Origin of the sequence: Roseovarius sp. CAU 1744 (genome assembly GCF_039839345.1) — a bacterium.
GTDB lineage: Bacteria > Pseudomonadota > Alphaproteobacteria > Rhodobacterales > Rhodobacteraceae > Roseovarius.
In genome coordinates this window covers 280,052-393,548 of sequence record NZ_JBDOQV010000001.1, presented here as the reverse complement: position 1 = coordinate 393,548, position 113,497 = coordinate 280,052, and the positions used below count along the sequence as shown (strand labels likewise).

At 63.1% G+C, this 113,497-nt stretch carries 105 protein-coding genes and 1 pseudogene (2 of these 106 cut by a window edge); 53 read left to right on the top strand and 53 right to left on the bottom strand.

The genetic code is table 11. The features are described from left to right. The 6 genes from pncB to AAFO92_RS01910 all read right to left on the bottom strand — a co-directional run. On the bottom strand, positions 1-486 hold the 5' portion of the coding sequence (gene pncB, locus AAFO92_RS01935; protein ID WP_347532869.1) for a nicotinate phosphoribosyltransferase. 807 nt of this gene lie to the left of the window's left edge; 486 of the gene's 1,293 nt are visible here — the first part of the coding sequence; its start codon is at positions 484-486; its stop codon lies beyond the left edge, outside the window. 223 nt (positions 487-709) lie between these two features. Beyond that, a complete protein-coding gene (locus AAFO92_RS01930; RefSeq protein WP_347532868.1) occupies positions 710-6,730 on the bottom strand; it encodes a choice-of-anchor I family protein in 6,021 nt (2,006 codons plus the stop codon). 386 nt (positions 6,731-7,116) lie between these two features. After that, on the bottom strand, positions 7,117-9,165 hold the full coding sequence (locus tag AAFO92_RS01925; RefSeq protein WP_347532866.1) for a hypothetical protein: 2,049 nt from the start codon (positions 9,163-9,165) through the stop codon (positions 7,117-7,119). Beyond that, entirely contained in the window at positions 9,162-11,912 is a 2,751-nt protein-coding gene (locus AAFO92_RS01920; protein WP_347532864.1) for a DUF4159 domain-containing protein, read from the bottom strand. The genes AAFO92_RS01925 and AAFO92_RS01920 overlap by 4 nt, the downstream gene beginning before the upstream one ends. Continuing rightward, positions 11,909-12,787: a DUF58 domain-containing protein gene (locus tag AAFO92_RS01915; protein ID WP_347532863.1), complete on the bottom strand. Its 879-nt coding sequence runs from the start codon at positions 12,785-12,787 to the stop codon at positions 11,909-11,911. The genes AAFO92_RS01920 and AAFO92_RS01915 overlap by 4 nt, the downstream gene beginning before the upstream one ends. Further along, positions 12,784-13,791 (bottom strand): MoxR family ATPase, encoded by a 1,008-nt coding sequence (locus AAFO92_RS01910; protein ID WP_347532861.1) that lies wholly within the window; start codon positions 13,789-13,791, stop codon positions 12,784-12,786. The genes AAFO92_RS01915 and AAFO92_RS01910 overlap by 4 nt, the downstream gene beginning before the upstream one ends. A 69-nt stretch (positions 13,792-13,860) precedes the next feature. On the opposite strand from AAFO92_RS01910, the gene AAFO92_RS01905 reads away from it, so the two are divergent. The 4 genes from AAFO92_RS01905 to AAFO92_RS01890 all read left to right on the top strand — a co-directional run bounded on the left by AAFO92_RS01905 (position 13,861) and on the right by AAFO92_RS01890 (position 16,878). After that, positions 13,861-14,448, top strand: coding sequence for a DUF1285 domain-containing protein (locus AAFO92_RS01905; RefSeq protein ID WP_347532859.1), 588 nt, complete (start codon positions 13,861-13,863; stop codon positions 14,446-14,448). Between the two features lie 5 nt (positions 14,449-14,453). Further along, positions 14,454-15,146 carry an SDR family NAD(P)-dependent oxidoreductase gene (locus AAFO92_RS01900; protein ID WP_347532857.1) on the top strand — a complete coding sequence of 231 codons (693 nt, stop codon included), beginning with the start codon at positions 14,454-14,456 and terminating at the stop codon, positions 15,144-15,146. Positions 15,147-15,149: 3 nt separating this feature from the next. Further along, a complete protein-coding gene (locus AAFO92_RS01895; RefSeq protein WP_347532855.1) occupies positions 15,150-15,899 on the top strand; it encodes a TIM barrel protein in 750 nt (249 codons plus the stop codon). 166 nt (positions 15,900-16,065) lie between these two features. Further along, a complete protein-coding gene (locus AAFO92_RS01890) occupies positions 16,066-16,878 on the top strand; it encodes an ion transporter (protein ID WP_347532853.1) in 813 nt (270 codons plus the stop codon). A gap of 28 nt (positions 16,879-16,906) precedes the next feature. Here the strand turns inward: AAFO92_RS01890 and AAFO92_RS01885 are convergent, their stop codons facing one another. Next, entirely contained in the window at positions 16,907-17,488 is a 582-nt protein-coding gene (locus AAFO92_RS01885) for a dimethylsulfonioproprionate lyase family protein (protein WP_347532852.1), read from the bottom strand. Between the two features lie 211 nt (positions 17,489-17,699). Continuing rightward, the gene (locus AAFO92_RS01880) at positions 17,700-18,629 is read right to left on the bottom strand and encodes an ABC transporter ATP-binding protein (RefSeq protein ID WP_347532851.1); all 930 of its coding nucleotides are present in this window, start codon (positions 18,627-18,629) and stop codon (positions 17,700-17,702) included. 75 nt (positions 18,630-18,704) lie between these two features. Between AAFO92_RS01880 and AAFO92_RS01875 the strand changes: the two genes are divergently transcribed. From AAFO92_RS01875 to AAFO92_RS01865, 3 genes are read left to right on the top strand one after another with little or no spacing between them, the layout of a single operon-like run. Further along, positions 18,705-18,884 carry a zinc-finger domain-containing protein gene (locus AAFO92_RS01875; RefSeq protein WP_347532849.1) on the top strand — a complete coding sequence of 60 codons (180 nt, stop codon included), beginning with the start codon at positions 18,705-18,707 and terminating at the stop codon, positions 18,882-18,884. 50 nt (positions 18,885-18,934) lie between these two features. After that, the gene (locus tag AAFO92_RS01870; RefSeq protein WP_347532847.1) at positions 18,935-19,570 is read left to right on the top strand and encodes a TIGR02117 family protein; all 636 of its coding nucleotides are present in this window, start codon (positions 18,935-18,937) and stop codon (positions 19,568-19,570) included. Between the two features lie 29 nt (positions 19,571-19,599). Next, positions 19,600-20,382 carry a DsbA family protein gene (locus AAFO92_RS01865; protein ID WP_347532845.1) on the top strand — a complete coding sequence of 261 codons (783 nt, stop codon included), beginning with the start codon at positions 19,600-19,602 and terminating at the stop codon, positions 20,380-20,382. A 352-nt stretch (positions 20,383-20,734) separates the two neighbouring features. On the opposite strand, the gene AAFO92_RS01860 is transcribed toward AAFO92_RS01865, so the two are convergent. Next, positions 20,735-21,811 carry a hypothetical protein gene (locus AAFO92_RS01860; RefSeq protein WP_347532843.1) on the bottom strand — a complete coding sequence of 359 codons (1,077 nt, stop codon included), beginning with the start codon at positions 21,809-21,811 and terminating at the stop codon, positions 20,735-20,737. A gap of 266 nt (positions 21,812-22,077) precedes the next feature. Between AAFO92_RS01860 and AAFO92_RS01855 the strand changes: the two genes are divergently transcribed. From AAFO92_RS01855 to AAFO92_RS01845, 3 genes are read left to right on the top strand one after another with little or no spacing between them, the layout of a single operon-like run. Continuing rightward, entirely contained in the window at positions 22,078-22,380 is a 303-nt protein-coding gene (locus AAFO92_RS01855; RefSeq protein WP_347532842.1) for a hypothetical protein, read from the top strand. 3 nt (positions 22,381-22,383) lie between these two features. After that, entirely contained in the window at positions 22,384-23,073 is a 690-nt protein-coding gene (locus tag AAFO92_RS01850) for a response regulator transcription factor (protein ID WP_347532840.1), read from the top strand. Beyond that, positions 23,058-24,020 carry a histidine kinase dimerization/phospho-acceptor domain-containing protein gene (locus tag AAFO92_RS01845; RefSeq protein ID WP_347532838.1) on the top strand — a complete coding sequence of 321 codons (963 nt, stop codon included), beginning with the start codon at positions 23,058-23,060 and terminating at the stop codon, positions 24,018-24,020. The genes AAFO92_RS01850 and AAFO92_RS01845 overlap by 16 nt, the downstream gene beginning before the upstream one ends. A gap of 123 nt (positions 24,021-24,143) precedes the next feature. Here the strand turns inward: AAFO92_RS01845 and AAFO92_RS01840 are convergent, their stop codons facing one another. Beyond that, positions 24,144-24,890 (bottom strand): 2-dehydro-3-deoxygalactonokinase, encoded by a 747-nt coding sequence (locus AAFO92_RS01840; RefSeq protein ID WP_347532836.1) that lies wholly within the window; start codon positions 24,888-24,890, stop codon positions 24,144-24,146. A gap of 6 nt (positions 24,891-24,896) precedes the next feature. After that, complete coding sequence (locus AAFO92_RS01835; protein WP_347532834.1) at positions 24,897-25,313, bottom strand: TIGR01244 family sulfur transferase; 417 nt, start codon at positions 25,311-25,313, stop codon at positions 24,897-24,899. A 120-nt stretch (positions 25,314-25,433) separates the two neighbouring features. Here AAFO92_RS01835 and AAFO92_RS01830 point away from each other — a divergent pair, with 120 nt between their 5' ends. Continuing rightward, on the top strand, positions 25,434-29,009 hold the full coding sequence (locus AAFO92_RS01830; RefSeq protein WP_347532833.1) for a hydantoinase B/oxoprolinase family protein: 3,576 nt from the start codon (positions 25,434-25,436) through the stop codon (positions 29,007-29,009). Positions 29,010-29,381: 372 nt separating this feature from the next. Here AAFO92_RS01830 and AAFO92_RS01825 read toward each other — a convergent pair whose 3' ends face one another. Then, positions 29,382-29,852 (bottom strand): Lrp/AsnC family transcriptional regulator, encoded by a 471-nt coding sequence (locus tag AAFO92_RS01825; protein ID WP_347532831.1) that lies wholly within the window; start codon positions 29,850-29,852, stop codon positions 29,382-29,384. A 145-nt stretch (positions 29,853-29,997) separates the two neighbouring features. Here AAFO92_RS01825 and AAFO92_RS01820 point away from each other — a divergent pair, with 145 nt between their 5' ends. The 4 genes from AAFO92_RS01820 to AAFO92_RS01805 all read left to right on the top strand — a co-directional run bounded on the left by AAFO92_RS01820 (position 29,998) and on the right by AAFO92_RS01805 (position 34,887). Beyond that, positions 29,998-30,432: a universal stress protein gene (locus AAFO92_RS01820; RefSeq protein WP_347532829.1), complete on the top strand. Its 435-nt coding sequence runs from the start codon at positions 29,998-30,000 to the stop codon at positions 30,430-30,432. A gap of 25 nt (positions 30,433-30,457) precedes the next feature. Beyond that, positions 30,458-32,005, top strand: a complete 1,548-nt coding sequence (locus AAFO92_RS01815) for an alanine/glycine:cation symporter family protein (protein WP_347532827.1) — start codon at positions 30,458-30,460, stop codon at positions 32,003-32,005. Between the two features lie 130 nt (positions 32,006-32,135). Further along, positions 32,136-33,515, top strand: a complete 1,380-nt coding sequence (locus AAFO92_RS01810) for a hypothetical protein (protein WP_347532825.1) — start codon at positions 32,136-32,138, stop codon at positions 33,513-33,515. Between the two features lie 97 nt (positions 33,516-33,612). Next, positions 33,613-34,887: an ABC transporter substrate-binding protein gene (locus tag AAFO92_RS01805; protein ID WP_347532823.1), complete on the top strand. Its 1,275-nt coding sequence runs from the start codon at positions 33,613-33,615 to the stop codon at positions 34,885-34,887. A gap of 251 nt (positions 34,888-35,138) precedes the next feature. Here AAFO92_RS01805 and AAFO92_RS01800 read toward each other — a convergent pair whose 3' ends face one another. The 3 genes from AAFO92_RS01800 to hemC form a co-directional block, all read right to left on the bottom strand. Then, entirely contained in the window at positions 35,139-36,536 is a 1,398-nt protein-coding gene (locus AAFO92_RS01800; protein ID WP_347532821.1) for an aminotransferase class III-fold pyridoxal phosphate-dependent enzyme, read from the bottom strand. Positions 36,537-36,771: 235 nt separating this feature from the next. Beyond that, positions 36,772-37,623, bottom strand: coding sequence for a DMT family transporter (locus AAFO92_RS01795; protein WP_347532819.1), 852 nt, complete (start codon positions 37,621-37,623; stop codon positions 36,772-36,774). A 15-nt stretch (positions 37,624-37,638) separates the two neighbouring features. Next, entirely contained in the window at positions 37,639-38,598 is a 960-nt protein-coding gene (gene hemC, locus AAFO92_RS01790) for a hydroxymethylbilane synthase (RefSeq protein WP_347532816.1), read from the bottom strand. Between the two features lie 96 nt (positions 38,599-38,694). On the opposite strand from hemC, the gene hemE reads away from it, so the two are divergent. Beyond that, on the top strand, positions 38,695-39,729 hold the full coding sequence (hemE, locus tag AAFO92_RS01785) for a uroporphyrinogen decarboxylase (RefSeq protein WP_347532815.1): 1,035 nt from the start codon (positions 38,695-38,697) through the stop codon (positions 39,727-39,729). An 18-nt stretch (positions 39,730-39,747) separates the two neighbouring features. Here the strand turns inward: hemE and AAFO92_RS01780 are convergent, their stop codons facing one another. From AAFO92_RS01780 to AAFO92_RS01745, 8 genes and pseudogenes are all read right to left on the bottom strand, one after another. Then, positions 39,748-40,833: a Zn-dependent alcohol dehydrogenase gene (locus AAFO92_RS01780; RefSeq protein ID WP_347532813.1), complete on the bottom strand. Its 1,086-nt coding sequence runs from the start codon at positions 40,831-40,833 to the stop codon at positions 39,748-39,750. Between the two features lie 179 nt (positions 40,834-41,012). Then, positions 41,013-42,158, bottom strand: a complete 1,146-nt coding sequence (locus AAFO92_RS01775) for an iron-containing alcohol dehydrogenase (RefSeq protein WP_347532811.1) — start codon at positions 42,156-42,158, stop codon at positions 41,013-41,015. After that, positions 42,155-43,546 (bottom strand): annotated as a pseudogene (locus AAFO92_RS01770) (aldehyde dehydrogenase family protein); the annotation flags it as partial. The pseudogene AAFO92_RS01770 and the gene AAFO92_RS01775, both read right to left, overlap by 4 nt. A 62-nt stretch (positions 43,547-43,608) precedes the next feature. Continuing rightward, positions 43,609-44,964, bottom strand: coding sequence for a glutamine synthetase family protein (locus AAFO92_RS01765; RefSeq protein WP_347532810.1), 1,356 nt, complete (start codon positions 44,962-44,964; stop codon positions 43,609-43,611). Positions 44,965-45,075: 111 nt separating this feature from the next. After that, on the bottom strand, positions 45,076-46,110 hold the full coding sequence (locus AAFO92_RS01760; RefSeq protein ID WP_347532809.1) for a TRAP transporter substrate-binding protein: 1,035 nt from the start codon (positions 46,108-46,110) through the stop codon (positions 45,076-45,078). A gap of 48 nt (positions 46,111-46,158) precedes the next feature. Further along, entirely contained in the window at positions 46,159-47,484 is a 1,326-nt protein-coding gene (locus AAFO92_RS01755; RefSeq protein WP_347532807.1) for a TRAP transporter large permease subunit, read from the bottom strand. Then, complete coding sequence (locus tag AAFO92_RS01750; protein ID WP_347533349.1) at positions 47,484-48,041, bottom strand: TRAP transporter small permease subunit; 558 nt, start codon at positions 48,039-48,041, stop codon at positions 47,484-47,486. Before AAFO92_RS01750 ends, AAFO92_RS01755 begins: the two co-directional genes overlap by 1 nt. A 34-nt stretch (positions 48,042-48,075) precedes the next feature. After that, a complete protein-coding gene (locus AAFO92_RS01745) occupies positions 48,076-48,861 on the bottom strand; it encodes an N-formylglutamate amidohydrolase (protein WP_347532805.1) in 786 nt (261 codons plus the stop codon). Positions 48,862-49,005: 144 nt separating this feature from the next. On the opposite strand from AAFO92_RS01745, the gene AAFO92_RS01740 reads away from it, so the two are divergent. Beyond that, a complete protein-coding gene (locus AAFO92_RS01740; protein WP_347532804.1) occupies positions 49,006-49,878 on the top strand; it encodes a MurR/RpiR family transcriptional regulator in 873 nt (290 codons plus the stop codon). Between the two features lie 13 nt (positions 49,879-49,891). Here the strand turns inward: AAFO92_RS01740 and AAFO92_RS01735 are convergent, their stop codons facing one another. Further along, a complete protein-coding gene (locus AAFO92_RS01735; protein WP_347532803.1) occupies positions 49,892-50,881 on the bottom strand; it encodes a zinc-ribbon domain-containing protein in 990 nt (329 codons plus the stop codon). A 162-nt stretch (positions 50,882-51,043) separates the two neighbouring features. Between AAFO92_RS01735 and AAFO92_RS01730 the strand changes: the two genes are divergently transcribed. From AAFO92_RS01730 to AAFO92_RS01715, 4 genes are read left to right on the top strand one after another with little or no spacing between them, the layout of a single operon-like run. Continuing rightward, a complete protein-coding gene (locus AAFO92_RS01730; RefSeq protein WP_347532801.1) occupies positions 51,044-51,721 on the top strand; it encodes an ATP-binding cassette domain-containing protein in 678 nt (225 codons plus the stop codon). Then, positions 51,718-52,623, top strand: a complete 906-nt coding sequence (locus AAFO92_RS01725; protein WP_347532800.1) for a cell division protein FtsX — start codon at positions 51,718-51,720, stop codon at positions 52,621-52,623. The genes AAFO92_RS01730 and AAFO92_RS01725 overlap by 4 nt, the downstream gene beginning before the upstream one ends. Continuing rightward, positions 52,620-53,360 carry a lysophospholipid acyltransferase family protein gene (locus tag AAFO92_RS01720; protein WP_347532799.1) on the top strand — a complete coding sequence of 247 codons (741 nt, stop codon included), beginning with the start codon at positions 52,620-52,622 and terminating at the stop codon, positions 53,358-53,360. The genes AAFO92_RS01725 and AAFO92_RS01720 overlap by 4 nt, the downstream gene beginning before the upstream one ends. Further along, a complete protein-coding gene (locus tag AAFO92_RS01715; RefSeq protein ID WP_347532797.1) occupies positions 53,347-53,949 on the top strand; it encodes a pyridoxamine 5'-phosphate oxidase family protein in 603 nt (200 codons plus the stop codon). Before AAFO92_RS01720 ends, AAFO92_RS01715 begins: the two co-directional genes overlap by 14 nt. Before the next feature lie 5 nt (positions 53,950-53,954). Here AAFO92_RS01715 and AAFO92_RS01710 read toward each other — a convergent pair whose 3' ends face one another. After that, complete coding sequence (locus AAFO92_RS01710; protein ID WP_347532796.1) at positions 53,955-54,185, bottom strand: hypothetical protein; 231 nt, start codon at positions 54,183-54,185, stop codon at positions 53,955-53,957. Between the two features lie 260 nt (positions 54,186-54,445). Between AAFO92_RS01710 and AAFO92_RS01705 the strand changes: the two genes are divergently transcribed. Further along, the gene (locus AAFO92_RS01705; RefSeq protein ID WP_347532794.1) at positions 54,446-55,483 is read left to right on the top strand and encodes a sterol desaturase family protein; all 1,038 of its coding nucleotides are present in this window, start codon (positions 54,446-54,448) and stop codon (positions 55,481-55,483) included. Positions 55,484-55,534: 51 nt separating this feature from the next. Here the strand turns inward: AAFO92_RS01705 and lpdA are convergent, their stop codons facing one another. From lpdA to mdh, 12 genes are all read right to left on the bottom strand, one after another. Beyond that, entirely contained in the window at positions 55,535-56,929 is a 1,395-nt protein-coding gene (lpdA, locus tag AAFO92_RS01700; protein ID WP_347532792.1) for a dihydrolipoyl dehydrogenase, read from the bottom strand. A gap of 96 nt (positions 56,930-57,025) precedes the next feature. Further along, positions 57,026-57,415, bottom strand: a complete 390-nt coding sequence (locus AAFO92_RS01695; RefSeq protein WP_347532791.1) for an MAPEG family protein — start codon at positions 57,413-57,415, stop codon at positions 57,026-57,028. Positions 57,416-57,419: 4 nt separating this feature from the next. Continuing rightward, on the bottom strand, positions 57,420-57,683 hold the full coding sequence (locus AAFO92_RS01690) for a hypothetical protein (RefSeq protein WP_347532790.1): 264 nt from the start codon (positions 57,681-57,683) through the stop codon (positions 57,420-57,422). Positions 57,684-57,755: 72 nt separating this feature from the next. Then, positions 57,756-58,226: a hypothetical protein gene (locus AAFO92_RS01685; protein WP_347532788.1), complete on the bottom strand. Its 471-nt coding sequence runs from the start codon at positions 58,224-58,226 to the stop codon at positions 57,756-57,758. 185 nt (positions 58,227-58,411) lie between these two features. After that, the gene (locus AAFO92_RS01680) at positions 58,412-58,777 is read right to left on the bottom strand and encodes a hypothetical protein (protein ID WP_347532787.1); all 366 of its coding nucleotides are present in this window, start codon (positions 58,775-58,777) and stop codon (positions 58,412-58,414) included. Between the two features lie 65 nt (positions 58,778-58,842). After that, the gene (gene odhB / locus AAFO92_RS01675; RefSeq protein WP_347532786.1) at positions 58,843-60,378 is read right to left on the bottom strand and encodes a 2-oxoglutarate dehydrogenase complex dihydrolipoyllysine-residue succinyltransferase; all 1,536 of its coding nucleotides are present in this window, start codon (positions 60,376-60,378) and stop codon (positions 58,843-58,845) included. 2 nt (positions 60,379-60,380) lie between these two features. After that, positions 60,381-63,341: a 2-oxoglutarate dehydrogenase E1 component gene (locus tag AAFO92_RS01670; protein WP_347532785.1), complete on the bottom strand. Its 2,961-nt coding sequence runs from the start codon at positions 63,339-63,341 to the stop codon at positions 60,381-60,383. A gap of 9 nt (positions 63,342-63,350) precedes the next feature. Next, positions 63,351-64,157: a hypothetical protein gene (locus tag AAFO92_RS01665; RefSeq protein WP_347532784.1), complete on the bottom strand. Its 807-nt coding sequence runs from the start codon at positions 64,155-64,157 to the stop codon at positions 63,351-63,353. 2 nt (positions 64,158-64,159) lie between these two features. Then, entirely contained in the window at positions 64,160-65,041 is an 882-nt protein-coding gene (gene sucD / locus AAFO92_RS01660) for a succinate--CoA ligase subunit alpha (RefSeq protein ID WP_347532782.1), read from the bottom strand. Positions 65,042-65,113: 72 nt separating this feature from the next. Next, a complete protein-coding gene (locus AAFO92_RS01655; protein WP_347532780.1) occupies positions 65,114-65,647 on the bottom strand; it encodes a hypothetical protein in 534 nt (177 codons plus the stop codon). Beyond that, the gene (sucC, locus tag AAFO92_RS01650; RefSeq protein WP_347532779.1) at positions 65,647-66,840 is read right to left on the bottom strand and encodes an ADP-forming succinate--CoA ligase subunit beta; all 1,194 of its coding nucleotides are present in this window, start codon (positions 66,838-66,840) and stop codon (positions 65,647-65,649) included. Before sucC ends, AAFO92_RS01655 begins: the two co-directional genes overlap by 1 nt. 433 nt (positions 66,841-67,273) lie before the next feature. Next, positions 67,274-68,236: a malate dehydrogenase gene (gene mdh / locus AAFO92_RS01645; RefSeq protein ID WP_347532778.1), complete on the bottom strand. Its 963-nt coding sequence runs from the start codon at positions 68,234-68,236 to the stop codon at positions 67,274-67,276. A gap of 169 nt (positions 68,237-68,405) precedes the next feature. On the opposite strand from mdh, the gene AAFO92_RS01640 reads away from it, so the two are divergent. Further along, positions 68,406-69,152, top strand: coding sequence for a sulfite exporter TauE/SafE family protein (locus AAFO92_RS01640; protein ID WP_347533348.1), 747 nt, complete (start codon positions 68,406-68,408; stop codon positions 69,150-69,152). Positions 69,153-69,188: 36 nt separating this feature from the next. On the opposite strand, the gene AAFO92_RS01635 is transcribed toward AAFO92_RS01640, so the two are convergent. Further along, the gene (locus tag AAFO92_RS01635) at positions 69,189-69,497 is read right to left on the bottom strand and encodes a hypothetical protein (protein WP_347532777.1); all 309 of its coding nucleotides are present in this window, start codon (positions 69,495-69,497) and stop codon (positions 69,189-69,191) included. Positions 69,498-69,706: 209 nt separating this feature from the next. Here AAFO92_RS01635 and AAFO92_RS01630 point away from each other — a divergent pair, with 209 nt between their 5' ends. The 4 genes from AAFO92_RS01630 to AAFO92_RS01615 are packed head-to-tail and all read left to right on the top strand — an operon-like array spanning position 69,707 to position 72,364. Beyond that, the gene (locus tag AAFO92_RS01630; protein WP_347532776.1) at positions 69,707-70,567 is read left to right on the top strand and encodes a CoA ester lyase; all 861 of its coding nucleotides are present in this window, start codon (positions 69,707-69,709) and stop codon (positions 70,565-70,567) included. Between the two features lie 5 nt (positions 70,568-70,572). Next, a complete protein-coding gene (locus AAFO92_RS01625; RefSeq protein ID WP_347532774.1) occupies positions 70,573-71,130 on the top strand; it encodes an NnrU family protein in 558 nt (185 codons plus the stop codon). Next, complete coding sequence (locus tag AAFO92_RS01620) at positions 71,127-71,330, top strand: DUF1737 domain-containing protein (protein WP_347532773.1); 204 nt, start codon at positions 71,127-71,129, stop codon at positions 71,328-71,330. Before AAFO92_RS01625 ends, AAFO92_RS01620 begins: the two co-directional genes overlap by 4 nt. A 2-nt stretch (positions 71,331-71,332) precedes the next feature. Beyond that, positions 71,333-72,364: a MaoC family dehydratase gene (locus AAFO92_RS01615; RefSeq protein WP_347532772.1), complete on the top strand. Its 1,032-nt coding sequence runs from the start codon at positions 71,333-71,335 to the stop codon at positions 72,362-72,364. 153 nt (positions 72,365-72,517) lie between these two features. Here AAFO92_RS01615 and AAFO92_RS01610 read toward each other — a convergent pair whose 3' ends face one another. Genes AAFO92_RS01610 through AAFO92_RS01595 form a run of 4 tightly spaced genes read right to left on the bottom strand, consistent with a single transcriptional unit; the run spans position 72,518 to position 75,852 of the window. Further along, positions 72,518-73,207: an ABC transporter ATP-binding protein gene (locus tag AAFO92_RS01610; protein ID WP_347532770.1), complete on the bottom strand. Its 690-nt coding sequence runs from the start codon at positions 73,205-73,207 to the stop codon at positions 72,518-72,520. Then, positions 73,204-73,959 (bottom strand): ABC transporter ATP-binding protein, encoded by a 756-nt coding sequence (locus AAFO92_RS01605; protein ID WP_347532768.1) that lies wholly within the window; start codon positions 73,957-73,959, stop codon positions 73,204-73,206. Before AAFO92_RS01605 ends, AAFO92_RS01610 begins: the two co-directional genes overlap by 4 nt. After that, a complete protein-coding gene (locus tag AAFO92_RS01600; protein WP_347532766.1) occupies positions 73,952-74,935 on the bottom strand; it encodes a branched-chain amino acid ABC transporter permease in 984 nt (327 codons plus the stop codon). The genes AAFO92_RS01605 and AAFO92_RS01600 overlap by 8 nt, the downstream gene beginning before the upstream one ends. Next, positions 74,932-75,852: a branched-chain amino acid ABC transporter permease gene (locus AAFO92_RS01595; protein ID WP_347532765.1), complete on the bottom strand. Its 921-nt coding sequence runs from the start codon at positions 75,850-75,852 to the stop codon at positions 74,932-74,934. The genes AAFO92_RS01600 and AAFO92_RS01595 overlap by 4 nt, the downstream gene beginning before the upstream one ends. A 213-nt stretch (positions 75,853-76,065) precedes the next feature. Between AAFO92_RS01595 and trmD the strand changes: the two genes are divergently transcribed. Beyond that, positions 76,066-76,860 (top strand): tRNA (guanosine(37)-N1)-methyltransferase TrmD, encoded by a 795-nt coding sequence (gene trmD, locus AAFO92_RS01590; protein ID WP_347532763.1) that lies wholly within the window; start codon positions 76,066-76,068, stop codon positions 76,858-76,860. A gap of 193 nt (positions 76,861-77,053) precedes the next feature. Here the strand turns inward: trmD and AAFO92_RS01585 are convergent, their stop codons facing one another. Both AAFO92_RS01585 and AAFO92_RS01580 read right to left on the bottom strand, forming a co-directional pair. After that, on the bottom strand, positions 77,054-78,292 hold the full coding sequence (locus AAFO92_RS01585) for a Zn-dependent hydrolase (protein ID WP_347532761.1): 1,239 nt from the start codon (positions 78,290-78,292) through the stop codon (positions 77,054-77,056). Next, positions 78,285-78,950, bottom strand: a complete 666-nt coding sequence (locus tag AAFO92_RS01580) for a DUF1028 domain-containing protein (protein WP_347532759.1) — start codon at positions 78,948-78,950, stop codon at positions 78,285-78,287. The genes AAFO92_RS01585 and AAFO92_RS01580 overlap by 8 nt, the downstream gene beginning before the upstream one ends. A 100-nt stretch (positions 78,951-79,050) precedes the next feature. Between AAFO92_RS01580 and AAFO92_RS01575 the strand changes: the two genes are divergently transcribed. From AAFO92_RS01575 to AAFO92_RS01555, 5 genes are read left to right on the top strand one after another with little or no spacing between them, the layout of a single operon-like run. Next, positions 79,051-80,631 carry an ABC transporter substrate-binding protein gene (locus tag AAFO92_RS01575; RefSeq protein ID WP_347532757.1) on the top strand — a complete coding sequence of 527 codons (1,581 nt, stop codon included), beginning with the start codon at positions 79,051-79,053 and terminating at the stop codon, positions 80,629-80,631. Positions 80,632-80,689: 58 nt separating this feature from the next. After that, the gene (locus AAFO92_RS01570) at positions 80,690-81,637 is read left to right on the top strand and encodes an ABC transporter permease (protein WP_347532756.1); all 948 of its coding nucleotides are present in this window, start codon (positions 80,690-80,692) and stop codon (positions 81,635-81,637) included. Next, on the top strand, positions 81,634-83,499 hold the full coding sequence (locus tag AAFO92_RS01565; protein ID WP_347532755.1) for a dipeptide/oligopeptide/nickel ABC transporter permease/ATP-binding protein: 1,866 nt from the start codon (positions 81,634-81,636) through the stop codon (positions 83,497-83,499). The genes AAFO92_RS01570 and AAFO92_RS01565 overlap by 4 nt, the downstream gene beginning before the upstream one ends. Further along, positions 83,496-84,455 (top strand): oligopeptide/dipeptide ABC transporter ATP-binding protein, encoded by a 960-nt coding sequence (locus AAFO92_RS01560; protein WP_347533347.1) that lies wholly within the window; start codon positions 83,496-83,498, stop codon positions 84,453-84,455. The genes AAFO92_RS01565 and AAFO92_RS01560 overlap by 4 nt, the downstream gene beginning before the upstream one ends. Then, on the top strand, positions 84,424-85,188 hold the full coding sequence (locus tag AAFO92_RS01555; RefSeq protein WP_347532753.1) for an FCD domain-containing protein: 765 nt from the start codon (positions 84,424-84,426) through the stop codon (positions 85,186-85,188). Before AAFO92_RS01560 ends, AAFO92_RS01555 begins: the two co-directional genes overlap by 32 nt. Before the next feature lie 136 nt (positions 85,189-85,324). Here the strand turns inward: AAFO92_RS01555 and AAFO92_RS01550 are convergent, their stop codons facing one another. Continuing rightward, on the bottom strand, positions 85,325-85,984 hold the full coding sequence (locus AAFO92_RS01550) for a YggS family pyridoxal phosphate-dependent enzyme (protein ID WP_347532751.1): 660 nt from the start codon (positions 85,982-85,984) through the stop codon (positions 85,325-85,327). 182 nt (positions 85,985-86,166) lie between these two features. Between AAFO92_RS01550 and AAFO92_RS01545 the strand changes: the two genes are divergently transcribed. After that, positions 86,167-86,661, top strand: a complete 495-nt coding sequence (locus tag AAFO92_RS01545; RefSeq protein WP_347532749.1) for a DUF3576 domain-containing protein — start codon at positions 86,167-86,169, stop codon at positions 86,659-86,661. A gap of 37 nt (positions 86,662-86,698) precedes the next feature. On the opposite strand, the gene AAFO92_RS01540 is transcribed toward AAFO92_RS01545, so the two are convergent. After that, positions 86,699-87,346: a carbonic anhydrase gene (locus tag AAFO92_RS01540; RefSeq protein ID WP_347532748.1), complete on the bottom strand. Its 648-nt coding sequence runs from the start codon at positions 87,344-87,346 to the stop codon at positions 86,699-86,701. Between the two features lie 168 nt (positions 87,347-87,514). On the opposite strand from AAFO92_RS01540, the gene AAFO92_RS01535 reads away from it, so the two are divergent. From AAFO92_RS01535 to AAFO92_RS01515, 5 genes are all read left to right on the top strand, one after another. After that, the gene (locus AAFO92_RS01535) at positions 87,515-87,880 is read left to right on the top strand and encodes a hypothetical protein (protein ID WP_347532746.1); all 366 of its coding nucleotides are present in this window, start codon (positions 87,515-87,517) and stop codon (positions 87,878-87,880) included. A 67-nt stretch (positions 87,881-87,947) separates the two neighbouring features. Next, entirely contained in the window at positions 87,948-89,327 is a 1,380-nt protein-coding gene (locus AAFO92_RS01530; protein ID WP_347532744.1) for a leucyl aminopeptidase family protein, read from the top strand. A gap of 89 nt (positions 89,328-89,416) precedes the next feature. After that, positions 89,417-90,160 (top strand): NlpC/P60 family protein, encoded by a 744-nt coding sequence (locus AAFO92_RS01525; RefSeq protein ID WP_347532742.1) that lies wholly within the window; start codon positions 89,417-89,419, stop codon positions 90,158-90,160. Then, the gene (speB, locus tag AAFO92_RS01520) at positions 90,157-91,122 is read left to right on the top strand and encodes an agmatinase (protein WP_347532740.1); all 966 of its coding nucleotides are present in this window, start codon (positions 90,157-90,159) and stop codon (positions 91,120-91,122) included. The genes AAFO92_RS01525 and speB overlap by 4 nt, the downstream gene beginning before the upstream one ends. Before the next feature lie 3 nt (positions 91,123-91,125). Next, positions 91,126-91,971: a class I SAM-dependent methyltransferase gene (locus AAFO92_RS01515; RefSeq protein ID WP_347532738.1), complete on the top strand. Its 846-nt coding sequence runs from the start codon at positions 91,126-91,128 to the stop codon at positions 91,969-91,971. Here the strand turns inward: AAFO92_RS01515 and AAFO92_RS01510 are convergent, their stop codons facing one another. From AAFO92_RS01510 to AAFO92_RS01485, 6 genes are all read right to left on the bottom strand, one after another. Next, positions 91,972-92,406, bottom strand: a complete 435-nt coding sequence (locus AAFO92_RS01510) for a hypothetical protein (RefSeq protein WP_347532736.1) — start codon at positions 92,404-92,406, stop codon at positions 91,972-91,974. It lies immediately after the preceding gene. Continuing rightward, positions 92,403-92,747, bottom strand: a complete 345-nt coding sequence (locus AAFO92_RS01505; protein ID WP_347532735.1) for a DUF2794 domain-containing protein — start codon at positions 92,745-92,747, stop codon at positions 92,403-92,405. Before AAFO92_RS01505 ends, AAFO92_RS01510 begins: the two co-directional genes overlap by 4 nt. Before the next feature lie 200 nt (positions 92,748-92,947). Beyond that, complete coding sequence (locus AAFO92_RS01500; RefSeq protein ID WP_347532734.1) at positions 92,948-93,121, bottom strand: hypothetical protein; 174 nt, start codon at positions 93,119-93,121, stop codon at positions 92,948-92,950. Between the two features lie 315 nt (positions 93,122-93,436). Beyond that, entirely contained in the window at positions 93,437-93,595 is a 159-nt protein-coding gene (locus AAFO92_RS01495; RefSeq protein WP_347532732.1) for a hypothetical protein, read from the bottom strand. Between the two features lie 151 nt (positions 93,596-93,746). Next, positions 93,747-94,205, bottom strand: coding sequence for a DNA polymerase III subunit chi (locus AAFO92_RS01490; RefSeq protein WP_347532730.1), 459 nt, complete (start codon positions 94,203-94,205; stop codon positions 93,747-93,749). 1 nt (position 94,206) lies between these two features. Beyond that, positions 94,207-95,679, bottom strand: a complete 1,473-nt coding sequence (locus tag AAFO92_RS01485; RefSeq protein ID WP_347532729.1) for a leucyl aminopeptidase — start codon at positions 95,677-95,679, stop codon at positions 94,207-94,209. Positions 95,680-95,805: 126 nt separating this feature from the next. Between AAFO92_RS01485 and lptF the strand changes: the two genes are divergently transcribed. From lptF to AAFO92_RS01425, 12 genes are all read left to right on the top strand, one after another. Continuing rightward, positions 95,806-96,945, top strand: coding sequence for an LPS export ABC transporter permease LptF (lptF, locus tag AAFO92_RS01480; protein WP_347532727.1), 1,140 nt, complete (start codon positions 95,806-95,808; stop codon positions 96,943-96,945). Next, the gene (gene lptG / locus AAFO92_RS01475) at positions 96,942-98,033 is read left to right on the top strand and encodes an LPS export ABC transporter permease LptG (protein ID WP_347532726.1); all 1,092 of its coding nucleotides are present in this window, start codon (positions 96,942-96,944) and stop codon (positions 98,031-98,033) included. The genes lptF and lptG overlap by 4 nt, the downstream gene beginning before the upstream one ends. Beyond that, positions 98,030-100,210 carry an LPS assembly protein LptD gene (gene lptD / locus AAFO92_RS01470; RefSeq protein WP_347532724.1) on the top strand — a complete coding sequence of 727 codons (2,181 nt, stop codon included), beginning with the start codon at positions 98,030-98,032 and terminating at the stop codon, positions 100,208-100,210. Before lptG ends, lptD begins: the two co-directional genes overlap by 4 nt. Before the next feature lie 5 nt (positions 100,211-100,215). Further along, a complete protein-coding gene (locus AAFO92_RS01465) occupies positions 100,216-101,457 on the top strand; it encodes a peptidylprolyl isomerase (protein ID WP_347532723.1) in 1,242 nt (413 codons plus the stop codon). Then, positions 101,454-102,422 carry a 4-hydroxythreonine-4-phosphate dehydrogenase PdxA gene (pdxA, locus tag AAFO92_RS01460; RefSeq protein ID WP_347532721.1) on the top strand — a complete coding sequence of 323 codons (969 nt, stop codon included), beginning with the start codon at positions 101,454-101,456 and terminating at the stop codon, positions 102,420-102,422. The genes AAFO92_RS01465 and pdxA overlap by 4 nt, the downstream gene beginning before the upstream one ends. After that, a complete protein-coding gene (gene rsmA, locus AAFO92_RS01455; RefSeq protein WP_347532719.1) occupies positions 102,419-103,255 on the top strand; it encodes a 16S rRNA (adenine(1518)-N(6)/adenine(1519)-N(6))-dimethyltransferase RsmA in 837 nt (278 codons plus the stop codon). The genes pdxA and rsmA overlap by 4 nt, the downstream gene beginning before the upstream one ends. A 228-nt stretch (positions 103,256-103,483) precedes the next feature. Next, positions 103,484-103,825, top strand: coding sequence for a 5-carboxymethyl-2-hydroxymuconate isomerase (locus AAFO92_RS01450; protein ID WP_347532717.1), 342 nt, complete (start codon positions 103,484-103,486; stop codon positions 103,823-103,825). Positions 103,826-103,843: 18 nt separating this feature from the next. Next, complete coding sequence (locus tag AAFO92_RS01445; protein ID WP_347532715.1) at positions 103,844-104,158, top strand: DUF1244 domain-containing protein; 315 nt, start codon at positions 103,844-103,846, stop codon at positions 104,156-104,158. 52 nt (positions 104,159-104,210) lie between these two features. Continuing rightward, entirely contained in the window at positions 104,211-105,227 is a 1,017-nt protein-coding gene (locus AAFO92_RS01440) for a GlxA family transcriptional regulator (RefSeq protein ID WP_347532713.1), read from the top strand. Positions 105,228-105,305: 78 nt separating this feature from the next. After that, complete coding sequence (locus AAFO92_RS01435) at positions 105,306-106,349, top strand: efflux RND transporter periplasmic adaptor subunit (protein ID WP_347532711.1); 1,044 nt, start codon at positions 105,306-105,308, stop codon at positions 106,347-106,349. Positions 106,350-106,359: 10 nt separating this feature from the next. Then, the gene (locus AAFO92_RS01430) at positions 106,360-109,392 is read left to right on the top strand and encodes an efflux RND transporter permease subunit (RefSeq protein WP_347532709.1); all 3,033 of its coding nucleotides are present in this window, start codon (positions 106,360-106,362) and stop codon (positions 109,390-109,392) included. Between the two features lie 42 nt (positions 109,393-109,434). Continuing rightward, positions 109,435-110,622 carry a patatin-like phospholipase family protein gene (locus AAFO92_RS01425; protein WP_347532707.1) on the top strand — a complete coding sequence of 396 codons (1,188 nt, stop codon included), beginning with the start codon at positions 109,435-109,437 and terminating at the stop codon, positions 110,620-110,622. Between the two features lie 96 nt (positions 110,623-110,718). On the opposite strand, the gene gltS is transcribed toward AAFO92_RS01425, so the two are convergent. After that, entirely contained in the window at positions 110,719-111,921 is a 1,203-nt protein-coding gene (gene gltS / locus AAFO92_RS01420) for a sodium/glutamate symporter (RefSeq protein WP_347532706.1), read from the bottom strand. Between the two features lie 350 nt (positions 111,922-112,271). On the opposite strand from gltS, the gene AAFO92_RS01415 reads away from it, so the two are divergent. Next, on the top strand, positions 112,272-113,075 hold the full coding sequence (locus tag AAFO92_RS01415) for a UDP-2,3-diacylglucosamine diphosphatase (protein WP_347532704.1): 804 nt from the start codon (positions 112,272-112,274) through the stop codon (positions 113,073-113,075). Positions 113,076-113,088: 13 nt separating this feature from the next. Next, positions 113,089-113,497, top strand: the start of a protein-coding gene (locus tag AAFO92_RS01410) for a DUF3419 family protein (protein WP_347532702.1). The gene runs 809 nt beyond the window's last position; the window shows 409 of its 1,218 coding nt (coding positions 1-409); its start codon is at positions 113,089-113,091; its stop codon lies off the right edge, out of view.

Below are 113,497 nucleotides of genomic sequence, written 5' to 3'. Positions count from 1 at the left end.
CTCGAACCGGTCCATGGTGTTGAGAACGGCGCGCGAGCGGAGTTCCATCAGCACGGCGAGCGCGGGGATTTCCCACAGCATGACCTCGGGCCACGCGCCTTCGAAGGTCAGCTCGTACTGGCCGTCATGTTTTTCCAGGTGATAGGGCGGCAGGCGCAGCTTTTCGAACCAGTCCATGAATTCGGGCGTGAACATCTGGCGCTTGCCGTAGAAGGTGTTGCCGCGCATCCAGGTGCTTTCCCCGCGGGTGAGCGAGAGCGAGCGGATATGGTCAAGCTGTTCGCGCAACTCACCCTCGTCCACCAGATCGGCAAGGCGGATCGACTTGGTGCGGTTGATGAGGCTGAACGTCACCTGCGTGTCGGGCTTGTTGCGGAAGATCGACTGGCACATCAACAGCTTGTAGAAATCGGTGTCGATCAGCGAGCGGACGATCGGGTCGATCTTCCATTTGTGGTTATGGACGCGGGTGGCGATATCGACCATTGGGGCGGCTCCGGCAGGGGTGGGCCGGACCGTTAAAGCAAAGGGGCGGATGGCTGGCAAGCCCGGGAGGGCGTGCGCTGCCCGCGCACCCCGTCAGCGGCGGCATGACGAAAACGGGCATCATGGCGCGGCGCGGGCAGAAGCACAGCGCGATGGTCTTGCGTTCAGCACTGTCACGGACCGCCCGCGCACGGGCGGCCCCTGTTGCAATCTTGGGCGCGGGTCAGACGAAAGCCAGCCCGGGGTCGTAGTCGAAGACACCCTTCAGCAGGATACTGCCTTCGGTAGCGTCGCCCGACGCGGTGATCAGGGTGCCGTCCGAGACATTGACCGCCTGCAGGTCCGCCGCGTCGAGATTGAGGAATGTCAGCACGTCCTCATCCGCGTTGAAGCCCCTGATGAGGTCATCGCCGAAGGTGCCGTCGAAGATGAACTCATCCACACCCTGTCCGCCCAGCATCGTGTCATTGCCTTCGCCGCCGATAACGATGTCATCCCCGGCGCCTGCGCGGATGATATCATTGCCGTCGCCGCCAAAGATCATGTCATCGCCGCTGCCGGCAACTACCGAGTCGTCGCCGTCACCTGCGTTGATCTCGTCATCGCCGCGGAAACCAAGGAGCTTGTCCTGCCCATCGGCGCCGTTCAGCGTGTCATCGCCGCTGAGGCCCAGCATGGTGTCATCCCCGCCCGCCCCTTCGAGCAGATCGTCACGGCGGGTGCCAATCAGGAACTGATCGGGCTCTTCCTCGATGAAGAAACTGGCGACGACCGGTTCGTGATCCGAAGCAAAATTGACGAAATCGTTGTTGAGATGGACGATATCGACCTCGGCATCCCCAAGCAGGCCATCGGTGACAAAGATGTGATCCAAAACCTGGCTGTTGCCCTGGAAGACAAAGGTATAGGCCTCGTCGCCCGGCAATTCGCCAATGAGGTTGGTCAGCATTTTCTCGGCGCCGGTACCGGGCAGATCCTCGGCCAGTTCATCGGTGAACTCGAAGGTGTTGAGATCGCCCAGGACCGAGATCTTGGCATCCGGATCCGCAGCAAGCAGCCCATCGACCACCTCGTTCAGCGCCTTGGCCTGCGCTTCGCGCTCGGCCTCACCGGCCTGAACGAAGGGCTGCGGGCCGCCGAAGATCGGGGTCGAGCCGAACCGCGAGCTCAGGTGGTTGTTGATCAGCGTGACCTCCTGGCCATTGAACTCGAACACGCCCAGAAGCGGATCGCGCGAACCGTCGAAGGCATCCGGGTTGCTGACCCCCATCGTGGCCAACACGTCGGATTCGAGCGTGGTGAACTCCTTGGCGTCAACCCGCTCGGGGTTGTAGAGGAAGGCGTTGCGGATATTGCCGCCCGGAACGCCACCGCCTTCGCCGTCTTCGTCGACCACGGCACTGACAAATTCATAACGCGGGCCGCCCGCCGCCTCGATCGCGTCGACGATCGCCTGAAGCGTCTGATCGGCGCTCAGCGTCCCGTCATCGGCGACACCGCTGTCATCCTGCACCTCCTGCAGCGCCAGAATGTCCGGCGCGCCCAGGTTGTTGGCGATCTGGTCGGCCAGTTGCGCGATCTGCGCCGCATCGCCATCCGCCGGGGCGGCAGTGACGTTGAGGATGTTGTAGGTGGCCACGGTCAGCCGATCCTCGGCCGCCTGAATGCCGGTCACCTCGGCGGTGTTCGCGCTTGGCGTGTCGACCGTGAAATCTTCGGTCACCCGTATCTCGTAATTGCCAAAGGCGTAATCGACCACGCCGGTGATGTCGGAAAGATCATCGCCGAGGGTGATGCCCGGCGCGGCGAACCCATCGGGCAACAGATCGTTGTCATACTGGATCTGGATCCGCTCGGGGTTCACATCCCCATAGCCATCGGCATCGGCGTTCAGGTTCAGACCGCCGCGATCGTTCAGCCCGCCGCTTGGCGAGGTGACGCCCGCGCCGTCATCGGCGACCACCCAGCTTTCGCCGAACCCGTTCGTGGCCGAGATGGCAACCGGGTTGTCCACCGTCACCCGCATCCCCTCCAGGCTTTCGTAGAAGTCGATCCCGTCAGTTTCCGGGTTGAACTCGCCCGGCGAGGTTTGCAGGTTGACCGGCAGTTCCCCGTCCGAGATCACCGTTTCGGTGGGCGGGGTACGCCCGGCCGCGCCGATCACGGTCGCCTCGGGCAGGGCATTGCCGCTGCTGACCACCTCGATCTGCGCGTTGCTGATCTGCGTGGTCGACAGGTTGCCGGTGCCTGCGCCGCCGGGAATGAACTCGGACACAAGCCCGCGGATGTCGATCTCGTCACCTACCGCGACGGGCTTGTCGCCGAAGCCGGTGAAGACAAAGATCGCATCGGATGTGGCGTCATCGCCATCGCCATCGGGATCCTGAAGGTAGAAGCCGCCGCCGTCGATCGCGGTGACGATACCGGTGGTGCGCACCTCTTGGCCGTCATAGCCTGAAATGTGACCGGCGCCCTGAATTTCCGGGATGGTCACGGTCGGTACGGCGGGCGTCAGGTCGTAGACGATCGTCGTGCCCGACACCTCGTAGGCGACGGCGATCTGCGCGTTGCCGGTATTGCTGTCTTCGGCAGGGATAAAGGTGATGACCTCGGGCGCGTGGCGCGCCACCTCGCCATCGGGCGTGGTATCCTCGAATCTCGGCGGGATGTAGTTCACGAAGCTCGAATTCGCCGGATCGGTGATATCGTAGATCATGATCCCGCTGTCCCGCTCCAGCCCGATGAAGGCAAACATGCTGCCATCGACCTCGCCCACGGCAATCGCCTCGGGTTCGGGGCCTTTCGCGTCCGAGCGGTCCTCGTCACCGTCGGTGTCGCCGTCGTCATCATTGAACCGGTCCGGCGCGAGGTTGGCGATGATCTGTTCGAATTCGGGGCCCGAGTCGAAGACCAGGTTGCCGTCCGCGTCGAAGATCGAGAAGGAGCGCGACGAGAACGTGTGAAGCACGTCGATATCGCCGTCTCCGTCGGTATCGCCATCGGTGGTAGACACTTCGAGCCGTTCCAGCCCGGTGGTATCCACAGACGGGTCGATCCTGCCGTCCGCGACCAGATCGCCGACGCGGTCCTCGTCAAAGCCGCGGCTGTCACCTTCGTTGGCCGTGGCGATGTATGTCGTGCCGTTGACCTCGAAGCTGGCGATGGCATCGGCCATGCGGAAGCCCACCAGATTGTCGAAATTACGGATGCCGATCACGCCGTCATCATTCGGGTCCAGCGCGCTGTCGCTGCTGAAATCGACCGTGCCCAGCGAGAAGATGTCAATGACCGACCCGCTGCTGAGGTCGATCTTGGCGATCGCGTTGTTTTCCTGAAGCGAGACGAAGGCCGTGGTGCCATCCGGGCTGATCGAGATGTATTCGGGTTCCAGATCCTCACCGATGCTGACACCCTCCTGAACGCGGATGCCGGCATCGCGCGCCAGATCCTCGAGCCCGTTGAAGGCGGTGAAATCAAGGATGTTGGCCGCCGGGTTTTGCGGGTCGTTGGTGTCGATGATCGCGACGGTGCCCAGCGGGTTGTCATCGTGATCGCTGTCGTCGTTCTTTTCACCTTCGCCCGCGACCAGCAATTGCGAGCCATCGGCGCTGAAGGTCAGCTGATCGGGAAGGTTGCCGACATCGACACGTGACAGCAGGCCGCCGGTCTGGGCGTCGAACAGGGCGACGAAACCGGGCTGCGATTGTTCGATCTCTTGACCGAAGATACTGGTTTCGACCGCCTCCCGAGAGATCGCCACGGCGACAACACCATTCTTGACAGCCACCGACTGTACGCCGTCGAACCCGTCCAGCGTGGTCAGGTCGATAAACTCGGCAGGTGCATCCGTCTGGGGCAGCGTGAAGATGTCGATACGGCCCAGTTCGCCATTGGTGACAAACAGCTTGCCGTCTTCATGGGCCACGACTTCGGATGCGCCTTCACCGCCTTCGCCGGTAAATTCGGCATAGACGCTGAAGGCCAGCTCACCCGAGGCGATCGGTACATTGACCGTGTCGGCGCGTTCGGACAGGTTCTGGATCCGGGTGTCCTCGCCAATCGGCGTATCCGCCGCGTCAAAGGCATCCGGCCCGTCTTTGGGGAAGTTGTCGGTCAGGTAGTCCGACAGGGCCTTCTGTTCGCCGATATTCAGATCGGTCGCGCCCGAGAAACTGGCGAACGGATAGCCATCGCCGCCCCCTGCCAGGAAGTTCAGCGTCACGACCTTGATCGATGCCGGCGCCCCGTCGGCGACCTGTCCGTCCTTGATGATCTGCTGCGTGGCCGTGCCGTTTTCGTCGATCAGCACCACGTTCTTGATCCGCTCGCCCGCGGTCTGGACGCTGCCATCGGGGTTGAGCACCTGCGCGGTGTCGTCCGGATCGAAGGAAAAGCGCAGCCCGCCCACCTGCGGAAACTGCCCCGGGGTCGCACCATCCGCGGTTGCGGCCACACCGTGCTCGAGGATGATCTTCAGCTCTTCGGGAGTCAGCTCGACCGTGACGAGCCCGTTGTCGAACCGCAAGGCGTTGTCGATGTCCAGCTCCGAAACCTCGCCCGCCTCTTTGCCCGATACCGGGTTTGCCGCCGGGGGCAGCAGGGTGGTGGTGCCGTCGCCGTTATCGGTCAATTCCCCGATCGAGGCGCGGATGCCGCCGCCGTTCTTGAGCGAGATCAGCACCTCACCGTCAATGGCCTGCGCGGCGGCCAGGTTGGCATCGGCGGTAAGGTTGCCGAAATTCGTTTCCTGGGTGCGCACGGATTCGCGGCTGCCGTTCAGGAAGACGCCGACCTCGCCGGCAATGTCGCCATCAAGCGCCGTCACCACGCCCGTCACCGCTTCGGTCAGGTTCTGGACATTTGCGGCCTTCTCAGATGCCGCAAGCGCATCAGCCAGCGTCGCCGCGCCGGTCACGTCCAGCACGCCCTGTTCATCGGTCGCGAAGGCGCCTGAAACGTTCTCGTCAATCGAGCCGGGCAGCAGCACGCCGTTGTCGTCGAATTCCACGACGAGGCGGCCGACATAGCTGTATTCGCCATCGGTCGAGACAATGGCCGTGGGGTTCCCGTCCAGGTCGTTGACTATGCTCGGATAAGGCTGATCGGCGGTATCGCCCGGACGCAGCCGGTCCTGGCTGTCCGCCGAGCGGGTATCAGATCCGCCCGCGATGATCACATCGACGCCCCGCAGGTTCGATGCCAGCTCCTGCTCCAGCGCGAATTGCTGGAGATGGCTGACCAGCACGACCTTGTTGATGTCGTCGGCGGTACCAAGGATGTTGTCGGCGCCGTCGATCAGGTCGTCGATGACCGGCTGAAGCGTTGCGGCCAGGGCCGCCATGTCATTGACGCCGGGATTCGACACGTCGTCGACCGCGCCGGGCGATGAAATCGACGCCAGAAGCTGCGTCGTGGCACCGACCACACCGATCTGTTCGCCACCGGCCTCGATAACCGTGGCCTGCGCGATCTTGCTGTCATTCGAATCGCTGCCGACAATGGTCGGGTCCGCGGCATCGTCACGGGCGCTCAGCAGGTCGGATGCGAAATCTGTGTTGGGCAGGATGTCACCGGTAAACAGCGGGCCGATGTCGAAATCGCCCGAGAAATCCAAGTTGGCGCTGAGATAGGGGAACTGCGCGCCGGGCGTGTCGACCTCTTGCAGGAAGTTGATATTGCCATACCGGCCGGTCGACAGCGAATTACCCTCTTCGCTGTCATAGTTGATGATGTTTTCGAACACGTCCGTTCCGGCATCGAATTCGTGGTTGCCGATGGCCGAGGCATCAAAGCCCAGCGCGTTCATGATCGCGATATCCAGCCGTCCCGAGGCGGTATCAATCTCTTCGAAGTAATCCTTGAACCCGTCGCCGTTCACATCCGTGGTATAGACCTGATCGAAGGTGACGATGCCGCCCGCGATCTGGGCCTCGATTTCGGAGTTATCGAAGAAACCATCGCCATTGGTATCGGCCGCCGGGTCAAGCACCGTGGGGTCGATCAGGTTGAATTGCTGGTTGTAGAACCCTTCGTAAAGCGACGACAGGCCGAAATCCCCGCCTGCGTTGAAGAACGGACCGGGGATATAGTTGTCGCCGGCCGAAAGCAGGACCGACGCGATGCCCGAAGCTGCGGCATCGGCTTCCAGCGCATCGACCACCGCTGCGAAGTTCGGGGCGTTTTCGATAGCCTCAAGCCCGCCTTCGAGATCGGACGCGTGAAGGATTTGAAGAGTAAAAGTCATGTAGTGCCCCCAGAGCAGAATTTCCTGATCCGAACGGATCGATCGGCGGGGCCATCAACACTTCGCTTAACGCTCAAACAAACCTGAATTTCAGTGCCGTGAACGGGTCAAAGCATGTGCCCCGCGCCACGGCTATAAAACGAATGTAACGAACCGGATTCATGCCGGGATAATCTTGGTAACAGTTCTTTGTCAGGCCGAATGGCCTGATGCAGGGGCGTAACCGGACTTCCGCGATGACGTAGGAACGGGGCCTGGCCTGCCCGTAAATGCCTGAAAGACCGGCGGGCGGGCTCACCTGTCAGGCTGGTAGTGACGGTACCAGCAATGCCGCCACGATTGCCGGGCGCAGGCGAAACATTCGGGCGTTCGTCAATACCGCCGACCTACTGCCGCCCTTCCCTGAGCCATCCGGCCAGGATCAGGGCCGATGCCATCAGCAGGACCAGCCAGGCGGGCATCAGCGGCAGTTGCGTGACGGACCGGGTTTCATATGCGCCGCGCGGGGTGATCCCGATCCAGTCGCGGCCCGCGGCGGGGCGTCCTGTGCGCACCGCGCGAATCCGCGGAATACCATCCGACAGCGCCTTGGCGCCGCCATTGGTCGGGTCGATCAGGGGCATCAGAATATCGGCCGTGGCGATGGTTTCCTCGAACTCGACGGGGGCGGCCGGGCCAAGGCCGATCACCGCCGACTGATCGCCGTTGGACAAGCGATAGAGCCCGATCTCCGGCCCGTCATAGAGCACCTCGTGGCGGCCGGGTGAGACCTCTTGCAGCGGCAGCGCGGATACCTCGCCCGACGGTGTCTCGATGCTCACCTCGCCCACGTCTTCGGACAATGATCTGCGGATGATGCGCATGGTCTGGCCGGTGGCCTCGGCCCAAAGCGCCTCTTCCTCCAGTTCCGGCTCTTTCATCATCCAATGGGCCAGGCGGCGCAGCAGTTCAAGCTGCGGCCCGCCGCCCTCGAACCCGCGATGCCAGAGCCAGGCGTGATCGGACGCCAGCAGCGCCACGCGCCCTTCGCCCACCCGGTCGAGGATCAGCAACGGCCGTGCATCGGCGCCGGACATGACCACCTGCCCGCCGGTATCGGTCAGCTCGATCTGGCGCATCCAGCGGCCCCATTCGCTGCCTTCCTCCGGTTGCAGCCCGGCGGTGACCGGGTGGCGCAGGCCCAGGTCGGTGACTTGGGGCAGAAAGCCCTCCTCCAGCACCCGGGCGGTGGGCCGGCCCGGCACGATTGCCTCGATCGGGGTGCGGTAGATGCTGTCGGCGCTGGCAAAATCCGGCCCGGCGGCGATCAGCATCGCGCCGCCGTTTTCGACATAGTTGCGCACATTGTCCAGGTAGATCGACGGCAGGATCCCGCGCCGCTTGTAGCGGTCAAAGATGATCAGGTCGAAATCGTCGATCTTTTCCAGAAACAGCTCGCGCGTCGGGAAGGCGATCAGCGACAGCTCCCGCACCGGGGCGCCATCCTGTTTCTCGGGCGGGCGCAGGATGGTGAAATGCACCAGGTCGACCGAACTGTCGGATTTCAGCAGGTTGCGCCAGGTCCGCCCGCCCGGATGCGGCTCGCCCGAGACAAGGAGCACGCGCAGACGGTCGCGCACGCCGTTGATCTGAACCAGCGCGGTATTGTTGCGGTCGGTCAGTTCGCCGGGGACGGCAGGGGTAGAGAATTGCAGCACGTTGCGCCCGCCATGGGGCAGCACGACGGGCAGGGTGATCTCTTCGCCCAGCGCCACGTTGAACCGCTGCGGCGCCTCGCCATCGACCGACACGTCGATCGGGACTGATGCCAGCCCGGCGGGCGCGGCGCCCAGATCCTCGATCGTCAGGGTCATCGTGACCTCTTCGTCCAGAATGGCAAAGGCCGGCGCGTTGCGGATCGTCAGCCGGCGGTCCCAGTCGGATTCGCGCCCGGTATGCAGCAGATGCAGCGGCGCAGGCATCTCGGGCGCGCGATCCAGATCGTGCAGGCGCCCGTCCGACAGCAGGATTGCCCCGGCGATGCGCCCGCGGGGTTCTTGTGCCATCGCCTCGGACAGCGCCGACATCAGCTGCGTTCCGGTATTGTCTTCGCCATCGGCAACGGCGATGCGGCGCACTTCGGTATTGTCACGGGCGGCAAGCCGCGCGGCAAGGGCATCGGCGGCGGATGCCGTCTGTGCCGCCCGGTCCGAAAGCTGCTGACTGGCGCTTTCATCCTCGACCAGCAGGACGATATCGTTGAGCGGTTCGCGGTCTTCCTGTTGATAGACCGGCCCCAGAAGCGCGGCCAGGACCACGATCCCCGCCAGCGCACGAAGCGCCCAGCCTGAAAGCCCGCGCCAAAGTGCCAGCGCCATACCGGCCAGCACCATGCCCGACAGCGCAACAATCAGCCAGACCGGCAGAAGCGGATCAAAGACGATGGTCGCGGTCATTGGCCCAGCCTTTGCAACAGCGCAGGCACGTGCACCTGGTCGGATTTGTAATTGCCGGTCAGGACGTGCATCACCAGGTTCACGCCAAAGCGGTAAGCCAGTTCGCGCTGCCTTTCGCCGGCAAAACCGCGGCCCACCGGATAGACCGGATTCAGCCGTTCATCCATCGCCCAGGCCGCCGCCCAGTCATTGCCACCGATCACCACCGGCGTCACCCCGTCATTGAGGTTGCGGAACGGCATGCCTTCGATCTTTTCCGCATCCGGCGGCGCGGCCTCGACCCAGACGGACCGGCCCGTGTGGCGGCCCGGGAAATCCTGCAGCAGGTAGAAGGTGCGGGTCAGTACGTGATCCTCGGGCAGCCTTTCCAGTGGCGGGATGTCCAGCGGCGCGGCCAGTTCCTTGAGCTTGGTTCCGTTGGGCGACGAGGCGCCGAAGCCCGCGACATTCGCATCGCGCGTGTCGAACAGGATCATGCCGCCAGTGCGCAGATAGGTGTTGAGCCTTGCATAGGCCTCGGCCGAGGGGGTCGGCTGATCCGGGGTGACCGGCCAGTAAAGCAGCGGGTAAAACGCCAGCTCATCACTCTCCAGGTCGATGCCGATCGGATCCGCCGGTTCGACAGAGGTTCGGAAATAGAGCGTCTGGCCCAGCCCGAAAAGCCCGGCACGGGCGGCCTCGTCCACACTGGTGTTCCCGGTCAGGACATGGGCCAGCACGACCTCGGTCGTGGCCAGCAAGGTCTTGTCGTCCTGGGCCTGGCCGGGTTCGGGTGCCAACAGCAGCCCTGCCAGGATCACAAGCGTCGCGCGGGCAGGCAAAAGCCGGCCGGAGAGCGCCAGCGAGGCCAGAATATCTGCCGTCAGCAACACCAGCGACAGGGCAAGCAGCCAGCCGCCAAGCGGCGCTTCGGCGGGGCGGATCAGGCCGGTGACGGGGATATGTGCGGGCCAGCTGGCCCGGGTCAGAGCGGTTTCGGCGGCGATGACATTGCGGGCCAGGCGCCGGTCCGGCCCGTCATAGAGCCCGGGGCGCAGTTCGGGGCCAAGGGCGTCTGCCACCAGCCGATCGCCCGGAATGCCCGGCAACGTTCCCGCATCGGCCAGCGCGCCGAACCCGTCGAGCACCTGCACCGGGGTCCAGATCGTGCCTTCGAGATCGGTCGCATCGGGCGCGGTCAGGGCAGAGGAAACCGCCAGCCGCTCCAGCATCTGCACGAAAAGGCCCGACAGCGGCAGCGAAGACCATTCGGCATTGGCGGTGACGTGAAACAACACCACCTGTCCTTCGCCGATGCGCTTGCGGGTGACCAGCGGCGTGCCATCGGTCAGCTGCGCGATCACGCGGTCGGCCAGGGTCGGGTCGGGCTGGGCCATGACCTGCGCGCTGACGGTCACATCGGCGGGGATCGGCAGGCGGTGAAACGGGCTGTCCTCGGCAAAGGGGGCCAGCGCCTTGGGTTCACCCCAGCTCATCGCGCCACCCACCATACGCCCGCCGACCCGCAGCCGCACGGGCATCAAGGGCGCCTCGGTATCGCGCGACACATCGCTCGCCGCCAGCCGCGGCCCGGCAAAGCGCAACAGCATCCCGCCCTTGTTCGTCCATTCCAGCAGCGCCGCCTGCTCGGCCCCGGACAGGGTTGCCACATCGGCCAGCACGATCACGTCCGGATTGGCCGGCAGCACGTCCATCAGCGCGCCGCTCAGGATATCGGCGGTCGGTTGCAGCGCCTGTTCGAGATAGTGCAGCGGTGACAGCAGTTCGAGCCCTTCACGGTCTTCGCGCCCCGCGATCAGCGCCACCTCGCGGCGTTTGAGGCTGTCATCGGTCAGGCTTGTGGCCCCGGCATGGTTCTGTCCGGCGATCTCGAAATGGGTCAGGCGGGCGCGCAGCTCGGCCGGGAGCGCAAGATCACCTTGCGCCGACAGCTCACCTTGCGCGAATTGCAGCGGCAGGCTGGCAAGAACCCGCAGAACGCCGGACGGGTCGCGGCCATGCGCCTCGATGATGATATCGCGTGCAGCACCTGCGCTGGCACGATGCGCGGTCAGCCTGATAAGCCCGTCGGTTATCTCGGCGGGCGCAAGCGCCAACACCGGTCGCGCGCTTTCATAGATGCTCACCGGGCCGCGGTCTTCAAAGGCCTCAAGCAGGCTGCCGCGCCCCTGATGGGCCAGCCCATCGGAAAACCAGCGCGTTTCGAACCGGTCGTCGCCGAGCTGGTCGATGATGGTCTGCGTCATCTCGGGCGTGACCGTCCAGGGGCGGGGTTCCAGCCCGGTCAATCGGCTGCGCCAGGCTTCGGCCGACTGGAAAACCGGCACTTCCGGTTCGCTCAGGCGCAGCATCGCCACCGGCCGCGCCTGCCGGCCTGCCTCGGCCAGCATCGAATCCAGCAAGTCCCTTTGCGCCGGCCAATCGCGGGCGCTGGCCCAACTGGCGTCCAGCGCGATCAGCAGCGGGCCGGTCTCGGATTCAGCCGATTTATCCTCGGGGTTCAGCACCGGCCCGGCCAGGCCGATGATGATCGCGGCCACCGCCAGCATGCGCAGCAGCAAAAGCCACCAGGGCGTCCGGTCGGTGACGCTGTCATCGTCGCGCAACCCCAGGAGCAGGACAACGCCGGGAAACAGCCGCCGCACCGGCGCGGGAGGCACCGCGCGCAGGATCAGCCAGAGGATCGGCAGGGCCGCAAGCGCCAGCAGCAGCCAGGGCGCGGTAAAACCGATCGGACCAAGTATCATCCGAACTGCCCCCTTTCGAACGCCCCGTAAAGCCACAATAGCGCCGCTTGGGCGCTGTCCGAAGTATGGTGGCAGTGATACTGCCAGCCGGTCGCCAGGCACAGCGCCGCCAGTTCGTCCTTGCGGACGGCCAGCCGTTCAAGATAGCGGTCACGCAATTCGTTGGCCTTGAGCGTCTCATGCGCCAGCGTGCCGCCCACGCTTTCGAATATCGTGCGCCCGCGATAGGGGAAAACCTCTTCCGCCGGGTCCAGCACCTGCAACAATATGCCCTGGATGCCGCGGTCGGCGGATTCGGTCAGCGCCGCGCGGATCGGCGCGATATCGGCCAGAAAATCCGAGATGAACAGCGCCCTTCCGTGGGCCATCAACCCGCTGGTATCGGGGACGGCATAATCATCATCGCCATCGCGCCCCAATGCCTTGGCCAGCCGCCTGACCTGCGGCTCTCCACGGCCCGGAGGCAGCGATTGGCCGGTCATGCCCACCCGTTCGCCCGCGCGGACCAGCAGGATCGATGTTGCCAGCGCCAGCAGCCGGGCGCGGTCGATCTTCTGCGGCAGCTTGTCATCGGAGGCAAAGCGCATCGACGCGGCATCATCGACCCAGAGCATCACGCTCTGCGCGATCTGCCATTCGCGCTGCCGCACGAACTGCATGTCGCTGCGGGCGGACCGGCGCCAGTCGATCGTGCGGCGCGAATCCCCCGGCTGCACCGGGCGGTATTGCCAAAAATCATCGCCCAGACCGGCGCGCCGACGCCCGTGTTCCCCCAGCAGTACCGTGCCGGCAAGATGCTCGGCCCGCGCCAGCAGCGGCGGTAAACGCGCGGCTTCGGCCTCGGCCCGGCTGCGGAGGGGAGCGGCCTGGATCACGCGGCGGCCTCGCTCCGGGTGATCGATTCAACCGTCGTGTTGATCAGGCTGCTCAACGTGTCGCCCCGCGCCCGTGCCGCGAAATTCAGCGCCATGCGGTGGGAAAGGACCGGTTGCGCCATCGCGGCAACGTCATCGACATCCGGCACCAGACGGCCCTGCAACATCGCCCGCGCCCGCACGGTCAGCATCAGCGCCTGCGCGGCGCGCGGCCCCGGGCCCCAGGCGACCGAATTGCGCACGGTCTCCGAGGCGGTGCTGTCTTCGGGACGGAAGGCGCGAACAAGATCAAGAATGGTTTCCATCACCTGTTCGCCCACCGGCATCCGGCGCAAGAGCGCCTGCGCCTCGATCAGTTCGGCGGCGGTAAAGACCTGATGCGCCTCATCCTCGGTGGCACCGGTCGTTGCCAGAAGGATATCGCGCTCGGTGTCGCGGTCGGGGTGCGGCACGTCGATCTGCACCAGGAAACGGTCCAGCTGCGCCTCGGGCAGCGGATAGGTGCCCTCCTGTTCGATCGGGTTCTGCGTGGCCAGAACGTGGAACGGCGGGGTCAGCGGGCGATCCTGCCCGGCAACGGTTACCTGGCGTTCCTGCATCGCCTGCAGCAGCGCCGACTGGGTACGCGGGCTGGCGCGGTTGATCTCATCCGCCATGAGGAGTTGGCAGAAGATCGGGCCGGGGATGAATTTGAACGCGCGGCTGCCGTCATTGCCGGTTTCCAGCACTTCGGAACCCAGAATATCGGCGGGCATCAGGTCAGGCGTGAACTGGATGCGGTTGCCGTCAAGCCCCATGACCGTGCTCAGCGTTTCCACCAGCCGTGTCTTTCCCAGCCCCGGCAGGCCGATCAGCAGGCCGTGACCGCCACACAAGAGCGCCGAAAGCGACAGGTCAACCACTCTTTCCTGCCCGATGAAACGCCGCGTGATCGACGCCCGCGCCTGCGCCAGCTTGTCCTCAAGCACTTCGATACCAGCCAGCAGATCGGCGTCGTCACTCATGGCAAAACTCCTGTTGTGCTTATATTCTTTTGTTAGAGTGTATAGCTATGGGCGGAAATGGCAAAAGCAATGAGCAACAAAAACCTCACAACACCGTCAGCAGAAGGCATAGAAGCATCAGTCCGGGCGGCGGCGCCTGAAAACAAGGGGTTACCGCCCGTACATTTGTGGAATCCGCCGTTCTGCGGTGATCTGGACATGCGGATTGCGCGGGATGGCACCTGGTACTACCTGGGCACCCCGATTAACCGGCCGGCGCTGGTGCGGCTGTTTTCCACCATTCTGAAGCGTGAGGGTGACGATTATTTCCTGGTCACACCGGTCGAGAAGGTGGGCATCACGGTAGAGGACGCGCCGTTCGTCGCGGTGGATTTCGAAACCGCCGGCGAGGGAGAGGCGCAGCAACTGGTATTCGAGACCAACGTCGGGGATTTCACCACAGCAGACTCGGACAAGCCCATTCGCGTCGTGCGCGATGCTGGAACGGGTGAACCATCACCCTATGTCATGGTGCGCGCCGGGCTCGAGGCGCTGATCGACCGCAAGAGTTTCTACCGGTTGGTCGAGATAGGAAAACACCACGAAGGATGGTTCGGGGTCTGGTCGGGTGGCACGTTCTTTCGCCTGGCCCCGTCCGAAGAAATGAAGGAGGTCTGACAGGCATGAGCAAACCAATGGCGGTTATCATCGGCGTGGGCGACGGGCTGTCGGCATCGCTGGCGCGGGTGCTGTCCGGTGCCGGCTACGACCTGGTCTTGGCGGCACGAAATGTTGCAAAGATCAAGGATCTCGCGGCGCAGGTCGGTGCCGGAACGGTGGCGGCGGATGCCGCCGACCCCGAGGCGGTCGACGCGCTGTTCGACGGGTTGGCGGCCACGCCGCGGGTGGTCATCTACAACCCGTCGGCGCGGGTGCGCGGCCCGATCGCAGAGCTGGACCCCGAGGCCGTGCGCAAGGCGGTCGAGGTCACGGCCTTCGGCGCGTTCCTCGCCGGGCGCGCGGCCGCCCGGGCCATGCTGCAGAATGACGGCGACGTGCGCGGCACGATCCTGTTCACCGGTGCCTCGGCCGGGGTCAAGGGCTTTGCCAATTCGGCGTCCTTTGCCATGGGAAAATTCGCGCAGCGCGGGTTGGCGCAGGCGATGGCGCGGGAATTGCACCCCAAGGGCATTCACGTGGCCTGGGTCAATATCGACGGGGCGATCCGCAACCCGGGCCGCGAGGAACCCGCCGACAGGCCCGACAGCATGTTGTGTCCTGACGCGATCGCCCGCGCCTATCTGGGCGTGATCGAGCAGGACCGCTCGGCCTGGAGCGACGAACTGACCCTGCGCCCCTGGGTCGAGAGCTACTAGGCGGTGCCGAAATTCGCGGCAAACCTGTCGATGCTGTTTCGGGAATATCCGTTCATGGAACGTTTCGCCGCGGCCCGCGAAGCCGGGTTCGACGCGGTCGAGCTGCTGTTTCCCTATGACGAACCGGGCCACGAGATCGCACAGGCGCTGCAGGCCAACCGGCTGACACTGATCCTGATCAACACGCCGCCGCCAAACTGGACCGGCGGCGCGCGGGGGTTCGCCGCAGTGCCGGGTGGCGAGGACCGGTTCAGGCATGATTTCAAACGGGCCCTGAGATATGCCAAGGCGTTGAAATCGAAATTCATTCACGTGATGGCAGGCCCCGCCGAAGGAGAGGCCGCGCGCGTGGCCTTCGTCGACAATCTGAAATGGGCCACGGACCACGCGCCAAAACAGCAGGTGACGATCGAGCCGATCAATACCGGGGATATGCCTGGCTATTTCCTGGACGATTTCGGCCTTGCGCTGGAGGTTCTGGATGCGGTCAACGCCCCCAACCTGGGCCTGCAATTCGATACCTACCATGCCCACAAGATCACCGGAGACATGCCGAAGACATGGGATGTCTGCCGCAACCATGCTGTCCATATCCAGGTCGCGGACCCCGAAGGCCGGCATGAACCCTCGGACGCGGTCATCGACTACCCTGCCTTTTTTGACCAACTCGACGCCGAAGGTTACGACGGTCACGTGAGCGGCGAGTATATCCCGCGCGGCCGGACAGCGGACGGGCTGGGCTGGCTGCGCTGAGCGTCTCTTGGGGCCGGTCGGGCTGACATATGCCATCACGGCCCGCTCGCGGTTTCGCAGACGCCGCCGCTGGCTCTGCCGGGTTGCGTAACGCGCTGGCAACAAATCGCGCGCCATCGAAAATACCACCTTGCCGCCGGGAGCTGCTCTCCCCATATCCGCGGGCATGAGTTACGATAGCACGTTCTCCCCCTCCCTGCGCGCGCGCACCGGCGCACTCCTTGACCGCTCCGCGGTACGGAATTTCATTCTGATCGTGATCCTGTTCAACGCCGTCATTCTGGGGCTCGAAACCTCGGACAGGGTGATGGCGCAGGCCGGGCCGCTGATCCTGCTGCTGGACAGGCTCTGCCTGGGTGTTTTCGTCATCGAGATCACACTCAAGCTGTTCGCCCGCGGTTTCGATTTCTTCCGCCGGGGCTGGAACATCTTCGATTTCGTGATCGTGGCAATCTCGCTGATTCCCGCGACCCAGGGGCTGAGCGTGCTGCGGGCGCTGCGTATCCTGCGCCTGCTGCGCGTGGTCTCGGTCGCGCCCTCGTTGCGCCGCGTCGTCGAGGGGCTGGTCAACGCCCTGCCGGGCATGGGATCGGTATTCCTGCTGATGGGGGTGATCTTCTACATCGGCGCGGTCATGGCCACGAAACTCTTCGGCGCGTCCTTTCCCGACTGGTTCGGCACGCTGGGTCGGTCGGGCTATTCGCTGTTCCAGATCATGACGCTGGAAAGCTGGTCGATGGGTATCGTGCGCCCGGTGATGGAGGTCTACCCCCACGCCTGGATGTTCTTCGTCCCCTTCATCATGATCACAACCTTCGCGGTGGTGAACCTGCTGGTGGGCCTGATCGTGAACTCGATGCAGGACGCCCATCACGAAGAGGATAACGCGCGCACCGACACCTACCGTGACGAGGTGCTGACCCGGCTGAGCGAAATCGAGGCGCTGATCAAGGCGCAGCGGGATCCGCGGGATCCGTAAGCCCCCATACGCACCGGTCAGCCCGGTCCTACCCGCGCCCCGCGTAGACATAGTGTTCCGTCGACACATCCCCGCACCAGACATAGGCAGAGAGGAACGCCGAGCGTCTTGTCCGGGTTGCGTGCGGCATCATCGACGGGTGATGCGCCCTCTGTCCCGGACCAAGCAGCGCGTAGTCATCGCCGCCCCGCTTCCAGTAGGCTTCACCTGCCAGCATCACAAAGACTTCCTCGGCCGGGTGGGTGCGGATCCCGTATTCCGCCCGGGGCAGAATCCCGTAAAGACCGAGGCGTACGGTATCCGAGCCGACCAACCCGTCCGGCCCCAGCAATTCGACATGCCGTTTCGGCAGACTGTGGGCGACATAATCGGGATCCGGCGAGGTCTGCGGCGGCGCCCAGGGCAACGGCACACCGGCAATCACCCGGCAGACCGGGTGGGCCTCGGGACGCGCCATCACCTCGAGAAACGGGCCAGGCAGGTCGATGGCGGCGGCCGGCCCGGCGGCAGACGTGTCCGCCGACAGCAGGGCGGCGCGGGCCTGAAGCTCGATCTCCAGAGGGCCGTCGAAGGCATCCGCCAGTGCGCGAAACAGGGGGCCGAGGCTCATGGGTTCCTCCGGTGTGAATACGGTCTAGCCGATTCCATAGCATCTTTGGCCCGGTCCCGCTGCTCCCGATCGCGCCGGGGCGGCCCATTTACCCGGCCGGCTGCCGTCCGGGCGGAGGGGGAGTTTGAGGGGCAGCGCCCCTCAAGGCCTGCGTGGCCCGAACGCGGTCAGGGGTCTTGCGCCGCAGGCGCGCCTTTCGGAACCGGCGGCGTCAGCGGCTTCGGGTCAGATCAAGGAACACGTCCTGCAGATCGGCCTGCTCGGTCTTGACATCGCGGATGCGAATACCCGCGTGGCGCACCGCCTCCAACACCGTCTCGGCCGGGGTCGTCCCCGATTGATAGGTGATCGCCAGTGCCCCGTCCAGCCGGGTCGTGACCTCGATCCCGTCCTGTTCAGGCAGGCCCGTCACCGGCTCCTCGGGGGTGATGATCATCGTGCGGGTATCGAGCCGCCCCAACAGGTTGGCGGTGCTGTCGCACGCGACCAGTTCGCCGTGGTTAATGATGGCGATCTCGTCGCACATCTCCTCGGCCTCTTCCAGGTAATGGGTGGTCAGGATGATGGTCATCCCTTGCGCATTCAGCCTGCGGATATTGTCCCACAGCATCTGGCGCAGCTCGATATCGACCCCTGCCGTGGGTTCATCCAGCACCAGCACATGCGGCATGTGCACCAGCGCCTTGCCCAGCAGCAGCCGCCGCCGCATCCCGCCGCTCAGCGTGCGGGCATAGGCCTGCGCCTTGTCCTCCAGCCCGACCAGCGCCAGGATCTCATCGCTGCGTCGCTGCGATTTCGGCACGCCATAGAGCCCCGCCTGCACCTCGAGCGCGCCGCGCGGAGAGAAGAACGGATCCAGGTTCAGCTCCTGCGGCATGACGCCGATCGCCGCGCGCGACTGGCGCGGGTTCACATCCTGGTCGAAGCCCCAGATCGTGACTTGCCCGGATGTCTTGATGACCAGCCCTGCGAGGATGTTGATCAGCGTCGATTTCCCGGCACCGTTCGGCCCCAGCAAACCAAAGACCGCCCCTTGCGGAACATCCAGATCGACGCCCTTCAGCGCGTGTTTCTCCGGGCTTCCCCGGCGGCCGCCATAGGTTTTCACCAGCCCGCGGATTTCGATGGCATTGGTTCCCATTGCCGCTCTTGCCCCCGCCTTTCGGATCGCTCATAAATGCAACTAGATCAATCGCAGCCAAAAGGAAACGCCCCGATGACGACCGAGGCCCCTGAGATCAAGATCGTGGAAAGCTACCGGGTCGCCTGCGACGGCGGCGAGGGTGCGCTTGGCCACCCGCGCGTCTGGCTGCAGATTCCGACGGACACCGGCTGGGTCGAATGCCCCTATTGCGACTGCAAGATGGTGCACAGGGATTTCGAGGGCAGGGCCTGAGACAACGTCTGCGACTGTTCTGGCGCATTCCCGCAGCCTTGGTTGCTGTCGTGCTGATCTATATGCTGGCGGCTGTGGCAGGCGCCCTGATCCCCGGAAAACACGCCAACGTGCCGGATCGTGGCGCGCCGCTCAGGGTTTTGCTGATTGCCGGTCCGATTCACTATGACTTTCTTCTGCCCCTTACGGATCGGGCGCGCGCGCAGTTCTCTCAGCTACAAACGCACGGGATCCCGGTGAATGATCCCGCCATGCACTGGCTGGTGGTCGGCTGGGGCGCGCGGGAATTCTACACATCAACCGGACGCTACAGGGATGTCAGGCTGCCGGTTCTCTGGCGCAGCTTTACCGGAGATACCTCGGTGCTGCGGATAGATGTCGCGGGCAGGCTGCCACCCGGGCTGCCAGTTCAGGAATTGACGTTGTCCGAAACACGCTACACGCAGCTCCTGACCGCCATCAAAGGCAGCTTTGAGACCGACAGCGCCGGTGACCTCTTGCCCATAGGCCGGCAGGGTCTGGCCGAAACCGACCGGTTTTTCCAGGCGCGTGGACGGTTTGACGCGCTACGGACCTGCAATACCTGGGTGTCAGACATGTTGCGGGCCGCAGGAGAAGATTTCGGCATCTGGACTCCCACACCCTACGCGGTCAGCTTGTCGCTGAGCTGGTTTCACGCGAACTGACTCGCCGGACGTTTGGCCAAAGGATATTCATGCCACCGCAAAAGCAGCTGCCAAAGACCACGACCCGCCGCGGCCTGTTCCGGCTGGCGGGGTTCGCGGCCCTGGTCGGCGCGGCCTATGGCGGTGCGGGGCTGCTTCGGCGCCTGACCGAACCGGACCTGGTTTTTGAACCGATCACGGACCTGCCCGGTTTCCGCCGGGTCGAGGGCGGGCCTGTGTCGGGCGGGGCGACCGCGCTGATCGGTATCCGCGGCGCCGACAGCGAAAACGGGTTCTCGGTGCGCCTGGCGAATTCGGCCGTCTGCACCGCGCTCTTCGGCCCCGCGCCGGACCCCTCCCGGGTTCAGGTTGCTTACTTCACCGATTACCGCTGCATCTATTGCCGCAAGCTCAGCCCGATGCTGGCCGCGATGGAGAACGCGGGTGGCATCCGGGTCAATTGGCACGAATTGCCGCTCTTGGGCCAAATCTCCGACATCGCGGCGCGCGCGGCCCTGGCGGCGCGCGAACAGGGCGCCTATGATGTGTTCCACAAGCGCCTGATGGGCGCGCAAGCGGTGCCGAACCCACCCTATCTGCGGCAATTGGCCGACGAGGCCGGGATCGATGGCGCCCGCCTGCTGCGGGACATGACCGGCAAGCCGGTCCTGAGCCGGCTCGCGCTCTCCTCCGCCGTCGCGCAGCGCTTCGGTTTCTTCGGCACCCCCGCAATGGTCATCGGCCGCACCGCCGTGATGGGCGGCATCGACCAGCGCATGATCGAGCGCCTCGTCGCTGCCGAGCAAGACGCGACACAACCAGCCGCATGCTAATTGCCAACGCCTGATCTCACAAAAAGCCAATGTCTGAATCGAGCCCATAGCTTCGTATGCTGCGATCGGAGCAAATGGCCGCTATTCAAAATGCCAATTGCAAATACGCCACGCGATTTTTGAGCTTGGATGGCGCTATACCCGTATTCGCCTAGCAATGAGTTTACGAGTCTTATTTCGACTTCAAGGAAAGCAAAGCCTTCAAGACGGCGAATTAGGAAGTTTGCCAGGATCAGAACGAGATGATCTCCGCGACATCCGCGATGGGAAGCAATTCGCCGGACCCTCGAGCGCCGATTATCGCCCGGCAGGCGCGCAGACTGAGTGCGTCGATTCGGACCGTACCGTGGGGTCAGTCGGCCAACGAGCGGATGTTGAGAATGCGCAGTTCCCCGTCGCGGGTCTCGTGGGTGATCTGCACCGGCTGCGGGACGCGGAAATAGGGGCAGATCGCGTCGATCTCCTGGCCGATGCCGATATGGGTTCGGCAGCCGAGCACCATGGTCGTATGACAGGTGCCGGAGGCGGCGGCGAAATCGCAGCGGCTGCGATCGACGGACTCGACCGAGAACCACGCCGTTAGGGTCGGGCCATCGACCCGGCAGGCGCCGTTGTCGGCGCGGTAGGACTGACCGAGAAGCGTGAAGACCGTCCCGGTATCCACGACCTGCCGCAGGACCGAAGCGACATTGCAGTCTTCGACCCAGTAGCGGTTCATCGCCCGGAACACGAGGTTGAACTCCTCGCGGTTGGCGGCGCGGTCGGCGGCCTCCGCGTCGGCACGCAGGTTGGCATCGGGGATCGCTTCGATCAGGTAGCGCCCGTCGGACAGGCGGCGGTGCGGATCGGCCCAGGCGAATCTGCCGTCCCCGACAAACATCCCCAACACGTTGTCGGTCAGCGCCCCGGACAGGTTGGCCAGGCTGCCAGTCGAGATGTCTGCGACCGTCATCCCCGAGCGCCGGTCGAGACGGTAGAGCGCAATCCAGGTCAGGCCGCCGAGCAATTCGCGTTCATCCGCGGTTTCGGGCGGACGGCTAGGGATGTAGGGGCTGAAGAACAGGTAGGTGCTGAGGCCAGTATCCTGGTCGGTAATCTGCGCGATCAGCATCGGTTGGGCCTCGGCGCGACCGTCGCGGCGCAGGTCGGGATCATCCGGCCGCAGGATCAGGAGACGGTCGCCGTTTTCGGATACGAGTTCCCGGCCGTTGCCGGCGACATACCAGGGCATCCCGGTTCTGTACCGAGTGGGGTTGCAGCAGGCGGCAAGCGGCAGGAGGTCCGAGAGCGGCGCGACCACGTTGGGATGGGATACCTCGAACAGCGGGACGCTTGACGTCATGTGGGTTACGATCGGCGGTTCGCCCGTCTGGGCCGAAGCGGAAATGGCGGTGAACCCAAAGAGCATCGCCAAGAATATCCGTATCATCGTCACTTGCCCCATCTACACCGGCATTCCCCAGAGGATTACCGCTCGCTAAAACAAATACACGGATCTCATAATGTCGCTAGTCTTTAATCTCCGCATTCCACCCAAACCAAACCTCGGAGCAGCTGCAACGAAAGGCAGCTTCGTCCTGCAAAGCAGACATACACTATCAATCTGCGCAAAAACTGCACAACTGCTCGGGGGCGACTGCACGGGCGCGCTTTATTGCTAGTCTCAAACAGGCAAGGCAATAAAGGACCACTCCCATGAAAACCTGCATTCTGCGCGGCGTTCCTTCATCCCTCAGACAAGACGGCTGGTGGCTTGGCCCGATCGCTCCCGCACGGGTCGCCGCAAACCCGCCGCGCGCCGCGCAGAATCCCCGGCGCTACGCCCTCCATGCGCTGCTGCTTGGTACCCTGATCGCCCTCTCGCAGGGGCCGTGGGCCACAACGCCGGACCTGCCAGGGGTACCCATGGCCTGCGGTGAAATGGGCGATTTGGCCTTCCACGCGGCGCGTGACTTGCGTAGCCTTGAGGTGTCCGCGCAACAAGGCACGTCGCTCTGATCCATGTCCAAGATCCTGATTATCGATGACGATCCGCAGATCCGTGACGTGCTGCGGATCGCGTTGAAACAGGCGGGTTTCGACGTGGCCGAGGCCGGCGACGGGGCCGAGGGGCTGGCCAAGGCGCGGCGCGGCAGCGCCGACCTGATCGTGCTGGATATCGGCCTGCCCGAGATGGACGGGCTGGAGCTTTGCCGCGAGCTCAGGCCCGAACAGGACACACCGATCCTGTTCCTGACCGCCCGCGATGACGAAATCGACCGCGTGCTGGGGCTGGAACTGGGTGGCGACGACTACGTGACCAAACCGTTTTCGCCGCGCGAACTGGTCGCCCGCATCCGCGCGATCCTGAAACGGGCCGGGCCCGGCATCGCGGCGGGCGAACGGCAATTGACCCGGGGCGCGCTGACGCTGGATGCGGGACGGCACCTGTGCCGGGTTGCGGGCCGGACCGTGACCCTCACCAACCGCGAAATGGCGCTGCTGAGCCACCTGATGGCGCGGCCCGACCACGTGGCAACCAAGGCGCAGCTGGTCGATGCAGTCTATGGGCCGTCGATCCATGTCTCGGACCGGACGCTGGACAGCCATCTGCGAAACCTGCGCGCCAAGCTGGCCGCGGCGGGCTGCGACGGCGCCATCGAGACCGTGCACGGCGTCGGCGTTCGGATGGGCCCATGCCGGGGCGGATAAGGCAGAAATGGCGGCCGCCACTGGCACTGGTCATCGGCGGCACGCTGGCCGTCGTGTTATGCCTGCCCCTGGTGGGCATCGCCTATTTCAGGCTGGCGGGCAATATCCTGGGCTGGGGCGAAACCGCCTGGCTGATCTTCTGGATGGCGGTGATCGCCACGGCGATCCTGGGGTATCTGCTGTGGCGGCTGGTTCTGCGCCCGGTCACGGCGCTGACCGCCCATGCCAATGCCGTCCGCGAGGGCCGCGAGGACGCACCCTTGCCGCCGCATTTCGGCACGCCCGAAATTACCGAACTGGGCCGGGCCGTGGCCGATATGGGCGCCACGCTGAACAATCGCGAGGCCGGGCTGCGCGCCTTCTCCAACCACGTCACGCACGAGCTGAAATCACCGCTGACCAGCATCAGGGGCGCGGCTGAGCTGCTGCAGGGTGATCTGGTGCCCGAGGATCGCGCGCGGCTGACCCGGACCATCCTGACCGCAACCGGCCGGATGCAGGAACAGCTCGATGCGCTGCGCCGACTGGCGGCGGCGCGCGATCCGGTGGGGCCCGGGCCGTGCAATCTGTCGGAGGTGATCGCACAGGCGCACCGGGATACTGGGCTACGGATCGGACTTGAGGGTGACGCCGTGTTGCCGATCGACCGGCAGGCCCTGCTGGTGATCCTTGGCCATCTGGCAAGCAATGCCAAGGCACATGGCGCCGACCGTCTTGACCTTCGGCCGACGGCCGAGGGCTTTCAGGCCCATGACAACGGATCCGGGGTTGCCGCGGGCAATCGCAACCGGGTGTTCGATCCGTTCTTCACCACAAGGCGCGGCGCGGGCGGCACCGGCATGGGGCTGGCCATCGTCCAGACCATGCTGCAGGCCGCCGGCGGAACGATCCGCCTGGTGCCGTGCCAGTCGGGGGCCATGTTTCAGATCAGCTTTCCCGAATCCTAAGGGGCGCGCAGCCCCCATGCCTCCGGCGTGAGTATTTCGGGAACGATGAAAGGGCGCGCCTGTGTTTCACCGTTCCGGAAATACTCGATTGACCGGCCGTTACACCCGCGCGCGGGTCGGTTATCAGTGTGGGTCGGGGACGCCCATGCCCCATGCCCCGGCCAGGGCGGCCAAACCGCCGGGGGTCAGCTCGTCGGGGGTGTGCACGGTGACCGGTACATTCTGGGCCGAGAGCGCCGCCACATGGGGCGCGCCGTTTCCGCCGGGTGCGATCACGCCAACCTGCTGGCCCAGCCAATAGACCCGCGCGGCGGCAAGCTCGGCCCCGATCAGGTGGCCGGTCGTGGCATCTGGGCGGCCGGCGATCTCGGCCTGCCGCAGATGTCCTGCCAGCCTTTCGGGCCGGCTTTGACTGTCGGCCATCGCGTCCGGGTCCGGCCTGTCGCCGCCACCCAATGCCGCCACCAGCCGCAGCGTCAGAAAACTGGCGAAGCTGACGATTTCCCCGGCGCTGACATGCACCCAGTGGGTTACATCGCCATCCTGCACGCAGAGAACGCCATCCCAGTTGTCATGACGCGCCAGAAATCCGGCGACCCACAGACGCGTCCACCCGCCCAGCACATCGGCGGGCTGATCCTGGGTCACGACCGGCACGCAATGCCCGGCTTGCGGCGTCACGCTACAGGGGGTCACGTCGGGCGCGCCCTCACCAATACGCACCTGCACCGCCGGACCGGCGTCAATCTGCGCCAGCGCCGCCGCCTCGGTTTCGGCCCGGACCCCGGCAAGCACCCTGTCGCCCTCCAGCAGAATGGCACGGGCGCCACCCGCATCGCGCCCTATCGCGATCCAGCGCGCATCGGCCATTGGCGTCTATCGCTGCGAAAGCTGTTGAACGATGCCCGACATGTCATAGCCCGCCTTGCCGGTCAGGTTGAGGATTTCCTCGGGGGCGATCTGGCCGTATTGCGCCAGCGTCCACAGCATCGTGCAGCGTGTGCCGCTGCGGCAGTAGGCCAGCACCGGGCGCGGCATCTGATCCAGCGCGTCCTTGAATGCCTCCAGATCCTCGGGGCGCACGTAACCCGAGGAAATCGGCACCGAGCGCACCTCGAGCCCGGCATCCTTTGCGGCCTGCGACACGTCATCGAAACAGCACTGGTCCGGCTCTTCGCCGTCCGGGCGATTGCACAGGACAGACCGGAAGCCCGCCGCGACGATGGCGGGGATGTCCGTGGCCTCGATCTGCGGTGAAACGGTGAAATCGTCGGTGATCTTGCGCAGGTCCATGACTGTGCTCCTCTGGCTGGCATCATATGCGCAAAAACCGGCGCCAAGATCAATGCTGCTGGCGTTGACATTTTGCTTACCCGCGCCAAACGTGAGCGCGCATCAACATCGGGGGCAGCCATGCGCGGAGAATGGGAATTCTGGATCGACCGGGGCGGAACCTTCACCGATATCGTCGCCCTTGATCCCGAGGGCGCGGTGCATACTCACAAGCTCTTGTCGGAAAATCCCGAACGGTACCGCGATGCCGCCGTGCAGGGCATTCGTGAGGTGATGGGGGTGACGGGCGCTTTTGCCGATGGCGCGATCCGCGCGGTCAAGATGGGGACGACCGTGGCCACCAACGCGCTGCTGGAGCGCAAGGGTGAACGGGTGCTCTTGCTGATCACCAAGGGTTTCCGCGATCTGCTGCTGATCGGGTATCAGACCCGGCCGCGACTCTTTGATCTTGAGATCAAGCGGCCCGACCTGCTTTACGAAGAGGTGGCGGAGCTGGACGAACGGCTGGATGCCAAGGGTGAGGTTGTCGATGCACTGGATAAGGATGCGGCGCGGGCGGTGCTGCAGGCCGCCCATGACAAGGGCATTCGCGCCGTGGCCATCGCGGGGCTGCACGCCTATCTGAACCCGGCGCATGAGAAACGCGTGGCCGAGATGGCCGCCGAGATCGGATTCACCCAGGTCACCGCCAGCCATCAGGTCAGCCGTCTGGCCAAGCTGGTGGGGCGCGGCGACACGACGGTGGTCGACGCCTACCTGTCGCCCATCCTGCGCCGCTATGTCGATCAGGTGGCGGGGGCGCTGGACATGGGCCGGGCCTGCAATGCGCTGCTGTTCATGCAGTCTTCCGGCGGGCTGACCGATGCGCAGCTGTTTCAGGGCAAGGATGCGATCCTGTCAGGCCCGGCAGGCGGCATCGTCGGCATGGTCAAGACCGGCGAGGCGGCAGGCCACGACCGGTTGATCGGTTTCGACATGGGCGGTACCTCGACCGATGTCAGCCATTACGCGGGCGAGTATGAGCGCAGCTTCGAAACCGAGGTGGCGGGTGTGCGGATGCGCGCGCCGATGATGGATATTCATACGGTCGCGGCGGGCGGCGGCAGCATCTGCAAGTTCGAGGACGGGCGGTTCCAAGTCGGCCCAGAAAGCGCCGGCGCCGATCCCGGCCCGGCCTGCTACCGGCGCGGCGGGCCGCTGGCGGTGACCGACTGCAACGTCATGCTGGGCAAGCTCAACCCCGATCACTTTCCGGCGGTTTTCGGCCCCGAAGGCGACCAGCCGCTCGATGCCGACGTGGTGCGCGATAAATTCGCCGCGCTGGCGCAGGACGTGGCGCAGGCCACCGGCGAAGAGCCCCGCGCGCCCGAGGAAATGGCCGAAGGGTTTCTGCGCATTGCCGTCGACAACATGGCCAACGCGATCAAGAAAATCAGCGTGCAGCGCGGCCATGACGTGACCGGGTACACCTTGCAAAGCTTTGGCGGCGCGGGCGGGCAGCACGCCTGCCTTGTAGCGGATGCGCTTGGCATGACCAAGGTGCTGATCCACCCCCATGCCGGCGTGCTTTCCGCCTATGGCATGGGTCTGGCCGAGATCCGCGCCCTGCGCGAAGTGCAGATGGATGCGCCGCTGCACGCGGTAGAGGAAGCTGAAACCGCGCTGACCCGGATCGCGGAGGAGGCGCGCAGCGAAGTCGCAGGTCAGGGGATCGACGACATAACGGTGCTGAAACGTGCGCATCTGCGGTATGACGGCTCGCACCAGCCGCTGGACGTGTCCTTTGGCGCGCCCGACAGCATGCGCCAAGAATTCGAGGCCGCGCATCAGCGGCGCTTCGGTTTCCACTCGCCCGAACGCGCCGTTCTCTTCGACATGCTGAGCGTCGAAGCGGTGGGCCAAACCGGCCAGGCGCCCAGCCCCGCCCTGCCCTCTGGCGACGGAGAGCCGGTGGCGCTGATCCCGATGTATGCCGATGGCGGCTGGCGCGACGTGTCGCTTTATGACCGGGACAGGCTGGACCCGGCCGCGCGGGTTAACGGCCCGGCGGTGATCACCGAAGCCACCGGCACCAACGTGATCGAACCCGGCTGGGCCGCGAGGGTCGATGAAATGGGCAACCTGATCCTGGAACGGGTCACGGCCAAGCAACGCGACCGCGCGGCGGGAACCGAGGCCGACCCGGTCCTGCTGGAGGTGTTCAACAACCTCTTCATGTCGGTGGCCGATCAGATGGGCGCGACGCTGGCCAATACCTCTTGGTCGGTGAACATCAAGGAGCGCTACGATTTCTCCTGCGCGATCTTCGACGACCAAGGCGACCTTGTGGCCAACGCACCGCATGTGCCGGTGCATCTGGGTTCGATGGCGGACGCGGTCAAAACGATCATGCGGCTCAATCCCGATGCCGCGCCGGGGGACGCCTATATGCTGAATTCGCCCTATAACGGCGGCACGCACCTGCCGGACGTGACCGTGATCACCCCGGTATTCGTCGGCGACAGGCCGGTCTTCTGGCTGGGTTCGCGCGGGCACCATGCCGATATCGGCGGGCGCACCCCCGGCAGCGCCCCGCCCGACAGCACCCATATCGAGGAAGAGGGGGTGCTGATCGACAATGTCAAACTGGTGGATCGCGGCACATTGCTTGAGGAGATGGCCGAGAAGCTGCTGGCCTCTGGCAAGTACCCCTGCCGGACCATCAGCCAGAACATGGCCGACCTCAAGGCGCAGGTGGCGGCGAACGAGACCGGGCGGCAGGAACTGCTGAAGGTGGTGGACAATTACGGGCTGGACGTGGTGCGTGCCTATATGGGCCATGTGCAGTTGAATGCCGAGGAAAGCGTGCGCCGGGTAATCGACCGGATGCGCGACGGGCAGTTCACGTACCGCATGGACCACGGCGCGGTGATCGAGGTGACGGTCACGGTGGACCGCAAAAACCGCGAGGCCGTGATCGATTTCACCGGCACGTCGGAACAGCATTCGGGCAATTACAACGCGCCCAAATCCATCGCCTACGCGGTGGTGCTCTATGTGTTCCGCACCATGGTAGGGGCCGACATACCGCTTAACCAGGGCTGCCTGACCCCGCTGAAGGTGATCGTGCCCGATGGCTCGATGCTCAACCCGGTCTATCCGGCGGCGGTAATCTCCGGCAATACCGAGGTAAGCCAGGCCACCTGTAACGCGCTTTATGGTGCGCTTGGCGTGATCGCAGGGTCACAGGCGACGATGAACAATTTCGTCTGGGGCAACGACGATTTCCAGAATTACGAGACCATCGCCGGCGGCACCGGCGCGGGCCCCGGCTTTCAGGGCTGCGACGCGGTGCAGAGCCATATGACCAACACCCGCATGACCGACCCCGAAGTGCTGGAAAAACGCTTTCCCGTGCGCCTGGAAGATTTCACGATCCGCGACGGCTCGGGCGGGGCGGGAAAATGGCGTGGCGGTCACGGGCTGATCCGGCGCCTGCGGTTCCTGGCCCCGGTTACCGTCACCACGCTGAGCAACCACAGGATCGTCGCGCCCTTCGGCGGTGACGGCGGACGCCCGGGCAAGGTTGGCCGCAACTGGGCCGAAATGCCGGATGGCGAGATCCGCGAGATGCCGGGCAACGGAGAGATCGACCTGCCGCCCGGGGCGGTGTTCGGCATGGAGACACCGGGCGGCGGAGGCTGGGGCACTGCCTGAAAAATGTCACACGCGACCTTCCTCCGTGGCAGGAAAGAGTGACTTATTCACAAACTTGTGCTCAGATAGGTTTCCAACACGCCCCACCTGCGATCTGGAAAGGTTTTCGGTCACCCGCATGGAGAGCCACACCCCCCGCAAGAGACAGATGCCGCATGAAAAGCGGAAGTGCCATCGTTGTCACGGGACCGGCCGTGCACCCTGCCAGATCTGCAATGGCAAGGGCGAGGTCATCCAGGGCCGCGATGCACGTGGCGGTCCGAAATTCGGCCGCTGCGAGGGTTGTTTCGGCACCAAGACACGCCGCTGCCTGGCCTGCAGCGGCGCGGGGTTTGCCTAAGAGGGCACGGACGGCGCGCGCCGCACACCCGGTCACTGTTCCAGAAGGGCCTCAAGGTTATATCCCCTGAATTCCTTGAGCGCGGACAGGCTGAGCAGCGTCTTGACCTGGGCCACGGAGGGGATCTGCGACAGGCGGTTGCGGTAGAAATCCTCGTAATCCGAAGGGTTCCGGACCGCCACACGCATGAGATAGTCGAATTCGCCCGAAATCAGGTGGCATTCCAGCACATCCGGCATCGCCTTGATCTTCTCTTCAAAGGCGGTCTGATCCTGTTTGTAATGCGAGGTCAGCTTGACCTCGATGAAAACCTGCAATTCCAGCCCGACGGACCTGCGATCGACCACGGCGGCATAATTGGAAATCGCCCCGCTCGCCTCCATCAGCTTGACGCGCCGATGACAGGCCGAAAGCGACAGGCCGACCTTTTCCGAGAGGCGGTTCATCGGAATTTGACCGTCTTTTTGCAGGATAGAAAGAATGCGATAGTCCAGTCGATCCATCGGAAAATTTCCTGATTTTTGGCTTCAAGACGATACTATTTCCAAAATTTTCCCAAATGACAACTTGGTTCAAGGTTTTTTGTGGCGCAACCTGTGGTATTGTCAGGTAGCGCCAGCAAGGGTGCTGAACAACATGGAGGATGTAATGTCCGAAAAACTAGTCGTTGGTTACGACGGTAGTGCGGCGTCCGACAGGGCGCTCAATTTTGCTGTCGAACGTGCCAAAAAAGAGGGCGGTAGCGTTCTGCTTGCCCATGTTCTGGAATGGTCGCCGTATTCGTTCCTGACGCCGCAGGAACTCGAAGAACGGCATAAACGCCGCAACGAGGAACTGGCGCGCGCCAAGGAAGCGCTGATGGACCCGGCGGTTGCCCGTATCTCCGAGGATGGCGTGAAGGTCGAGACAGAAATCAGATACGGCCATATCGCCAATACGCTGGCGGCCATCTGTTCGGACACCAACGCAACCCAGATCGTGATTGGCAGGGACGGCGAGACCAGTATTGGCGCGCGCGTCTTTGGCTCCGTCGCAAGCTCGCTGGCACAGGTCGCGCCAGTGCCGTGCACGATCGTGCCATAAGAAAAAACCAAACAGGGATAGTCACATGTATCGCAACCTAAAATATGCGGCGAACGCCGCCGCCGCGCTGGCACTGACCAGCGCCCCGGCATGGGCCCAGGACGGGGGCATCGACGAGCGGGTGAACGAGATGTTCGCCAACTCGACCGGCTGGTTCGTCAGCTTCATCTTCAGCCCGTTTCCGGGCACATCCTTCCCATGGATCGTGGCCTGGCTTGTGGTGGCCGCCACGGTCTTCACGCTTTATTTCGCCTTCATCCAGTTCCGCGCCTTCGGGCATTCGATCTCGCTGGTCAAGGGCGACTACTCGGATCCCAACGACGCCGGTGAAGTCAGCCACTTCCAGGCGCTTGCCACGGCGCTGTCGGGCACGGTGGGCCTGGGCAACATCGCCGGCGTGGCGGTTGCCGTGGGCATCGGTGGGCCGGGCGCCACGTTCTGGATGATCCTCGCGGGCCTCATGGGCATGGCCTCGAAATTCACCGAATGTACGCTGGGCGTGAAATACCGCAACGAATACGAGGACGGTACCGTCTCGGGCGGACCGATGTATTACCTGACCAAGGGCTTTGCCGAACGCGGCATTCCCGGCGGCAAAATCCTGGCGGTGATGTTCTCGATCTTCTGTATCCTCGGCGCACTTGGTGGCGGCAACATGTTCCAGGCCAACCAGGCGCACCAGCAAATTTCCGGCATCGTTGGCGAATATCCCGGCTGGATCACCGGGGTGCTTTTCGCCGGGGTCGTCTTTGCGGTGATCGTCGGCGGCCTGAAATCCATTGCCAAGGTGACCGAAAAGGTCGTGCCCTTCATGGGCGTCATGTACGTGGCCGCGGCGCTGGTCATCATCGCGATGAACGCCGACAAGATCGGCTGGGCCTTCGGCCAGATCTTCGAAGGTGCCTTCACCGGCCTCGGCGTTGCCGGTGGCATGGTCGGCGCCCTGATCCAGGGCTTCAAGCGCGCCGCCTTCTCGAACGAGGCGGGCGTTGGCTCGGCCGCGATCGCCCACTCGGCGGTGCGGACCAAGGAGCCGATCACCGAAGGCTTCGTGTCGCTGCTGGAGCCGTTCATCGACACGGTCGTGATCTGCACCATGACCGCGCTGGTGATCATCATCTCGGGCCAGCTTGTGACCGATCCGGAAACCGGCCTCTACATCGCCACCGAAGGCGGCATGCTGCAGACCGTCGACGGCAATACCGGCGTCAGCCTGACCTCGGCGGCCTTCGCCTCGGCCTTCAGCTGGTTCCCCTATATCCTGGCCTTGGCGGTGATCCTGTTTGCCTTCTCGACCATGATCAGCTGGTCCTATTACGGGCTCAAGGCCTGGACCTACCTGTTCGGCGAAGGGCACACCAAGGAACTGGTATTCAAGATCATCTTCTGCATCTTCGTGATCATCGGGGCGGCGGCCAACCTTGGCCCGGTCATCGACTTCTCGGATGCGGCGATCTTTGCCATGGCGGTGGTGAACGTCTTCGGCCTCTACTTCCTGATGCCGATCGTCAAGGCCGAGCTGGAAAGTTACCTGAGCCGTCTGAAATCGGGTGAGATCAAGAAATACACCTGATCCGCTACAACACTTACGGAACGGGCCGGTGCTGCGCGCGCCGGCCCTTTTCATGTCTGCGGCCTGAACGGCGCGGTTCTCTCTTTCCCCGCCGCGCCAGACCGGTAATGTCGGGCGCAAAAGGGACGTGATGAGAGTTTGCATTCTGATAACCTGCCTGCTGCTGCCGGGATTTGCGCTGGCGCATGCCTCCGAGCAGGGGTTTGTGCTGCTGTTGCCGACGGATGTATATATTGCCGCCGGGGTGGCCAGCGTTGCGCTGACCGTCCTGTTGCTGGCGCTGATGCCGGCGCGGTGGGTGCGCGGGATCTTCACGTCCTGGCCGGTCCTGCCGCGTATCGGGCTGCCGCTGCATCATGTCACCAGCTGTGTGGCGGCGCTGGTATTGGCGGCGCTGGTCTGGCTGGGGGTCGAAGGCCCGCGCGACCCGCTGACCAATGCACTGCCGCTATTCGTCTGGACGGTCTGGTGGGTCGGGCTGGTGTCCCTGCAGGGGCTGATTGGAAATCACTGGCGCTGGACCAATCCGTGGACCGGCCCGGCGGCGCTGTTGGCGCGGTTGACCGGGATGCGCGCCGTCTGGCGTTACCCGCGCCGGCTGGGATATGTCCCCGGCATCGCGATCTTCCTTGGGTTCGCCGTGCTGCTGCTGGCCGACCCCGCCCCCGCCGATCCGGCGCGGCTGGCCATGTTCACGGGCGGATACTGGTACGCAACCTTGCTGGGCGTTGTCCTTTTCGGCCCCCGCTGGCTGATCCGGGCCGAGGCGCTGACCATCCTGATGCGCAGCTATGCGCGGATGGGCCTGCTGGGCCGGCGTGGCAAGAACCTGTCGATCGGCCTGCCGGGATGGAAGGTCATGGCCCGCCCGCACGTAGCCCCAGGCCTTGCGGTCTTCATCCTGATCCTGCTGGGCACCGGCTGTTTCGACGGGCTGAACGAGACCTTCTGGTGGCTGGGCGTGCTGGGTATCAACCCGCTGGAGTTTCCCGGCCGCAGCGCCGTGGTCCGGCAGACGATCCTGGGCCTGATCGCCGCCAATGCCGCGCTGATCGCGGCCTATGGCCTGTGCATCTGGCTGGGGTTGCGGATCGCCCGGGCGCAGATCGGGTTCGGCGCCGCCTTTTGCCTGTTCGCGCCGTCGATCCTGCCAATCGCTCTGGGCTATCACGTGGCGCATTACCTGACCAGCTTCCTGGTTGACGGGCAATATGCGCTCAAGGCCATCAGTGATCCGCTGGCCCGCGGTGCCGATCTGCTGGGGCTCGGCCAGTTCTACGTGACCACCGGGTTTTTCAACACCCAGGCGACCGTGCGCACGATCTGGCTGAGCCAGGCGGGTGCGGTGGTGATCGGCCATGTGATCGCCATCCTGCTGGCGCATGCGCTGGCGCTACATGCGCTTGCCACCGCCCGCCGCGCCGCCCTGTCACAGGCGCCCCTGGCCATCTTCATGGTACTTTACACCTGTTTCGGTCTCTGGCTGCTGGCATCGCCGCGCGGGTTATGAGGCCTGAATCCGCTGGACAATTCGCGCCCCACTTCGCAAACTCCCTGCCAAACGGGGCGCAGCACGTGCCCGGCACTCAGACAGGGAGACTGAGGACATGACCAAATCGACCACGCGCCGCGGGGCGCTCGGGACGCTTGCGGCGGGCGCGGCGGCGGCCAGCCTGCCGATGTGGGCGCGCTATACCCATGCGCAGACCGCGGAACCGGTCAAGATCGGTTTCCAGGTGCACCGCACCGGCATCGGCGCCGCCTATGGCCGCTGGTATGACCGGACCACGCAGGCCGCCGTGAAGCTCATCAACGAGGGCGGCGGCATCAATGGCCGCATGGTCGAGATCGTGGCCGAGGATGACGGCACCGACCCCAAGCGCGGCGCTGAAGTGGTCGAGAAATTCGCCAACCAGCACGGCTGCGACGTAGGGTTCGGCACGCTGTTTTCCCATGTGGTGATCGGCTCGTCACCCCGCGCCGGAGAGCTGAAGCTGCCCTATTTCGTGGTGTCCGAAGGCCATCACGTCGCCAGCGGAATGCTCAACCGCTACACGCTTCAGCCCGGCATCACCGATGTGAAAAGCCAGGTCCAGGCAATGGCGCCCTATGTGGCGGAAAACCTCGGCAAGAAGGTCACGATGGTTTTCCCGGATTTCGCCTTTGGCCATGACCACCGCGATTTCTTCACCGCGGCGATCGAGGCGCAGGGCGGCGAAGTGCTGGAACATATCGCCATTCCGCCGACCGAGACCTCGTTCACCAAGTATTTCCCGAAAATCCCGCGCGAGACCGAGGTGCTCTATCACGTCATGGTCGGCCCCGCCGTGCTGACATTTGTCAAGGAACTGGGCGAATTCTTCGGGCCAAGCCGCCCCGAGATGTTCGGGTTCATCGACAGCCTGGAGGCGGTGGACATCTCCAGCCCCGGCCTTGAATTCCTCGAAGGCACCTATTTCTGGGAGGGCAACCCGCGCAACGCACAGCCCGATCAGAGCGAGCATGACAAGTTCTACCGCGTCGCCGTGGGCGTGGATGAAAACGGCGCGTCGGTCAGCGATCCGACGGATGTGTCGACCTACGCCCATATGTTCGGCTGCTGGGAAACCCTGCATGTGATCAAGGCGGGCATGGAAACCGCGGGATATCAGGGGCCGGATGACCGCGCCAAGCTGATTGAAGCGGTCGAGGCGATGACCGACATGCCCGAAAGCCAGGCCCACCCGCAGGGCGCCAAGATCTTCAACGGCAAGACCCACCAGGTCTTTGGCCACCAATACATCAGCCGGGTCGAGGGCGGAAAGCTGGTCAAGGTACACACCACATCAATCGAAGACACGCTCTACCCCGACGAGGTGGATTACACGACGCAATCCTTCTGACCTCTCTGCGCCACTGTCCCAGAGATCGGGGCGCGAGTCTTGCCGTCAGACGGGTGGCTTTGAGCCCAAAGCGGACCTTGCGCGTTTTGCCTTGCACGTACTCAAGCCCGAAGGGCGCCGCGCATTGCCGACGCGCGCCCATGCCGCGGCAATGACCGCGTTGTAGCGCAAGGTTCAATGGCCGCTCCGGGGTCGCGCCGCAGTTTCACCCACCCCAAGATTGCCGCCGCGGGGTGGGTGCCAATCGGCGTTTAGCCGAATACCTTGGTCAGCGCCTTGTCGGTCGCCGCGACGATTTCGTCGATGTCGTCCCTGGTGGCGATCAGCGCGGGGCTGTAGCAGAGCGTGTTGTTGAATCCCGGCAGCGAACGGTTTGTCACGCCGATGATCACGCCCTGCGCATTGCAGTCCGCCACGACGGCCTGCGCCAGTTTCTCGTCCACCGGTTCCTTGGTTGATCGGTCGGCCACCAGTTCGGCCCCCAGGAACAGGCCCTTGCCGCGCACCTCACCGATGACCTTGTGCTTGTCCTGAAGCGCCGCCAGCTGATCAAGCATGTAATCGCCCATCGCGACGGTGTTCTCGAGCAGGTTCTCCTCCTCGATGATGGTCATGTTCTCCAGCGCCGCCGCCGGACCGGCGGTGCAGCCGCCAAAGGTCGAGATATCGCGGAAATAATTCAGCGGATCGGCGGCGTCGTCGCGGAACAGTTCGAACACCTTCTCGTTGGTGACGCAGCAGGCAATCGCCGCATAGCCTGAGGCCACGCCCTTGGCCATGGTCACGAAATCGGGTTCGACACCATAATGCTGGTAGCCGAACCAGGTGCCGGTGCGACCGACACCGCAGACGACCTCGTCGATATGCAGCAGGATGTCGTATTTGCGGCAAATCTCCTGCACGCGCGGCCAGTAGCCCTCGGGCGGGACAATCACGCCGCCCCCAGCCGTCACCGGCTCAAGGCAGAGCGCACCCACCGTGTCGGGGCCTTCGCGCAGGATCACCTCTTCGATCGCGTTGGCGGCGGCAATCCCGTATTCCTCACCGCTCAGATCCCATTGGGCGCGGTATTCCAGGCAATGCGGCACCTCGACGAAACCCGGCGTATAGGGGCCGTATTGGGCGCCGCGCTCGGGCTGACCACCGGCCGACAGCGCGGTGATGGTGGTGCCGTGGTAATCGCGTTCGCGGAAAAGGATCTTGTGCTTCTTGCCGCCGTAGCGCTTGTGCGCGATCTGGCGGACCATCTTGAACGCCTTCTCGTTCGCCTCGGATCCCGAGTTGGTATAGTAGACACGGCTCAGTCCCGGCATCTTCGAAATCAGCTTTTCCGAGAACATCGCGCCGGGGATCGACCCGGCGGAACCTGCGAAATAGGGCAGCTTGATCAGCTGGTCGCGCACGGCATTGGCGATCCGCTCGCGGCCATAGCCCACGTTCACCGTCCAGACCCCGCCCGAGACCGCATCGAGATGCTCCTTGCCCTTCTGATCCCAGACGCGCATCCCGCGGCCTTCGACGATGATCCGCGGATCGGATTTCGGATCAGGCCCGGTGAAGGGTTGGTGCTGGATCAGGTGGTGCCAGACATGGGCGCGGTCGGCCTCCACGATCTTGCTGATGTCATTGTCCAGAACTTTGCCGTCCATGTCGGTTCTCCATCGGTTAAAGCCCGGGGGGAAGCCCGGGCCAAAATTCACAGGGGCGCGAACGCCGCTTTTCCAATTGATATCAGTGGTCAGAATCGCGATTTCTGATAGGGCCAGTTGGAAGGTTTGTTTAGCGCCAGAATCGCGTGAAGAACAGCCCGTTCACGCGCAAACTACTGTTAACTAAAGCGAAGAAGGCGGTTGCAGATCGCGCGCCCGTGGCAAGTGGAGCTTATCAAAGATGGCGTGCAAACCTCAGCAGGACGGCGCCTGCCAAGGTCAGCATGGTTGACAGAAGCTTGACCAGGTCAAGACGCTCCCTGAGCAAGAATACTCCGATCAACAGCGCGAAAATGATGCTGGTTTCGCGCAACGCCGTGACCAGGGCAATCGGCGCCTTGGTGAAGGCCCAGATAACCAGCGCGAAGGCGACAAACGACGCGCTGCCGCCCACCAGTCCGCGCAATTTCTGCGTGGCCAGCGCCTCGCGCACGATCTGCGGCCGCCAGAACAGCATCGAGGTGGTGAACCCGATGGTCGAGCCGACGGCCAGCCAGCCATAGAACCCGACGGGCGACCCAGAGACCCGCGCGCCCAGCCCGTCGACCAGCGAATAGGCGGCGATGAAACATCCGGTCAGCAGCGCAAGTCCCGCCGCCTCGAGGTTGCGCTGCCCCCCGTGACGGCGCACCAGCGCCAGGCTGAGAATGCCAATGCCGATGGTGGTGACGCCAAGGATTTCCGGCAGCACCAGGTCGACGCCCAGAAACCCCACGGAAACGGCCGCCACGATCAATGGTGCCACACCCCGCGCGATGGGATAGACCTGACTGAGATCACCGATCCGGTAGGACAGGGTCAGAAACACCTGATAACCCAGGTGCAGCGCCACCCCGGCCAGAAGGTAGGGCAGACATTCGATGGCGGGCGGCGGAAACGCCATGATCGCGATCACGGCCAAGGGCGCCTGCCCCATCATGACCGCGCTCATCCCCACGAATTTGTCCGCGCCCGATTTCAGCAGGGCATTCCAGAACGCATGCAGCAGCGCTGCCCCGATCACCACGAGGAAGACGGTCATCGTCATCGCCGCCGGATCCGATCACAGACGCCAGTCAAAGAACCCATCCCCGGCTTCGTTCAAGAGTGTCGCGGCCATTGCCCGGCCCAGTTCGGCGCCGTCCTCGATGGGCGCGGTGCGGTCATCGCTCAGGCTCTCGCTGCCATCGGGGCGCAGGATTTCACCGCGCAACCGCAGGGTACCGCCCGCAAGGTCCGCCAACCCGGCAATCGGGGTTTCGCAGGAACCGTCCAGCGCGGCCAGAAAGGCGCGTTCGGCGGCAAGGCGCTGCCCGGTCTCAACATCATGGATCGCCGACAGCATTTCGGCGGCGCGGTGGTCAGCCTGCCGCCTTTCGATGCCGATGGCCCCTTGCGCCACCGCGGGCAGCATCTCGTCCGGCTCGATCGCAGCGGTCGCGACCTCGGCTTGGCCCAGCCGGTTCAGCCCGGCCATCGCAAGGAAGGTTCCGGCCGCCACGCCATCCTCCAGTTTCTTCAGCCGGGTCTGCACGTTGCCCCGGAATTCGACCACCTGCAGATGCGGATTGGCCACCAGAACCTGGGCCTTGCGCCGCAGCGATGACGTGCCGACCTTGGCCCCTTCGGCCAGATCGCCCAGCGACTTCACCGAGGGCGAGACAAACGCGTCGCGCACATCCTCGCGGGGCAGGTAGCAGTCAATCACCAAACCGGCCGGCTGCAGCACCGGCATGTCCTTCATCGAATGTATCGCGATGTCGATGGCAGCCGATGATAGCGCCTCTTCGATCTCGCGCGTGAAAAGCCCCTTGCCGCCGATCTCCTTCAGCGGACGGTCCGCGTCGATCATGGCGCGGTTGTCGCCCGTGGTCTTGATCACCACGATCTCGAACGCCTCCCCCGGCAGATCAAATGCCGCCGACAGGCGGTCGCGCGTTTCATATGCCTGCGCCAGCGCCAGCGGAGAGCCGCGCGTACCCAGTTTCATCGGTTGTGCCGGGGAGGGAAGGTTCAACGTCATGGGCATGGTCTAGCCCCCGGTTTCGGGTGTTGCAAGACAGACCGGTTGACATCCCCCGCCGTCGGGGCGACGACACGCTGACAACGGAGGAATGGCATGGCCGGGCAAAAGACAATTCTGAGGGCGCTAGCGGGTGAGGTACAGGATGTACCGCCGATCTGGATGATGCGGCAGGCAGGCCGCTACCTGCCCGAATACCGCGCCACCCGGGCCGAGGCCGGTGACTTCCTGTCGCTGTGCTACAACAGCGATCTGGCAACCGAGGTGACGCTGCAGCCCATTCGCCGCTACGGGTTCGATGCGGCGATCCTGTTTGCCGATATCCTGCTGGTGCCGCAGGCGCTTGGCGCCGATCTGTGGTTCGTCACCGGCGAAGGGCCCCGGCTGTCGACGATCACGGATCAGGCCGGTGTTGATGGGCTGAAACCCACCGCAGAAATTCACGAAACGCTGGCACCGGTCTATCAGACCGTGCGCAACCTTTCCCGCGCCCTCCCCGCCGAGACGACGTTGATCGGCTTTGCCGGCGCGCCCTGGACCGTTGCCACCTACATGATCGCCGGGCGCGGCACCCCCGATCAGGGGCCGGCCCATGCGCTCAAGACAGGGAACCGCGCGGTGTTCGAGGCCCTGTTGGAGCGGATCACCGAGGCGACGATCGAATACCTTTCTGCCCAGATTGACGCCGGGGCCGAGGTGGTCAAGGTTTTCGACAGCTGGGCCGGATCGCTCAGGGGTGAGGATTTCGACAGATACGCCACCGCCCCGGCCCGGCAGATCATCGCCGCGCTCAAGACCCGGCATCCCGGCATCCCGGTCATCGCCTTCCCGCGCGAGGCCGGCGACAAATACGTGGGTTTTCACGCGGCCACGGGGGCCGATTGCGTGGCGCTGGACAATTCGGTCAGCCCCGATTGGGCGGCGGAACAGGTGCAGAAGGACGGCTGCGTGCAGGGCAACCTGGCCGCGTCCCACATGGTCACCGGCGGCGAGGCGCTGGTGACCGAGACCCGCGCGATCGTCAAGGCGTTCCGCAAGGGGCCGCATATCTTCAACCTGGGGCACGGGATCACGCCGGATGCGGACCCTGACAACGTGCAGCGCATGATCGACGCGGTGCGCGGCGGCTGACGCCCCCGCCGCCGCGGCCTATTTCAGCAAGATCACGTTGCGGCGGGCACCGCCGGATTTCGTGTCCGCGATGGCCTCGTTGATCTGCTCAAGGCGCCAGCGGTTCGAGATCAGCTCGTCCAGCTTCAGTCGGCCCTGTCGGTACAGGTCGATCATCCACGGGATGTCGCGGCGGATCACGGTATCCCCCATCTTCGACCCGATCATACCCTGCCCGGTCGCCGCGAAATTGACCGGCTCATAGCTTGAGGCGGCGCCGGTATGGGGCATGCCCACCATGATAACGCGGCCGCCGCCGGCCAGGTAACGCGGCGCCTGGTCATAGGCCGGGATCGCACCGACGGTGACGATCACCGCATCGGCCCCGCGCCCGATCGCCTTCTTCGCGGCGCGCCAGGGTTTTTCCGCCGTGGCCAGCACGCCGTCGGTCGCGCCGAAATCAATCGCGGTATCCAACTTGTCCTCGCTCATGTCCACGGCCACGATCCGGCGGGCACCTGCAATGCGCGCGCCCTGAATGGCATTGAGCCCCACGCCGCCCGCGCCGATCACCACCACGTCCTGCCCGGCGCGCAGCCCGGCGGCATTGACCACGGCCCCCACCCCGGTGATGACCCCGCAGGACAGCAGGCAGGCGGTATCCATCGCCATGTCATCGGGGATCTTCACCACCTGGCTCTGATCGACGACAACCTTTTCGGCAAAGGCCCCGCAGGCCATCGCCTGGTGCAGCTTGCCACCGTCAGTCAGCGTCAGCGGTCCAAGATCACCGTCATAGGGCGTTTCGCAGGTGGTCGGCTTGCCCGCACCGCAGCTGGGGCAATGCCCGCAGGCCCGGATCAGTGTCACCACCACCGCATCGCCCGGCGCGATGCCGGCGACACCGGGGCCGACCGCACCGACGCGCCCGGCCGCCTCGTGGCCATAAACGGCCGGCAAAGACCCACCCCAGCCGCCTTCGGCATAGCTGATATCCGAATGGCAGATCGCAACCGCCTCTAGGTCGACCTGAACCTCACCCTGTTCAGGTGCACGCAGATGAACATCCTGGATCACCAGCGGTTGCCCGAACTCGACGCAGACGGCGGCCTTGATGGTGTGCATGTGTGTCTCCAACCAGTGGTCACCGAAGCAAGACCCGGATTCGCCGGGCTGCGCAAGGCGGAAGTTGCCATATGCCCTTTGACCACCGCCGCTCTCAGGCGTGCGGCGCGCGCGGGCCGGTACCGGTCTGAAGACGGCAGTCGCGCGGCGGGCTGAGGCGCCCGCCGCACCGCCGGTTCTCAGATCACCGCCCGGTAGAGCCCGGTCAGGTTTTCCAGCGTCAGTTTCACCGGGTTGCCGCCACAGGACGGATCCTCCAGCGCCATCGCAGCCAGTTCGTCGATCCGGTCCTCGCCCGCGCCCATGTCACGCAGCTTGCGGGGGATACCGAGGCTGTCATTGAAGTCCTGCACAAAAGCGCAGAAGCCATCGAAGCCGCCAGAAATCCCCAGGTAGGGTGCGGCCAGGTCAAACCGGTCACGGATGGCGTCGGCATTAAACGCCAGCACCGCGGGCATGCAAACCGCGTTGGTGGTGCCGTGATGGGTGTTGTATATCGCTCCGATCGGGTGGCTCAGCGCATGGATCGCACCCAGCCCCTTCTGGAACGCCGTGGCGCCCATCGCCGCCGCGCTCATCATGTTGGCGCGGGCCTTGATATCGGTTCCGTCCGCATAGGCGCGGGGCAGGTTGTCGATCACCAGCCGCATCCCTTCCAGCGCAATCCCCTGGGACATCGGGTGGTAATGCGGGCTGCTGAACGCCTCGACACAATGGGCAAAGGCATCAAGCCCGGTGCCGGCGGTGATGAATTTCGGCATCCCGACCGTCAGCTCCGGGTCGCAGATCACGACCGAGGGCAGCACCTTGGGGTGAAAGATGATCTTTTTCACATGGGTGTCCGAATTGGTGATCACCGATGCACGCCCCACTTCCGATCCGGTCCCCGCCGTGGTCGGCACCGCCACGATGGGCGCGATGGCATCGGCATCGGCGCGTGTCCACCAGTCGCCGATATCTTCGAAATCCCAGACGGGCCGTGTCTGACCCACCATGAAGGCCACCATCTTGCCCAAGTCCAGCCCCGAGCCGCCGCCGAACGCGATCACCCCGTCATGACCCCCGGCCTTGTAGGCCGCGACGCCGGCATCCAGGTTCTTCTCGTTCGGGTTCGGGTCCACATCACTGAACATGCCGCGGCCCAGCCCGGCGGTCTCCATGATGTCCAGCGTGGACTGCGTGACCGGCAGATCGGCCAGCCCCTTGTCAGTGACCAGAAGCGGTTTGCTGATGCCCGCCGCCGCACAGGCGTCAGGCAGTTCGTTGATCCGGCCAGCGCCGAATTTCATTGCGGTCGGGTACGACCAGTTTCCCGTCAGGCTCATGATGTCACCTTTTTCAGATGGTAGGATTTGGGACGTGTCAGATTGTGATAGCCGATGACCGACAGGCCGCCACCGCGGCCGGTATCCTTGCAGCCGGTCCAGCACAGACCCGGATCAAGGTAATCGGCCCGGTTCATGAAGACGGTGCCGGTCTCGATCCGGTCGCCCACGCGCGCAGCCCGCGTCAGATCGCGCGTCCACAGGCTTGCGGTGAGGCCGAACTGGCTGTCATTCATCAGCCGCACCGCCTCGTCATCGTCCTTGACCGGCATGATGCCGACGACGGGGCCGAAGCTTTCATCGCGCATCACCCGCATGTCATGGGTCACGTTGGTCAGGATCTGCGGCGTCAGGTAGGCCGCGCCGTCATCCGCGGCGAATGTCTCGATATGGGCCTTTGCACCATCGGCCAAAGCCTCGTCGATCTGGGCGCGCACTTCCTCGGCGAAACGCACATTGGCCATCGGGCCGATCGTGGTGTCCTTGTCCAGCGGATTGCCCAGCTTGTAGCCCTTCACGATCGCCACCGCCTTTTCGACGAACGCATCGAACAGACCCTCCTGCACATAGATGCGCTCAATCCCGCAACAGCACTGGCCTGAGTTGAACATCGCCCCGTCGATCAGCGTGTCCACCGCCGCATCCAGGTCGGCGTCGTCCATCACGTAACCCGGATCCTTGCCGCCAAGCTCCGTACCGACCCCCGTGAAGGTGCCCGCCGCGGCGCGTTCCATCGCGCGACCGCCCCCGACCGAGCCGGTGAAGTTGACAAAATCAAACGCCCGGCGCGCGATCAGCTCGGAAGTGGTGTCATGGTCCAAGAAAACGTTCTGAAACACGTCCTCGGGCACGCCGGCCGCATGGAAGGCCTGCGCCATCCTCTCGCCCACCAGCAGGGTCTGCGTGGCATGTTTCAGGATCACCGTGTTCCCGGCAATCAGCGCCGGCGCGACGGTGTTGATCGCCGTCATATAGGGATAGTTCCAGGGGGCGACGACGAAGACAACGCCTTGGGGAACGCGTTTTATGTATCGTCTGAAACTCTCGTCCTCGCCCACCTGGATATCGGCCAGCGCCTCGGCAGCAATCTGGCCCATATGGGTCGCACGCTCATTGAACCCGCCGAATTCCCCGCCATAGCGGACAGGCCGGCCCATCATCCACGCCAGTTCCGGCACGATCTCGTCATTCATCGCGCCCACGGCGGCGACGCCCGCCATCACGAGGTCGATCCGCTCCTGCAGCGGCCGCGCCGCCCAGGCCACCTGCGCCGTCCGCGCAGCATCCGCCGCCGCCATCGCCGCGTCCCGCGACAACACCGCGCGTTCCGCAAGAACCGATCCGTCGATCGGTGAGATACATTTCAAATTCTGACCCATGCCATCCTCATCGCACCACCGGGGGTCACCGCCCCCTTTTCATCTTGCCCAAAATACTCCCGCCGGAGGCGTCAAGCCCGCTCGAACCCGCGCGCCACCTCGTAATCGGTCACCACCCGGTCGAAATCCTCGATCTCGACCTCCGCCGCGCGCACGTAATGGTCCACCACATCGTCGCCCATCGCCGCCCGCAGCATCGCCGAGCCCTTCAGCGTCCCCATCGCGTCGCGCAGGGTGTGCGGGATCATGCCGGTATCGCCCTCATAGGCGTCGCCCCTGGCGGGCGCCTGCAGATCCAGACCCTCTTCGATCCCGGCGATCCCGGCGGCCAGCATCGCCGCACAGGCCAGATAGGGGTTCATGTCGGAGCCGGGGATGCGGCATTCCACCCGGATCGCCTTGGTGCCGTCACCGCATAGCCGGTAGCCCGCCGTGCGATTGTCAACCGACCAGATGATACGGGTCGGCGCAAAGCTGCCCTTCTGAAAGCGTTTGTAGCTGTTGATATAGGGCGCCATGAAACAGGTATAGTCGGGCGCGTATTTCAACAGCCCGGCCATGTAGTTCTTCATCAGTGCCGACATGCCCAGCTTGTCATCCGCGTCGTAGAAGGCAGGCTTGCCGCCCTGCCACAGCGACTGGTGCACATGGGACGAGCTGCCGACCTTGTCGTGATGCCATTTCGGCAGGAATGTCGCCGCGTGGCCGTGCTGAAAGGCAATCTCCTTCACGCCGTGCTTGGCGATCGTGTGATGATCCGCCGTGTCCAGCGCCGCGGCATATTTGATGTTCAGCTCTTCCTGCCCGGTCTCGGCCTCGCCCTTGGAGTTTTCCACCGGGATGCCCGCCGCAAAGAGGTGATTGCGGATGGGCCGCATCACGTGTTCTTCCTTGGTGGTCTGCAGGATCGCGTAATCCTCGTTATAGCCCGAAATGGGCTGCAGATCGCGGAATTTCTCCTTGCGGATCTGATCGAAGCTCTTCTCGAACAGGAAAAATTCCAGCTCGGTTGCCATCATCGCGTCGTAACCCATCGCCTCAAGCCGCTTCAGCTGCTTTTTCAGAACCGCGCGCGGGGAATGCGGCACATCTTCGTGGGTGTGGTGATCCAGCACATCGCAGAGCACCATCACCGTGCCCTCCAGCCACGGGACGGGGCGCAGCGTGCCCAGGTCGGGCTTCATCACGTAATCGCCATAGCCAGACTGCCAGCTGGTCGAGGCATAGCCATCGGGTGTCGCCATCTCAAGATCCGTCGCCAGCAGGTAATTGCAGCAATGGGTCTCTTCCCAGGCGCTGTTCACGAAATGCGCTGCGTGAAAGCGTTTGCCCATCAGCCGTCCCTGCATGTCCACCAGGCACGCAAGAACCGTGTCGACCTCCCCGGCGGCGGTTCTCGCTTTCAGTTCCTCGAAACTCAGTACCATTTTCCGGTCTATCCTTCTGGCGCGCAAAATTCAGTTCAAGAATTCTGGCAATTTCCGTCGCAAAGAATGTTCCCCGAGCTTCGCGCCCGGGGAACGGAACAGCTGTCGCGTTCAGCCGTAGCGATAGGGCCGTCCGGCCTTCTGCATGTCGGCATTGTACTGTTTGAAGATCTCGACAACCTTCGCCTTGGTCTCGGACTCGGCTGCGATCTCATCCCAGAAGGTCAGCGCGGCATCCTCGACCTGCTGCCACTCGGCGTCGGGGATCGAGGTCAGCTCCATCTTGGTGCCGTTGACGCGCAGGCTGGCCTCGCCGCCCCAGTACCACCACTGGCGATAGTAATGCGACTGGTCACAGCAGACGCGGAACAGGGTCTGCAGGTCTTCGGGCAGCTCTTCCCAACGGCCCTGATTGGCAAAGAACGACCCGGCCCAGGCGCCAGAGATGTTGTTGGTCAGGAAGTAGTTGGTCACGTCGGCCCAACCCACGGTATAGTCCTCGGTAATGCCTGACCAGGCGATGCCGTCCAGCTCGCCGGTCTGCACTGCCACCTCGATATCCTCCCAGGGCAGCGTGACCGGCACGACGCCGAACTGGCTCAGGAACCGTCCCGCCGTCGGGAAGGTAAAGACGCGCTTGCCCTTGAGGTCTTCAAGGCTGTTGATCGGATCCTTGGTGGCGAAATGGCAGGGATCCCAGGCGCCGGCGCTGATATGCTTGATGCCGACCTTGGAATATTCCGCGTCCCAGATCTCGTTCAGGCCGTACTGGTTGAACAGCACCGGCACGTCCAGCGAATAGCGCGAGGCGAAGGGGAAATAACCGCCGAAGACGGTTACCTCGGTGGGCGACGCCATCGAGTCGTCATCCGACTGCACCGCGTCGATCGTGCCGCTCTGCATGGCGCGGAACAGCTCTCCGGTGGGCACCAGCTGATCAGCAAAGAACAGTTCGATCTGCATCCGGTCGCCGGCGATCTTGTTGAACATGTCGATGGCGGGTTTGACCACGTGTTCGGCCAGTGCGGGACCGGCATAGGTCTGCATCCGCCATTGAATGGTGGATTGCGCCAGTGCCGGCGTGGCCAGCGGGGCGGCCATCGCGCCGACGCCGGCGGTTTTCAGAAACTTACGTCTTGTCGTCATAATCTTCTCTCCTTGATGTTACATGGCCCCCGGACGGGGCTCTTCTGGTTATTTTCCGTACACGTATTCCGGCAGCCACAGGGCAATCTGCGGAAAGATCATCACCAGTGACAGCGCCAGCGCCATGACCAGCACAAAGGGAATGATCGACACATAGATGTCGCGCAGGCCAATCTCGGGCGGGGCCATGGCGCGCATCAGAAACAGGTTATAACCGAAAGGCGGGGTCATATAGGCGATCTGCGTGGTGATGGTGTAGAGCACACCATACCAGATCAGGTCGAAGCCAAGCGCACCGACCAGCGGCACGTAGAGCGGCGCCACGATCACCAGCATCGCCGTATCGTCCAGGAACGTCCCCATGATGATGAAGCTGAGCTGCATCAGGATCAGGATCATCCACGGGCCAAGACCCAGCTGTTCGGTGAACAGGCTTTCGATCGCATTGACCGCGCCCAGCCCGTCGAAGATCGCGCCGAATCCGAGCGCGGCCAGGATGATCCACATGAACATGCAGGAGATGCCCAGCGTATTGCGCACGCTGTTCTCGAAGACTTCCCTGGTCATCCGCCCCTTCAGTACCGCCGCCAGGAACGCCGTCATCGCGCCGATGGCCGAGCTTTCGACAAGGCTGGTATAGCCCTTGACGAAGGGCACCATCATCGACGCGAAGATCACCAGCGGCAGCAGGCCCGCCCGCAGCAGGCGCAGTTTCTCGGCCCAGGTGATCTCGCGCCGCTCGTCTTCGGGCAGGACCGGACCAAGATGCGGCTGCACCCGGCAGCGGATATAGATGTAGAGGATGAACATCCCGGCCATCATCAGCCCCGGCAGGATCCCGGCCAGCCAGAGCTGCCCGACAGGCTGCCGGGCGATCATGGCATAAAGCACCAGAACGACCGAAGGCGGCACGAGGATACCCAGGCTCGACCCGGCCTGGATGACGCCAGTGACCATGATCTTGTCATAGCCCCGGCGCAGCAGTTCCGGCAGGGCGATCGTGGCGCCGATGGCCATGCCTGCGACCGACAGGCCGTTCATCGCCGAAATCAGTACCATCAGCCCGATCGTGCCGATCGCCAGCCCGCCGCGCACCGGTCCCATCCAGACATGGAACATCTTGTAAAGGTCATCGGCAATGCGGCTTTCGCTGAGGACATAGCCCATGAAGATGAACATCGGCAGCGTCAGCAGCGGATACCATTTCATCAGCTTCATCGCTGCCGTGAACGGTATCTCGACGCCGTTGTTCCAGCCCAGGAACACTGCCGCCGCAGCACCGACGAATCCGATGGCGCCGAACACGCGCTGCCCGGTCATCAGCATCAGCATCATTCCCGAGAACAGGAGTATCGCGATCAGATCCTGCGACATCAGATCTCTACCCCGCGCAACCGGCCAATGTCGCGGAAGAACTCAGCCGTACACTGCAACAACATGAGGAACACGCCGACACACAGGATCAGCTTGACCGGCCAGGCATAGGGGCGCCACGCGGTGGATGACCGCTCCATGAAGCCCAGTTTTTCCTGCGCCGCCGAGAAACCTTCGGTGAAGAACGCACCCAGAAGCTCGCGGAAGAAATCAAAGCTGGTCATGTCGTAGGGCGCGCCCAGAGAATAGGCCAGTGAGTTGATGCCGCCATAGAGGAGCACTCCGAGATAGAAGATCAGGAAAAAGATGGTGAACGCGTCGACCCAGGCCTTGGTCCTGAGGGACCAGCTGCCATAGAACAGATCCATCCGCACATTCGATCCCAGCTGGATCGAGTAGGGTCCGCCCAGGACGTAATAGGCGACCATGATGAACTGGGCGGTTTCCAGCGTCCAAAGCGACGGCGTAAACACCGCCTTGGAGATCGACGACCAGAGCAGCACGCCCACGAGCACAAAGATCAGATACATCGTGATCCGCCCGATAAAGCGGTTCATCGCGTCGATGCGGCGAACATAACCGTGGACGAAATCAGGCACGCGCCACTCCTTCTGCCGGTATGGCGTCCAGGGCGGGCTGCAGCAGGGCCAACAACTCATCCGCGATGGCCTGCTCGTCCTGCGCCTTCCGAAGCAGGTCATTGCGCACTTCGATCATGACATTTGCCAGCCCGTTTGCCTGACCATGGATGCGCAGCGAATGGGTGACGCCATCGGCAGGCCCATAGGGTTCGTTCCGCTCGATCCGGCGATGCGGCAGCAGAGGCGCATTGGCCAGCATGGCATCGGCCAGACGGCTATCGTCATCATGCAGAACGCCGATCTCGACCGTGCGGTGCACGCCGAAATAGACCGGCGTGAAGCTGTGGATCGTGACCAATGCCGTGGGCAGGCCGGCAGATTTGCGGGCATGGATCACTTCGGTCACTTTTGCACAGAACGGACGATAGACCGTCGCGACCCGCTCGTCGACCGCAGCGCGCGACAGGTCGCGATTGCCGGGAATGTCGTATTTTTCGGACCGCTCCGGCATGGCTGACGGCGCCTCGGGCGGGCGGTTGCAATCATAGACCAGCCGCGACACGCACGAGGCGACCATCGGCGCATCCAGCGCCGCCGACATCAACGCGCCCACAGCGCGCGCACCGGGATCCCAGGCGGCATGACTGGTCTGCACTTCGGGCGCCAGGCCCAGGTTTTCGTAACGGGCGGGGATGTGGTTCGAGGCATGTTCACACAGGATCAGGACCGCGCCCGCCCCCTGCGGGTTCAGCACTTCGACCGCTTGTGTTGTGTCGGTGGCCTGACCGCCTGACATCCCCGTCCCCCTGCTTGCTGGAAATATCTTTTCGCAACGCAGATAATGTGTCAATATATTTTCAAACGGTTTTTGCCCGTGGTGAAATATTTTCAGCGGGCAACAATCCGGACGCGTCATCGCGTCCAAAGTCGGGGAGCGCAATTGACCAAACCAACGGCTACCGTGCGGGAACTGATCCGCGAACATTATGCGGCGCTGACACAGTCCGAGCGCAAATTCGCGAATTGCCTGCTCGAGAATTATCCTGCCGCGGGGCTGGCCTCGATCACCATCGTCGCGGAAAATGCTGGCGTATCAACGCCCACGGTGGCCCGGATGGTGCAGAAGCTGGGCTTCAAGGGGTATCCGCATTTCCACAAATCCCTGCTGAAAGAACTTCAGGCCAAGGTCTCGGGACCTACCCAACGCCGGGACAACTGGGCCAGCGACGCCCCCGAAACCCACATGCTCAACCGGTTTTCGCAGGCAGTCACCCAGAACCTTGAACAAACCTTCTCGAACGTCGACACCGACAGGTTCGACGCCGCGGTCAAGCGGCTGGCGGATACCAATGGCCGGCTCTACGTGGTCGGGGGCCGAATCACGCGCGCGCTGGCGGATTACGCCTTTACCCATTTCCAGGCGATCCGGCAGCGGGTGACCCACATGACATCATCCTCGGCCACCTGGCCGCATTACGTGCTGGACATGGTCGAGGGTGATACCCTGCTGATGTTCGATGTGCGCCGCTACGAGACCAACCTGCAGAACCTGGCCAAACTGGCGGCCGCGCGCGGGGTCACGGTCATCCTGATCACCGATCAATGGGCGTCACCGGTGGCCGCACAGGCAGAGTTCACCTTCAACTGCTGGGTGGAGATCCCCTCGGCCTGGGATTCCAACATCTCGACGATGATGCTGCTTGAGGCCCTGATCGCCGCCACGCAGGAGGAAAAATGGCCCGAGACCCGCGACCGCTACGAGCGGTTGGATGAGCTATTCGACGTAACCCGCCTGTTCCGGAAATTCAGCTGACCCGGTCGCGCCCCTACCCGGACGACACCATCGACCCGATCCAGTCGTTCAACCAGATCCGCCCGGCATTCACCGTGTCGACATAGGTCTTCAACACCCCTTCCAGGGCCGGCACATTTTCGGCAATCATCGGCGCCAGCAGGTATAGCAGCACCAGGATCAGCACCAGCAACACAGCCCGCGTGAACCCCCGGCCAAAGCTGCTTTTTCCCGCCGTCGCAGCCTCGCCACCGGCGCCGCCCCCGTCGCCCTGGCCGTTTTCGGCACGAACGCTCTCGGAGTCGAGCGACGAATTGATCTCGTCAATATCCGGCAAGAGGTTACGGCGCGAAATCAGGCCGGGATCAAGCTCGGGTTCATCGGCTTCGGCAACATCCTCTTCGGGCAGGCCACGCATCCGGGCCATACGAGACCTGGCCTCGCGCGAGCGCTGTTCCTCTTCGCCGGACGGGCCGTCGAGCCCGAGGTCAGGTTGCGTTTCCAGACCGCTGCCTTCGGCGGCGCGGGCTTCTTCCTCGCGGGCAGCCTCTTCGCGCAGGACATCGACAATTGACGGATCAAGGCCGCGGCCCGGCGGCGTGTCCGGCGCTTCTTCGATGGCGGGTTCGGGCATGTCGTCGTGGGCTTCGGGCTCTTCATCATCGCCCTCTTCGTCCACCGGCTCGTCCATGTCGGTCGCCTCGGGCGCGGCAGCCTCTTCTTCGGGTTCGGTTTCCGGCTCGGGCGCCCGGTCGTCTTCGATCTCGACCTCTGGCTCTTCCACTTCGTCCGAAGCCGGTTCTTCCTCTTCCGGGGCGAACTCTTCTTCCGGTTCGTCCTCGGGGCTGTCCCAGCCCGGGTGCGGTTTCTCGGCGGCCTCTGTTTCCTCGGCTGTCTGCTGGCTCGGGTGAAGCTGAAACCAGGTATCGCCGCAATTCGAGCATTGCACATCGCGGCCTGTTTCCGGGATCACCTCATCCGGGACCTCATACTGTGCCCCGCAATTCGGACAAGTCAGCCTCATGTTGCCCCCTGTTGCCTGCTGCCGCTGTCCGGCACAATTCCTCGGCGACACCTTATGCCGGAAAATCACGCCGGAAAAGGACAAAGAAATTCGGGTCTGTAATGATTGCACAAGTGTGTCCTCTGAGGCATTTAGGACGGAGACGAGTGCGAGGGGGCAGCCGTGATCGAGCTGGAAAACGTGGCCTACAGCTATGGCGGGGGCGAACTGCTGAGTGACATTTCGCTCAAACTGCAGGCGGGATCGTTTCATTTTCTGACCGGGCCATCCGGCGCAGGGAAGACGACGTTGCTGAAACTCTGCTACGGCGCGCTGCTGCCGACCGCCGGCCGGGTCAGCCTGTTTGACCGCGACGTGCGTTCGCTGGCGCGCGATGACGTGGCGATGACCCGCAGGCGCGTGGGTGTCGTGCATCAGGATTGTCAGTTTCTGGACCACCTTCCGGTATCCGAGAATATCGCCCTGCCGCTGATGGTCTCGGGCCGCGATGTGCAGGCCGAGGCCGCGAACCTCAATGAACTGACCAGCTGGGTCGGGCTGACCGAACGCGCGGACGCGCTGCCGCCGGAGCTTTCGGGCGGGGAGCGCCAGCGCGCCGCACTGGCGCGCGCGGTCATCATGTCGCCCGATGTGATCCTGGCGGACGAACCAACCGGCAATGTCGACTGGGAGATGTCGCAACGCCTGCTCAAGCTGCTGCTGGAGCTGAACCGGATGGGCAAGACCATCATGATCGCCACGCATGATCTGGCGTTGGTCCGGGCCGCGAAATCGCAGGTTCAGGCGCGGGTCTTGCGCATATCCAACCGGCGCCTGCAACTTGCAGGAGCCGATCTATGAGCAGCAAGGCCCACAAGATTCTTGAGCTTCTGGCCGGTGACGCCCAGGCCGACAAGGTTGTGCCGCCCACGGGGTACACGGCCTCGCTGACACTGTTCAGCGCCGCCGCGATGGGGTTTCTGGCGGTCTTCGCGCTGGCCCTTTCGCTGGCGACAGGACGGCTGGCGGATCGCTGGGGCAGCGAGCTGGCGCGCAGCTCGACCCTGCGCATCTCGGCCCCGGCCGACCAGATGACCGCCCAGACCGAGGCCGCGCTGAACGTGTTGTCGACCACACGGGGCGTGGCCAGCGCCCGTGCCCTTGACAACGACGAGCAGCGCGCGCTGCTGGAACCGTGGTTCGGCCCCGATCTGCCGGTGGAATCGCTGCCTATCCCGCAGCTGATCGAGGTCATCGAGGATGCCAAAGGCTTTGATGCCGACGGGCTGCGCCTGCGCCTTGCGGCCGAAGTGCCCGGCGCGGTGCTGGACGATCACACCCAGTGGCGGCGCCCGCTGGTGCGGGCCGCGGACCGGCTGCGCCTGCTGGGGCTTGTCAGCCTTCTGGTGATCGGGGCCACGACAGCCGCGATGATCACGCTGGCGGCAAATGCGGCGCTGGCCGCCAATACCAAGGTCATCACTGTGCTGCGCCTTGTCGGCGCGATGGACACCTATATCGCGCGTGCTTTCGTGCGCCGGTTCACCCTGCGCGCGCTGGTGGGCGCGATGATCGGCGTGGCCCTTGGCGGGGCTGCCATTCTGCTGCTGCCCTCAGCCGACACCGGCGGCGGTTTCCTGACCGGCCTGGGGTTTCAGGGGCTGCACTGGCTCTGGCCGATGGTCATTCCGCCGCTTGCCGCCATTGTGGCATTTGTCGCAACGCGCGCGGCGGCGCGCCGCACCCTCAGGGAGCTGACATGAGATACGCGCTCCAGTGGCTACGCTCGTTGCTCTTCACCCTTTGCGCCTATGTGATGATGGGTGTTCTGGGGGTCATCTTCTTTCCCTGGGCTCTGGTCAGCCGCCGCGGCGCCCTTACCGCCTGTCACACCTGGTGCAGATGGATACGCTGGTCGGCCCGCTGGATGGTGGGTCTGAGGACCGAAGTGCGCGGCACACCACCGGCGGACGAGGTGCTGGTGGCCGCCAAACACCAGTCCTTCCTGGACATCATCCTGATCTTCGGCGCAATGCCCTCGGGCAAGTTCATCATGAAGAGCATCCTGATGTATGCGCCCGTCATCGGCCAATACGCGCTGCGCATCGGCTGCGTCCCGGTCAATCGAGGTCAGCGCGGCAAAGCGATCAAGAAGATGGCCGCAGATGTCGCGAAGGGGCGGCAACATCCCGGCCAGCTGATCATCTACCCGCAGGGCACCCGCATCGCCCCAGGTATCAAGGCGCCCTACAAGGTCGGCACCGGTGTGCTGTACGAGCAGCTGGGACAGGATTGTGTACCCGTGGCCGCCAATGTCGGCCTCTTTTGGCCCAAGCGCGGCATCTATCGCAAACCGGGCACCGCCGTCGTCGAATTTCTGCCGAGGATCGAGGCCGGCCTGAGCAAGAGAGCCTTCATGACAAGGCTCGAGGATGACATTGAAACCGCATCCAACAGATTGATGCGCGAAGCGGGATTTGACCCTGATGGACTGGATTGAAGATACCGGCGCGCTCGAGGCGCTTTACGGCACGCCAAGCGCACCGGCCTTGCGCAAGGTGGCGACGCGGCTGACACCGCTATACCGCAAATGGATCATGACCGCGCGCTTCTGCATTCTCAGCACGATCGGCGAAGGCGGCACCGATGGCAGCCCGCGTGGCGATGACGGGCCTGTTGTCACGGAACTTGATGATCGCACCCTCGCCATGCCCGACTGGCGGGGCAATAACCGGCTGGATACGCTGCGCAACATCGTTCAGGACGGGCGCATATCGCTGATGTTCATGGTCCCCGGGTCGAACACGGTCGTGCGGGTCAACGGCAGCGCGAAACTGACCGCTGACGAGGCCCTGCGCCGCCGCTTCGAACGCAAGGGCCGCCTGCCTGCCACGGTGATCGTGATCCGCATCGCCGAGATCTACACCCAATGCGCCCGCGCGCCCCTGCGTGCCGGTCTGTGGACACGCGACGACAGCGCCGGCCTGCCAAGCTTCGGGGAAATTCTTGCGGAATTGACCGCCGGAGAGGAGGGCGGCAAGGACTATGACGACGCCTGGCCCGCCCGCGCCGCCAAGACCATGTGGTAGGTCAGTTAAACCTCGGACCTGCGCATCAGGAAGAACATCGCCAGCACGATACCGACCACCGCCAGGCCCAGTGCCGTCTGCACCGTGCCAAATTCGTCGGTTGCAGAGGTAATGACCGATTTGACCGCACGCGTCTTTGACGAACCACCGTCACCGCCGGGAAAGGTATCTGTCGCGACCGCATAGGCCAGCCAGCCGAACAGACCCAGCGACACAAACGCCTGAACATATCTCATCTCTTGGTCCCTTCTGGTTCCTTAATGCCGGTCTACCTGTCGAAACGGGCCAAAATGGGGCTGAAACGGGAATTTGACCGCGCTTTTCAGACCCATTCGGCAGCTCGGGCTGCATCGGCGAGGGCAGCGAGAGGCAAGCGGGGCTGGTCATTCCGCCAAATTCGCGCCGCGTGCCACCAGAATTTCACAGAATGCTCATAGAATTATGCCAAACCGGCTTAGTTTGGCACACGAAGCAATACAAGAAGGGACAGGCAGACATGGGCCATTTTACCGATCTGATCGATCTGTACACCGCGTACGTCGTGCACTTTTTCACGTTCTTTTGGAATCCGACAGATCGTCTATTCATCCTCTATCTCGGCGTTGCAGCCGGTTTTGCCTTCATCCTCTTCATCTTCAACAAGCACAAGATCAGCGGCCCGCAGATCGACGAAGAGCATAAGAGCTTCCTCAAGTTCCTTTTTCCCGCGCATGTCTGGTCCCATCCTTCGGCCTGGCTGGATGTCAGGTATTTCTTTTTTCATCATCTGATCGGTCATTTCCTGCAGTTCGGGTTCTTGGCGGCCTGCACCACATGGTCATTCGCACTGGTGACGGGCGGCGAGAGCCTTGCCGAAATGGCCCGCATCGGCGACGCCCGGATCGAACGGGCCGACTATCTGATCGCCATTGGCTACATGTTCGCCTTCTACATCGTCGGTGACCTGATCGCCTGGACTGCGCATTACCTGCAGCACAAGATCCCGATCCTGTGGGAGTTTCACAAGGTGCATCACAGCGCCGAGGTAATGCATCCGATGTCCAACGGCCGCGAACACCCGGTCGACAACCTGCTTTACAAGGCGTCACTGGGCCTGGGATACGGCGCGTTTATCGGGCTTGGCGTCAATATCCTTGGCTACACCCCCAATATGCCGTCGGTGTTCGGCGTTCCGGTTCTGATGTTCCTGTTCAACCTGGTGGGTTACAACCTGCGCCACTCGCATATCTGGCTGCGCTGGCCCGGTGTCTGGTCCAAGGTCTTCCCCTCACCCGCGCACCACCATGTGCATCACAGCTGCCACCCGGAACATTTCGACAAGAACTTCGCGTTCATGTTTCCCCTGTGGGATGTCCTATTCGGCACCTACATCATGCCCGAGGACAACAAGGACGTGAAATTCGGCGTGGCCGGGATGAAACCCGGGGAAATGGATACCTGCGCCAAGCTATATTTCGTGCCGTTCAAGAAGGCGTTCCGCCGCCTGAGGCGCAAACCGGTGGCGCCGAAACATGTGATCCCGCCGGCGGAATGAAAAAACGCGCGGGCTGATACCGCGCGTTTTGTTGTCTTTCAGATCGGTCCGTCAGGCGTGAATCGCCCCATCGCCGCAGGCCAGGGCCGCCTCGCGCACAGCTTCGGAATAGGTCGGGTGCGCGTGGCAGGTCAGCGCCAGATCCTGGGCCGAAGCGCCGAACTCCATCGCCACGCAGACCTCGTGGATAAGGTCGCCGGCCGCCGGGCCGATGATATGCGCGCCCAGGATACGGTCGGTCTCGGCATCGGCAAGAAGCTTCACGAATCCGTCGCCGGCAAAGACCGCCTTGGCCCGGCCATTGCCCATGAAGGAAAACTTTCCGACCTTGTAGGCACGGTCCTGTTCCTTGAGGCTTTCCTCGGTCTCGCCCACGGTCGACACCTCCGGGTGGGTATAGATCACCCCGGGGATGACCCCGTAGTTCACATGCCCATGCTTGCCGGCAATCACCTCGGCCACCGCCATGCCCTCATCCTCGGCCTTGTGCGCCAGCATCGGGCCGGGGGTGGCATCGCCAATGGCATAGATGCCCTTGACATTGGTCTGCCAGTGATCGTCGATCTTGATCTGCCCGCCCTTGGTCAGTTCGATACCAAGCGCATCCAGCCCCAACCCCTCGGTATAGGGTTTGCGGCCGGTCGCCACCAGGACCACATCCGCTTCCAGGCTGCCCTCTTCATCATTCTTGCGCAGCTTGTACTGAACCTTGGCCTTGGTCTTGGTCTTGTCGACGGTGTGCACCGCCGCCCCCATGATGAAATTCAGCCCCTGCTTCTTGAGCGTGCGCTGGAATACCTTCTGCACCTCGCCATCCATGCCCGGCGTGATCGCATCAAGGTATTCCACCACCGTCACCTCGGTACCCAGCCGCGCATAGACGCTGCCCAGTTCCAGCCCGATCACGCCCGCGCCGATCACCACCATCTTCTTCGGCACCTTGCCCAGTTCCAGCGCACCGGTTGAGGTGACAACGATCTTTTCGTCGATCTCGACCTCGGCGCCGGGCACCGAGGAGGCCTCGGACCCGCTGGCGATGATGATGTTCTTGGCCTCATGCACCTCGTCGCCGACCTTGACATTGCCCGCCTCGGGGATCGAACCCCACCCCTTGAGCCAGTCGACCTTGTTCTTCTTGAACAGGAATTCGATGCCCTTGGTGTTCTGGCCGATCACGTCGTCCTTGTAGGCCAGCATCTGTTTCCAGTCGACCGAGGGCGCCTTGCCCTTGAGCCCCATCTTGGCAAAGTTATGCTCGGCCTCGTGCAGCGAATGCGAGGCGTGCAGCAGCGCCTTGGACGGGATGCAGCCGACGTTCAGACAGGTGCCGCCCAGCGTCTCGCGCCCCTCGACACAGGCGGTTTTCAGGCCCAGCTGCGCGCAGCGGATGGCACAGACATAGCCGCCCGGCCCCGAACCGATGATGATAACGTCATAGCTTGCCATGGGGGTCTCCTGTGGTGGCGGGTTACATAAATCCTGTACGGACTGTATCGGGATTCTGTACAGAAATTGAAGGGGGCGCGGTAAATTACATCCCGATCAGACAAGCGCCGCCAGCAACATCAGCACGGTCGAGAGGAACCCCACCGCCCAGATCAGCGACCGCCAGGGCACCCAGCCGAAGACATAGGCGGGGATATAGAGAACCCGCGCGCCGAGATAGAGAAAAGCGCATCCGGCCGTAAAGCCCGTCGACTGTTCAGAGACGGCGATCACCACACAGGCAATGCCAAACAGGATCAGCCCCTCGAAATGGTTGTTCATCGCCCGGTGGATGCGGCCCGCCCTGCCAGTCAACTCGACCGGCTCGTCACGGGGCTTCAATGCTGTTTTGGCCCCCACCTCCGCCCGCCCGACGACCGAATAGAGACATATCTGTGCGACCTGCAACAGCGCGGCGAGTGTGAGGGCGGTGAGTTCGGGCGTCATACGGTCACAGCGTTTCGACGAAATGATATTCGCTGTCCGTCATCCCGGTCTTTTTGCCCATCTGTTCCGAGCGCGGGTCGTCCATAAAGCTTTGCGCCCGGCCGCGGTCGTTTACATCGAAGAGCATCCAGACGCGGTTCGCCCGATCCGCGTCGCGCCAGAGTTGCAGCATACTCATCCCCGCGTGCATCCGGGCCTCTTGGTCGCTATCAAACACCACTTTCCATGCGGCGAAATCTTCGACGTCGTTTCGGCAGATCAGTTGCATGGGTTGTTATCCTTTGGTGAGGTGGAGAAGGCGAACCGAAGCGCGTCTTGTCCGAGCATTACATGCGACGGGTTATTGTTGCCCCATTGCTTCCTTCAATACACCCTTTTTGACCGCCCACTGAAGAATCTCGCGGGTATCGGTGGATGTGACTTTCCAACCAAGAGACGCAACTTCGCAGCCTGTCTGTTCGACAACACGCCGATTTACGCGATTGCGGTGAAACGAGCGCTGATACCCTTCGCCGATAATGTTTTCATACACCAGCGGTTCTGTCTTTTCGATTAGGGAACGGGCTTCGTTGAAACGGCGCTTTGCAGGTCGTTCGGCATCGTTCGAGACGCATTTCATCGTGTAGACGTGGTTAAGAAGCCGCGGCTCTCTGTAAGAATGGCCACGCCGCAGCCCACGCTGAAACACTTCGCGTTTGAACGCAAAAGATTCGGTTTCGGTATTGGCAGAAAGTTCTGGTACGGGAGGCGCCGAAGAACACGCAGAGATAGCGCAGATCACCGCGATGATCGCGAATTTTAGTTTACTCATGCTGGGTCTTTCTAGTTTGCGATTTACGCGTGCGGCGATAGCAAACCAAGAATCCGTCGGCAACCTCTGCCGGCCTTCCGACGCGTCCTATATCAACAGAAGACTCATTATATAAAGATGTAACCGCCCCGCGAAACCGCAACAGATCCGCTACATCGCTTTCCGTGGCTCTGCGGCGGCGACCTCTAAGCATGTTGAACTTTTTTGTGCAGCCATTGAAATATACCTGCCCAAACCAGCGCTTTGACAGCCACATAGATCAAGTTTGCAATTGGGATGGCGCCACCAAAAAAACCGATCACGGCCAACACGACAACGCAGGCATGTGCAATCAGGAGCTGCTTAGAGGTGTTTTTCGCACCATTAACATCACCACGCCATGCAGCTATTGAGAAAAGCAGACTTGAGAAAAGGATAAATCCAAAGAGTATCAGAGTTGGAAGGTTGCCAGAGTGGGCAAGCGCTGTCACTAGAATCCTGGCAGCTTCAAGTATCGTTAGGATCGAGATGATTAGAAGCCAACGCAGGGATATATCTTTGTTAACGCTCACTTTTTGCTCCACACCATTCAGCTTCCGCCGATTGTTCTTCTTTGAAACTGCGTTTTGCTATCAGGTCACAAATCCATCAGCAGCCGCCGCGGGTCTTCCAGCGCGTCCTTGACGCGAACGAGGAAGGTCACGGCGCCTTTGCCGTCGACGATCCGGTGGTCGTAGCTCAGCGCCAGGTACATCATGGGCCGCGCCTTGATTTCGCCATTCACCACCATCGGGCGCTGCTGGATCTTGTGCATGCCCAGGATGCCCGATTGCGGCGGATTGAGGATCGGCGAGGACATCAGCGAGCCGTAGACGCCGCCATTGGAGATGGTGAAGGTGCCGCCTTGCATCTCGGCCATGCTCAGCTTGCCGTCGCGGGCGCGAGCGCCCTTCTCGGCGATCTGCTTCTCGATCTCGGCGAAGCTCATCGAATCCGCATCCCGCAGAACCGGCACCACCAGCCCCGTGGGCGTGCCGGTGGCGATGCCCATATGCACAAAGTTCTTGTAGACGATGTCGGTCCCGTCGATCTCGGCGTTGACTTCCGGCACCTCTTTCAGCGCGTGGCAGCAGGCCTTGGTGAAGAAGGACATGAAGCCCAGCTTGACGCCGTGTTTCTTCTGGAACTCGTCCTTGTATGCGTTGCGCAGGGCCATCACCTCGGTCATGTCGACCTCGTTATAGGTGGTCAGCATGGCGGCGGTGTTCTGGCTGTCCTTGAGGCGGCGCGCGATGGTCTGGCGCAGGCGGGTCATCTTCACCCGCTCTTCGCGCTGCGCGTCATCGGCGGAGACCGGCGCGCGCGGGGCCGCCGCAGGGGCCGGGGCCGGAGCTGCGGCCGAACTCGCCGCTGCCGCCGCCTTGGCCACATCCTCTTTCATCACCCGGCCATCGCGGCCGGTGCCTTCGACCTGATCGGATGACAGCCCGGCCTCGGCCATGGCCTTTTTCGCCGACGGCGCATCCTCGACATCCTTGCCGCCGCCCGAGGCCGCGGGCGCGGCTGCAGGGGCCTCCTCGGCCTTGGCGGCCGGCGCGGCAGCACCGTCACCGCCAGAGATCACGGCCAGTTTGCCGCTGGCCTGCACGGTATCACCCTCGTTGGCCAGAATCTCGGCCAGCGTGCCCGAAGTCGGGGCCGGCACTTCGACCGACACCTTGTCGGTTTCCAGTTCGCACAGCATTTCATCCTGCGCAACGGTATCGCCGACCTTCTTGAACCAGGTCGAAACGGTGGCCTCGGTCACCGACTCGCCCAGCGTCGGCACCATCACGTCAACCTGCGCACCGCCGCCTTCGCCCGAGGGTTCGGATTTGGGCGCCTCGGATTTGCTTTCGGCCTTGTCGGCGCCGCTGTCACCCGTGGCTTTTCCCTCGCCTTCGGTGATCGTGGCCAGCAGGGCATCGACGCCCACGGTGTCGCCTTCGGCGGCGACAATCTCGCCCATCACCCCGGCGGCAGGCGCCGGCACCTCGACAGTCACCTTGTCGGTTTCCAGCTCGCACAGCATCTCGTCGACGGCAACCGCATCACCGGGCTTCTTGAACCAGGTCGCCACGGTGGCTTCGGTCACGGATTCTCCCAGCGTTGGGACGCGCACTTCGGTTGTCATGATTATTTCCCTTCGATGGTCAGCGCGGCATCCACCAGCGCCTCTTGTTGTGCTTTGTGTTGGCTGGCCAGCCCCGTCGCGGGCGAGGCCGAGGCCGGGCGTCCGGCATAGATCGGCCGCGTGTGCTTGGCCTTGATCCGGGTCTGAACCCATTCGATATTGGGTTCGATGAAGCTCCAGGCGCCCTGGTTCTTGGGCTCTTCCTGGCACCAGACCACATCAGCATTCTTGAACCGCTTCATCTCGGTCACCATCGAATGGGCCGGGAATGGATAAAACTGTTCGATCCGCATCAGGTAGATGTCGTCGATGCCGCGGTTGTCGCGTTCTTCCAGCAGATCGAAATAGACCTTGCCGGAACACAGCACCACGCGCTTGATCTTCTTGTCCTCGACAAGCTTGGTGTCGGAATTGCCATGCTGGGCGTCGTCCCACAGCACCCGGTGGAAGCTGGAGCCCGAGGTGAACTCCTCGGCCGTCGAGATACACATCTTGTGCCGCAAAAGGGATTTCGGCGTCATCAGGATCAGCGGCTTGCGATAGGTCCGGTGCAGCTGCCGCCGCAGGATGTGGAAATAGTTGGCGGGCGTGGTGCAGTTGGCGACGATCCAGTTGTCGCCGCCGCACATTTGCAGGAAGCGTTCCAGCCGCGCCGAAGAGTGTTCCGGCCCCTGCCCTTCGAATCCGTGCGGCAGCAGGCAGACGAGGCCCGACATGCGCAGCCACTTGCTTTCGCCCGAGCTGATGAACTGATCGAACATGATCTGCGCCCCGTTGGCGAAATCGCCGAACTGCGCTTCCCACATCACCAGCGCGTTGGGTTCCGCCAGGGTGTAGCCGTATTCGAAACCCAGCACCGCGTATTCGCTGAGCATCGAGTCGATCACCTCGTATTGCGACTGACCGGCGCGGATATTGTTGAGCGGATAGTAGCGCTCTTCGGTTTCCTGGTTGACCAGCCCCGAATGGCGCTGGCTGAACGTGCCGCGGGTACAGTCCTGGCCCGACAGGCGCACAGGGAACCCTTCGAGCATGAGCGAGCCGAAGGCCAGCGCCTCGGCCGTGGCCCAGTCGAAACCTTCACCTGTCTCGAACATCTTGGCCTTGGTTTCCAAGAGCCGCCCGACAGTCTTGTGCAATGGAAAGCCTTCGGGCGCGGTCGAAAGCGCCTTGCCGATATCCGCCATCGTCTCGGGCTCGATCGAGGTCGCGCCGCGCTGGTAATCCTCGTCCTTGCGATCCAGATGCGACCACTTGCCATCGAGCCAGTCGGCCTTGTTGGGCTTGTAGTTGGTGCCGGCCTCGAACTCGTCCGCCAGGTAGGCCTGAAAGGCTGCCTTCATGTCCTCGACCTCGCCCTCCGGGATCAGGCCATCCTTGACCAGCCGGTCGGTATAAAGACTCAGCGTGGTTTTCTGCTTCTTGATCTTCTTGTACATGATCGGGTTGGTGAACATGGGCTCGTCGCCCTCGTTATGGCCAAACCGGCGATAGCAGATGATGTCCAGCACCACGTCCTTGTGGAACTTCTGGCGGAACTCGGTGGCCACCTTGGCGGCATGCACCACCGCTTCGGGATCATCGCCGTTGACGTGGAAAATCGGCGCCTCGACCATCAGCGCGATATCCGTCGGATAGGGGCTGGAACGGCTGAAATGCGGCGCCGTGGTAAAACCGATCTGGTTGTTGACGACGATGTGCATCGTGCCGCCGGTCTTGTGCCCGCGCAGCCCCGACAGGCCAAAGCCTTCGGCAACCACGCCCTGACCGGCAAAGGCCGCGTCGCCATGCAGCAGGATGCCCATCACCTTGGTGCGGTCCTCGTCGTTCAGCTGGTCCTGCTTGGCCCGGACCTTGCCCAGAACAACCGGGTTGACGGCCTCTAGGTGCGACGGGTTCGCGGTCAGCGACAGGTGCACGCTGTTGCCATCGAACTCGCGGTCCGAAGAGGCGCCCAGGTGGTATTTCACATCGCCCGAGCCATCCACGTCCTCGGGTTTGAAACTGCCGCCCTGGAATTCATTGAAGATCGCCCGGTAGGGCTTGCCCATCACGTTGGCGAGGATTGACAGCCGGCCGCGATGCGGCATCCCGATGATGATGTCCTGAACGCCCAGCGACCCGCCGCGCTTGATGATCTGCTCCATCGCCGGGATCAGGCTTTCGCCGCCATCCAGGCCAAACCGCTTGGTGCCCATGTATTTGACATGCAGGTATTTCTCGAAACCCTCGGCCTCGACCAGCTTGTTCAGGATTGCCTTGCGGCCCTCGCGGGTAAAGGCGATTTCCTTGCCGTAGCCTTCGATCCTTTCCTTCAGCCAGTTGGCCTGTTCCGGATCCGAGATGTGCATGTATTGCAGCGCGAAGGTGCCGCAATAGGTCCGCTTGACGATTTCCAGGATCTCGCGGATCGAGGCGATTTCCAGCCCCAGCACGTTGTCGATGAAGATCGGCCGGTCCAGATCGGCCTCGGTGAAGCCATAGGATTTCGGATCAAGCTCGGGGTGGTACGGCGTTTCGCGCAGGCCCAGAGGGTCAAGATCCGCCGCCAGGTGTCCGCGGATCCGGAAGGCGCGGATCAGCATCAGCGCGCGCACGCTGTCAAGCACCGCGCGCTGGATCGCGTCATCGCTGACCTCAACACCCTTTTCGGCGGCCTTGGCGGCGATCTTCTTGCCCGCCTCCTTGGCTTCGGGTTCCGCCGGATATTCGCCTGTCAGCGCGCCGGTCAGATCGTCATTGGGCTGCGGCGGCCAGTCACCCCGCGCCCAGCTTGGACCAGCCGCCTCCTGCTTGACGGAAACCTCGTCATCGCCCAATTGCCGGAAAAACGCCTGCCACGCCTCGTCCACCGCATTCGGGTCATTGGCATAGCGCGCATAAAGCTGCTCCAGATACTCCGCATTGTGCCCCTGCATGAAAGAGGAGGCATGAAACTGATCGTTAGGAGATTGGTCTGTCATTGGACGTCCTCACTGACTCCGCTTCGGGGTGATGTGTATGACCGCTGGGGGTGATCCATCAAACAAACGGTCGTCGAATTCTTGGTTGCTGTAAGGCAATGCAATAGGCGTTGAACTGTAGAGTGCTCGAATTTCTTCTCGGTCGAGCCGGGCAACAAAAATTCTCGCCAAGTCGGTCTCGCCGAACCGAGCAGAGACACCAGGCCGGTCGCTCTTGTTTCGATTATCCGGCCATTTGTCGACGAAGTTATCTAAGCTAGTGGCGTTTTCAAAAATAGAACTTGGACCGGTAATAACACAGTATCCTTTGTTCAAACTCAATCCTAAAGTAGCCAGCTTAATACCACCGTTCATATATGCTGGTTGATCTGGAGGAAGAGCGGAATTTCCTAATATCGATACAGACAAAAAATGTGCGTTTGCAACAAGGTATCCCAGCTGTTCTCCCTCTACTTCGCTATTCGAGAACAATGCTAAGTTTTCTTCGGTGAAGGTCGCAAAATCTGTAGAAAAAATCGTCCAGAAGAGAACATCTAAAGCAGTCTTGGGGTTTTCCACAGGTTCCCAGCCCATGGCAACTAGATCACTACGAACACCTTCCTGCCCGCCGCTTAAGGATGAACACAGCTCTAGAGTTTGATCGAACGTACTTTCAGAAGCAAGAGCGGCACCAGAAAGTGTCGTGGTTAGAAGCGCCAATTTGATTGGTGCTACTGTCCGGAAAATACGATACGCGACACCGGAATAAGAAAATGAAACGCGCAGTCTTCTAAGGTAATGCGGCGCCCGTTTTGCGTTTTCCCGGACAGTTTTCATCTTCAGCCAATCGCCTCCATCACCGCCTCGCCCAGACCGGCCGGGCTGTCGGCGACGACGATGCCGGCGGCGCGCATGGCTTCGATCTTGTCCTCGGCGCCGCCCTTGCCGCCGGCGACGATGGCGCCCGCGTGGCCCATGCGGCGGCCCGGCGGCGCGGTGCGCCCGGCGATGAACCCGGCGGTGGGCTTCCAGCGGCCCTTCTTCTTCTCGTCGATCAGGAACTGCGCGGCTTCTTCCTCGGCCGATCCGCCGATTTCACCGATCATGATGATCGATTCCGTTTCATCATCGGCCAGGAACCATTCCAGCACGTCGATATGCTCGGTCCCCTTGATCGGGTCGCCGCCGATGCCCACGGCGGTGGACTGGCCCAGCCCCAGATCGGTGGTCTGCTTGACCGCCTCGTAGGTGAGCGTGCCCGAGCGCGAGAGCACCCCGCAGGAGCCGCGTTTGTGGATATGGCCCGGCATGATGCCGATCTTGCAGGCGTCGGGCGTGATGACACCCGGACAGTTCGGCCCGACAAGGCGGCTGCCGGAGCCTTCGAGCGCGCGTTTGACGCGCATCATGTCAAGCACCGGAATGCCCTCGGTGATGCAGATGATCACCTCCATCTCGGCGTCGATCGCCTCGAGGATCGAATCGGCGGCAAAGGGCGGCGGCACGTAGATCACCGATGCATTCGCTTCGGTCTCGTGTTTCGCCTCGTGAACCGAGTTGAAGACCGGCAGGTCCAGATGCGTCTGCCCGCCCTTGCCCGGTGTCACGCCCCCGACCATCTTGGTGCCATAGGCGATCGCCTGTTCGGTGTGAAACGTGCCTTGCGAGCCGGTGAGACCCTGACAGATGACTTTGGTGTTTTCGTCGATGAGGACTGCCATGATGGTAGGTTCCTTAGCTTGTCATTCGTTGGTTCAGGTCCTTGCGCCCTGAGCGATTGCGGGTTGGCGGGGCTACATGACCACCATGATTTGCGAAGTTCCGTTGTCGACGCAGACAGGATCCTGCCCGGCGATACCACCGGAGACCCAGAGGATATCATCGCCAAGGACCACCCAGAAGCCAGAGCAGGATTCGTTTTGGCCTTCGGCACTGCCGATGAGGATGTTCTTACCGCCGAGATCGCCCTGAATCGGGCTTGCGCCCGGAAAGAGCGTTGTCGTGAGCGCCCAGGATTTTTGCATGGCCTCCTGCAGCGGGATCTCTTCGCTGGAAATGGCACAGAAACGTTCCAATGGCGTGGTGCGCAAAAGGACAGTCACGTCGGTGCCGGCTGGGGTGACGTACCAATGTAGCGTCTCGGTATCATCAATCTTCTCGGGCTGATGCTCAAACCCGGCAGCCACAAGCGAGGGCCCGATCTCCGCCGCATCTGCATAAGCGGCGGTACAGATCGTGTAGGCTTCCTCGAATTTGGCTTGCGAGGTATCCGCATGGGCCGCAGAACCGATCAGACCCAAGAACAGCAGTAAAAGCGAACTCCGCATCACCCCTTCACCGCTTTGACGATCTTTTGCGCACCGTCTTTCAGGTCATCCGCCGCGATCACGTCGACATCCGAATTGTTGATGATCTCCTTGCCCTTCTCCACGTTCGTGCCTTCCAGGCGCACGACAAGGGGCACCTGCAGGCCGACCTCTTTCACTGCGGCGACAACGCCCTCGGCAATCACGTCGCAGCGCATGATGCCGCCGAAGATGTTGACCAGGATGCCTTTGACGTTCGGGTCCGAGGTGATGATCTTGAACGCCTCGGTCACCTTCTCCTTGGTCGCGCCGCCGCCCACGTCAAGGAAGTTGGCGGGCTCGGCGCCGTAAAGCTTGATGATGTCCATCGTCGCCATCGCCAGGCCCGCACCGTTGACCATGCAACCGATCTCGCCATCCAGTGCGATGTAGTTCAGGTCGTATTTCGACGCTTCCAGTTCCTTCGGGTCCTCCTCGGTCACGTCGCGCAGCTCGGCAATGTCGGCATGGCGGTAGACCGCGTTACTGTCGAATCCCATCTTGGCATCCAGGCATTTCAGATCGCCCTTGTCGGTGGTGATCAGCGGATTGATTTCCAGCATCTCCATGTCCTTCTCCAGGAACATCTTGTAGAGAATGCCCATCAGCTTGACGCATTGCTTGACCTGCGCGCCCTCAAGGCCCAGCTGAAAGGCGATGCGGCGGCCGTGGAACGGCTGATAGCCGGTGGCCGGGTCGATGCTGAGGCTCAGGATCTTGTCAGGGGTCTTCTCGGCAACCTCTTCGATGTCCATCCCGCCCTCGGTCGAGCAGACGAAGCTGACACGGCTTGACTGGCGATCGACCAGCAGGGCCAGGTACATCTCGTTGTCGATGCCCGAGCCATCCTCGATATAGATCCGGTTGACCTGCTTGCCGGCAGGGCCGGTCTGTTTGGTCACCAGCGTGCGGCCCAGCATCCGCTTGGCCTCTTCCGCGGCTTCCTCGACCGATTTGGCCAGGCGTACACCGCCCTGGTCGCCCGCGCCGGGTTCCTTGAACTTGCCCTTGCCGCGCCCGCCCGCGTGGATCTGTGCCTTGACCACCCAGAGGGGGCCGTCCATCTCGCCGGCGGCAGTCTTGGCCTCTTCGGCGCGGAGAACGACACGGCCGTCCGACACCGGCGCGCCATAGGAGCGAAGCAGTGCCTTCGCCTGATACTCGTGGATGTTCATGAAAATATCCCGTTTAGCTGCGAATATTCCTGATATACCCACAAGCGCGACACGGGATTAAACCGTTTTCTGCCCAGACGCGGTGAATTGGCGGCATTTTCTCTCTTTTGTGATCACAGCGCCAAATCGTGTGATCACAAAAGTGAGATGATTGATATTGCCCCGAAAACAAAAAGAATCGTTTTAGCTGCCGCAACGCCGGAAGCCGTGGCGCATCTGTTTGCGACCCGGTCTGGACATCACCTGCGGAAAGCTGAAGTGGCGGCTGAAACGAACGTGGGAGGTGGCGAGGCAAGATGCGGTTTCATCCGCGCAAACCGGGCGGCACGGCAACGACGGCGTCGCGGCAACCGTTCGATACTTGCCGTGGATTCGGCCCCTCAAAGAAAAATGCGCGCCCGAAAGCGCGCATTCAGATGCCTCGGAAAAAGGTTCAGGCCAGCGAGTTGTCGATGCCCTTGCAAGCCTCAACCAGGCCTTTGACCGCGTCGACTGAATTGTCGAACATGGCCTGCTCGTCCTTGTTCAGCTTGATCTCGACGACTTTCTCGATGCCGCCCGCCCCGATGACGGTCGGGACGCCAACGTAAAAGCCTTTCAGCCCATAGGCGCCGTCCACGTGGGCCGCGCAAGGCAGCACGCGCTTCTGGTCCTTCAGATAGGCTTCGGCCATTTCGATGGCAGAGGTCGCCGGCGCGTAAAAGGCCGAGCCGGTTTTCAGCAGGCCGACGATTTCGGCGCCGCCATCGCGGGTGCGCTGTACGATCGCATCCATCTTCTCCTGCGTGGTCCAGCCCATCTTGACCAGGTCCGGCAACGGTATGCCCGCCACGGTGGAATACCGCGTCAGCGGCACCATCGTGTCGCCATGCCCGCCCAGAACGAAGGCCGTGACGTCACGCATCGACACGCCGAACTCCTCGCTCAGGAAATGGCGGAAACGGGCGCTGTCCAGCACGCCCGCCATGCCGCAGACCTTCTCATGCGGCAGGCCGGAGAATTCGCGCAGCGCCCAGACCATCGCATCCAGCGGGTTGGTGATGCAGATCACAAACGCGTTGGGCGCGTGATCGCGGATCCCCTCGCCCACGGATTTCATGACCTTGAGGTTGATGCCCAGCAGGTCATCGCGGCTCATCCCCGGTTTGCGCGGCACGCCAGCGGTGACGATGCACACATCCGCACCGGCAATATCCTCGTAGGATTGCGTGCCCGACAGGGCCGCGTCAAAGCCCTCGGACGGGCCGGATTCGGCGATGTCGAGCGCCTTGCCCTCGGGGATGCCTTCAGCAATGTCGAAAAGGACGACGTCACCCAGTTCCTTCAGAGCAGCAAGATGGGCAAGCGTGCCGCCAATCTGTCCTGCGCCGATCAGTGCGATCTTGGGTCTGGCCATTGGATTTGTCTCCGGTCGGTTGAAATTCGCCCACGGGCCTAGTCCTATTCCGCCTCATACGCAAGAGCGCCGCGCTGCGGCATGGCCAAGCACCTGGCTTGCCGGCTGTGCGCAAAGGGCGCTAAAGCCGTGGCAAAGCATATATTTAGCGCAAGGTGGCACGATGGAAATGGATCTGGGCATAATTGCCATCGGCGCGGCCGCTGCGATTTTCGCAGGGGTATCCAAGGGTGGATTCGGCTCAGGTGCCGCCTTCGCCAGCGCCTCGGTCCTGGCCCTGGTTCTGCCGCCCGCACAGGCACTGGGCATCATGCTGCCGCTGCTGATGGTGATAGATGCGGCCACGCTTCGGCCCTATTGGCGGCGCTGGTCCTGGCCCGAGGCACGGTTGCTGCTCTGGGGCGGGATACCCGGCACCGCCTTGGGCGCGGTGCTGTACACCATCGCGGATGCGGACCTGTTTCGGCTGCTGATCGGGGTGATATCGCTGGCCTTCGTGGGGTGGCATACGGGCACCCGCTCGGGGCTGTTCAAGCCGCGCCAGACGCCGCTGCCGGCTTGGGCCGGCCTGCTGGCCGGAACCGTTGCGGGTTTTACCAGTTTCGTCAGTCACGCAGGCGGCCCTGCCGCCGCCATCTACCTGTTGTCGCAACGAATCGACAAGACCCGGTTCCAGGCGACATCCGTGTTGCTCTTTGCCCTGCTGAACGTGGTAAAATTCGTGCCGTATGCCTGGCTGGGCATCTTCAGCGCGGACACGCTGAAGTTCGATCTTGTGCTCGCCCCCTTTGCACTGCTGGGGGCCTGGCTGGGCGTCAAGTCGCATCGGCTGGTGCCGGAACGCACCTTCTTTGCCATTACCTATGTCGCGCTGACCCTGACCGGGCTCAAGCTGATCTGGGACGCGCTGACCTGATGCGGGGCGCATCAGGGACAAGCGTCCGCCGCTGCCTCAGGCGTCGTTCCCTTCCGTCGGCAGAACCTCGGCCAGTTCCTCGAACGCCTGACCGCTGGCGACCAGGCAGGTCACGCCGCTGGGCGAGGTGACCGTAATCGTCCAGGAGCCCGAACTGTCCGAGGCGAACACCTCGACCACGGCGTTGTTGGCGCCCAGGCCCATGGATTGACGGGTCTCGCCGTACTTGCTGGCCAGGCGGTCAACAACCATTTCGCGCGGGGCGCAGTTGGCACCGGATTGGGCAAGCGCAGGACCGGCCATCAGAACCGCAATGGCGGTACAGATATTCATCGTCGTCTTCATCGTTACACCCTTTCTATGGTGGGTCCCTGCCGTTTTATGTGAACAAAGCATGCACAAGAACGTGTCAAAACAGGGTTAATCTTGAGGCCGTTTCCGAAATTTTCCGGCATATTCTGCGCTGCGGCGAAAAAATGCTTGAAGTTTTCAGGCGAAAAATGGCATCCCTGCGCAAGATTGTTGCGAGGAATCTGCGCAGAGGACCTCTGAAAATGGACGCCAGCACTCATCCCTATCGCTCGGTACTGTACATACCGGGGTCAAAAGAACGCGCCCTGGACAAGGCCCGCAGCCTGCCGTGCGACGCCATCATCTTCGATCTCGAAGACGCCGTCGCCCCCGACGCCAAGGACGAGGCGCGGCAGATGCTGGCCCAGGCGCTGCGCGACGGTGGCTACGGAAAACGCGCCAAGATCGTTCGGATCAACGCGCTGACCACCAAATGGGGGCTGGAGGACGTTCAGGTTCTGCGCGATGCCGGGGCCGATGCGATCCTGCTGCCCAAGGTCAATACCCGCTCGGATGTCGATAATCTGGCCGACCTGCTGGCGCCCGACACCCCGATCTGGACGATGATGGAAACCCCCGTCAGCGTATTCAACGCCCGCGATATCGCCGCCCATGGCCGGGTGACAGGCCTTGTGACCGGCACCAACGACCTGACCAAGGATCTGGGCAGCCGCTATCGCGCCGACCGCCTGCCGCTGATGAGCGCGCTACAGATGATCGTGATGGCTGCCCGCGCGGCGCGGATCGTGGCGATCGACGGCGTCTATAACCGCTTCCGAGAAGGCGACGGGCTCAAGGCCGAATGCGAACAGGGCCGCGACCTGGGCTTTGACGGCAAGACCCTGATCCATCCCGCGCAGATCGAGGTGACGAACACCGCCTTCGCGCCCACCTCATCCGAGATCGACCTGGCCGAACGCCAGATCGCTGCCTATCAGGAAAGCCAGGCCTCGGGGCTGGGCATCGCGGTGGTGGATGGGCAGATCGTCGAAAACCTGCATGTGGTCGCTGCCCAACGCACACTGGCAAAGGCCAATGCCATCGCCGAAATGGCCGCGGAGTAGCGATCATGACCCTTCTGATTCTCGGCCTGCTCCTGTGGATCGCCGCGCATGTCTTCAACCGGGTCGCACCCGAGGCGCGGGCAAAGCTGGGGCCAAAGGGCCGCGGCCCGATTGCCCTGTCCATCCTGGTCAGCATTGCCCTGATGGTGCTGGGCTATCGTGCGGCAGAATACCTGCCCGTCTACACGCCGGTTCCCGGTATCGGCCACCTGAACAACCTGCTGATGCTGGTGGCGGTCTTCTCCTTCGGCATCGGCAGCGCCAAGGGTGTTCTGGTGGACAAGATCCGCCACCCGATGCTGACCGGCATGGTGATCTTTGCCATCGCGCATCTGCTGGTCAACGGCGATCTGGCCTCGATCATCCTCTTTGGCGGGCTGGGCCTCTGGGCCGTGGCCGAGATGCTGATCATCAACCATACCGCGGGCACCTGGGAACGCCCTGCCCCCGGCACGATCAAGGGTGACCTCAAGAACGCCGTCATCACGCTGGTGATCTATGCCATCGTTACCGGCATCCATGTCTGGCTGGGCCACAATCCTTTCCTGGGAACCTACGCATGAAACTCTACCGCTTCCTCAGTGCCGATGACACCTCGGCCTTCTGCCACAAGGTCACCGACGCCCTGAACAAAGGTTGGGAACTGCACGGATCGCCCACCTATGCGTTCGATGCCGCCAATGGGGTCATGCGCTGCGGCCAGGCAGTGGTGAAAGAGGCCGAAGGGACCTATTCGCCCGAGATCAAGTTGGGAGAGCAGTGAAGATGGCCAAGACCAACCCAGGCCGGTTCTTTGAGGATTATACCGTCGGTGAAACGATCCACCACGCGGTACCGCGCACCGTCTCGGGCGGCGAACGCGCGCTTTATCACGCGCTCTACCCGGCCCGCCACGCGCTTTATTCCTCGGATGAATTCGCGCGATCCTGCGGCTTGCCCGCCAGCCCGCTGGACGACATCGCCGCGTTTCACGTGGTGTTCGGCAAGACCGTGCCCGACATCTCGCTCAACGCGCTGGCCAATCTTGGCTATGCCGAGGGGCGCTGGCTGAAACCGGTCTATCCGGGCGATACGCTCCATTCGACCTCCGAGGTGATCGGGGTCAAGCAGAACTCCAACGGCAAATCCGGCGTGGTCTGGGTCCGCACCCGCGGCCGCAACCAGCAAAACGAGGTCGTGCTGGACTATGTCCGCTGGGCGATGGTGCGCAAACGCGATATCGACGCCCCTGCGCCCGATCCGGTGATCCCGACGTTGAAACCCGCGCTCGACGCCGGTGATCTGGTGATTCCGCAGGGGCTCGACTTCACCAATTACGATTTTACCCTGGCCGGGGAACCGCATCGCTGGGGCGATTACCAGATCGGCGAAACGATTGACCATGTGGACGGCGTGACCGTCGAAGAGGCCGAGCACATGATGGCCACCCGCCTGTGGCAGAACACCGCCAAGGTGCATTTCGACACCGGCGCAAGACCCGACGGGCAACGGCTGATCTATGGCGGCCACGTGATTTCGATGGCCCGCACGCTCAGCTTCAACGGCCTCGCCAACGCCCAGATCGTTGCCGGGCTGAACGGCGGCACACATGCCAACCCGTGTTACGCGGGCGATACGATCAAGGCGTGGTCCGAAGTGCTGGATAAGGCCGAAACAACGGCCCCCGGTGTCGGCGCCCTGCGCCTGCGCCTTGTGGCCACCAAGGGCGGCGATCCGTTCAACCTCAAGGGGGAGGATGGCAGATACCTGCCCGAGGTAATGCTGGATCTGGATTACTGGGTGCTGATGCCGATCTAAACGCTCGATCCGCGGCGGCTGCGTTTCGGCGTAACGCAAGCCGGTTGAACTGCCCTGGCGCCGTCCTTCGCGCATCGGGCCAAGTTCCGCACGGGCTTCAATTTCGCGCGGCGGATCGGGGCGGTTGATACGCTGCCATTTATGCCCGCACGGTTAGACACCAAGATACCGGTCGGTCAGCTCGGGTGTCAGGTCGGCAAACGCGCCAGACCATTCCGAGCGGCCTTTTTCCAGGATCACGGCCTTGTCGGCAACCGTACCAAGTTCGGCCAGCGACTTGTCGATCACCAAGATGGCCATGCCCGTCTCGCGCTTCAGCCGGGCGATTGCAGCCCATATCTGTTGCCGGATCACCGGGGCCAGCCCCTCGGTCGCCTCATCCAGGATCAGCAGGCGCGGATTGGTCATCAGCGCGCGGCCGATCGCCAGCATCTGTTGCTCTCCGCCCGAAAGCGAGGCCGCGACTTGGTCCCGGCGCTCCGCCAGAGGCGGGAACAGCTCGGCCACCGTGGCGGCTATCCAATCGCCGGGGCGGGCGGCAGCAACCAGGTTTTCGTGAACCGTCAGATTGGTGAAACAGCGACGCCCCTCGGGCACCAGCCCGATACCCAGCCGCGCGGCCCGGAACGCGGGCAGCCCAGCCAGGTCCTGGCCGTCAAACACGATCTGACCGCCCGGATTCTTCAACAAGCGGCAGATGACCTTGACGGCGGTGGATTTCCCCATGCCGTTGCGCCCCATCAGGGCCATTACCTGCCCCGCCTCCAGCGACAGCGAGACATCGAATAGCGCCTGGGACGGCCCGTAGAACGCCGTCACACCGGAAAGCGACAACAGGCTCATGCCGCCCCCTCCTCGCCCAGATAGGCCTCGCGCACCTGGGGGTTTGCCCGGATCTGGTCGGCGGTGCCGGTGGCGATGATCCGGCCATAGACCAGCACGCTGATCCGGTCGGCCAGTGCAAAAACCGCATCCATGTCATGTTCGATCAGCAGGATCGGCGCCTGCGCGCGCAGCCCGTCGAGAAACCCGACCATCTGCGCCGTGCCCTCGGTGCCAAGCCCCGCCATCGGCTCGTCCATCAGGAAAACGCGGGGGTTCAGCGTCAGCGCCACCGCAACCTCGAGCTGGCGGCGCTGACCGTGGGACAGTTCGGCCGTGCGCATGTTACGCGCATCGCTCAGCCCCACCTGCGCCAGCGCCCGCTCGGCCACGTCGATCAACTCGGCATCCTTCATGACGCGGGTGAAAAAGCGAAACACATCGCCGCGGTGCCCCAATGCCCCCAGGACCACATTCTGCAGCACCGTATGATCCATCGCCAGCGAGGATATCTGGAACGTGCGCCCTATGCCCATCCGGGCGCGGGCGGCGGTGCCGAGGTGGGTCACATCCGCCCCACCCAGCAGAACACGACCACTGTCGGGGCGCAGCCCGCCCGCGATCTGCTGAATCAGCGTGGATTTCCCCGCTCCGTTCGGGCCGATCAGCGCATGTATCTCGCCCGGCCGCAGATCCAGCGTGATGTCCTTGCTGGCCACCAGCGCGCCAAAGCTCCTGGTAATTCCGTCCGTGGCAAGGATGGGGTCAGTCATCCGCCACCTCCCGCCCGGCCAGCAGGCCGATCAGCCCGCCCCGCGCAAAAAGGACGATGCCCAGCAGGATCGCCCCCAGATAGATGTGCCAGAACTCGCTGAGCCCCCCAAGCACATGCTCCAGCACGATAAACAGCGCCGCCCCGGCGACCGGCCCGAAAACGCGCCCGACACCGCCCAGAATGACAAACACCATGATCTCGCCCGAGGTCTGCCAGCTGAACATGGTGGGACTGACGAAGCGGTTGAGATCGGCAAACAGGGCACCTGCAAGCCCGGTGACCGCGCCCGAGATGGTGAAGGCCACCAGATAGAGCGTGAAAGGGCGTTGTCCGACGGCCTGCACCCGATCCTCGTTCTGGCGTGCCGCGCCGAGCGCCAACCCGAAGGGTGATTTCACGATCCGCGCCACCAGCCACAGCACCGCCAGCAAAAGCGCGTAGCAGGTCAGGAAGAACGTCATCGGGTCCATCATGTTGAGCCCTGCGAAAGAATTCCGCACGTAGATCGACAATCCGTCCTCGCCGCCATAGGCGGGCCAGCTGATGGCGAAGAAATAGAACATCTGCCCGAAGGCCAGCGTGATCATGATGAAATAGACACCCGTGGTGCGCAGTGACAAAGCGCCAATGCCCAGCGCGGCAACGGCGCTGGCAAACGTGGCGGTCAGCCAGATCACCGGCATGGATTTCGTGCCCTCGATCACCAGCGGCCACGTCATCAGCGGCGTGTAGCTCTGGGCGTGGGCGGCCAGGATGCCCATCGCATAGCCGCCGATCCCGAAAAAGGCGGCGTGACCCAGGCTGACCAGCCCGCCAAAACCCAGCGCAAGGTTCAGGCCCACGCCGGCGATGGCAAAGATCACCGCACGGGTGGCCAAGGTGATGATGAACGGCTCGTCCAGCATCAGCGCGGCCAAAGGCACTGCCAGCAGCAGGATCAGCAGCCCCGCGTTGAGAACGCCCTCACGGATCATGTCGCCGCTCCGAACAGGCCCCTGGGCCGGAAAATCAGCACCGCCGCCATCAGGATGTAGATTGACATCGAGGCCAGCGACGACCCTACCGTGGTTGCCGATGACGTATCCATGAACAGGCTGAACAACAGCGGCAGCAACGACCGGCCAAGCGTATCGGTCAGCCCGACAAGGATGGCGCCCACAAACGCACCCTTGATCGACCCGATCCCGCCGATGACGATCACGACAAATGCCAGGATCAGAACCGGCTCTCCCATGCCGACCTGTACCGATTGGATCGCGCCGATCAGCGCCCCTGCAAACCCTGCCAGCGCCGCGCCGAGGGCGAAGACCAGCGTATAGAGCCGGGCGATGTTGACGCCCAACGCGCCCACCATCTCGCGGTCATTCTCGCCCGCGCGGATCTGGATACCGATGCGTGTCCGGGCGATCATGGCAAAGAGGCCGATCGCCACGGCAAGGCCCACCAGGATGATCGCCAGCCGGTATTTCGGGTAGGTGATGCCGAACGGCAACTGCGTGCTGCCCGACAGCCAGGCGGGCGTGTCGAGATAGAGTGGAAACGAACCGAAAAGCCAGCGCGTGCCCTCGGAAAAGATCAGGATCAGCGCGAAGGTTGCCAGCACCTGGTCCAGATGGTCCCGGTCGTAGAGCCGGCGCATCACCGTCATCTCGACAACGACGCCCGCGATGGCGGCGGCGGCAAGACTTGCCATCAGCGCCAACAGGAAAGAACCCGTCGCCGCCGCGGTCGCCGCCGCCGCGAAAGCGCCCACCATATAGAGCGAACCATGCGCCAGGTTGATAAGCCCCATGACGCCGAAAACCAGCGTCAGCCCCGCCGCCATCAGGAACAGCATCACACCGAACTGAAGGCCGTTCAGGATCTGCTCGATCAATAGGAAAAGGGGCATTTAGGTCCGTCCGAAGTCTTGTCGCGCGGGCCTGTTCCCTGGGGGACCGGCGGAACGCCCGCGCTGTATAGCGTGTTAACCGATGGCGAGGGAATGGGCGATTTTCGCAACCGGCGCGGAACGCCGCGGAAACCGCGCTGTTCGCCGGCACCAGCGTTCTGGCCGTCGCTCCGGACTTGTCAGCGACGCGCGCGGGCGATAAGCCCCGGCCCCATGACCGACAAGAACCGATCCCACGGGCGCAAATCCATCCGCGCCACGCTCTCGCCGCGCGAGCTGATGACCCCGACGCCCACGCTCAGCGGTGCCTGGGCCGCCCGGATCATCACGCTCTTTCCACAGGCTTTCCCGGGGGTGCTGGGCGAAAGCCTTACCGGCAAGGCGCTGAATGACGGCTTGTGGACGCTCGAGACGATCGAGCTGCGGAGCTTTGGCGAGGGTCGCCACCGCAATGTTGATGACACCCCCGCCGGAGGCGGCGCGGGCATGGTCCTGCGTGCCGATGTGGTCGGCCGGGCGATTGATGCCGCGCAGGCTGCCGCGCCCGAGGGTGCGCCGGTGATCTATCTCAGCCCGCGCGGCGAGCTCTTTACACAGGCGATGGCCCGCAGCTGGGCGGCGCTTCCCGGCATCACCATGCTGTGCGGCCGGTTCGAGGGCGTCGATCAGCGCGTGCTGGATCACTATGACGTGCAGGAGGTGTCGCTGGGCGATTTCGTCCTGACCGGCGGCGAGATTGCGGCGCAGGCGATGATCGACGCCACCGTGCGCCTGTTGCCCGGCGTTCTGGGCAATGCGGAAAGCGCCGAGGAGGAAAGCCATAGCAGCGGGCTGCTGGAACACCCGCACTTCACCCGCCCGGCAGAATGGATGGGCCGCACCATTCCTGACGTGCTGACCTCGGGCGATCACGGCAAGGTCGCGCGCTGGCGGCGCGAGATGTCGGAAGAGCTGACCCGGAAACGCCGCCCGGACCTGTGGGCCCGCCGAAGCGACAAGACCCGCTGACACTCAACCGCATCCGGATTGCCGAAATTCGGTGTCGCATTCCCGCTTTCCGGGGCAATGCAGTCATTCGGGCGATTCGTCCAACTGTCACGCAAAGGGGCTCTTGCCGGATGCTGGTGCGGTGCGATGGTCGGGCCAGTGTGAAGGCTTCTGCTGACCCCAAGTGCGGCATCGCATCCAGGGCAGAATGAAATCAACCCGGACTGCCAACATCCTGCCCGATAGATTTCAGGAACGTTGAAAGAGCGGAAATGGCCAGTGCCATGTCTTCGGAGGATGCAAATTCTTCGGGTTTGTGGCTTACGCCATTGCGGCACCGGACAAACAGCATTGCGATCGGGCACAAGTCCGCCATCGCCGAGGCATCATGGGTCGCGCCCGAGGGCAGGGCCGGGCAGCCCGCCCCGGCCTGTTTTGCAGCCCATGAAAGTCGGCGGGACAGATCCTGGTTGCAGGGCTGTGCCGGTTGGGCGTAGGTCCGCGCGGCGTCGATTGTCAGTGACCGTTGCGTTGCCACTTGCCGGGCAAAGTCATGAAGCGCGTTGCCAGCCTTACTGCGGATATTGTCGTCGGGCGAGCGGAACTCGGCCGTCAGCCTGACGGCTCGCGGCACCGCATTGACCACGTTCGGCTCGACGGTCAGGGCGCCGACAGTGGCGCGCAGATCAGCGGTCTGCTGCCCCAACCTGTCAACTTCTGAAACGATCGCCGCCGCCCCGACAAGCGCGTCGCGCCGCCCCATCATGGGCAAGGTCCCGGCATGCCCGGTTTCGCCGGTCACAATGATCTGGTGCCGCTCGATGCCGCAGATCGCGGTGACCACTCCAAGGGCCTCCCCCTCGCGCTCAAGATGGGGGCCCTGCTCGATATGGGTTTCGAGAAAACCAAGTACATCGCCGGGATCACGGCGGAGCGCACCGATCCCGGCGGGGTCAAGCCCGAACGATGTCATGGCATCGCGCAATGCGGTCCCCTGATCGTCGCGCATGTCCAGAACGGACGGATCGAAGGTGCCTGCCAGGGCCCGTGACCCGATCAGGGCGGTGGGAAAGCGCACGCCTTCTTCATCGGCAAAGGCCAGCACGTCGACGGCAAAGGGCAGCTCGGCGCCCTCCTCCCGCAGTTTCTCCAGGGCCAGGATGGGCAGCACCACCCCCATGATCCCGTCATAGGCGCCACCTTCGCGCACCGAATCCTGGTGCGACCCCAGAAGGAAGGTCTTGCATCCCGCCGGTCCTTCGCGCCGCCCGACAAGAGTGCAGGCGGCATCCAGTGTTACCGTGAGCCCTGCGTTTTCCATCGCCGCGCGCAGAACATCAAGCGCCGCGCGATGTTCCGGCGTGAACGGCAGGCGGGTCACACCCGGTCCCGGCTCTGAACAGGCGGCGAGGTCGTTCAGCAGCGCCGCGGCACGTTGACCCCAATCAGTCAAGGATACGTTCCCTGTCATTCAGCACCGGCACCTGTTCGGTCCATCTGGCATAATCCCCGGATGTCGCCCTGCCATGCAGATCAACCAGTGCGTCGACCGGGTCTTGGGGGTGATGGTCGATCCGCAGGGTCAATGGCGGCCTGTCCGGGCGCAGTACCAGAAGCGCCGCGGATAACAGGCCGCGAAAATCACCCCCTTCGCAGACCGCAGCCTGTAGCGCTGCCAGCAAGCGGTGGTCGAAGCCGCCCTCGGCGGACGCAAACCGACTGGCCATCGCATCCAGAACGCTGGTCCGGGCCAGCATGTTCCCCGAGACGATGCCACCCACGAAAGTGAGGTCGCCCTTTTCAGGTTCGTTCGATGTGCCAGTGAAGGCGCCCGACTGCCCGTTCAGGTCAAGCGCGGTCAGTTGACGGTATTCGCGGCCCTTGTCACCGGCGGTGACCTTTCGGACAGCCTGTGCCGCGTTGCTGCCCTTGCGCATCTCGGCAAGCGCCGCCTCACCCCAGAACGTCGACGGGGCCGCGCCCTGGCTGGCCGACATGCCCGCCCGCAGATCACCGCGCAAGACCCATCCGCCGACGCACAGCGAACCGGTCGCCGCTGCACCCCCGATGGCGCCGGTCTTGGAATCGCGTGCAAGAATCGAAAAGGTCATGTCTCACCTTAGCTGGGTAATCGGTATTTATCATGATAAATTGACGATTGCAATTTATCATGATAAATAGGCGCCAGAACATCAACAGGGAGAACAAGAGATGACGTTACTAACCTGGACCCGCAGGGGCCTCTTGGCTGCTGTTGCCGGAACGGCCGTCACCGTTGCCGGCATCGCCGGCCCGGCGTCCGCGCAGACCCCGCCCGGCGTGCTGATCGTCGGCCAGATCGCCGAACCGAAATCACTCGATCCCGCTGCCGTGACCGCGGTGAACGATTTCCGGATTTTGGTGAATATTTACGAAGGGTTGACCCGCTACAAATCCGGCACGCTCGAGGTCGAACCCTCGCTTGCCACCGATTGGTCGATCAGCGACGACGGCACGGTATATACCTTCACCCTGCGCGAGGGCGTGAGCTTCCACGACGGGACGCCATTCAACGCTGAGGCGGTGAAGTTCAATTTCGACCGGATGCTGGATGAGAACCACCCCTATCACGATACCGGCCCGTTCCCTCTGTCATTCTTCTTCGGCGCGGTGAAAGCAACCGATGTCATCGATGACAGGACGGTGCAATTCACCCTCAACGCGCCCTATGCGCCGTTTCTGTCGAACCTCGCCTATCCGACCGGCCTGATTGTCTCGCCCGCCGCGGTCGAGGCCAATGGCAAGGATTTCGGCCGCAATCCGGTGGGCACCGGCCCGTTCAAGTTTGCCGAATGGCGTTCGAACGAGGCCGTGGTCGTTGAACGCAATGGCGATTACTGGGGCGATCCCGCCGGCACCGAAGCGGTGGTATTCCGCCCGATCACCGATGCCAACACCCGCGTGGCCGAGATGCTGGCCGGCGGTATCGACCTGATGGTCGAGGTGCCGCCGACATCGCTGGGCCAGTTCGAGGGGGATGGTTTTTCGGTTGCCGAACAAGCGGGGCCACATGTCTGGTTCCTGATCCTGAACGCCAAGGAAGGCCCCTTTGCCGACAAGAAGGTGCGCCAGGCCGCCAATTACGCGATCAACAAGGAAGCGATCGTGAACGATGTGCTTGAAGGCACCGCCACCGTCGCGGCGGGTCCGACCCCGCCCGCTTTTGCCTGGGCCTATAACAAGACGCTGGATCCCTACCCCTATGACCCGGAAAAGGCCAAGGCGCTGATTGCTGAGGCCGGTGCCGAAGGTGCGGAGCTGACTTTCTACGTGACCGAAGGCGGCTCGGGCATGCTTGATCCGGTGCCGATGGGCACTGCCATTCAGGCCGATCTCGAGGCTGTGGGCTTTGACGTCAAGATCGAAACCTATGAGTGGAACACCTTCCTGGGTGAGGTGAACCCCGGACTGGAAGGCAAGGCTGACATGGCCGAAATGGCCTGGATGACCAACGACCCCGATACGTTGCCCTATTTGGCGCTGCGCTCGCAGGCCTGGCCCGATCAGGGCGGCTTCAATTCAGGCTATTATGCCAATGACAAGGTCGATGAGCTGCTCGAAGCCGCCCGCACGGCCACCGATCAGGACGAACGCGCGAAACTATACCGCGAGATGCAGGCCATCGTTCAGGAAGACGCGCCCTGGGTCTTCGTCGCAAACTGGAAACAGAACGCGGTGACAAGCGACCGGGTGGAAAACTTCGGACTTGAACCCTCGTTCCTGTTGCATCTGCAGGGTGTCGTGAAAAACTGAGGCAAGAGGCCCCTGGCCGGTTCGAACGCCGGCCCGGGGCAAACTCGAAGAGGGCACGATGGGCGGCTATATCCTGAAACGGCTGATCTCGGCCATCCCGGTTCTGCTGGGGATCACCATCATCGTGTTCCTGATCATGTCGCTTATTCCCGGCGATCCGGCGACCGCGATCCTGGGCTCGTATGCAACGCCGGAAAACGTGGCAAAGCTGAACCGCGACCTGGGCCTGGACAAGCCGATGGTGCAGCGTTACTTCATCTGGCTTTCCAACATGTTGACCGGCGATTTCGGCCGATCCTTTTCGCTCAACCGGCCGGTCATCGACGAGGTGCTGGAAAGGTTCAGTGCCACGCTCGTCCTGGCCGGTACGGCCTTTGTGCTCTGTTCGATACTGGGCATCCTCGCGGGCGTCGTCTCGGCCGCGCGGCAGTACGGGCTGGCCGACAAGGCCATCACCTTCATCGTGCTGATCGGCATCTCGGTGCCGTCTTTCTTCCTTGGTATGATGATGATCCTCCTGTTTGCCGTGAACCTCAAATGGCTACCGGTTTCGGGCATGTTCGCGATCTATGGCGGCGGTGATCTGCCGGACCTGATCAACCACCTGATCATGCCCGCGCTGGCACTGGCCGCCGTCGCGACGGGTGTCATCGCAAGGCTCTCGCGCTCGGCCATGCTCGAAGTGCTGCGGCAGGATTTCATCCGCACGGCCCGCGCCAAGGGTGTACCGGAACGGCGCGTGATCATGGGCCATGCCCTGCGCGCCGCGATGGTTTCGATCATTCCCATTCTCGGCATCCAGGCGGGGTTTGTGCTCTCGGGCGCGGTCTATATCGAGATCGTGTTCCAATGGCCCGGCGTGGGCCGGATGCTGGTTGATGCCATTCTCAAGCGTGACCTGCTGCTGGTTCAGGGCGGGGTTGTGTTCGTTGCCGCCTGCTACGTGCTGTTCAACATCGCCGTCGATGTCGCACAAAGCCTGCTTGACCCGAGGATCAAGACATGAGCGCCTTTCTGAAACTGCTGTTCCGGAACCGGCTGGCGGCGATGGGCGCGGTCGTGCTGGCCGTGATCCTGATCCTCGTGCTGATCACGCCGCTCTTGCCGTTGCAGAACCCCGACACGACCGCCACGGCGGACCGGTTCCAGAAGCCATTCAGCGAAGGGCATCTGCTGGGCACCGACCATCTGGGCCGCGACCTTCTCAGCCGCCTGCTGCACGGCACCCGCCTGTCGCTGGCCGTGGGGGTCGCCGCGGCGCTGATCGCCGCCACCATCGGCTCGGCCATCGGCATTATCGCCGGCTATTTCGGCGGGCGCATCGACAACGTGATCATGCGCGGCGTCGACATGCTGATGGCGTTTCCGTATATCCTGCTGGCGCTGGCCATCGTCGCCGCACTTGGCCCCGGCCTGTTGAACGCACTGATCGCAGTGGCCGCCGTCAACGTGCCCTTCTTCGCGCGCAACATCCGCGGCATCACCGTGGGCCTTGCAGGACGCGAATTCATCGACGCGGCCCGGCTGGCGGGCATGGGCCATACGCGGATCATCCTGACCGAGCTTCTGCCCAATGTCCTGCCGGTCATCATCATCGCCATGTCCACGACCGTCGGCTGGATGATCCTTGAAACCGCCGGGCTCAGCTTTCTCGGCCTTGGCTCTCAGCCCCCGCAGGCCGATCTGGGCTCGATGCTGGGCGAGGCGCGCTCGGCGCTGATCTCGCACCCGCATACCTCGGTCGTTCCGGGGATCATGATCTTCCTCATCGTCATGTCGATCAACCTGCTGGGTGACGGGGTGCGCGATGCGCTCGACCCGCGCCTACGCTCGGGTGCGCTCAGCCGCCCGCTGCCCACCACGCTGGTCGACCGCAAGGGCGACATTCCCGCTGCCACCGATGATCTGCTGGCGATCCAGAACCTCGAAACCCAGTTCCACGTAGGCAAACGCATCTACCGCGCGGTGGGTGGCGTGTCGCTCGCCGTGAAACCGGGCGAATGCCTCGGCGTGATCGGCGAGTCAGGCTCGGGCAAATCGGTGACCGCACTCAGCGTCATGGGGCTGGTCGCCTCGCCCCCCGGCGTCATCACCGGCGGCGCGGTCCAGTTCCAGGGCGAGGACCTGATCGGCGCGCGCTACGAGACGCTGCGCCGCAAACGCGGCGACCGGGTGGCCTATATCTTTCAGGATCCGCTTTCCACCCTGCACCCGCTCTACCGTATCGGGCGGCAGCTTGCCGAGGCGATCCAGTCGCATCACAGGGTCTCGAACGCCGAGGCGCACGCACGTGCGGTTCAGCTTCTGAAGGATGTCCGTATCCCAAACGCTGAAAGCCGCGTCGATAATTTCCCGCACGAGATGTCCGGCGGCATGCGCCAGCGCGTCGGCATCGCCATGGCGCTGGCGAACGAACCGGACGTGATCATCGCGGACGAACCCACCACGGCGCTCGACGTGACTGTGCAGGCACAGATCCTGTCGCTGCTCGACGACCTGCGCCGCGACCGCGGCTTGGCGATCATCTTCATCACCCATGATTTCGGCGTGGTGGCCCAGTTGTGTGACCGGGTGGCGGTGATGTATGCGGGCCGGATCGTCGAAGAAGGACCGACGCAGGCGGTGCTCGACGCCCCGGCCCACCCTTATACCAAGCGCCTGATCGCCTGCGTACCCGAGCTGGGCGGCGGGCGGCGGGAACTGGCCGCCATTCCAGGCCTGCCTCCGGTGGTCGATGATCTGCCACCGGGTTGTGCCTTTGCCCCGCGCTGCGACAAGGCGCAGGCAGCCTGCCGGACAGACGAGGTTGCGTTGAAAGGCGCCGCGCCGCGCGCGGTGCGCTGTCTCTATCCCGAGGAGGCCGTCTGATGTCTGCGCTCAAGGTCGACAACCTCGCCAAGACCTTTCCGCTGAAAAAGCCGCTTTTCGGGCCGGCGCCGCCCGGAGTACGCGCCGTCCGGCCCATGAGTTTCGAGGTGCCGACCGGAGAAACACTGGGCGTTGTCGGCGAATCCGGCTGCGGCAAATCAACGCTGGCGCGCATGCTGGTCGGATTACTGGAACCGACCGAGGGCACGATCGAGATCGGAGGCCGCGCGCTCGACAATGCCGACCCGGCGGAGTTCGGCAAGCTGATCCAGTACGTGTTTCAGGATCCGCAAAGCAGCCTGAACCCGCGCAAGACCATCCGGCAGATCATGGAAGCCCCGCTGAAGCGGCTGCACAACCTGTCCAGGCCCGCGCGCGATGAGCGCATTGCCGAGATATTCGCGTCGGTCAACCTGCGCGAGGAGTTCCTCGACCGCTACCCGCACGAGTTTTCCGGAGGCCAGGCACAGCGCATCGGCATCGCCAGGGCGCTGGCCGCCAGCCCGCGCATCATCATTCTGGATGAACCGGTCTCGGCGCTGGATGTGTCGGTACAGGCACAGGTGCTTAACCTGTTGGCCGAGCTCAAGACCCGGTTCGGCCTGACTTACCTTTTCATCACGCATGATCTGGCGGTGGTCGAGGCGGTCAGCGACCGCATCATCGTGCTCTATTTCGGCGCGGTCGTGGAAATCGGCAAGGCCGAGAGCATCTTTGCAAAGCCCCGGCATCCCTATACAAATCTTCTGGCCAACAGTGCGCCGGTGGTCGGGAGGCCGCTTACCGCGCCCGAGCAGAAAGGGTCCGAACTGCCCGATCCGCTGAACCCGCCGCCGGGCTGTGCCTTTGCCGGACGCTGCCCGCGCGCCACCGATTTGTGCCGCACGGAAGTGCCGACGCTGAAGCATATGGGAGAAGACCAGCTTGCCGCCTGCCACCACCCGCTCGAAGACTGAGGTCAAGCTCAGCCGGCCGGTTCAGGTCGCCGAGGCGATCAAGGATTGGGTTGTCGAGCGCGGCTTGCAGGCCGGCGACCGCCTGCCCGGCGAGGCCGAACTGATCGAGCGGTTCGGCATGGCCAAGGGCACGATCCGAGAGGCGATGCGGGTGCTTGAGGCACAGGGCCTGATCAAGACCCGCACCGGCCCTGGCGGCGGCAGTTTCGTGCACGAGGTCAGTCGCCAGCGCGCCAAGGCGCTGCTGGGAAATTATTTCTATTTCAAGGATCTGACCATCGGTGACATCTACCAGCTGCGCCTGACCCTTGAACCCGAACTGGCGGCAGGGCTGGCGGGCAAGCTGCCCGAGGATGTGCTGCAGTTGCTGGACGAAAACATCGCGGAATATTCCGAACCGGCTTCGACGCTTGACGAAGAGCGCGAACAGCATGTGGCATCGCTTCGGTTCCATGCCATCCTTGCGGAACAGGCGAAGAATCCGCTGCTCGGGTTCGTCATCGACTTCATGGTCAACCTTCTGACCGATCTGACCGTCTATCGACGCCTCTATTCACCGCCCAATATCGAGCTCTGGAAACAGGGCCGGGACCACCAGCAGAGGCTTGTGGTAGCGCTCCGGGACGGCGACGCCGATCAGGCCCGTGCCATCATGTCCGATCACATGGAAACGGCATGGGCGTTGATGCGCCAGCAGGAGGTTGAGATGCAAAGCCGCTTCATCTCGGAATAGAATTCATTGATGCCCTGAGTTACCCAACGCACGGAACGACGTGTGGTCATCGTTTCCAGGCATGTCGGATGTAAATGTGGCGCTGGCCGATCATCCGCGATGCCGCAGTTGCCAGGTGGGGCTCGCAGCCGCCAATTTACTTGCCGCCGTAATCCCGCGCGCCGAAGATGGCGCTGCCGACCCGGATATGGGTCGCACCAAGGGCGATGGCGCTTTCGAAGTCACTGCTCATGCCCATTGACAGACCGCTCAGCCCGTTGCGTTCGGCGATCTTGGCCAGAAGTGCAAAATGCAGGCTGGGTTCTTCGTCGATCGGGGGGATGCACATCAGACCCTGAACCGGCAGCCCAAGGGTCCGGCACTCGGCCACGAACGCGTCGGCCTCGGCCGGCATTACACCCGCCTTCTGTTCTTCTTCGCCGGTATTGACCTGCAAGAAGACATCCGGGCAATGGCCGGTTTCATCGGCAAGCCTCGCGATGGTCCGGGCCAGTTTCGGACGGTCCACGGAATGGATGGTCTGAAACAGTTCGAATGCCTGCCGGGCCTTGTTGGTCTGCAGCGGTCCGATCAGATGCAGCTCTATCCCGTCGTAGTCTTCGCGAAACGCCGGCCATTTCCCTGCCGCCTCCTGCACCCTGTTTTCGCCGAAGCAACGGTGGCCTGCGTCCAGAACCGCGCGAACACGCTCATCCGGCTGCACCTTGGACACGGCGATCAAGGTCACGCTGCCCGGTTCTCGACCGGCCTCTTTTTCGGCTTTGCGGATACGCGCTGTGATGTCGGGAAGGCTCAAACTGGGGCTCCGGCTTTGGCGACGAACGGGCTGATACAGGGATAGACCGGCAACCGCCGGGGATGCAAACTGTCTTTGCAGTGTGCAGGCATTGCGCCCGGATCGCGCGCGGTGCAGCAAACACCTTGCCCCACTGTCCCGCGTTGGATAGTAGGGTTAGGGAAACAGTTCCGGATGGTAAGATGATCCACTTGCGTATGCAGAAAATTGGCCTGGCTCTGACCTGTGCCCTGATGGTCGCGTCCTGCGGCAGCCTGAGAGATACCTTCGGGAACACGACCGCACCGGACCCCCGGGTCAAATCCGGGCGCGAGGCAAAGGGGCCGGAACGTGTCGGCAACGGAACGTCGCTGTTCGATGCGTTCAGTGGCAGCAAGGCAGAAGTCAAGGTAAACCGATTCCTGTGGACCGCTTCGCTGGATGTTCTCAGCTTTCTTCCGGTGCAGACCGCCGATCCGTTTACCGGTGTGATCTCAACAGGGTACGGGCGTCCGCCGGGCGGCGGGCAGGCCTATCGCGCGACCGTCCTGATCAGCGATCCGGCACTTGATGCGCGGTCGCTCAAGGTGGCCCTGCAAACGCAACGCGGCCCGGTCAGCAACGCCACGCAACGCGCGGTCGAGGACGCGATCCTGGCGCGGGCCCGGCAATTGCGGATCGACGCCGGCCGGTTCTGATCCTGGCATCGTGTGCCTGTCCGGCGCCGTCCGTGCCTCAGATCGGCACGAACCTGTTGGTTTCGCGGCTGAACTGTTCGATTCCACCTTCGCCGATGTCGTGCCACAGCCCGTGAAGGGTCAGGTGGCCGCTTTCGACCGCGGATTTGACGAACGGGAAGGTCATCAGGTTTTCCAGTGACACCAGAACCGCCTCTTTCTCCAGCGCGGCGGTACGTTCGGCCGGATCCTTGATATCCTTGACGCGCTCGTAACCGGGGCGCAGGATATCCATCCAGCGGCCGACAAAGGAAGACTTCTGTTCCAGCTCGGGGGCGGCGCCCGAGCACATGTCGTGACAGCCCTTGACGCCGCCGCAGTTTGAATGCCCGAGCACGATCAGATGCGCCACCTTGAGTGCCGTCACCGCATATTCCACCGCCGCCGAGGTGCCGTGCTGTGCGCCATCGGTCTCGTAGGGCGGCACAAGGTTGGCAATGTTGCGATGCAGGAAGAATTCACCCTGATCGGCGCCGAATACCGATGTGACATGCACCCGGCTGTCACAACAGGAGATCACCATAGCGCGGGGATGCTGACCCTCGGCAAGGCGGCGGTACCAGGCCTGGTTCTCGGCATAGGTTGTCGCCTTCCAGCCGTGGTAACGCTGGACAAGGTAATTGGGCAACGGTCGTGCGTGTTCCATCTGTTATTCCCCGCTTCGGCAAATCACTTCTGCGCTAGTTAGTAGAAATTCTAGAAGAATTCGAGAGAGAATTACGCAGCCCTTCAACGTTTTGGGAACCCCATTCGCGGCAGAGTCAGGCAGCTTTGGGGCGGTGAAACGTAAGGTGAGACTGTGGAACAGGTAACTATGCTGAGACAAGACGAGACGGTCAGGGTCAATCCCGACCGGCTTGAGGAGCTCTATCACCAGTTGGGTGAATCCGGCGCCGAGGACGTCGTTTGCCGCGCACTGGAAGAACTGGCCGCGCGCCTGTCGCATACCGAGCGGTGCTTTCGCGAAATGCGCCATCACGACATGCGCAAGAGCGCGCGCAGCCTGGTCGCCATCGCCGAGCAGATCGGCATGTCGCTATTGGCCCGGGTCGCTCTGGATGTGACGACCTGCATTGACGCGGGCGACAAGACCGCACTGGCGGCGACGATGGCACGGCTGCTGCGGATCGGTGAGCGGTCGCTGACCCAGATCTGGGATCTTCAGGACCTGTCGATTTGACCACTTGCAGGCGGCGCGCAGACCGATAGGCTGGGATCAGATCTGACCCGGCAAGAAGGCCCGCACGATGCCCCTGCAATTTGCACCTGACAACACGGACGCAATTCCGCTGCACGTGATTGAGGCGGACATGCTGAAGGGCTGGCTGGGCTCGCAATCGGCCCCGGTTGCCGCCTGGGTCGGGGCCGCGGGATTTACCGGCGCGCTTGGGTCAACACTGCTTGTCCCGGACCGGGATGGCGGGATCGCGATGGCGCTTGCCGGTTATGGTGACGGCGCGGCGCGGGCGCGCGGTCGCTTTCACCTGGCAGGTGTCGCGCAGGCCCTGCCCGAGGGCACCTATCGGCTGGAAGGGCCTGCCCCGGACCGGTTGGACGAAGAGGCGCTTGGCTGGTTGCTGTCGGCCTATGCGTTCGACCGTTACAAGGATCAGAAACCGGCCAGCGCCCGGCTGGTTGCGCCAGAAGGGGTAGAGGCCGCGCGGCTTGAAATTATCGCCGCGGGCGAGGCGCTGACACGCGACCTGATCAATACCCCGGCGGCAGATATGGGACCGGATCAGCTTGAAGCGGCCTGTCGCGATCTGGCCGGACAGCATGGCGCCGAAATCAACGTCATCACCGGTGCGGCGCTGCTGGAGCAGAATTTCCCGATGATACACGCTGTCGGTCGCGCCGCCGCGCAGGCACCGCGCCTGATCGACATGGCCTGGGGTGCGGACGGCCCGGCGCTGACGCTGGTCGGAAAAGGGGTCTGTTTCGATACTGGCGGGCTGAACCTGAAACCGGGCTCCAGCATGGGGCTGATGAAAAAGGATATGGGCGGGGCGGCGACGGTGCTGGGCCTGGCGCATATGATCATGGGGCTGGGGCTCAAGCTGCGCCTCAGGGTGCTGATCCCGGCGGTGGAAAACGCGGTCGGCGGCAATGCCTTCCGGCCCGGTGACATCCTGACCGCGCGCAATGGCAAGACGGTCGAGATCAACAATACCGATGCCGAAGGACGGCTGGTGCTGGCCGACGCGCTGTCGCTTGGCGCCGAAGCCGCGCCGGACCTGATGATCTCGATGGCGACGCTGACCGGCGCGGCGCGGGTTGCGGTGGGGCCGGATCTGGCGCCCTATTACACCGACGACGATGCGATGGCGGCGGCGCTGGATGGGGCGGCGGCCAAGGTGGCCGATCCGGTCTGGCGGATGCCGTTCCACACGCCCTACGAGGCAATGATCGAACCCGGCATCGCCGATCTGGACAATGCGCCCAAGGGCGGGTTTGCAGGATCGATCACCGCCGCCTTGTTCCTGCGCCGCTTCGCGGACAAGGTGCCCTATACCCATTTCGACATCTATGGCTGGAACCCGACCGCCGCCCCGGCCCGCCCCAAGGGCGGCGTCGGCATGGGGGCGCGGGCAATATTGGAAGCATTGCCGGAGGTGCTGCGACGATGAACGACCCCCGGACATTATTTGCAAGAAAATCAATCGCGCACAGCTCGCTCAAAGGTCAAGTGGACGCGTTGCGGTTCACTGATGGCGAATTGAAGCGCGTCTCAGAACCGGTGGTCAATATCTACAAAGAAACCACCGGCGGTTTGATGCGGCAAGCGCTCCTGGGAGAGCCGGTACGGGTTCTGGAGATCGCCAACATGAAGGCGTTTGGCCGGGCCGAGAACACCGGATATGTCGGGTTGTTTGCCCCGTCGCTGGCCACCTGGGTCGAGCCGACGCACGTGGTGCGCAGTCGAGCGACTTTCCTGTTTGAGGCGCCAGACATCAAGAGCCCTGATCCCGTTGCGATCTCCTGCGGAAGCCATCTGACAGTAGAGGGCCAGGAAGGGCGTCTTGTCCGGACCGATGACGGCAAATACGTCATTTCCGATCATCTGCGACCTGTGAACGAGCCTGAACAAGATCCTGTTGCCGTGGCGGAACGTTTCCTTGGCACACCCTATCTCTGGGGCGGCAATTCCGCGTTCGGCATCGACTGTTCGGGGCTGGTGCAGGCCGGGTGTCTTGCCTGTGGCATCCCCTGCCCCGGCGACAGTGACATGCAGGCGGCGGAACTGGGTGAGCCTCTGGACGGGGAGGATCCGCTGAGGCGGGGCGATCTGCTGTTCTGGAAGGGACACGTGGCCTGGGTTGCAGACGCGGACACGATCCTGCACGCCAATGCCCATCACATGGCCGTGGCGTTCGAGCCGATGCAGGCGGCCATCGCACGTATCGAAACGCAGGGCGACGGCCCGGTGATAGCGCGCAAACGTCTGGGAGGACTGACATGAGCGACCCGTTTTTCCACCCCGTGTCGGGGTTCGACCTGCCGCGTTTTGCCGGCGTGCCGACCTTCATGCGCCTGCCGCATGTGCCGCAGGGGCATGACCGCTTTGGCGATGTGCAGATCGGGCTGATCGGCGTGCCGTGGGACAGCGGCACCACAAACCGGCCCGGCCCCCGCCACGGGCCGCGGCAGCTGCGCGATGCCTCGACGATGATGCGCGCACAGCACGCGGTCAGCGGCGTGCGCCCGTTCGAGGCTGCAAATTGCGCCGATCTGGGCGATGTCGGCCCGAACCCCGCCGATATTCTGGACAGCATGGAGCGGATCACAGCGTTCTACGATCAGGTGATGGCGGCCAGTATCGTGCCGCTGACAGCAGGAGGGGATCACCTGACCTCCTTGCCGGTGCTGCGGTCGCTGGCCAAGGTGCACGGGCCCATGGGCATGGTGCATTTCGACAGCCACACGGACCTTTTTCATTCCTATTTCGGCGGTACGATGTACACCCACGGCACCCCGTTCCGCCGCGCGGTGGAAGAGGGGTTGCTGGACCCGAAACGCGTGGTCCAGATCGGGCTGCGCGGCACCATGTACGATACCGAGGATCGCGATTTCGCCGCCGCCAACGGCATCCGCCTGATCCTGATCGAAGAGTTCCACGCCCGCGGGGTCGAGGACGTGATGGCCGAGGCGCGCGAAATCGCGGGCAGTGGCAAGACCTATGTCAGTTACGACATTGATTTCGTTGATCCAACCTTCGCGCCGGGCACCGGCACGCCCGAGGTGGGTGGCCCCAACAGCTATCAGGCGCTTCAGGTCTGTCGCGAATTGGCGGGGCTGGACATCGTCGGCGCCGACATGGTCGAAGTGTCCCCGCCCTTCGACACTTCCGGCGGCACTGCCTTTCTGGGGGTGTCGATCATGTACGAGATCCTGTGTGTGATGGCAGCCCGGGCCGGGGCCTGACAGATGCCTGACAGCCGCGGAACAGATCAGGCCGAATACTGGCGATCGGCCCAGCAATGGGTGGATTTCCAGGACATGCTGGATACGCTGATGCAGCCGGTGCTGGACCGCCTGCTGACAGAATCAGCGCTGAAACCCGGCACCCGAATACTGGATATTGGCTGCGGCACCGGCGCCAGCACCATGGCAGCGGCGCGGCTGGTTGCGCCCGATGGGCACGTGACCGGCGCCGATATCTCGGACATCATGCTGGCACTCGCGCGCGAGCGGACAGATGCGGCCGGGCTGGAGAACGTCACCTATCTTGAAGGTGACGCGCAGACCTTTCCCCTGGGCGAGACGGCTTTCGACACGGTCATCTCGCGCTTTGGGGTGATGTTTTTCGACGATCCGGTCGCCGCCTTTCGCAATATCGCCCGGGCGGTCAGGCCGGGCGGCCGAATGGTCTTTCTGGCCTGGGGGGCGTTGGCGGACAACCCGTGGTTCGCCTTGCCGCGGCAGGCTGCGGTAGATGTGTTAGGCACCCCGCCACCGGTCGACCCGCGCGCACCGGGGCCGATGGCGTTCTCCGACAAGGATTACGTGGCAGGCATCCTGCGCGACGCGGGGTGGCGGGATGTCGATATCCCGGACGTGAGCGTGGAGTTGACACCCCGGGGCGGAGTTTCAGATGTGGCGGCCTTTGCCACGCAGGTAGGGCCGGCGTCGCGGATCATCAAGGATCTGGGCGGTACAGCCGACGACGCCGCAAAAATCGAGACCCGGGTCACAAAGGCCATGACCCGGTTTGACACGGGCGCTGGCATTCGGGTTCCGGCAACGCTCAACTTGGTGCGGGCGATGCGCTGATCACTCGCGGTCGATGCGCAGGAAAACAAGGCTCTGCCCCAAGGCCGCCTTGTCCTTGAGAGATACGGATATCACCATATTCCCACGCCGGAAGCGGTGGAGAAGATAGCTGTCTGGGTGGTTGACCGCAGTGTCGGCGGGCAGAATGGCGATTTCGTCAAGACAGGTCCGGATGTCGTCGCTCAACGCCCGGAAGGCAGCACCGGCCGCCGCATCACGATAGGAGTATTGCCAGAGGCACAGATAGGTTTTCCCGCCGCGCTCATCATCCGCGATCGTGCACTTGTCTGCAGTCGTAAGAATTTCAGCAGGAGCGGTATCGGGAAACCGGGCCTCGGCAGACGCCAAGAGCTTGCGCAATTCGGCACAGCGGTCCGCGGCGCTCACCATCACCGGTGCAATGGACAGGCACAGCGCGGCGGCGCACAGGTTCATTTCACGGCGCGGATCAGCTTGCGTTCCAGTACCCTGAGCACGGTCTTCAGGTCAGAGCCGCGTTTGAGAACCTGACCTTCGGGACCGATAATGGCGTATTCGCCCTGCCTCAGCCGCAGTTTCGGCCGCTTTTCGATCCGGTAGAGCGGGGTTTCGGCGGTACGTCGGAAAACCGAGAAAACCGCCACATCCCGAAGACAGGAGATCCCGTAGTCGCGCCATTCCCCTGCCGCGACCATGCGGCCGTAAAGGGAAAGAATGACGGAGAGTTCGCTACGGTGAAAGGCAACCTGTCTGGTTCCTTGCGGCCCCGGAAACGGGGTAAGGGACTGAAAGCTCATGGCGCCAGTTTGCGCCAAATCTCCGGGTAATCAAGGATTTTTGCAGACCGGCTCAATCACTGATGCCAATAATCCCCGGATTGCACATCCGGTCCATCCGTGACGCTTGAAGGCCCTTGGGTATACAGGCCCCCGAAACGTCGATCAGTCGAGGTGTTTCGAGGGCCGGTAGTTGCGGTTATCCGGGCGATATCACGCAATCAGGACGTGGCGTCCGCCGCCACCCGGTGACGCCGGAACAGGCCTGTCACCGAATTTGCAACTGCGCGCAGCATCTTCGCCATATGGTCGGCCCGCATCTGATGGGCCACCGCGATGGCGCGCTCGATATCTCGTTGTGTCGGGGTCGCGCCGATTTTGGGTTCGTGAGCCATGATCTTTTCTCGTTTCTGAGTCAAAGTGGTTCCTCCCACGGCTGCAAAGATGTTCATTCTCGCGCGAAAGGCAAATCATAGCCGCTATGCGCCACCGAGGTATCTCTGGCGGCGGCGCGTTTTGCGATGCCACGGCACCATCCTGCGACAGGTTGCCAAGGCCCCGCATGGGCCCGGTGACAGCTGTTTCCTCCGCGATGGGGGCGGCTTGTCGTCAGCTGTCACCGGGAATGACGTGAGGTATTTTTTGCCCGTAGAACAAATGCTTACCGGGGGTCATGCCGCGTAGCACGGCAAAGTCAAAGGGCGGCGGGATCAGTTTGCGACCATCGTCTTTTCTTTGGTGACGGTTTCCGCGGTAGATTTGTCCTTGGGAAAGTTCAGGGTCGGCGTGGTTGAACTGATGAACGAGCCAAAGGCCATCGACATGGATGCGGACAGCGACAGGGTCAGTGCAAGTACGAGGGTTTTCATGATCTTGATCTCCTTCAGAATCAGGGTTTCCTGGGTTGGTTTCTGTACAGGAGATATGGCGGTGCCATGTTTCAGTCGGACGTCGCCAACGAGCCGAGTTTGTTTCAATCGGGTAAGTAAATGTATCAGAACGCCGCGGGCGTGCTGTGCGCTATTTCTCGGCTTTCTTTTCCCAGCGGCCGCTTGCTTCGGACCAGTATTGCGCCGCGCAGCCCGCATCGGTCAGCGCCTTCCACTGGCCGCGCGCGACATCAAGCGCGGCCGGATCATTGCCGTCAAAAAGAACGCAGACACGCTCCATGCTTGCAACCTCTTCGGCGGTGATGTCGGCGCCATCCACGCTCATCAGGCAAGTGGCACCGTTGGGCATGTCTGCAGAAGTGGTCAGCAGCACGGGTTGGTCCGCCTCGTGCGGTTTGCCGGCCCGGCCATGCGGCAGAAAGCCCTCTTCGGGTCCAAGCCACAACTTCTCGTCCAGCCAATCCATCCGCGCCGCATCACGCCCGCGCACCGCCACGCGCCAGCCCGCCTCCATCGCCTTGCCCAGCAGCATGGGCAACGTGGCCTCGACCGGGCCGCGCGTCAGGTGATAGAAATAGGCGGCGCCCAAATCAATCGCCCTCGTAGGTGTCCGCCACCAGCCGGTTCAGCGCCATGACCCCCCAACCGGTCGCTCCCTTGGGGGCATAGGTGGTTTCGGATTTCACCGAGGCCACCCCGGCGATGTCCAGGTGAATCCACGGGCAATCCTCCTTGACGAACCGCTTGAGGAACTGCGCCGCGGTGATCGAACCCGCCGGTCTGCCGCCGACGTTTTTCATGTCTGCGATCTGGCTCTTCAGCAGGTCATCATAGGCCTTGCCCATCGGCATCCGCCAGGCGCCTTCGCCCTCGGCCTCGGCGGATTTGAGGAAATTCCTTGCAATCGTGTCGTCATTCGAAAAGACGCCCGCGTTCTCATGACCCAGGCCGACGATGATCGCGCCGGTCAGGGTGGCCAGATTGATCATGCCGGCGGGGCCGTATTTTTCCTGCGCGTACCAAAGCAGATCGGCCAACACCAGACGCCCTTCGGCATCGGTGTTGATGATCTCGACCGTGTCGCCCTTCATCGAGGTGACGACATCACCGGGGCGCGTGGCGCGGTCCGAGGGCATGTTCTCGACTAGCCCGACCAGACCGACGATATTCGCCTTGGCCTTGCGCAGCGCCAGCGTGCGCATGACGCCCGCCACGACGCCCGCACCGCCCATGTCCATGGTCATGTCCTCCATGCCGGCCGCGGGCTTCAGGCTGATCCCGCCCGTGTCAAAGACGACGCCCTTGCCGACCAGCGCCAGCGGTGCGTCGCCCTTCTTGCCGCCGTTCCATTCCATGATCGCGACCTTGGAGGGGGTGATGCTGCCATGCCCGACCGAAAGCAGCAGGTTCATGCCCAGTTTGCCCATCTCGTCTTCGTCCAGAACGGTGATCTTGAGGCCAAGATCCTTCATCGCCGCGATCCGGTCGGCGAATTCGGTCGTGGTCAGGTGGTTGGCAGGTTCGCTGACAAGATCGCGGGTAAAGAAAACGCCCTCGGCCACGGCCAACGCGGCGGCGGCCTCGTCCTTGGCCTCATCGGGTTTGGCGACCATCATGCTGAGCGCGCCTGCATCCTTGTCTTCGGCGGTTTTGTGGGCAGTGAATTCATAGGCGCGCAGCACGATGCCCAGCATCAGGTCTACTGGCCGGCGCACCTGACCGGCAAGTACCAGCAATGCGGATTTACCCTTGGCCTTGCCCAGCGCGACACCGGCCTTGCGCAGTTCGTCCTGCTTGGCGGCGCGCGGCAGGCAGATCACGTCCAGCGCGTCGGCGGCCATGCCGGTGGGCCAGGCGATGGTGACAAGATCGCCTGGTTTCTTTTTCTCCCAGGTCTCGCTGTCGACCAGCCTGCCCAGCGCGCCCTTGGTCAGCTTGTTGACGCGGCGCGCGCCAGCATCCAGCTTGCCGTCCGGGGTGACAATCACAGCCACACGACCCGTCGCGCCGGCGATCTGTTCAATGTTCGTTTCCTGAAATTCCACCGAAACCGGACTGGTCATGCGTCTGCTCCTATCTGCTGTTGCCCCAGTCCTAGCGTGCCATTGCCGACATTGCCAGATAGCAGTTTTCCCGGACGATCAATTCCGTTAGTCTCCGCCCGATAAGGCAGTTGATGGGGGATACGTGTGACCAGATTCGACAGATATATGCTGTCGCAATTCATGGTGCTTTTCGGATTCTTCGCGCTTGTGCTGGTGGCGATCTTCTGGATCAACAAGGCGGTGCGCATGTTCGACCGCCTGATCGCCGACGGGCAGCCTGCCTGGGTGTTCCTTGAATTCACCGCACTGACCCTGCCCGGGGTGATCGGAATCGTCCTGCCGATCGCGGCCTTTGCCGGCGCGGTCTATGTCACCAACCGGCTGAGCACTGAAAGCGAGCTGACGGTGATGCAGGCCACGGGATATTCGCCCTATCGGCTGGTGCGCCCGGTAATGGTCTATGGCGTCATCATTGCTGTGATGATGTCGATCCTGACGCATTTCCTGATCCCGGCCAGCCTGTCGCAGCTGAAACAGCGCCGCGCCGAGATCAGCCAGAACATCACCGCCAAACTGCTGACCGCCGGGGAGTTCCTGCATCCGGCCCCGGGCATCACCTTCTATATCCGCCACATCACCCCGGTTGGCGAGTTGCAGAACGTCTTTCTCTCGGATCGGCGCGACCGGGCGAACCCGGTGGCCTATACCTCGTCCACAGCCTATCTGGTGCAGGAGGGCGGCGGCACCAAGCTGGTCATGGTCAAGGGCTTGGCCCAGAACATGAACCGCCAGGACAACCGGCTGTTCACCACGCATTTCGATGACTTCTCCTATGACATCAGCTCGCTCGTGTCGCGCGATGCGATCAGCCTGAACGATGTCAGCTTTGCCAGAACGTCTGACCTTCTGTACCGGCCCGACGAGGTCGCCGCGGGCGCGGGCATCCGGCTGGGTGAGGTCGCCTACGAAGCCCATAACCGTTTTGCGCAGGCGTTGATGTGCATCGTCGCGGCCACGGTGGGTTTTGCCTGTCTGCTATTGGGCAATTTCAGCCGGTTCGGTGTCTGGCGGCAGATCATCGCGGCCTTTTTCCTGCTGGTCGGGATAAAGGTGATCGAGGGGGTGGTGTCGGGCCCGGTTCTGTCCAATGCCGCGCTGTGGCCGCTGCTGTATCTACCGGTGGCAACCGGCGGCCTGCTGACCCTTATCCTGCTTTATGTCGCCGCCAATCCGGGATTTTCCCGATTCCTCAGGCGCCGCCCGGCCGGCGGAGACGCCGCATGATCCTGCACTTCTACTTTGCCCGCCGGTTCCTGTGGACCTTCCTGAGCATCTTCTTCGTCTTTGTCGTGCTGCTGGGCCTGATCGACCTGGTGGATGAACTGCAGGATTTTCCGGATCTGGCTTTTGGCGACGTGCTGGAAATCGTGCTGCTGAAACTGCCCAAGGCGAATTACGAAATCCTGCCGCTGATCGTTATCCTGGCGGCGGTAGCACTATTCGTTCGGCTGGCTCGGTCGTCCGAACTCGTGGTGGTGCGGGCGGCGGGCAGATCGGCGCTGGCCAGCCTTTTTGCACCGCTATGCGTGGCCGCCATGATCGGCATACTGTCGGTCACGATGTTCAACCCCATCGTCGCGGCCTCGTCCAAACGTTACAATGATCTGGTCAACACCTATGTCGGCTTCGGATCGAACGTGCTGGCAATTTCGGTCGAGGGGCTGTGGCTGCGCCAGGGCACTTCAGAGGGTCAGACCGTGATTCACGCGGCGCGGGCCAGCTCGGATGTCAGTGTCCTGTTCGATGCGACCTTCGTTTCCTTCTCTCCGGAAGGAGAACCTCTGACCCGGATCGCCGCGCGCAGCGCGACACTGGCAGATGGCGAATGGCAACTGGCGGATGCCAAGCAATGGAACTTGCGGCGCGGCCGCAATCCCGAATCCGAGGCGATCGTCAGCGAGGCGATGGCCATTCCGTCATCGCTGACCCAGGCGCGGATCGTCGAGAGCTTCGGCAAACCTGAATATATCCCGATCTGGGATCTGCCGCGGTTCATCAGCCAGCTGGAACAGGCCGGTTTTTCCGCCCGCCGCTACGAGATGTGGTTCCAGATGGAGCTGGCCCGCCCGCTGTTTCTGACCGCGCTGGTGCTGGTTGCCGCGGCCTTTACGATGCGCCACACGCGGCTGGGCCACACCGGCGTTGCGGTGCTGACGGCGGTGATGCTGGGCTTCAGCCTGCATTACGTCCGCAATTTCGCGCAGATACTTGGCGAGAACGGACAGATTCCAATCCTGCTGGCGGCCTGGGCGCCACCGGTTGCCTCGTTGCTCTTGGCGCTCGGCATCCTTCTGCATATGGAGGACGGATGAAACATTCGTCCCACCTGCTGGTCGCCCTGCTTACGCTGCTGGCCTGGCCCGTCGTCGCGACGGCCCAGGATTTGCCCGATCCGGGGGCGCTTCTGGTGGCGGACGAGGTGTATATCACCGGCGACAAGAAACTGGTCGCCGAAGGCAATGTCGAGGCGATCTACAAAGGCCAGCGCTTGCAGGCGCGTTCAGTCACCTATGACCGCACCGCCGAAACCCTGCAGATCGAAGGGCCGATCATCCTGGATGACGGCGAGAATACGCTGGTGCTGGCGCATTCCGGCGAGCTGGACCGCGAGTTCCGCAATGGAGTCCTGAGCGGCGCACGTGTCGTGTTCGACGATCAATTGCAGATGGCCGCGCATGAGTTGACCCGGGTCGAGGGGCGCTACACGCAGCTTTACAAGGTTGCCGTCACCTCTTGCCGGATCTGCCACGAGGGCAACAAGCCGCTCTGGCAGATAAGGGCGCGGCGGGTGATCCATGACCAGGAAGAACGCCAGCTGTATTTCCACGATGCGCAGCTCAGGGTGCTGGATGTGCCCATCGTCTACCTGCCACGGCTGCGCCTGCCGGATCCGACCCTGGAACGCGCCACCGGCTTCCTGATCCCGTCGGTTCACAGCTCGACCGAGCTTGGGTTTGGCGTGAAGGTGCCCTATTTCATCAAACTGGGCGATCACCGCGACCTGACCCTGACGCCCTTTATCGCCACCAAGTCCACGACGCTCGAGTTCCGCTATCGCCAGGCGTTCCGCAACGGCAATATCGAGGTCAACGGGGCGGCATCGAATGACCGCGCCGGAAATCGCACCAATCGCGGCTATCTGTTCATCGACGGCAATTTCAACCTGCCGCGCGATTTCGTTCTGAGATTCGACCTCGAGACGGTCAATGACGACGAATATCTCGAGGATTACGGGATCACTGCCAAGAACAGGCTGGACAGTGAAATCTCGATTTCCCGTGCCCGGCGCAACGAGTTCATCCGCGGCGCGATCACCCATTTCAAGACCCTGGTCGTCGGTGAGAACAACTCAACCTTCCCCACGATTGTCGGCAACGCCGAATACGAACGGCGTGTACCGTTGAAACGGCTGGGCGGCGAATTGCGCTTCGGCCTCGAAGCGCATTCACATTTCCGCAGCTCGGACTTGCAGGTTGACGGGCTGGATGTCGACCGGTTTGCAGACGGGCGTGATGTCAGCCGGCTGACGGCCAGCGCCGATTGGTACCGCAGTTGGATCCTGCCCCATGGCATCCACACGCAGTATCAGACGGGCCTTGCGTTCGACACGTTCCGCATCGCACAGACCGGCGGCACATCTATGTCGCGGGCAAGCGAGGTAACGCCGTCTTCGTCGCTGGTCTTCCGAATGCCGCTGATCAAGACGACAGCCACCGGTGCCACCCATGTGATCGAACCCATGCTGCAACTGGCCTGGGTCGGCGGCAGCAATCCGGACGTGCCCAACGATGAAAGCACGCGGGTCGATTTCGACGAGGGCAACCTGCTGTCGATCTCGCGTTTCGCCGCGCCGGACCGGCGTGAACGCGGGGCCAGCCTGGCGTATGGCATCAACTGGACGCGCCACGATCCGCGCGGCTGGAGATCATCACTGACCTTCGGCCAGGTGATCCGTGACGAAACCCTGCTGGAGGTCAATGGCGAAACCAGCTTCACCAATGCCTCGGGGCTTCAGGAAAAAATTTCGGACTACCTGATTGCCGGGCAGCTGAAGATGCCGAACGGAATCTCCTTTACCGCCCGCAGCATCTTTGACGACGCCTTTGACGCCACCAAGGCCGAGGCGCGCGCCAACTGGCGCAACAAGAGGGCGGATATCGGCGCGACCTTCATCTGGTTGCAGGCAGACCCGGCCGAGGCACGCGCGCGGACGATTTCCGAATGGGCTTTCGACGGCAGCTACCGTTTTGCGCGGCACTGGACGGGCAGTGCGGAATGGCGCTATGACGTTGTCACAGACAGAAGCGTCCGGGCCGGTGTCGGGTTGACATACACCAATGAATGCGTGGAAATCGAGCTTTCGGCCTTACGCCGTTTCACGACTTCCACTAATCTGGAGGCATCGACCGATATCGGCCTCACCATCGGACTCCGAGGTTTCAGTACGAAAACCGAGGACAAGTCCTATGTTCGGAGTTGCAGGAACTAAGCAGTATGAGAACCAAGATGCGTAAATCCCTTGCCCCGCTGTTCCGGGCCGTGGCGCTGGCAGGTCTGGGCGCGCTCGCCGCCGTGCCGGCGGTGGCGCAGAACCTGTTCGAAACCGTCATCACGGTGAACGATCAGTCGATCACCCGCTACGAGCTTGAACAGCGCGCACGCATGTTGTCACTGTTCCCCTCGCCCGGCGATCCCCGGCAGCTTGCCCGCGAACAGCTGATCGAAGACCGGCTGAAACTGGATGCGGCGCTGGCCAACGGCATCATCGTCGAGGACGAGGATGTGCGCGCCGGGATGGAGGAATTCGCCAGTCGGCTGAATATGAACCTCGAGCAGATGCTCCGTGCCCTGGCCGGCGCCGGTGTAGACGAGCCGACCTATCGCGAGTTCGTGCGCGCGGGACTGAGCTGGCAGGAACTGACCCAGACGCGGTTCGCAGGCCGCGTATCGGTCAGCGAATCCGATCTGGAACGCGCCAAATCCGCCGTTTCCGGCCAGACCGGCGTGCGGGTGTTGCTGTCGGAAATCATCATGCCCACCAGCGGCGTGAACCCGCAGGTGGCACAGGAACGTGCGGCGCGCATCTCGGAGCTTACGTCCGAGGCCGCCTTTTCCGCCGAGGCGCGGCGCTATTCGGCCACCCAGACCGCATCCAGGGGCGGGCGGCTGCCGTGGCAGTCGATCACCGACCTGCCGCCGGTGTTGCGTTCCCTTGTGCTGGCCCTGGCGCCGGGCGAAGTGACGGATCCGCTGCCGATCCAGGGCGCCATCGCCCTGTTCCAGCTGCGCGACATCGAAGAGCTTGAAACCCCCGCGCCCGAATATTCCGCCATTGAATATGCGACCTATTACATCGACGGCGGGCGCAGCGATCAGGCCCTGGCCCGCGCCGCCCGCATCAAGGCCGATGTCGATACCTGCGACGATCTTTACGGTGTTGCCCACGGGCAGCCTGACTCCGTTCTGGACCGCGACACCAAAGCGCCCGGAGAGCTGCCTACTGACATCGCCATCGAGCTGGCCAAGCTGGACCCGGGCGAGGTGTCCACCACGCTGACCCGCGCCAACGGGCAGACGCTTGTGTTCCTGATGCTCTGCGGGCGCACCCCCGAACTGGCCGAGGACGGCCCCTCGGAAGAGGACCTGACGGGTTTCATTCGCAACCAACGCCTGAGATCTTTCTCGGACGGGTACCTGGAACAATTGCGGGCCGAGGCGCGGATCGTCGAAAAATGACACGTCCCGTCGCGCTCAGCTGCGGCGAACCGGCAGGCGTCGGGCCCGAACTCGCGCTTCGCGCGTGGGAAATACTCGGCCCCGGCCTGCCGTTCTTTCTGATCGGCGATCCCGCGCATTTGCCGGGCGCGCCCATCGTGGAAATCACCGAACCGTCCGAGGCGGCGCATGCCTGTGAATCTGGTCTGCCGGTACTGCCGCATGTGTTCGATGGTCCGCTAACCCCCGGCACGCCGAACCCGTCCCATGCGCAGGGTGTGATCGACGTGATCGCCCGCGGTGTCGACCTGGTGCAATCGGGGGCGGCCTCGGCGCTCTGCACCGCGCCGATTCACAAGCAGGCATTGCAGGATGGGGCCGGGTTCGCCTATCCGGGCCATACAGAATATCTGGCGGCGCTGGCGGGTGTCGAAGATGTGGTGATGATGCTGTCCAGCGACCAGCTGCGCGTCGTTCCCGCAACCATCCACATTCCCCTGTCACAGGTTCCGGCACGCCTGACGCCCGCACGGCTTGAGGCCACGATCCGCGTGACCCATGCCGCCCTGATCCGCGATTTCGGCATTGCCGCCCCGCGCATCGCCGTGGCCGGTCTGAACCCCCACGCGGGCGAGGCGGGCAAGATGGGACGCGAGGAGATCGACATGATCGCGCCTCTGCTGGGGCGTCTGCGCGCCGACGGTCTGGACCTGCGCGGCCCGCTGTCGGCGGACACGATGTTTCACGCCGCCGCCCGCGCCCGCTATGACGCGGCGATCGCGATGTATCACGACCAGGCGCTGATCCCGATCAAGACACTGGATTTCGACCGGGGCGTGAACGTGACGCTTGGCCTGCCCTTCATCCGCACCTCGCCCGACCACGGTACGGCGCTGGACATCGCCGGGAAGGGAAAGGCCAACCCCACCTCGCTGATCGAAGCGCTGAAGATGGCCGCCCGCTTGGCGGCAGTACGCGCAGCATGAGCGTCGACGATCTGCCCCCCCTGCGTCAGGTGATCGCCGCGCATGATCTGGCGGCGCGCAAATCGCTGGGGCAGAACTTTCTGCTGGACCTGAACCTGACCGCCAAGATCGCGCGGCAGGCGGGCGACCTGAGCCAGTGCGACGTGCTGGAGATCGGCCCCGGCCCCGGCGGGCTGACAAGGGGGTTGCTGGCCGAGGGCGCGCGGCGCGTTCTGGCCGTGGAAAAGGACGCCCGCTGCCTGCCGGCGCTGGACCAGATTGCGCAGGCCGCGCCCGGGCGGCTTCAGGTCATCAATGCCGATGCGCTGGACCTGGACCCTCTGGCTTATCTGACACCGCCGATCCGGGTCGCGGCCAACCTGCCATATAACATAGGCACCGAACTCTTGGTGCGCTGGCTGACCCCGCCAGACTGGCCGCCCTTCTGGCAAAGCCTGACGCTGATGTTCCAGCGTGAGGTGGCCGAGCGGATCGTTGCCCAACCCGGCAGCAAGGCCTATGGCAGGCTGGCGGTGCTGGCGCAGTGGCGATGCGAGGCGCGGATCGTCATGACCCTGCCGCCCGATGCCTTCACCCCGCCGCCCAAGATTTCCAGCGCGGTCGTCCACCTGGCGGCCCTGCCAGAGCCGCGTTTCGAGGCGGATCAGAAGCTGCTGGAAATGGTCGTGGCCCGCGCCTTCAACCAGCGCCGCAAGATGCTGCGGGCGGCTCTCAAGGGGTTGACGCCGGATATCGAAGACCGGCTGATCGCCGCCGGCATCAAGCCGACCGACCGGGCGGAAACGGTGGGGTTGGAACAGTTCTGTGCGCTTGCACGGCAATTGGAATCCTAGAAAGCCCGCCACGTGGACGAGCCCGGCATCATGCCCCCATGATTTCCAGCACCCCGTGACGGTAGCAAGGACCGGGCCGGCGTTTGCGGCTTGTTTCTGGCTTGGTGCCACCTCTCCAACAGCGGCGAACCGTTCAAACGGGGCCATCATGACCGCCAACCCGGCAATTTCCCGGTTGCACACGCCACGCATCCGCGCCTTTATCGCTGCAAAACCCAGAGGTGTGACATGCCGCATATCGTTATCGAACATTCCAAAGGGCTGGAGGACAGCCATGATCTGCAGGCGCTCTGCGAGGCCCTGTGGCAGGCCTTTGCCAGGCACCCGTCGGTCAACGGGCCCCATACGGTGCGGGTGCGGACCATTGCGGCAACGGCGTCGCGTATCGGGGTGGAGCCACAGAGCTTTGCCCATGCGACCCTGCTCCTTCTGCCCGGTCGTGACGAGGCGACACGCGCGGATCTGGCGCAGATCACGATGGAAGCGCTGGAAGCGGCGCTAGCGGATGTCGGCAGCCTGACCGTGCGCCTTACGGACTTGAACCAGCCCTATCTCAAGCGCATGTTGTAACGCAAAAGGAGAGCCCACATGGACGACCAGACCCGGATCGAGCTTGAAGCCGCCGCGTTTCGCGCCCTGCGCGAACACCTGATGGAAAAACGCACGGACGTGCAGAATATCGACATGATGAACCTTGCCGGCTTCTGCCGCAACTGCCTGAGCCGCTGGTACCAGGAGGCGGCCAACGAGCGCGGCATCGACATGAACAAGTCCGAAGCGCGCGAGATTTTCTATGGCATGACGATGGACGAGTGGAAGGCCACTTACCAGACCGATGCGTCAGGCGAAAAACAGGAAGCCTTCAAGAAGTCCTTTGCGGAGAATGTCGGCGACAAGGGCTGAACCATCGGCGCGGCAGCTTTTCAGACCGGGCGTTTTCCGATAAGTTTCCCGGATGACCAAGCGTAGCTTTGTCCCCAGGGGCGCCGCCAGTTTTCGCGTGGATTTCGACGGCCCGCCCCGGGATTTCTATTTCCTGCTGCTGCCGCGCCTGACCATGCTGGCCTTCAGCTCGGCGGTCGAGCCGCTGCGGGTGGCCAACCAGGTGGCCAACAGTGAACTCTACCGTTGGTTCGTGATGTCACAGGACGGCGCGCCGGTGCGGTGCTCCAACGGGATCCTGATCACGCCGGATTCGGGCCTGCAAAACGTGCCAAAAAACGCCGTCGCCTTTGTCTGCGCCGGGACCGAGCCCACCGGCAGCGTCAGCAGCAAGGCGGTTGCCTGGATCAGCCGCCAGCGTGCCTTTGGCTGCCAGGTCGGGGGCATCTGCACGGGGGCATTTTCCCTGGCCAAGGCCGGGCTGCTGGATGGCAGGCGCTTTACCCTGCACTGGGAGAACCAGCCAGCCTTCAGGGAGAGCTTCGACGGGCTGGAACCCACCGGCAATCTTTATGAAAACGACAGGGGTCTGATGACCTGTGGTGGCGGCAGTGCGGCCACCGACATGATGCTGGCAGTGATCGAACAGGATCACGGCAAGGATCTGGCCGTTGTCGTGGCGGACATGTGCATTCATCATCGCAGCGACAGCCGCGAGGCGCCGCAGAAATCGGCCTATTCCGTCGGGCTGAGCAGCCGCAACCCACACCTGATCGCCGCCATGCAATTCATGGAGAAAAACCTGGAATCTCCGGTCGAGATCGACGAGCTGGCACAACAGACGGGGATATCGCGCCGCCAGCTTGAACGCCTTTTCAAGCGCCATGTCGGCCTCAGCCCGGCGCAGTTCTACATCGAACAACGGGTGGCCCGGGCCCATGCCCTGCTGAACGAGACCGCGATGTCGGTGAATGAGATCGCCATCGCCACCGGCTTCAGCAGTTCATCGCAACTTTCGCTACGGTTCAGAAAACGCTATGGAAAATCGCCAGGGGCGTTCCGGAAAAGCTGGGCTGAGGACGGGAACTAGGCTTTCGGATGGTCATGGCGGTTGCCCGGCCAACCGATTCGAGTTACTTGGCAGCATATCTTGTCTGGAGATACGCAAATGAGCCATTTTCAGAAGTTTGTCATAGCTGCCTCTATCGGTCTGGCTTCGGTCGCACAGGCACAGGACGCCCCTAAACTTGCGAAAATCATCACCGTCTCGTCGCAAAGCGGTGACGTCACCCGCCAGTTTTTCGGCCGTGTCGTCGCCAAGGAAACGGTCGATCTTGCGTTTCAGGTCGGCGGACAACTGGTCGACCTGACGGCAATCGAAGGCGAGACGATCCGCGAGGGTGATCTGATTGCAAAACTCGATGCCGAACCGTTCGAGCTGGCGCTTGATCAGGCGATCGCGAACAAGGAACAGGCAGAGCGAACACTTGAACGGCTTGAGACGCTGAAGGACAGCAACACGGTCAGCCAGGTTTCGGTCGACGATGCGCGGACGGCGGCGGAACTGGCGGATATTGCTGTGCGTGACGCGCAGAGGTCACTGCGGCATTCCGAGCTTCATGCGCCCTTTGATGCCTTGGTGGCCACCCGGAACGTGGCAAACTTTTCCACCGTTGATGCCGGCACGCCGATTGTCCGGTTGCATGACATGTCAGAGCTGCGCGTTGAAATCGATGTGCCTGAGATCTTGTTTCAGCAGGCCGGTCGCGACCCGGCCGTCGACCTTCAGGCGAAATTCCCAGCAAGCGAGAAGCAATACCGGCTGGAACCGCGAGAATTCAATGCCGAGACTTCGCAGGTGGGCCAGACATTTCAGATAACGCTGGGAATGGCGCCACCCAAGGACATTGTTGTCCTGCCCGGTTCATCGGTCACGGTCACGGTGGACATCAAGAGCGGTGACAGGCGCATCATCATTCCCGCATCTGCCGTGGCGACATCGAACGACGGATCGACGCATGTGATGGTGTTTGAGGATGGAGAGGACGGCGTTGGCGTCGTCACCTCGGTTCCGGTTGAAATCCGCCCAACGCAATTCGGCGCAACCGAAGTCATTTCCGGGCTCGTCGATGGTCAGGCAATCGTGGCCAGCGGTGTAACGCAACTCGAATCCGGCGACCGCGTCCGACGTTTCGCCGGCTTTGCGAACTGACGATCACCTCATGGATATCGCGCGCGCATCAATCGACCGGCCACTTTACACCTGGATCGTCATCCTGGTCTGCCTGCTTGGCGGCATCTGGGGCTTCCTCTCGCTCGGGCGTCTGGAGGATCCGGCATTCACCATCAAGACGGCGGTGGTCGTGACACAATATCCCGGCGCCTCCGCCGAGCAGGTGGCACGGGAAGTTTCCGAACCGCTGGAATCAGAAATCCAGAAGATGGGCGAGGTCAAGGAGATCGAGTCCATGAACCAGCCTGGCCAGTCCCGGATCAAGGTGGACATGAAGGATGAATTCGACGGCACGGAATTACCGGCAATCTGGACGAAACTCCGGAACCGCGTGGGCGAGGCACAATTGCCCGCCGGAACATCCGCACCCTTCGTGAATGACACTTTCGGCGATGTTTACGGCCTGTACTATGCTGTTTCGGCGCCGGGGTACGAGAATGGCGAGATTTATGACCTGGCGACGTTTCTGAGGCGGGAAATACTGGCCGTTGACGGCGTGGCCGATGTGGAGCTTTCGGGGGTTCCCAACGAAATCATCTATGTCGAGCCGGATCTGGTCCTGACCACCAATCTGAATGTTGCCCCGGCCGCGATCCAGTCCGCGCTTGCAGGCGCCAATACGGTTATCGACGGCGGCTCGCTGCAGAGCGTCGAGGGACGGACGCTGATCCAGGCGCCACAAGGCAAGGACAGCGTGACCGAGATTGCCGGCCTTGCCCTGGGTGTCGGCGGCGAGGTGCTCAACATCCGCGATTTCGCGCATGTGCACCGGACGCGCGAACAGAACCCGAGCCTCTATATTCGTCACAATGGAATCGACGCTTTCACGCTGGGCGTCTCCGGCATCAGCACGGAAAACATCGTCGATGTCGGCAAGCGGGTTGATGCCAAGCTGGCAGAGCTTCAGCCGCAGATCCCGATTGGCGTAACGCTGAGCCCGATCTATCAGCAGCACGTCGTGGTCGATGCCGCGTCGAACGATTTTCTGGTCAATCTCGCGATGTCGGTCAGCATCGTTGTCATCGTACTTGCGCTTTTCATGGGCTGGCGTGCCGCGATCGTGGTCGGCACGACCCTGCTTCTGACGGTTGTCGGAACCTTGCTGTTCATGGCGTTCTTTTCGATCGAGATGGAGCGCATTTCGCTGGGCGCGCTGATCATCGCAATGGGCATGTTGGTCGACAATGCGATCGTGGTGGCCGAGGGGATGCAGATTTCGATGGCCCACGGCCAGTCGTCGCGCGATTCTGCCCAAGAGGCAGGCCGCAAGACGCAGATCCCGCTGCTGGGGGCGACGGTGATCGGGATCATGGCATTTGCCGGGATCGGGCTGAGCCCGGACGCCACCGGTGAATTCCTGTTCTCGCTCTTCGCGGTGATCGGTATTTCGCTGCTGCTGTCCTGGGTTCTGGCCCTGACGGTGACGCCGCTTCTGGGGCATTACTTCTTCAAGGTGGGCAGCGCCGGGGAAGAAGACGCCTATGGCGGGCTTTTGTTCCGCGCCTACGGGGCCACGCTTCGGGCATGTCTCAAATTCTGGTGGCTGGTGATCCCCGGGCTGATCGCGGTGACCTTTGCGTGTTTCGCGATGTTCGGCCAGATCAAGCAGCAATTCTTTCCCGACAGCAACACGCCGCTGTTCTTCGTCCATTACAAGCTGCCGCAGGGGGCGTCGATTCACGAAACATCGCGCGACCTGGGTATCCTCGAAGACTGGCTGGCGGAACAGCAAGAGGCGGTTTCCTACACGGCCTATGTGGGCGGCGGCGCGGCCCGGTTCATGCTGACCTACGACGCCGAAGACCCCAACCCCAGCTATGGCCACATCATCGTGCGTACCGGGACCATCGAAACGATTGCGCCCCTGATCGCGAAGATGAAGGAATTTGCCGGCACAGCATTGCCGCAGGGCGAGTTCCGGGCGAAACGGCTGGCGTTCGGTCCCGGTGGCGGGGCGCCGATCCAGGTTCGTTATTCGGGGCCCGAGCCGGAAGTCTTGCGGAACCTGGCCGACGGCGCGATCAGGGCGCTGACCGACACGTCGGACAATATCGTGTCCCCGCGTGTCGACTGGCGGGAAATGGAGCAGGTGCTGCGGCCCGTATATGCGGATGACCGCGCGCAAGAAGCCGGCATATCCCGCGATGACATCACCGATACGCTGCGCTTTGCGACCGAGGGCATCAGCTCGGGCGTCTATCGTGAACGCGAACGCCAGATACCGATTGTCCTGCGGACGCCGTCCCAATCCGGTATCGCGCTGACCGATCACGTCGTCTATTCCGAAAGTGGCGGCGATTTCGTTCCCTTCGACCAGGTCACCGACGGGCTGATATTCGAGCCGCAGAACACGCTCGTGATGCGGCGCGACAGGGTCTATACGATCACCGTCGAGGCCGAGATACCCACCGATTTCACCGCCGCGCAGGTCCAGGGTGAAATTCAGGACATCATCGAGGCGACGCCGCTGCCTGCAGGCTACCGGATGGAATGGGGGGGCGAGTACGAAAGCTCGACAGACGCCCAGGCAAGCCTGGCAGCGCAGCTGCCGATGAGCCTGATCATCATGGTGCTGATCACGGTGCTGCTGTTCAATGCCCTGCGCCAGACCCTGATCATCTGGCTGCTCGTCCCGATGAGCATCAACGGTGTCAGCCTGGCGCTGCTGGGAACCGGATTGCCATTTACATTCACCGCCCTGCTGGGCCTGCTGTCGCTGTCAGGTATGCTGATCAAGAATGGTATCGTGCTGGTCGACGAGATCGACAACGTGCGCGCGGACAAGCCCGATTGGCCATTGGACAAGGCGATCGTGACCGCATCGACATCGCGTCTGCGCCCGGTGATCCTGGCCGCCGCGACGACGATTTTGGGGATGATGCCGCTGGTGTTCGATGCCTTCTTCAAGTCGATGGCGGCAACGATCATGGGCGGGCTGGCCTTTGCCTCGATTCTCACCCTGATCGCGGCGCCCGTTTTCTATTACGTCCTGTTCCTGCAAGGCCGGCGGAAAGCGACCTAGCGGCATGTGGCTTGGCAGGCGACAAGGCGGCGCTGCAGAACGATGACGTTCGGGATGTGCCTTCGGCGGGCCGCGCTGCTGCTGGCGATGTGCGTTCTGGCCGCTTGCTCGATACATGACCGCAGCAGGATTGCGGTGCCGGAAAAGCGCGTGGCGGCGTTTCATCCGGTTGGCGTGCCCCCCACGATCCGGACCTATGGTGACGCGTTCGACCTGGATGTCGATGCCCTGATTGCGGAATACCGCGCGGCGCTTCGGCGGTTTCCCAAATCAGACGGCCTGAACATACTCGCGCTTTCCGGCGGAGGGCCGGACGGCGCTTTTGGCGCGGGTGTCCTTGCCGGCTGGACCCAGAGCGGCACAAGACCGGAATTCGATATCGTGACGGGAATTTCGACAGGTGCGATCATCGCCCCCTTCGCCTTTCTGGGACCGGAATACGACCAGGCTCTGCGCCGGTTCTATACCCAGACACGAACGCGTGAAATTGCTAGATTCCGGATATTGGGCGCCTTGATTGATGGCGGATATGTCGCCGACAGCGCCCCCTTGGCGGCCGCGATCGAACGCGAACTGACCGATGAGGTGATCGCGGCCATCGGGCGCAGGGCGGCAGGCGGTGCGGAACTTCTGATCGGGACGACGAATATTGACGCCGAACGGCCGATCATCTGGGATATCGGTGAACTCGCGCAGCTTGGCACCCCGGAAGCCAACCAGCTTATCAGGAATATCGTGCTTGCCTCGGCCTCGATCCCAATCCTGTTCAAGCCGGTTCCGATTCAGGTCACCGACGGCACCGAGATTCGCGAAGAGCTTCATGTCGATGGCGGCCTGACGCAGGAGGTCTTTGTCTATCCGCTCGAAGTGCCGATGCGCCGGATATTGCGCGAAACCGGTTTCGAAGGGCGGCGCAATACGATCTGGATAATCCAGAACAAAAGCATATGGCCGAATTACGAACCACAGAACACGCGCCTGCCGCGCCTGGTTTCGCGAACGGTCAATCTGCTTATCAAGTCGCAAACGCGGGGGGATATCGGGCGCATTCTGGCGTTGGCCAAGCGCGATGGTTTCCGCGTCAACGGCCTGGTTATCCCGCCGGACTTCGACGCAGAGCAAAGCGAACTCTTTGATCCGGTCTACATGACCAAGCTATACAACCTAGGCTTCAGGCACGGGGCCGACCGGCAAAGCTGGTACAGAAAGCTGGAAGACCTGTTGCGGTAGCGCGCTGCCCGCCGACACCAGGATCGGCAGGCCTAAGTTGCACGTCGTTACGAGGCTGGCGCGCGCCCCGGCTGCGCCATGTCATCGCCGCGCAGTTCACAACGACGCGAACAGCTGGATGATGAAGGCGTTTGCGATATCCACGAAAAACGCGGAAACCAACGGCAGAATAATGAATGCAACCGGCGCGGGGCCATAGCGTTTCGTCACCGCCGTCATGTTGGCGATGGCGGTGGGCGTGGCGCCAAGGGCGAAACCACCGAAACCTGCGGCCAGGACCGCGGCACGATAGGTTGCTCCCATCGCGGGAAACAGCACAAAGACCGTAAACGCCACGGTCAGCACGACCTGCGCACCCAGAACGGCAAAGAGCGGTCCCGCCAGCCCGGCCAGGGTCCAAAGTTTCATGCTCATCAGCGACATCGACAGGAACACGCTGAGCGTGAAATCCGAGACCAAGGCCAGAACCGGTGTCCCCGTCACGCCCGGAAGCTTCGGCAAGAGCAGCGGTTGAAGGTTTGCGATCAGGATGCCCATGATCAGGCAGGGCACGAAGAGCGGCAGTTTCACGCCCATCGCGGCGATTTGGAGGTTGATCACATATCCCGCAATCATCGCGACATTCGCCGTCAACAGCGTGTGCATCAGCGCAACGTAGCCGAATTTTGGGGCATCGCCGGACTCATTCGCGACCCCGACGATGTGATCGGCGTCCTCGTCTCGCGGCGTCAGCTTGCGCCTTTCGATCAGCAGCCTGGCGATCGGCCCGCCGACCAGCGCCGCCAGGATCAGCCCGACTGTTGCCGCGGCGATGCCCATCTCGGCGGCGCCATCGACACCCAGGGCGGCTATCTCCGGCCCCCAGGCGATTGCGGTGCCGTGCCCGCCGATCAGCGAGGCGGAGCCGACCAGAACGGCACTTGCGGCCGGCAGCCCGAAAGCCGTCACGCCGAACAGGCCGACAAGATTCTGCAGCACCATGAAGGCAAGGGTCAGCGCCAGCAGAATCGCCAGCGGCCGACCACCGCGCAACAGCTCTGAGAACCTGGCGTTCAGACCGATCGTGGTGAAGAACAGGGTCAGCAACACATCGCGGGTCTCAAGCTCGAAGGTGATTTCGCGGCCCGATGCCAGATGCGCGATCCAGACCACGATCGCGACCGCAAGCCCGCCCGATACGGGCTCTGGTATGTTGAAATTGCGCAGCAGGGCATAGCGGCGCGTCAGCCCGGCACCAATGAAGTAGACAATCATGCCAAGCGTGAAGGCAATGAAATCGGGAACTACAATCGCGTCCATCTATGTCTCTGTTCGTTTGCTTGGCGCTTTGTCGTGAACGCGGCGTCCGGGTCATTGGCAGGCTGGTCCAGGATTGCGGACGGGACGGTGACGGCCAGCCCTGGCAGCTTCGCCGTGGCCCGGTATCCGGTGTGCGAAGACCGATGAGGCAATGACGCTCTACAAGGGAATGCCCATGCCCGCAAGGCGACCGGTGGCGCGGCTATGGGGTAGTCGATCGCCCATCGGAAACTGGTGAACGCTAGCGGGTCGTCAGAAGAACGCCTGGAACTTCAAAAATAATTTTCGTCACGTTTCTGTTATAGGGAGTTGCTATCCCGAAGCCATAATAGCGCAGCGGGTCGAGCAGAGTGAAATACCGCACCATATTCCTGTCTGACATTCACTTGGGGACGCCGGGCTGCCAGGCGGATCTTCTGCTGGAATTTCTCCGAACCCATGAGGCCGACACCTACTACCTTGTCGGTGACATCATCGACGCCTGGCGTATCCGGCGAAAGGGATTTCTTTGGCCGCAGGCGCATAACGACGTGGTTCAGGCCCTGCTGGACAAGGCACATGACGGCGCGGCGATCATCCTGATCCCGGGTAATCACGACGAGTTCCTGCGATCCTACCAGGGCACGCATTTCGGCGGGATCGAGGTCGTCCATAGCGCCGATTACATCAGTGCTGACGGTACCCGCTACCTTGTGACCCATGGCGATCAGTTCGACTCGGTCGTGATGCACGCCAAATGGCTCGCCCATCTTGGGGACAGCGCCTATGAGTTCATGCTCTGGCTGAATACCCGCATCAACCGGATGCGCTGGCTGTGGGGTGGCCAGTACTGGTCGCTCTCGAAATGGGCAAAATATCAGGTCAAGCAGGCGGTCAATTTCATCAGCGAGTATGAATCGGTCCTGACCGCCGAAGCCAGGCGTGGCGGCTATGACGGCGTTATCTGCGGACATATTCACAGCGCGGCAGTGCGCGACATAGATGGTGTCGCCTATGTAAACACCGGCGATTGGGTCGAAAGCTGCACCGCCGTGGTCGAACTGGATAACGGCAGTCTCGAACTGATCGACTGGGAACATACCGCCCGGAGGCCGCGCCAGAGCGGCCGCACCCTCGGCACACGCCCAAAAGACGAGCAACTTGGAAATGTATGAGGAAGCACGCCCCGTGACCGCGTCTGCCATTGCCCGGCTCGACGCTGCTGTCTTGCAAAAGCCGGATGCTACAACCGGGTATCTGGAACAGTTGTTTTCCCGCCTCTTCCTCGGGCTGGTTTATCCCCAGATTTGGGAGGATCCAGTCGTTGACATGCAGGCACTGCAGATCACCGGGGACGATAACGTGGTCTGTATCGCCTCTGGCGGCTGCAACATGATGTCATACCTGACCGCGGGTCCGGCATCGGTCACCGCCGTCGATCTGTCGCCGGCGCATGTTGCGCTTGGACGGTTGAAGCTGGCCGCTGCGCAACACCTGACGGATTTCGCGGCTTTCTATCAGCTTTTTGCCCGGGCCGACATGGCCAGCAACCGGGCGCTTTACGCGCGGTACCTGCGCGACAAGCTGGACGTGGACA

Excerpts from the sequence above, each read along its gene's own strand:
- AAFO92_RS01930 (WP_347532868.1), bottom strand. The coding sequence starts at position 6,730 with ATGACTTTTACTCTTCAAATCCTTCACGCGTCCGATCTCGAAGGCGGG.
- AAFO92_RS01925 (WP_347532866.1), bottom strand. The coding sequence starts at position 9,165 with ATGACCGCGACCATCGTCTTTGATCCGCTTCTGCCGGTCTGGCTGATT.
- AAFO92_RS01920 (WP_347532864.1), bottom strand. The coding sequence starts at position 11,912 with ATGATACTTGGTCCGATCGGTTTTACCGCGCCCTGGCTGCTGCTGGCG.
- AAFO92_RS01910 (WP_347532861.1), bottom strand. The coding sequence starts at position 13,791 with ATGAGTGACGACGCCGATCTGCTGGCTGGTATCGAAGTGCTTGAGGAC.
- AAFO92_RS01905 (WP_347532859.1), top strand. The coding sequence starts at position 13,861 with ATGAGCAACAAAAACCTCACAACACCGTCAGCAGAAGGCATAGAAGCA.
- AAFO92_RS01900 (WP_347532857.1), top strand. The coding sequence starts at position 14,454 with ATGAGCAAACCAATGGCGGTTATCATCGGCGTGGGCGACGGGCTGTCG.
- AAFO92_RS01890 (WP_347532853.1), top strand. The coding sequence starts at position 16,066 with ATGAGTTACGATAGCACGTTCTCCCCCTCCCTGCGCGCGCGCACCGGC.
- AAFO92_RS01885 (WP_347532852.1), bottom strand. The coding sequence starts at position 17,488 with ATGAGCCTCGGCCCCCTGTTTCGCGCACTGGCGGATGCCTTCGACGGC.
- AAFO92_RS01880 (WP_347532851.1), bottom strand. The coding sequence starts at position 18,629 with ATGGGAACCAATGCCATCGAAATCCGCGGGCTGGTGAAAACCTATGGC.
- AAFO92_RS01875 (WP_347532849.1), top strand. The coding sequence starts at position 18,705 with ATGACGACCGAGGCCCCTGAGATCAAGATCGTGGAAAGCTACCGGGTC.
- AAFO92_RS01865 (WP_347532845.1), top strand. The coding sequence starts at position 19,600 with ATGCCACCGCAAAAGCAGCTGCCAAAGACCACGACCCGCCGCGGCCTG.
- AAFO92_RS01860 (WP_347532843.1), bottom strand. The coding sequence starts at position 21,811 with ATGATACGGATATTCTTGGCGATGCTCTTTGGGTTCACCGCCATTTCC.
- AAFO92_RS01855 (WP_347532842.1), top strand. The coding sequence starts at position 22,078 with ATGAAAACCTGCATTCTGCGCGGCGTTCCTTCATCCCTCAGACAAGAC.
- AAFO92_RS01850 (WP_347532840.1), top strand. The coding sequence starts at position 22,384 with ATGTCCAAGATCCTGATTATCGATGACGATCCGCAGATCCGTGACGTG.
- AAFO92_RS01845 (WP_347532838.1), top strand. The coding sequence starts at position 23,058 with ATGCCGGGGCGGATAAGGCAGAAATGGCGGCCGCCACTGGCACTGGTC.
- AAFO92_RS01840 (WP_347532836.1), bottom strand. The coding sequence starts at position 24,890 with ATGGCCGATGCGCGCTGGATCGCGATAGGGCGCGATGCGGGTGGCGCC.
- AAFO92_RS01835 (WP_347532834.1), bottom strand. The coding sequence starts at position 25,313 with ATGGACCTGCGCAAGATCACCGACGATTTCACCGTTTCACCGCAGATC.
- AAFO92_RS01830 (WP_347532833.1), top strand. The coding sequence starts at position 25,434 with ATGCGCGGAGAATGGGAATTCTGGATCGACCGGGGCGGAACCTTCACC.
- AAFO92_RS01825 (WP_347532831.1), bottom strand. The coding sequence starts at position 29,852 with ATGGATCGACTGGACTATCGCATTCTTTCTATCCTGCAAAAAGACGGT.
- AAFO92_RS01820 (WP_347532829.1), top strand. The coding sequence starts at position 29,998 with ATGTCCGAAAAACTAGTCGTTGGTTACGACGGTAGTGCGGCGTCCGAC.
- AAFO92_RS01815 (WP_347532827.1), top strand. The coding sequence starts at position 30,458 with ATGTATCGCAACCTAAAATATGCGGCGAACGCCGCCGCCGCGCTGGCA.
- AAFO92_RS01810 (WP_347532825.1), top strand. The coding sequence starts at position 32,136 with ATGAGAGTTTGCATTCTGATAACCTGCCTGCTGCTGCCGGGATTTGCG.
- AAFO92_RS01805 (WP_347532823.1), top strand. The coding sequence starts at position 33,613 with ATGACCAAATCGACCACGCGCCGCGGGGCGCTCGGGACGCTTGCGGCG.
- AAFO92_RS01800 (WP_347532821.1), bottom strand. The coding sequence starts at position 36,536 with ATGGACGGCAAAGTTCTGGACAATGACATCAGCAAGATCGTGGAGGCC.
- AAFO92_RS01795 (WP_347532819.1), bottom strand. The coding sequence starts at position 37,623 with ATGACGATGACCGTCTTCCTCGTGGTGATCGGGGCAGCGCTGCTGCAT.
- hemC (WP_347532816.1), bottom strand. The coding sequence starts at position 38,598 with ATGACGTTGAACCTTCCCTCCCCGGCACAACCGATGAAACTGGGTACG.
- hemE (WP_347532815.1), top strand. The coding sequence starts at position 38,695 with ATGGCCGGGCAAAAGACAATTCTGAGGGCGCTAGCGGGTGAGGTACAG.
- AAFO92_RS01780 (WP_347532813.1), bottom strand. The coding sequence starts at position 40,833 with ATGCACACCATCAAGGCCGCCGTCTGCGTCGAGTTCGGGCAACCGCTG.
- AAFO92_RS01775 (WP_347532811.1), bottom strand. The coding sequence starts at position 42,158 with ATGAGCCTGACGGGAAACTGGTCGTACCCGACCGCAATGAAATTCGGC.
- AAFO92_RS01765 (WP_347532810.1), bottom strand. The coding sequence starts at position 44,964 with ATGGTACTGAGTTTCGAGGAACTGAAAGCGAGAACCGCCGCCGGGGAG.
- AAFO92_RS01760 (WP_347532809.1), bottom strand. The coding sequence starts at position 46,110 with ATGACGACAAGACGTAAGTTTCTGAAAACCGCCGGCGTCGGCGCGATG.
- AAFO92_RS01755 (WP_347532807.1), bottom strand. The coding sequence starts at position 47,484 with ATGTCGCAGGATCTGATCGCGATACTCCTGTTCTCGGGAATGATGCTG.
- AAFO92_RS01750 (WP_347533349.1), bottom strand. The coding sequence starts at position 48,041 with ATGAACCGCTTTATCGGGCGGATCACGATGTATCTGATCTTTGTGCTC.
- AAFO92_RS01745 (WP_347532805.1), bottom strand. The coding sequence starts at position 48,861 with ATGTCAGGCGGTCAGGCCACCGACACAACACAAGCGGTCGAAGTGCTG.
- AAFO92_RS01735 (WP_347532803.1), bottom strand. The coding sequence starts at position 50,881 with ATGAGGCTGACTTGTCCGAATTGCGGGGCACAGTATGAGGTCCCGGAT.
- AAFO92_RS01725 (WP_347532800.1), top strand. The coding sequence starts at position 51,718 with ATGAGCAGCAAGGCCCACAAGATTCTTGAGCTTCTGGCCGGTGACGCC.
- AAFO92_RS01720 (WP_347532799.1), top strand. The coding sequence starts at position 52,620 with ATGAGATACGCGCTCCAGTGGCTACGCTCGTTGCTCTTCACCCTTTGC.
- AAFO92_RS01715 (WP_347532797.1), top strand. The coding sequence starts at position 53,347 with ATGGACTGGATTGAAGATACCGGCGCGCTCGAGGCGCTTTACGGCACG.
- AAFO92_RS01710 (WP_347532796.1), bottom strand. The coding sequence starts at position 54,185 with ATGAGATATGTTCAGGCGTTTGTGTCGCTGGGTCTGTTCGGCTGGCTG.
- AAFO92_RS01705 (WP_347532794.1), top strand. The coding sequence starts at position 54,446 with ATGGGCCATTTTACCGATCTGATCGATCTGTACACCGCGTACGTCGTG.
- lpdA (WP_347532792.1), bottom strand. The coding sequence starts at position 56,929 with ATGGCAAGCTATGACGTTATCATCATCGGTTCGGGGCCGGGCGGCTAT.
- AAFO92_RS01695 (WP_347532791.1), bottom strand. The coding sequence starts at position 57,415 with ATGACGCCCGAACTCACCGCCCTCACACTCGCCGCGCTGTTGCAGGTC.
- AAFO92_RS01690 (WP_347532790.1), bottom strand. The coding sequence starts at position 57,683 with ATGCAACTGATCTGCCGAAACGACGTCGAAGATTTCGCCGCATGGAAA.
- AAFO92_RS01685 (WP_347532788.1), bottom strand. The coding sequence starts at position 58,226 with ATGAGTAAACTAAAATTCGCGATCATCGCGGTGATCTGCGCTATCTCT.
- odhB (WP_347532786.1), bottom strand. The coding sequence starts at position 60,378 with ATGACAACCGAAGTGCGCGTCCCAACGCTGGGAGAATCCGTGACCGAA.
- AAFO92_RS01670 (WP_347532785.1), bottom strand. The coding sequence starts at position 63,341 with ATGACAGACCAATCTCCTAACGATCAGTTTCATGCCTCCTCTTTCATG.
- AAFO92_RS01665 (WP_347532784.1), bottom strand. The coding sequence starts at position 64,157 with ATGAAAACTGTCCGGGAAAACGCAAAACGGGCGCCGCATTACCTTAGA.
- sucD (WP_347532782.1), bottom strand. The coding sequence starts at position 65,041 with ATGGCAGTCCTCATCGACGAAAACACCAAAGTCATCTGTCAGGGTCTC.
- AAFO92_RS01655 (WP_347532780.1), bottom strand. The coding sequence starts at position 65,647 with ATGCGGAGTTCGCTTTTACTGCTGTTCTTGGGTCTGATCGGTTCTGCG.
- sucC (WP_347532779.1), bottom strand. The coding sequence starts at position 66,840 with ATGAACATCCACGAGTATCAGGCGAAGGCACTGCTTCGCTCCTATGGC.
- mdh (WP_347532778.1), bottom strand. The coding sequence starts at position 68,236 with ATGGCCAGACCCAAGATCGCACTGATCGGCGCAGGACAGATTGGCGGC.
- AAFO92_RS01640 (WP_347533348.1), top strand. The coding sequence starts at position 68,406 with ATGGATCTGGGCATAATTGCCATCGGCGCGGCCGCTGCGATTTTCGCA.
- AAFO92_RS01635 (WP_347532777.1), bottom strand. The coding sequence starts at position 69,497 with ATGAAGACGACGATGAATATCTGTACCGCCATTGCGGTTCTGATGGCC.
- AAFO92_RS01630 (WP_347532776.1), top strand. The coding sequence starts at position 69,707 with ATGGACGCCAGCACTCATCCCTATCGCTCGGTACTGTACATACCGGGG.
- AAFO92_RS01625 (WP_347532774.1), top strand. The coding sequence starts at position 70,573 with ATGACCCTTCTGATTCTCGGCCTGCTCCTGTGGATCGCCGCGCATGTC.
- AAFO92_RS01620 (WP_347532773.1), top strand. The coding sequence starts at position 71,127 with ATGAAACTCTACCGCTTCCTCAGTGCCGATGACACCTCGGCCTTCTGC.
- AAFO92_RS01615 (WP_347532772.1), top strand. The coding sequence starts at position 71,333 with ATGGCCAAGACCAACCCAGGCCGGTTCTTTGAGGATTATACCGTCGGT.
- AAFO92_RS01610 (WP_347532770.1), bottom strand. The coding sequence starts at position 73,207 with ATGAGCCTGTTGTCGCTTTCCGGTGTGACGGCGTTCTACGGGCCGTCC.
- AAFO92_RS01605 (WP_347532768.1), bottom strand. The coding sequence starts at position 73,959 with ATGACTGACCCCATCCTTGCCACGGACGGAATTACCAGGAGCTTTGGC.
- AAFO92_RS01600 (WP_347532766.1), bottom strand. The coding sequence starts at position 74,935 with ATGATCCGTGAGGGCGTTCTCAACGCGGGGCTGCTGATCCTGCTGCTG.
- AAFO92_RS01595 (WP_347532765.1), bottom strand. The coding sequence starts at position 75,852 with ATGCCCCTTTTCCTATTGATCGAGCAGATCCTGAACGGCCTTCAGTTC.
- trmD (WP_347532763.1), top strand. The coding sequence starts at position 76,066 with ATGACCGACAAGAACCGATCCCACGGGCGCAAATCCATCCGCGCCACG.
- AAFO92_RS01580 (WP_347532759.1), bottom strand. The coding sequence starts at position 78,950 with ATGACCTTTTCGATTCTTGCACGCGATTCCAAGACCGGCGCCATCGGG.
- AAFO92_RS01575 (WP_347532757.1), top strand. The coding sequence starts at position 79,051 with ATGACGTTACTAACCTGGACCCGCAGGGGCCTCTTGGCTGCTGTTGCC.
- AAFO92_RS01570 (WP_347532756.1), top strand. The coding sequence starts at position 80,690 with ATGGGCGGCTATATCCTGAAACGGCTGATCTCGGCCATCCCGGTTCTG.
- AAFO92_RS01565 (WP_347532755.1), top strand. The coding sequence starts at position 81,634 with ATGAGCGCCTTTCTGAAACTGCTGTTCCGGAACCGGCTGGCGGCGATG.
- AAFO92_RS01545 (WP_347532749.1), top strand. The coding sequence starts at position 86,167 with ATGATCCACTTGCGTATGCAGAAAATTGGCCTGGCTCTGACCTGTGCC.
- AAFO92_RS01540 (WP_347532748.1), bottom strand. The coding sequence starts at position 87,346 with ATGGAACACGCACGACCGTTGCCCAATTACCTTGTCCAGCGTTACCAC.
- AAFO92_RS01535 (WP_347532746.1), top strand. The coding sequence starts at position 87,515 with ATGCTGAGACAAGACGAGACGGTCAGGGTCAATCCCGACCGGCTTGAG.
- AAFO92_RS01530 (WP_347532744.1), top strand. The coding sequence starts at position 87,948 with ATGCCCCTGCAATTTGCACCTGACAACACGGACGCAATTCCGCTGCAC.
- speB (WP_347532740.1), top strand. The coding sequence starts at position 90,157 with ATGAGCGACCCGTTTTTCCACCCCGTGTCGGGGTTCGACCTGCCGCGT.
- AAFO92_RS01515 (WP_347532738.1), top strand. The coding sequence starts at position 91,126 with ATGCCTGACAGCCGCGGAACAGATCAGGCCGAATACTGGCGATCGGCC.
- AAFO92_RS01510 (WP_347532736.1), bottom strand. The coding sequence starts at position 92,406 with ATGAACCTGTGCGCCGCCGCGCTGTGCCTGTCCATTGCACCGGTGATG.
- AAFO92_RS01505 (WP_347532735.1), bottom strand. The coding sequence starts at position 92,747 with ATGAGCTTTCAGTCCCTTACCCCGTTTCCGGGGCCGCAAGGAACCAGA.
- AAFO92_RS01500 (WP_347532734.1), bottom strand. The coding sequence starts at position 93,121 with ATGGCTCACGAACCCAAAATCGGCGCGACCCCGACACAACGAGATATC.
- AAFO92_RS01495 (WP_347532732.1), bottom strand. The coding sequence starts at position 93,595 with ATGAAAACCCTCGTACTTGCACTGACCCTGTCGCTGTCCGCATCCATG.
- AAFO92_RS01485 (WP_347532729.1), bottom strand. The coding sequence starts at position 95,679 with ATGACCAGTCCGGTTTCGGTGGAATTTCAGGAAACGAACATTGAACAG.
- lptG (WP_347532726.1), top strand. The coding sequence starts at position 96,942 with ATGATCCTGCACTTCTACTTTGCCCGCCGGTTCCTGTGGACCTTCCTG.
- lptD (WP_347532724.1), top strand. The coding sequence starts at position 98,030 with ATGAAACATTCGTCCCACCTGCTGGTCGCCCTGCTTACGCTGCTGGCC.
- AAFO92_RS01465 (WP_347532723.1), top strand. The coding sequence starts at position 100,216 with ATGAGAACCAAGATGCGTAAATCCCTTGCCCCGCTGTTCCGGGCCGTG.
- pdxA (WP_347532721.1), top strand. The coding sequence starts at position 101,454 with ATGACACGTCCCGTCGCGCTCAGCTGCGGCGAACCGGCAGGCGTCGGG.
- rsmA (WP_347532719.1), top strand. The coding sequence starts at position 102,419 with ATGAGCGTCGACGATCTGCCCCCCCTGCGTCAGGTGATCGCCGCGCAT.
- AAFO92_RS01450 (WP_347532717.1), top strand. The coding sequence starts at position 103,484 with ATGCCGCATATCGTTATCGAACATTCCAAAGGGCTGGAGGACAGCCAT.
- AAFO92_RS01445 (WP_347532715.1), top strand. The coding sequence starts at position 103,844 with ATGGACGACCAGACCCGGATCGAGCTTGAAGCCGCCGCGTTTCGCGCC.
- AAFO92_RS01440 (WP_347532713.1), top strand. The coding sequence starts at position 104,211 with ATGACCAAGCGTAGCTTTGTCCCCAGGGGCGCCGCCAGTTTTCGCGTG.
- AAFO92_RS01435 (WP_347532711.1), top strand. The coding sequence starts at position 105,306 with ATGAGCCATTTTCAGAAGTTTGTCATAGCTGCCTCTATCGGTCTGGCT.
- AAFO92_RS01430 (WP_347532709.1), top strand. The coding sequence starts at position 106,360 with ATGGATATCGCGCGCGCATCAATCGACCGGCCACTTTACACCTGGATC.
- AAFO92_RS01425 (WP_347532707.1), top strand. The coding sequence starts at position 109,435 with ATGACGTTCGGGATGTGCCTTCGGCGGGCCGCGCTGCTGCTGGCGATG.
- gltS (WP_347532706.1), bottom strand. The coding sequence starts at position 111,921 with ATGGACGCGATTGTAGTTCCCGATTTCATTGCCTTCACGCTTGGCATG.